108 protein-coding genes and 2 tRNA genes (1 of these 110 only partly in view) are annotated in these 114,256 nt (G+C 60.2%); 34 read left to right on the plus strand and 76 right to left on the minus strand.

From position 1 onward, the window contains the following. Positions 1-37: 37 nt before the first annotated feature. From GM415_RS16215 to GM415_RS16240, 6 genes are all read right to left on the minus strand, one after another. Complete coding sequence (locus GM415_RS16215) at positions 38-2,362, minus strand: methyl-accepting chemotaxis protein (RefSeq protein ID WP_158950023.1); 2,325 nt, start codon at positions 2,360-2,362, stop codon at positions 38-40. A 175-nt stretch (positions 2,363-2,537) separates the two neighbouring features. Further along, positions 2,538-3,590: an S-methyl-5-thioribose-1-phosphate isomerase gene (mtnA, locus tag GM415_RS16220; protein ID WP_158950025.1), complete on the minus strand. Its 1,053-nt coding sequence runs from the start codon at positions 3,588-3,590 to the stop codon at positions 2,538-2,540. 75 nt (positions 3,591-3,665) lie between these two features. After that, positions 3,666-5,099 (minus strand): Asp-tRNA(Asn)/Glu-tRNA(Gln) amidotransferase subunit GatB, encoded by a 1,434-nt coding sequence (gene gatB, locus GM415_RS16225; RefSeq protein ID WP_158950027.1) that lies wholly within the window; start codon positions 5,097-5,099, stop codon positions 3,666-3,668. 11 nt (positions 5,100-5,110) lie between these two features. Continuing rightward, positions 5,111-5,761, minus strand: coding sequence for a DUF4254 domain-containing protein (locus tag GM415_RS16230; protein ID WP_158950029.1), 651 nt, complete (start codon positions 5,759-5,761; stop codon positions 5,111-5,113). Further along, entirely contained in the window at positions 5,754-7,058 is a 1,305-nt protein-coding gene (locus tag GM415_RS16235) for an MltA domain-containing protein (protein WP_242012280.1), read from the minus strand. The genes GM415_RS16230 and GM415_RS16235 overlap by 8 nt, the downstream gene beginning before the upstream one ends. Positions 7,059-7,096: 38 nt before the next feature. After that, complete coding sequence (locus tag GM415_RS16240; RefSeq protein ID WP_158950033.1) at positions 7,097-8,863, minus strand: ARMT1-like domain-containing protein; 1,767 nt, start codon at positions 8,861-8,863, stop codon at positions 7,097-7,099. Positions 8,864-9,125: 262 nt separating this feature from the next. Here GM415_RS16240 and GM415_RS18215 point away from each other — a divergent pair, with 262 nt between their 5' ends. Both GM415_RS18215 and flgM read left to right on the plus strand, forming a co-directional pair. Further along, the gene (locus tag GM415_RS18215) at positions 9,126-9,536 is read left to right on the plus strand and encodes a DVU0524 family FlgM-associated protein (RefSeq protein WP_199244365.1); all 411 of its coding nucleotides are present in this window, start codon (positions 9,126-9,128) and stop codon (positions 9,534-9,536) included. 31 nt (positions 9,537-9,567) lie between these two features. Further along, on the plus strand, positions 9,568-9,882 hold the full coding sequence (gene flgM, locus GM415_RS16250; RefSeq protein WP_158950035.1) for a flagellar biosynthesis anti-sigma factor FlgM: 315 nt from the start codon (positions 9,568-9,570) through the stop codon (positions 9,880-9,882). A gap of 22 nt (positions 9,883-9,904) precedes the next feature. Here the strand turns inward: flgM and fliW are convergent, their stop codons facing one another. From fliW to GM415_RS16305, 11 genes are all read right to left on the minus strand, one after another. Beyond that, positions 9,905-10,324 (minus strand): flagellar assembly protein FliW, encoded by a 420-nt coding sequence (fliW, locus tag GM415_RS16255; protein WP_242012282.1) that lies wholly within the window; start codon positions 10,322-10,324, stop codon positions 9,905-9,907. Beyond that, on the minus strand, positions 10,324-10,566 hold the full coding sequence (csrA, locus tag GM415_RS16260; RefSeq protein ID WP_158950039.1) for a carbon storage regulator CsrA: 243 nt from the start codon (positions 10,564-10,566) through the stop codon (positions 10,324-10,326). The genes fliW and csrA overlap by 1 nt, the downstream gene beginning before the upstream one ends. A gap of 125 nt (positions 10,567-10,691) precedes the next feature. After that, positions 10,692-12,353, minus strand: a complete 1,662-nt coding sequence (flgL, locus tag GM415_RS16265; protein WP_158950041.1) for a flagellar hook-associated protein FlgL — start codon at positions 12,351-12,353, stop codon at positions 10,692-10,694. 11 nt (positions 12,354-12,364) lie between these two features. Next, on the minus strand, positions 12,365-14,500 hold the full coding sequence (gene flgK, locus GM415_RS16270) for a flagellar hook-associated protein FlgK (RefSeq protein ID WP_158950042.1): 2,136 nt from the start codon (positions 14,498-14,500) through the stop codon (positions 12,365-12,367). Then, positions 14,501-14,980, minus strand: a complete 480-nt coding sequence (gene flgN / locus GM415_RS16275) for a flagellar export chaperone FlgN (RefSeq protein ID WP_158950043.1) — start codon at positions 14,978-14,980, stop codon at positions 14,501-14,503. A 76-nt stretch (positions 14,981-15,056) separates the two neighbouring features. Further along, positions 15,057-15,779 (minus strand): rod-binding protein, encoded by a 723-nt coding sequence (locus GM415_RS16280; RefSeq protein WP_158950044.1) that lies wholly within the window; start codon positions 15,777-15,779, stop codon positions 15,057-15,059. Position 15,780: 1 nt separating this feature from the next. Continuing rightward, entirely contained in the window at positions 15,781-16,896 is a 1,116-nt protein-coding gene (locus tag GM415_RS16285; protein WP_422393768.1) for a flagellar basal body P-ring protein FlgI, read from the minus strand. 85 nt (positions 16,897-16,981) lie between these two features. Then, the gene (locus tag GM415_RS16290) at positions 16,982-17,689 is read right to left on the minus strand and encodes a flagellar basal body L-ring protein FlgH (RefSeq protein ID WP_158950046.1); all 708 of its coding nucleotides are present in this window, start codon (positions 17,687-17,689) and stop codon (positions 16,982-16,984) included. 15 nt (positions 17,690-17,704) lie between these two features. Next, positions 17,705-18,703 (minus strand): flagellar basal body P-ring formation chaperone FlgA, encoded by a 999-nt coding sequence (flgA, locus tag GM415_RS16295; protein ID WP_242012283.1) that lies wholly within the window; start codon positions 18,701-18,703, stop codon positions 17,705-17,707. A 43-nt stretch (positions 18,704-18,746) separates the two neighbouring features. After that, on the minus strand, positions 18,747-19,529 hold the full coding sequence (gene flgG / locus GM415_RS16300) for a flagellar basal-body rod protein FlgG (protein WP_158950050.1): 783 nt from the start codon (positions 19,527-19,529) through the stop codon (positions 18,747-18,749). A 17-nt stretch (positions 19,530-19,546) separates the two neighbouring features. Then, positions 19,547-20,323: a flagellar hook-basal body protein gene (locus GM415_RS16305; RefSeq protein ID WP_158950052.1), complete on the minus strand. Its 777-nt coding sequence runs from the start codon at positions 20,321-20,323 to the stop codon at positions 19,547-19,549. A 214-nt stretch (positions 20,324-20,537) separates the two neighbouring features. On the opposite strand from GM415_RS16305, the gene GM415_RS16310 reads away from it, so the two are divergent. The 11 genes from GM415_RS16310 to pnp all read left to right on the plus strand — a co-directional run bounded on the left by GM415_RS16310 (position 20,538) and on the right by pnp (position 31,255). Beyond that, positions 20,538-20,613, plus strand: a tRNA-Gly gene (locus GM415_RS16310). Between the two features lie 92 nt (positions 20,614-20,705). Continuing rightward, complete coding sequence (locus GM415_RS16315; RefSeq protein WP_158950054.1) at positions 20,706-21,164, plus strand: ribosome maturation factor RimP; 459 nt, start codon at positions 20,706-20,708, stop codon at positions 21,162-21,164. An 86-nt stretch (positions 21,165-21,250) separates the two neighbouring features. After that, the gene (gene nusA, locus GM415_RS16320) at positions 21,251-22,615 is read left to right on the plus strand and encodes a transcription termination factor NusA (RefSeq protein WP_199244306.1); all 1,365 of its coding nucleotides are present in this window, start codon (positions 21,251-21,253) and stop codon (positions 22,613-22,615) included. A 17-nt stretch (positions 22,616-22,632) separates the two neighbouring features. Next, positions 22,633-22,881 carry a YlxR family protein gene (locus tag GM415_RS16325; protein ID WP_158950056.1) on the plus strand — a complete coding sequence of 83 codons (249 nt, stop codon included), beginning with the start codon at positions 22,633-22,635 and terminating at the stop codon, positions 22,879-22,881. Then, positions 22,882-25,752 carry a translation initiation factor IF-2 gene (gene infB, locus GM415_RS16330; RefSeq protein WP_158950058.1) on the plus strand — a complete coding sequence of 957 codons (2,871 nt, stop codon included), beginning with the start codon at positions 22,882-22,884 and terminating at the stop codon, positions 25,750-25,752. Positions 25,753-25,821: 69 nt separating this feature from the next. Continuing rightward, entirely contained in the window at positions 25,822-26,115 is a 294-nt protein-coding gene (locus tag GM415_RS16335; RefSeq protein ID WP_158950060.1) for a DUF503 domain-containing protein, read from the plus strand. Positions 26,116-26,223: 108 nt separating this feature from the next. Then, positions 26,224-26,565, plus strand: coding sequence for a 30S ribosome-binding factor RbfA (gene rbfA / locus GM415_RS16340; protein WP_158950062.1), 342 nt, complete (start codon positions 26,224-26,226; stop codon positions 26,563-26,565). After that, positions 26,540-27,508 (plus strand): DHH family phosphoesterase, encoded by a 969-nt coding sequence (locus GM415_RS16345; protein ID WP_158950064.1) that lies wholly within the window; start codon positions 26,540-26,542, stop codon positions 27,506-27,508. Before rbfA ends, GM415_RS16345 begins: the two co-directional genes overlap by 26 nt. After that, the gene (truB, locus tag GM415_RS16350) at positions 27,509-28,450 is read left to right on the plus strand and encodes a tRNA pseudouridine(55) synthase TruB (RefSeq protein WP_158950066.1); all 942 of its coding nucleotides are present in this window, start codon (positions 27,509-27,511) and stop codon (positions 28,448-28,450) included. A 60-nt stretch (positions 28,451-28,510) separates the two neighbouring features. Further along, the gene (gene rpsO / locus GM415_RS16355) at positions 28,511-28,780 is read left to right on the plus strand and encodes a 30S ribosomal protein S15 (protein ID WP_158950068.1); all 270 of its coding nucleotides are present in this window, start codon (positions 28,511-28,513) and stop codon (positions 28,778-28,780) included. Between the two features lie 246 nt (positions 28,781-29,026). Then, positions 29,027-31,255 carry a polyribonucleotide nucleotidyltransferase gene (pnp, locus tag GM415_RS16360; protein WP_158950070.1) on the plus strand — a complete coding sequence of 743 codons (2,229 nt, stop codon included), beginning with the start codon at positions 29,027-29,029 and terminating at the stop codon, positions 31,253-31,255. Positions 31,256-31,339: 84 nt separating this feature from the next. Here the strand turns inward: pnp and GM415_RS16365 are convergent, their stop codons facing one another. Further along, positions 31,340-34,036 carry an ATP-binding protein gene (locus GM415_RS16365; protein WP_242012284.1) on the minus strand — a complete coding sequence of 899 codons (2,697 nt, stop codon included), beginning with the start codon at positions 34,034-34,036 and terminating at the stop codon, positions 31,340-31,342. A gap of 288 nt (positions 34,037-34,324) precedes the next feature. On the opposite strand from GM415_RS16365, the gene uxx1 reads away from it, so the two are divergent. Then, the gene (uxx1, locus tag GM415_RS16370) at positions 34,325-34,528 is read left to right on the plus strand and encodes a UXX-star selenoprotein family 1 (RefSeq protein ID WP_158950072.1); all 204 of its coding nucleotides are present in this window, start codon (positions 34,325-34,327) and stop codon (positions 34,526-34,528) included. Positions 34,529-34,660: 132 nt separating this feature from the next. On the opposite strand, the gene amrB is transcribed toward uxx1, so the two are convergent. The 10 genes from amrB to GM415_RS16420 all read right to left on the minus strand — a co-directional run bounded on the left by amrB (position 34,661) and on the right by GM415_RS16420 (position 45,563). Beyond that, entirely contained in the window at positions 34,661-35,470 is an 810-nt protein-coding gene (gene amrB, locus GM415_RS16375; protein ID WP_158950073.1) for an AmmeMemoRadiSam system protein B, read from the minus strand. Between the two features lie 151 nt (positions 35,471-35,621). After that, positions 35,622-38,735 carry a tetratricopeptide repeat protein gene (locus GM415_RS16380; RefSeq protein WP_242012285.1) on the minus strand — a complete coding sequence of 1,038 codons (3,114 nt, stop codon included), beginning with the start codon at positions 38,733-38,735 and terminating at the stop codon, positions 35,622-35,624. 196 nt (positions 38,736-38,931) lie between these two features. After that, complete coding sequence (locus GM415_RS16385; protein WP_158950075.1) at positions 38,932-39,948, minus strand: sigma-54 interaction domain-containing protein; 1,017 nt, start codon at positions 39,946-39,948, stop codon at positions 38,932-38,934. Positions 39,949-40,141: 193 nt separating this feature from the next. Beyond that, positions 40,142-40,933 (minus strand): substrate-binding periplasmic protein, encoded by a 792-nt coding sequence (locus GM415_RS16390; RefSeq protein WP_158950076.1) that lies wholly within the window; start codon positions 40,931-40,933, stop codon positions 40,142-40,144. A gap of 76 nt (positions 40,934-41,009) precedes the next feature. Next, positions 41,010-42,398, minus strand: coding sequence for an NAD(P)/FAD-dependent oxidoreductase (locus tag GM415_RS16395; protein WP_158950077.1), 1,389 nt, complete (start codon positions 42,396-42,398; stop codon positions 41,010-41,012). Positions 42,399-42,713: 315 nt separating this feature from the next. Further along, entirely contained in the window at positions 42,714-43,040 is a 327-nt protein-coding gene (locus GM415_RS16400) for a flagellar basal body rod C-terminal domain-containing protein (RefSeq protein WP_158950078.1), read from the minus strand. A gap of 80 nt (positions 43,041-43,120) precedes the next feature. After that, entirely contained in the window at positions 43,121-43,492 is a 372-nt protein-coding gene (locus tag GM415_RS16405) for a hypothetical protein (protein ID WP_158950079.1), read from the minus strand. A 40-nt stretch (positions 43,493-43,532) separates the two neighbouring features. Then, positions 43,533-44,303, minus strand: coding sequence for a GTP cyclohydrolase FolE2 (folE2, locus tag GM415_RS16410; RefSeq protein ID WP_158950080.1), 771 nt, complete (start codon positions 44,301-44,303; stop codon positions 43,533-43,535). Between the two features lie 156 nt (positions 44,304-44,459). Beyond that, positions 44,460-44,879, minus strand: a complete 420-nt coding sequence (gene nikR / locus GM415_RS16415) for a nickel-responsive transcriptional regulator NikR (protein ID WP_158950081.1) — start codon at positions 44,877-44,879, stop codon at positions 44,460-44,462. A 12-nt stretch (positions 44,880-44,891) separates the two neighbouring features. After that, positions 44,892-45,563 carry a class I SAM-dependent methyltransferase gene (locus GM415_RS16420; protein WP_158950082.1) on the minus strand — a complete coding sequence of 224 codons (672 nt, stop codon included), beginning with the start codon at positions 45,561-45,563 and terminating at the stop codon, positions 44,892-44,894. Positions 45,564-45,870: 307 nt separating this feature from the next. Here GM415_RS16420 and gcvH point away from each other — a divergent pair, with 307 nt between their 5' ends. The 6 genes from gcvH (at position 45,871) to GM415_RS16450 (ending at position 51,734) form a co-directional block, all read left to right on the plus strand. After that, positions 45,871-46,251: a glycine cleavage system protein GcvH gene (gene gcvH, locus GM415_RS16425; RefSeq protein ID WP_199244307.1), complete on the plus strand. Its 381-nt coding sequence runs from the start codon at positions 45,871-45,873 to the stop codon at positions 46,249-46,251. 154 nt (positions 46,252-46,405) lie between these two features. Next, positions 46,406-47,740: an aminomethyl-transferring glycine dehydrogenase subunit GcvPA gene (gene gcvPA, locus GM415_RS16430; RefSeq protein WP_158950083.1), complete on the plus strand. Its 1,335-nt coding sequence runs from the start codon at positions 46,406-46,408 to the stop codon at positions 47,738-47,740. Next, positions 47,737-49,179: an aminomethyl-transferring glycine dehydrogenase subunit GcvPB gene (gcvPB, locus tag GM415_RS16435; RefSeq protein ID WP_158950084.1), complete on the plus strand. Its 1,443-nt coding sequence runs from the start codon at positions 47,737-47,739 to the stop codon at positions 49,177-49,179. The genes gcvPA and gcvPB overlap by 4 nt, the downstream gene beginning before the upstream one ends. Further along, positions 49,169-50,533 (plus strand): dihydrolipoyl dehydrogenase family protein, encoded by a 1,365-nt coding sequence (locus GM415_RS16440; protein ID WP_158950086.1) that lies wholly within the window; start codon positions 49,169-49,171, stop codon positions 50,531-50,533. The genes gcvPB and GM415_RS16440 overlap by 11 nt, the downstream gene beginning before the upstream one ends. After that, on the plus strand, positions 50,530-50,976 hold the full coding sequence (locus GM415_RS16445) for a NanQ anomerase/TabA/YiaL family protein (protein WP_158950088.1): 447 nt from the start codon (positions 50,530-50,532) through the stop codon (positions 50,974-50,976). The genes GM415_RS16440 and GM415_RS16445 overlap by 4 nt, the downstream gene beginning before the upstream one ends. 368 nt (positions 50,977-51,344) lie before the next feature. Then, complete coding sequence (locus GM415_RS16450; RefSeq protein WP_158950090.1) at positions 51,345-51,734, plus strand: rhodanese-like domain-containing protein; 390 nt, start codon at positions 51,345-51,347, stop codon at positions 51,732-51,734. A gap of 66 nt (positions 51,735-51,800) precedes the next feature. Here the strand turns inward: GM415_RS16450 and GM415_RS16455 are convergent, their stop codons facing one another. From GM415_RS16455 to GM415_RS16465, 3 genes are all read right to left on the minus strand, one after another. After that, positions 51,801-52,295, minus strand: coding sequence for a hypothetical protein (locus tag GM415_RS16455; RefSeq protein WP_158950092.1), 495 nt, complete (start codon positions 52,293-52,295; stop codon positions 51,801-51,803). Between the two features lie 459 nt (positions 52,296-52,754). Continuing rightward, on the minus strand, positions 52,755-53,273 hold the full coding sequence (locus tag GM415_RS16460) for a hypothetical protein (RefSeq protein ID WP_158950094.1): 519 nt from the start codon (positions 53,271-53,273) through the stop codon (positions 52,755-52,757). Between the two features lie 97 nt (positions 53,274-53,370). Continuing rightward, complete coding sequence (locus GM415_RS16465) at positions 53,371-55,116, minus strand: chloride channel protein (protein WP_158950096.1); 1,746 nt, start codon at positions 55,114-55,116, stop codon at positions 53,371-53,373. A gap of 181 nt (positions 55,117-55,297) precedes the next feature. Here GM415_RS16465 and GM415_RS16470 point away from each other — a divergent pair, with 181 nt between their 5' ends. After that, the gene (locus GM415_RS16470) at positions 55,298-55,822 is read left to right on the plus strand and encodes a hypothetical protein (protein ID WP_158950098.1); all 525 of its coding nucleotides are present in this window, start codon (positions 55,298-55,300) and stop codon (positions 55,820-55,822) included. A gap of 100 nt (positions 55,823-55,922) precedes the next feature. Here the strand turns inward: GM415_RS16470 and GM415_RS16475 are convergent, their stop codons facing one another. From GM415_RS16475 to aroL, 6 genes are all read right to left on the minus strand, one after another. After that, positions 55,923-56,390 (minus strand): hypothetical protein, encoded by a 468-nt coding sequence (locus GM415_RS16475; RefSeq protein ID WP_158950100.1) that lies wholly within the window; start codon positions 56,388-56,390, stop codon positions 55,923-55,925. 110 nt (positions 56,391-56,500) lie between these two features. After that, positions 56,501-56,959: a hypothetical protein gene (locus GM415_RS16480; RefSeq protein WP_158950102.1), complete on the minus strand. Its 459-nt coding sequence runs from the start codon at positions 56,957-56,959 to the stop codon at positions 56,501-56,503. Positions 56,960-57,039: 80 nt separating this feature from the next. After that, the gene (aroC, locus tag GM415_RS16485; protein WP_158950104.1) at positions 57,040-58,104 is read right to left on the minus strand and encodes a chorismate synthase; all 1,065 of its coding nucleotides are present in this window, start codon (positions 58,102-58,104) and stop codon (positions 57,040-57,042) included. Between the two features lie 9 nt (positions 58,105-58,113). After that, on the minus strand, positions 58,114-58,773 hold the full coding sequence (locus GM415_RS16490) for a potassium channel family protein (RefSeq protein ID WP_158950106.1): 660 nt from the start codon (positions 58,771-58,773) through the stop codon (positions 58,114-58,116). Positions 58,774-58,787: 14 nt separating this feature from the next. Then, positions 58,788-60,152: a TrkH family potassium uptake protein gene (locus tag GM415_RS16495; RefSeq protein ID WP_158950108.1), complete on the minus strand. Its 1,365-nt coding sequence runs from the start codon at positions 60,150-60,152 to the stop codon at positions 58,788-58,790. Between the two features lie 91 nt (positions 60,153-60,243). Further along, entirely contained in the window at positions 60,244-60,765 is a 522-nt protein-coding gene (aroL, locus tag GM415_RS16500; RefSeq protein WP_158950110.1) for a shikimate kinase AroL, read from the minus strand. Positions 60,766-61,151: 386 nt separating this feature from the next. On the opposite strand from aroL, the gene GM415_RS16505 reads away from it, so the two are divergent. Continuing rightward, positions 61,152-61,370 carry a 4Fe-4S domain-containing protein gene (locus GM415_RS16505; protein ID WP_158950112.1) on the plus strand — a complete coding sequence of 73 codons (219 nt, stop codon included), beginning with the start codon at positions 61,152-61,154 and terminating at the stop codon, positions 61,368-61,370. An 84-nt stretch (positions 61,371-61,454) separates the two neighbouring features. On the opposite strand, the gene GM415_RS16510 is transcribed toward GM415_RS16505, so the two are convergent. The 16 genes from GM415_RS16510 to GM415_RS16585 form a co-directional block, all read right to left on the minus strand. Continuing rightward, positions 61,455-62,027 (minus strand): type I restriction enzyme HsdR N-terminal domain-containing protein, encoded by a 573-nt coding sequence (locus tag GM415_RS16510; RefSeq protein WP_158950114.1) that lies wholly within the window; start codon positions 62,025-62,027, stop codon positions 61,455-61,457. Positions 62,028-62,840: 813 nt separating this feature from the next. After that, positions 62,841-64,295, minus strand: a complete 1,455-nt coding sequence (locus tag GM415_RS16515; protein WP_158950116.1) for an NADH-quinone oxidoreductase subunit N — start codon at positions 64,293-64,295, stop codon at positions 62,841-62,843. A gap of 12 nt (positions 64,296-64,307) precedes the next feature. Beyond that, positions 64,308-65,840 carry a complex I subunit 4 family protein gene (locus tag GM415_RS16520; protein WP_158950118.1) on the minus strand — a complete coding sequence of 511 codons (1,533 nt, stop codon included), beginning with the start codon at positions 65,838-65,840 and terminating at the stop codon, positions 64,308-64,310. Positions 65,841-65,866: 26 nt separating this feature from the next. Continuing rightward, on the minus strand, positions 65,867-67,663 hold the full coding sequence (locus GM415_RS16525; RefSeq protein WP_158950120.1) for a Na(+)/H(+) antiporter subunit D: 1,797 nt from the start codon (positions 67,661-67,663) through the stop codon (positions 65,867-65,869). Beyond that, positions 67,653-67,916: a hypothetical protein gene (locus GM415_RS16530; protein ID WP_158950122.1), complete on the minus strand. Its 264-nt coding sequence runs from the start codon at positions 67,914-67,916 to the stop codon at positions 67,653-67,655. Before GM415_RS16530 ends, GM415_RS16525 begins: the two co-directional genes overlap by 11 nt. A gap of 10 nt (positions 67,917-67,926) precedes the next feature. Next, a complete protein-coding gene (locus tag GM415_RS16535) occupies positions 67,927-69,474 on the minus strand; it encodes a monovalent cation/H+ antiporter subunit D family protein (RefSeq protein WP_158950124.1) in 1,548 nt (515 codons plus the stop codon). A gap of 6 nt (positions 69,475-69,480) precedes the next feature. Beyond that, positions 69,481-69,789, minus strand: a complete 309-nt coding sequence (gene nuoK / locus GM415_RS16540; RefSeq protein ID WP_158950126.1) for an NADH-quinone oxidoreductase subunit NuoK — start codon at positions 69,787-69,789, stop codon at positions 69,481-69,483. Continuing rightward, positions 69,790-70,299, minus strand: coding sequence for an NADH-quinone oxidoreductase subunit J family protein (locus tag GM415_RS16545; protein ID WP_158950128.1), 510 nt, complete (start codon positions 70,297-70,299; stop codon positions 69,790-69,792). A 2-nt stretch (positions 70,300-70,301) separates the two neighbouring features. Continuing rightward, positions 70,302-70,892: a 4Fe-4S binding protein gene (locus GM415_RS16550; protein ID WP_158950130.1), complete on the minus strand. Its 591-nt coding sequence runs from the start codon at positions 70,890-70,892 to the stop codon at positions 70,302-70,304. Between the two features lie 10 nt (positions 70,893-70,902). Next, a complete protein-coding gene (gene nuoH, locus GM415_RS16555; RefSeq protein WP_422393759.1) occupies positions 70,903-71,865 on the minus strand; it encodes an NADH-quinone oxidoreductase subunit NuoH in 963 nt (320 codons plus the stop codon). A 22-nt stretch (positions 71,866-71,887) separates the two neighbouring features. Beyond that, complete coding sequence (locus GM415_RS16560; RefSeq protein ID WP_158950134.1) at positions 71,888-73,060, minus strand: NADH-quinone oxidoreductase subunit D; 1,173 nt, start codon at positions 73,058-73,060, stop codon at positions 71,888-71,890. 43 nt (positions 73,061-73,103) lie between these two features. Beyond that, positions 73,104-73,631, minus strand: coding sequence for an NADH-quinone oxidoreductase subunit C (locus GM415_RS16565; RefSeq protein ID WP_158950136.1), 528 nt, complete (start codon positions 73,629-73,631; stop codon positions 73,104-73,106). 3 nt (positions 73,632-73,634) lie between these two features. After that, positions 73,635-74,180, minus strand: coding sequence for an NADH-quinone oxidoreductase subunit B (locus GM415_RS16570; protein ID WP_158950138.1), 546 nt, complete (start codon positions 74,178-74,180; stop codon positions 73,635-73,637). Beyond that, complete coding sequence (locus GM415_RS16575) at positions 74,159-74,536, minus strand: NADH-quinone oxidoreductase subunit A (RefSeq protein WP_158950140.1); 378 nt, start codon at positions 74,534-74,536, stop codon at positions 74,159-74,161. The genes GM415_RS16570 and GM415_RS16575 overlap by 22 nt, the downstream gene beginning before the upstream one ends. Before the next feature lie 319 nt (positions 74,537-74,855). Continuing rightward, positions 74,856-76,190, minus strand: a complete 1,335-nt coding sequence (locus tag GM415_RS16580) for a diguanylate cyclase domain-containing protein (RefSeq protein WP_158950142.1) — start codon at positions 76,188-76,190, stop codon at positions 74,856-74,858. Beyond that, positions 76,187-76,906, minus strand: coding sequence for a 2-phosphosulfolactate phosphatase (locus GM415_RS16585; RefSeq protein ID WP_158950144.1), 720 nt, complete (start codon positions 76,904-76,906; stop codon positions 76,187-76,189). The genes GM415_RS16580 and GM415_RS16585 overlap by 4 nt, the downstream gene beginning before the upstream one ends. A 196-nt stretch (positions 76,907-77,102) precedes the next feature. On the opposite strand from GM415_RS16585, the gene GM415_RS16590 reads away from it, so the two are divergent. Continuing rightward, positions 77,103-78,053, plus strand: a complete 951-nt coding sequence (locus GM415_RS16590) for a UDP-glucuronic acid decarboxylase family protein (RefSeq protein WP_158950146.1) — start codon at positions 77,103-77,105, stop codon at positions 78,051-78,053. A gap of 87 nt (positions 78,054-78,140) precedes the next feature. Here the strand turns inward: GM415_RS16590 and GM415_RS16595 are convergent, their stop codons facing one another. Beyond that, a complete protein-coding gene (locus GM415_RS16595) occupies positions 78,141-79,133 on the minus strand; it encodes a glycosyltransferase family 4 protein (RefSeq protein ID WP_158950148.1) in 993 nt (330 codons plus the stop codon). Beyond that, a complete protein-coding gene (locus GM415_RS16600; RefSeq protein ID WP_158950150.1) occupies positions 79,130-80,266 on the minus strand; it encodes a glycosyltransferase family 4 protein in 1,137 nt (378 codons plus the stop codon). Before GM415_RS16600 ends, GM415_RS16595 begins: the two co-directional genes overlap by 4 nt. A gap of 117 nt (positions 80,267-80,383) precedes the next feature. Here GM415_RS16600 and GM415_RS16605 point away from each other — a divergent pair, with 117 nt between their 5' ends. Beyond that, positions 80,384-80,983 carry a phosphatase PAP2 family protein gene (locus tag GM415_RS16605; RefSeq protein WP_158950152.1) on the plus strand — a complete coding sequence of 200 codons (600 nt, stop codon included), beginning with the start codon at positions 80,384-80,386 and terminating at the stop codon, positions 80,981-80,983. Between the two features lie 66 nt (positions 80,984-81,049). Here the strand turns inward: GM415_RS16605 and GM415_RS16610 are convergent, their stop codons facing one another. Together GM415_RS16610 and GM415_RS16615 are read right to left on the minus strand one after the other, a co-directional pair. After that, a complete protein-coding gene (locus tag GM415_RS16610) occupies positions 81,050-81,772 on the minus strand; it encodes a TVP38/TMEM64 family protein (RefSeq protein ID WP_158950154.1) in 723 nt (240 codons plus the stop codon). Between the two features lie 250 nt (positions 81,773-82,022). Beyond that, entirely contained in the window at positions 82,023-82,745 is a 723-nt protein-coding gene (locus tag GM415_RS16615; protein WP_158950156.1) for a glycosyltransferase family 2 protein, read from the minus strand. A 157-nt stretch (positions 82,746-82,902) separates the two neighbouring features. Between GM415_RS16615 and GM415_RS16620 the strand changes: the two genes are divergently transcribed. Next, positions 82,903-82,978: transfer RNA gene (locus GM415_RS16620), tRNA-Met, on the plus strand. A gap of 151 nt (positions 82,979-83,129) precedes the next feature. Here GM415_RS16620 and GM415_RS16625 read toward each other — a convergent pair. The 9 genes from GM415_RS16625 to GM415_RS16665 all read right to left on the minus strand — a co-directional run bounded on the left by GM415_RS16625 (position 83,130) and on the right by GM415_RS16665 (position 94,505). Then, entirely contained in the window at positions 83,130-84,386 is a 1,257-nt protein-coding gene (locus GM415_RS16625; RefSeq protein ID WP_158950158.1) for an EAL and HDOD domain-containing protein, read from the minus strand. A gap of 341 nt (positions 84,387-84,727) precedes the next feature. Continuing rightward, positions 84,728-85,750 carry an acyltransferase gene (locus tag GM415_RS16630; protein ID WP_158950160.1) on the minus strand — a complete coding sequence of 341 codons (1,023 nt, stop codon included), beginning with the start codon at positions 85,748-85,750 and terminating at the stop codon, positions 84,728-84,730. Positions 85,751-85,788: 38 nt separating this feature from the next. Beyond that, entirely contained in the window at positions 85,789-85,995 is a 207-nt protein-coding gene (locus tag GM415_RS16635) for a PEP-CTERM sorting domain-containing protein (protein WP_158950162.1), read from the minus strand. A gap of 181 nt (positions 85,996-86,176) precedes the next feature. Beyond that, positions 86,177-87,634 (minus strand): Asp-tRNA(Asn)/Glu-tRNA(Gln) amidotransferase subunit GatA, encoded by a 1,458-nt coding sequence (gene gatA / locus GM415_RS16640; protein ID WP_158950164.1) that lies wholly within the window; start codon positions 87,632-87,634, stop codon positions 86,177-86,179. Between the two features lie 26 nt (positions 87,635-87,660). Further along, positions 87,661-87,945: an Asp-tRNA(Asn)/Glu-tRNA(Gln) amidotransferase subunit GatC gene (gene gatC / locus GM415_RS16645; RefSeq protein WP_158950166.1), complete on the minus strand. Its 285-nt coding sequence runs from the start codon at positions 87,943-87,945 to the stop codon at positions 87,661-87,663. A 328-nt stretch (positions 87,946-88,273) separates the two neighbouring features. Continuing rightward, positions 88,274-90,211, minus strand: a complete 1,938-nt coding sequence (locus GM415_RS16650) for a type 1 periplasmic-binding domain-containing protein (protein ID WP_242012286.1) — start codon at positions 90,209-90,211, stop codon at positions 88,274-88,276. Between the two features lie 245 nt (positions 90,212-90,456). Beyond that, positions 90,457-92,376 (minus strand): molecular chaperone DnaK, encoded by a 1,920-nt coding sequence (dnaK, locus tag GM415_RS16655; RefSeq protein ID WP_158950170.1) that lies wholly within the window; start codon positions 92,374-92,376, stop codon positions 90,457-90,459. 115 nt (positions 92,377-92,491) lie between these two features. Further along, entirely contained in the window at positions 92,492-93,106 is a 615-nt protein-coding gene (locus GM415_RS16660) for a nucleotide exchange factor GrpE (protein ID WP_158950172.1), read from the minus strand. 193 nt (positions 93,107-93,299) lie between these two features. Further along, positions 93,300-94,505: an aminopeptidase gene (locus tag GM415_RS16665; RefSeq protein WP_158950174.1), complete on the minus strand. Its 1,206-nt coding sequence runs from the start codon at positions 94,503-94,505 to the stop codon at positions 93,300-93,302. A 124-nt stretch (positions 94,506-94,629) separates the two neighbouring features. On the opposite strand from GM415_RS16665, the gene GM415_RS16670 reads away from it, so the two are divergent. Beyond that, entirely contained in the window at positions 94,630-95,607 is a 978-nt protein-coding gene (locus GM415_RS16670) for a YheT family hydrolase (RefSeq protein WP_158950176.1), read from the plus strand. Here GM415_RS16670 and GM415_RS16675 read toward each other — a convergent pair. The 6 genes from GM415_RS16675 to GM415_RS16700 form a co-directional block, all read right to left on the minus strand. Continuing rightward, positions 95,604-96,791, minus strand: coding sequence for a multidrug effflux MFS transporter (locus tag GM415_RS16675; RefSeq protein WP_158950178.1), 1,188 nt, complete (start codon positions 96,789-96,791; stop codon positions 95,604-95,606). The two genes, GM415_RS16670 and GM415_RS16675, sit on opposite strands and share 4 nt — an antisense overlap. 162 nt (positions 96,792-96,953) lie before the next feature. Next, positions 96,954-97,895, minus strand: a complete 942-nt coding sequence (locus GM415_RS16680; RefSeq protein ID WP_158950180.1) for a transporter substrate-binding domain-containing protein — start codon at positions 97,893-97,895, stop codon at positions 96,954-96,956. A 99-nt stretch (positions 97,896-97,994) separates the two neighbouring features. Continuing rightward, entirely contained in the window at positions 97,995-99,236 is a 1,242-nt protein-coding gene (locus tag GM415_RS16685; protein WP_158950182.1) for a hypothetical protein, read from the minus strand. A gap of 9 nt (positions 99,237-99,245) precedes the next feature. Continuing rightward, positions 99,246-101,843, minus strand: coding sequence for an ATP-dependent chaperone ClpB (clpB, locus tag GM415_RS16690; RefSeq protein ID WP_158950184.1), 2,598 nt, complete (start codon positions 101,841-101,843; stop codon positions 99,246-99,248). A 29-nt stretch (positions 101,844-101,872) separates the two neighbouring features. Then, a complete protein-coding gene (locus GM415_RS16695) occupies positions 101,873-102,208 on the minus strand; it encodes a chaperone modulator CbpM (RefSeq protein WP_158950186.1) in 336 nt (111 codons plus the stop codon). Between the two features lie 6 nt (positions 102,209-102,214). Further along, a complete protein-coding gene (locus GM415_RS16700; RefSeq protein ID WP_158950187.1) occupies positions 102,215-103,198 on the minus strand; it encodes a DnaJ C-terminal domain-containing protein in 984 nt (327 codons plus the stop codon). A gap of 151 nt (positions 103,199-103,349) precedes the next feature. On the opposite strand from GM415_RS16700, the gene GM415_RS16705 reads away from it, so the two are divergent. Continuing rightward, positions 103,350-103,907, plus strand: coding sequence for a BON domain-containing protein (locus GM415_RS16705; RefSeq protein ID WP_158950189.1), 558 nt, complete (start codon positions 103,350-103,352; stop codon positions 103,905-103,907). Position 103,908: 1 nt separating this feature from the next. On the opposite strand, the gene GM415_RS16710 is transcribed toward GM415_RS16705, so the two are convergent. Further along, entirely contained in the window at positions 103,909-104,517 is a 609-nt protein-coding gene (locus GM415_RS16710) for a PHP-associated domain-containing protein (protein ID WP_158950191.1), read from the minus strand. A 101-nt stretch (positions 104,518-104,618) separates the two neighbouring features. Between GM415_RS16710 and GM415_RS16715 the strand changes: the two genes are divergently transcribed. Further along, positions 104,619-105,947 carry a BPG-independent phosphoglycerate mutase family protein gene (locus tag GM415_RS16715; RefSeq protein ID WP_158950193.1) on the plus strand — a complete coding sequence of 443 codons (1,329 nt, stop codon included), beginning with the start codon at positions 104,619-104,621 and terminating at the stop codon, positions 105,945-105,947. After that, positions 105,944-106,507, plus strand: a complete 564-nt coding sequence (locus tag GM415_RS16720) for a nucleotidyl transferase family protein (protein WP_158950195.1) — start codon at positions 105,944-105,946, stop codon at positions 106,505-106,507. The genes GM415_RS16715 and GM415_RS16720 overlap by 4 nt, the downstream gene beginning before the upstream one ends. On the opposite strand, the gene GM415_RS16725 is transcribed toward GM415_RS16720, so the two are convergent. Next, the gene (locus GM415_RS16725; protein ID WP_158950197.1) at positions 106,474-107,211 is read right to left on the minus strand and encodes a rhomboid family intramembrane serine protease; all 738 of its coding nucleotides are present in this window, start codon (positions 107,209-107,211) and stop codon (positions 106,474-106,476) included. The genes GM415_RS16720 and GM415_RS16725 overlap by 34 nt on opposite strands. Next, a complete protein-coding gene (locus tag GM415_RS16730; protein WP_158950199.1) occupies positions 107,208-108,905 on the minus strand; it encodes a dephospho-CoA kinase in 1,698 nt (565 codons plus the stop codon). The genes GM415_RS16725 and GM415_RS16730 overlap by 4 nt, the downstream gene beginning before the upstream one ends. Positions 108,906-109,083: 178 nt before the next feature. On the opposite strand from GM415_RS16730, the gene upp reads away from it, so the two are divergent. The 5 genes from upp to GM415_RS16755 all read left to right on the plus strand — a co-directional run bounded on the left by upp (position 109,084) and on the right by GM415_RS16755 (position 113,749). Beyond that, on the plus strand, positions 109,084-109,710 hold the full coding sequence (upp, locus tag GM415_RS16735; RefSeq protein ID WP_158950201.1) for a uracil phosphoribosyltransferase: 627 nt from the start codon (positions 109,084-109,086) through the stop codon (positions 109,708-109,710). 119 nt (positions 109,711-109,829) lie between these two features. Further along, complete coding sequence (locus tag GM415_RS16740; RefSeq protein WP_158950203.1) at positions 109,830-111,200, plus strand: uracil-xanthine permease family protein; 1,371 nt, start codon at positions 109,830-109,832, stop codon at positions 111,198-111,200. A gap of 240 nt (positions 111,201-111,440) precedes the next feature. Next, entirely contained in the window at positions 111,441-112,196 is a 756-nt protein-coding gene (locus GM415_RS16745; RefSeq protein ID WP_158950205.1) for a glycosyltransferase family 2 protein, read from the plus strand. Between the two features lie 153 nt (positions 112,197-112,349). After that, positions 112,350-113,183, plus strand: a complete 834-nt coding sequence (locus GM415_RS16750; protein ID WP_158950207.1) for a mechanosensitive ion channel family protein — start codon at positions 112,350-112,352, stop codon at positions 113,181-113,183. 323 nt (positions 113,184-113,506) lie between these two features. Beyond that, on the plus strand, positions 113,507-113,749 hold the full coding sequence (locus GM415_RS16755; protein WP_158950209.1) for a hypothetical protein: 243 nt from the start codon (positions 113,507-113,509) through the stop codon (positions 113,747-113,749). A 55-nt stretch (positions 113,750-113,804) separates the two neighbouring features. Here GM415_RS16755 and GM415_RS16760 read toward each other — a convergent pair whose 3' ends face one another. Then, a protein-coding gene (locus tag GM415_RS16760) for a potassium transporter Kup (protein ID WP_158950211.1) crosses the window boundary here: on the minus strand, positions 113,805-114,256 show its end. 1,435 nt of this gene lie beyond the right edge of the window; 452 of the gene's 1,887 nt are visible here — the last part of the coding sequence; the start codon falls outside the window, past its right edge; the stop codon is at positions 113,805-113,807.

The raw sequence follows: 114,256 nt of genomic DNA on the forward strand, positions 1-114,256 counted from the left end.
CGAGGCAATTCTCGACGATGACTTACCTCCGAAACGGCTAGCTGCCCGCCATGCTCTCGATTACACCGTTGAGTCTGGAGGCCAGGGAGGCCAGTTCCTGGATGGCTCCGGTGGTCTCTTCCATAATTCGGGAGGATTCAATGGCTACATGGTTGATCTCGTCAGTGGCCCGATTGATCTGCTCGCTGGTGGCGGACTGTTCCTCGGCTGCGGCCGCGATGGCCCGCACCCTGTCGGAAGCGGCCTCCACGCCTGCGACAATCTCCCGCAAGGCATCGCCGGAATCTCCGGCCAACGTGGTGCTCCGGGCGACGGCCTCCACCGCAGAGTCGGTGGCCTGCACGTTTTCCTGGGTCATGGCCTGAATCTGGGTAATGGCGTTGCCCACCTCGCTGGTGGCGTTCATGGTCTTTTCCGCCAGCTTGCGGACCTCGTCGGCGACCACGGCAAAGCCTCGGCCTGCGTCGCCCGCCCGGGCCGCCTCGATGGCGGCATTGAGCGCCAGCAGGTTGGTCTGGTCGGCAATGTCGGTTATCACCTCGAGGATCTTGCCGATATCGGCGGCGTGCTTGCCCAGGGCCTGCATGGAGGACTTGAGGTTGTCGGCCTCGGCCTGCACTTCGCCCACGGCTTCGATGACCTGCCTGACGATATCCTCGCCCCGACGAGCGTGCTCCCTGGCCTGGTCCACCTCGGAAGCGGACAGACCGGCGTTCCGGGCCACTTCAAGCACAGTGGCGTTCATCTGTTCCATGGCGGTCGCGGTCTCCGACGCCCGGTTCTTTTGGGTGTCAGCTCCGGCCTGGGCCTGTTCAATCTGCGCAGACAGCTCTTCCGCCGCACTGGACAGATAGTGAGAGATTTCCTCCGCCTCGGTGGCGGCTTCGGAAATACGCTGGTTCTGCTCCTCGATGAGCTTCTGTTGGGTCCGTATTTCGGTCATGTCGATCAGGATGGAAAGCGATCCCAGCAATTCACCGTCCATGTCGTAAAACGGCGTCACTGTTACCAGGATATTCTTGTCCACGCCCGAAGGCATGCCGATTATCACTTCTTCGCTGAGACGGCGCTTCTCGCGAATGGCGTGGTGAGACAATGTCTCCCTCTCGGCATCGTGATAATAAAACTCGCCCGCCGTCATGCCGACATAGGCATCCGGTTCCTTTTCCCTCTCCAGAATGTCGAGCAGTTCCTGATTGAGCCACATCATGTTGAAATCCGCACCGATGAGCCCGCAGGGCAGGACCATCCCTTCCAAAACTCCCTCGGAAAAGCCGAGCTTGGTCTTGAGCTCGCCGACCATGGCCTGAATCTGCTCCGACAATGTCTTGAATTCGAAATGGAAGGACCCGTTCAGTTCGGTGTCGAGATCACCCTTGGCGATACCCGAGGAATACTCGAGGATGCGCTGCACCGGCCCAATCACAAGCCTGCGGACAAAAAGGACCATGATCGCAATGAGCAGAAGAGCGACGCCCACCGCGCCCATGGCGAGATAATTGCGCTGCGTATATGCGGCGCGGACCATATCGTCCTCAAAGGCGCTCATGACCACAACCCAACCGGTTTTCGGCTGGGTCCTGAATACCATGAACTTCCTCCGGCCCTGCCATTCGTAATAGGTGCTGCCGTCCTTGCTCTCCAACGCGGTTTGCACAAAATCTTCAGAAGAGTAATCCTTGAGGAACAGGCTTCTGTCCACGCCATGCGCGATGAAGCGTCCCTTGGCATCCAGCATGTAGGCGTACCCGGTGCCGCCCGCGACCCGGCAGGGGTCGATGAAACGCGAGGTGAAATTCTCCCACTTGGGGAAAAGGCCCACACCGCCGATGATGTCGCCATTATGATCGTAGATGACGTGCGCGGCGGCGAAAATCATGATGCCGCCACCACTCTTGGAGATCAGAATATCCCTGGAAAGGAACAAATCACTCTCCCCGGAAAGAATGGCTTTAACATACCCGCGATCCGAGCGGTCGGCGCCCGCCATGTGCGTACCCTTGGCATTGTAGCCCGCAACCACCCGGCCATTCTTGTCAAAGGCGAAAGCCGCCCAGTAGCGATCCGTACTGTCCAACAGATCCTTGAACAGCCAATCCGCCTCCAGCGGATCGCCTCCATTCAAGGCGTTTGCCACTGCCTGCTGCGAGGCGAGCATCCGGGTCATGTCCCCGGTCTGCGCCATGTACTCGTCCAGGGCGGCCATGGCCTGATTGACAACATTGCCCATGGACGACTTTTCCTCGTCTTCCAGCACCTTGTAAGTACTGTTGCCAACCCACCACACTCCCAGGGCGGCAGTGACCAGTATCACGGCCGCGATAAGAAGCGTAATCGCGGAATTAACACTTTTGAATCCCATACATCCCTCTTTGGTAATTGCCACAACTGCCGACTTGCGACGCCATTAACAAGAACCCCGTCTCCTTCTTCCCCAAACAACCATACCTATTCTCGCCCATTTATGAAAGTTTTCAATTATAACACAAAAAAGGCGGCCAAAATGGCCGCCTTTTTTGTGTTTATGCAAAATTCGTCTATCCTTCCGGGTACTCTTCAAAGAGTTTCTTGATAGCTTCCTTGTATGGCGGATACAGAACACCCTTCTCGGTGATGATGCCCGCAATCAGTTCGTTGGGCGTCGGGTCGAAGGCCAGGTTGTATACCTCCACTCCCTCGGGCGGAATGCGGTGGTCACCGATGTGCGTCACTTCCCGGGGATCACGATCCTCAATGGGGACGTCATCACCGGTGGGAGTCTCGGGGTCGATGGTATACTGGGGGGCAGCCACATAAAACGGAATGTTGAAACGGTCCGCCAGCACGGCCACACCGAACGTGCCGATCTTGTTGACCGCGTCACCATTGGCTGCGATGCGGTCAGCGCCGACGACCACCTTGTCCACCAGGCCGCGCTTCATGAGCAGTGCGCACGCGTTGTCGCAGGCGACTTTCACCGGGATACCGTCCTTGTGCAATTCGTACGCGGTCAAACGCGCACCCTGCAAAAACGGACGGGTCTCGTTGGCGATGACCGACACCTTTTTGCCCTGGTCGATGGCACCGCGCACCACGCCCAACGCCGTACCGTACCCGGCGGTGGCCAGAGCCCCGGCGTTGCAATGGGTCATGATCGTGTCGCCGTCGTCCATCAGCTCGCCGCCGAACTTGCCGATCAGCTCGCACATCTCGATGTCCGCCGCATGAATCTCCTTGGCCCGCTTCAGCCAGGTGGCCAGCAGTTCCTCCAGGGAGACATCGCCCGCCTCTTTCCACACGCGGCGCATCTCGCGCACGGCCCAGCGCAGGTTGACCGCCGTGGGTCTGGCGTCGTGAATCTGGTCGAGCTTCTTCTCAAGATTGGCCTTCCAGTCACCGTCCATGCCCTGAACCTCGCGGCCCGCCAGGTAGCAGCCGTAGGCAGCGGTCACGCCGATGGCCGGAGCGCCGCGCACCACCATCACCACCAGGGCGTAGCAGATGTCGTCGGTAGTCTTGCACTCGAACCAGTCCTCCCGGTTGGGCAGGTACCGCTGGTCAAGCAGGATCAAAGCGTCTTTCTCGTCGGAAAACTGAATATGTTCGGTCATGTGTGGTGCCTCCGTCGGCTGAGGGGAATGAGAAGAGGTGAACCTTACTTACAAGGGGTCCCGCCGACTTCTTCCCTACGAAAGTTTCTTTTGAATGAGCTGGGTGACGATGCCGGGGTTGGCCTGGCCCTTGGAGAGACGCATGACCTGGCCCATGAAGAAACCCATGAGCTTGGTCTTGCCGCCCTTGTAGGCTTCCACCTCGCCGGGATTGTCGGCCAGCACCTTGTCGACCATGGCTTCCAGCTCTCCGGTGTCGGACATCTGGACCAACCCCTTGGCCTTGACGTATTCCGCAGGGTCATCGCCGGACTCGCACAGGTCGCGGAAGGCGTCCTTGCCGATCTTCACGGAGATGGTGCCGTCGTCCACCAGTTTGAGCAACGCGGCCATCTTCTCCGGGGAGAGCTTGCAGTCGCATGCCTCGGTTCCGGTGTCATTGCAGAACGGCAACAATTCGCCCACCACCCAGTTGGTAACCTTCTTGGCCTCGCCGCCGTAGGCCTCCACGGCCTCCTCGTAATAGTCGGCAACAGCCAGCTCGCCGGTCAGCAGGGCCGCGTCGTAATCGGCCAGCTTGTACTCGTCAATGAACCGCTCGCGCTTATCCGTGGGCAGTTCGGGCAGTTCGGACTGCCAGCGGGCCACCCAGTCCTCTTCAAGCACCAGCGGGACCAGATCCGGGTCCGGGAAATAGCGGTAGTCGTGGGCCTCTTCCTTGCCGCGCATGGAGTGAGTAGTGCCCTTTTCCACGTTATAGAGCCTTGTCTCCTGCACCACCTTCTCGCCGTCCTCCACCAGATCGATCTGGCGCTCCACCTCGTACTCGATGGCCTTTTGGATGTGCTTGAAGGAGTTGAGGTTCTTCAACTCGGCGCGTGTGCCGAACTCTTCCTGCCCGTAGGGACGGACAGAAACGTTGGCGTCGCAGCGGAAGCTGCCCTCCTCCATGTTGCCGTCGCAGATGCCCAGGTAAAGCAGGATGGACCGGAGCTCCTTGAGGTAGGCAACGGCCTCCTCGGCGGAGCGCATGTCCGGCTCCGAGACGATCTCGATGAGGGGCACGCCGGTGCGGTTGAGGTCCACGAAACTGGCGTTGTCGGCAGCGGAGTGGATGTTCTTGCCCGCGTCCTCTTCCATGTGGATACGGGTCAGGCCGATACGCTTCTTCTCGCCCTCCACCTCGATGTCCACGTGACCGTGCTCGCAGATGGGCAGCTCGAACTGGGAAATCTGGTATCCCTTGGGCAGATCGGGATAGAAATAGTTCTTGCGCGCGAACACGGACTTGAGATTGACCTCGCAGTTGGTGGCCAGTCCCATCTTGGCGGCGAACTCGGCCACCTTCTCGTTGAGCACGGGCAATACACCGGGCATGCCGGAGCACACGGCGCACACGTTCTCGTTGGGGTCCACCCCGAACTTGGTGGAACAGGAGCAGAAAATCTTGGACTCCGTCTTGAGCTGCGCGTGCACCTCAAGACCGATAACGGTTTCGTAGCGGGACATCTTGCTTCTCTCTATTTCTTGTTGCCGTACAATTCCGGGTTCAGAGCCGGATCATTGTACATCTTGAACTGGAAGTACACCTTGGGCTTTTTGGTCCCGGCGGCGTATTCGTCGATGAGTTCGAGGACCGCGCGTTCCAGGTCCTCGTGCTGGCGTTGCAGAGTCAGAACCTTGGTGTTGCAGCGGTCCCGGTGCGCCTCGTCCACGTCCTTCCGGTTGCACTGCTCTTTCATGTGATAAATCTTGAGCGCCTGGATGGACAGCCTGTCCAACGCGGCCCCCACGGTCTCGGTGTTGTACCGCTCCGGCGCGTCTGCGGGAAGCAGCGGCGCGAGCATGCTGATCAGACACTCGTCCACGCGTTCGATGAGGTCGTTACGCTGCTGGTTGAGCCCGTCGATGGCATACTTGCAATCCGCGATGACCTTGGCGTCCACATCCTTGCGGCGGGCGCGGTCTTCCACGTGCCAGAGCTGAAAATTGGCCCAATGCTGGCGTCCCGCAAGCTCGCGGAACCCCCTCACGCCGCTCAGGTCATCCGCAGGTGCACCCTCGTCGTCATAGACGGGTTCGCCGAAGTGCCAGTCCATTACAGAGCGGGTCTGATGCGTGATGGCGTCCTGAATGGTTTCCTTGATGGTCTCTATTGTCATGTCAGCCATTGATGAGTGCTTCCTTGCTGATGAGAAGATAGACGGTGGCTTCGGTCATGATGCTGCTGGCCACGGGCTCCACCTCGTTGCCCTCGCCAATGTAGTAATCGAGCCTCGGTCCGCGGATGGCGGAGCCGGTATCCTGGGCCAGGCCGATGCCGGCCACGGTCCGCTTACCCACGGCCCGGCCGTTCTGGGCCTGAGGAATCTCGGCGCGAAACGCCAGCAGGCTGCCAAGCGGCAGGAGCTTCCGGTCTGTAGCCAGCGAAACCATCGGCGTCAACGGCTTTCCGATGGTCCCCTCCGGCGGCGTATCCTCCAACCGGAAGAAAACATAGGATCTATTCTCGGCCATAAGCTGAAACATCTTTTCGGGATGCTTGGCGAAATATCCCTTGACGTGCTCCTTGGAAAGCTTGCCCCTGGGCAGCAGTCCCTTGGCATGCAGGATCAGCCCCAGGCTGCGGAAAGGACGCCCGTTCTTGGCCCCGTATAGGACATTGCGGGAGGTGCCGTCCGGTAGCCGCAGCCGCCCCGCGCCCTCCACTTGCATATAGAACACGTCCACGGGATTCCTGGCCCAGGCTATCTCGAGCCCGCGTCCGTCGAGGACGCGACGCACATCCATGTCCGCCCGCTCGTAATACGGCAGCACCCGCCCCTTTTCCACGCGGTAAAACCCGCGCCTGCCACGAACCGTGCCGTAACGGAGGTCCGAGGGGACACCGTAGATAGGGTATTCATATCCGGGCTGCCGGGTCAGGCTGGCCTCGATCTCAGGCGTGTAATAGCCGGTCATGAGCGGCTTCTTGTGCATGCCATACCAGACGAATCGGTTGGACAGCAGCTCGGGATGCTCGTCGAGATGCGGCAGCAGATCGAGAAACTCCTCCAGGCTGCGCACCACCTGCGCCCAGGTCAGGGACATGCCGGGCCGGGCCAGGGCTGGCCGGTCCTGAGGCATGTTCAGGGCGTACTCCAGGCTCCGCTGCACCGGGCTCGCCAAGGCGGTCCAGGAGGTCAGCCCCTGACTCTTGATGTCGATGTCGATGGGCTTGCCGCCGTTTGTGCCCGAAAGCGGAAAAAAAAGATCGCAAACCGGGAGTACCGCAGGTTCGCGGACCGGCGGCAGGGTCGCCCCTTTGGGCGCGTCGGGACTGCACACGCCGACCACCCGGTCGGTCTGCGCACCTTCGGGCGGCGTCTCCGCCTCGCCGCGAAAGACCCCGGGCTCCTTGACGCAGGCGGCCAACATCACGAGACATACCGCTGCCAGAAGCCCCACCTGGAGCCATCCGGCGCGCACAACGCGTTTTCCAGTTCTCATCATCCGGTCCAGTTCAATCAGATTCCACACGAATCAATGGCCACATCACAGAATTTGCCCACACCGTACTCCCTCCTCCGGAAAAACTTTTCCGGGTTGGGTCCGATGATCTGCAATTCGGGATAGGCCTTCTGGACGTCCAGCGCGATATGCATCTCCTTGGTACAGCCCGTGGAGTACGTGGCGTCCTTGCCCACCCAGACGGGGGGCACCTTCCGGCCCATCAACTCGAAGCTCTTTTCAATATCGAAATACGTCTGAAAACGCCAGACGTTGATATACCCGCTTCGCTGTACCTGTTCCCACATGAACATGAGGTCGTCCGCGTCCATCCCCTCCTCGAAGTGCTCGCCGGGATTGATGATGTACGCGTCGTCCAGCTGCCCTCGCAAATGATCCACGTAGGTGGAGATGATCTCGATGGCTTCCTTGGTCCTGCCCGGCACGCTGCCGATGATGCCGGAATAGAACATGACCGTCTTGCCATTCTCCCGAGCCCAGCGCATCTCCCGGATGATCTCCTCCGCCTTCTGGGTGATGTACCGTTCGCTGAACTTGTGCTCGGATTCCGGTTTGGGACGGAAATCCATGTGGAACGTCCCCTCCGGGTCACGGTAGAAGCTGGCTATATCCCGGGTGAAATCGTGGCTCGCGTCGATGAGCCGGTTGTGCATGGACTTGCCCTTGGCGATGATCAGGTCGCACTCCTTCCAGGCCCGGGCAAAGGTCACTGAGAACCGGTACGGGTTGAAGCGCTCCCTGGTGCCGTCGGAAATAACCACGAACTGGTGCTTGGCCATGATCGCCAACAACTCGTTCTTGGTGAGCCGGTCCTCGCTGACGAAATACGCTCCGTTGAACCGCTCGGCCACAACTGGATCGTGATCACGGTCCCAGTATACGGGCCACTCGAAGAAGAAGCCTTCCTTCAGCGCGACCACCACCCGGTGGCCCTGCCGGAGCAGCGCCTTGACCACTTCAAGATCGAACATGAGTCCGCCGGCCCGGTTGGGAATGTAGAGAATGCGCTTGGGCGCGTCACCATCACGGCTGAGGGCATCGCACAGCGGCTTGAACATGTCGCCGCTGCTGCGGATTTCGCCGTCGATGTCTGCCTGCTCCAGCGCCGACTCGTCAAAGGACTCCGGCGACCAGTTGTCCGTCAACGTGGAGAGACGCATGAGCCGCTCCACCTCCAGCATGTCCAGGTGGTGGCGCAGTTCGTCCATGCGCGTGCATGTCTCCACACCCTCCAGGCAGGAGTTGACCATGCGGTCGAAGGTCTCGCTGTCCACGATACGCGCCGCCCGCCGATTCAAAGCGCGCCGTATCTGGCGGTATGGGTCGTCGATGCCCGACTGGGTCATGAAGATGGTCACCAGCCGCTTCATCAGCCGCGACGGGATGACGATGGGCGAAGCGAGCACCATACGGAACTTGTGCCGGGCCAACTGGATGAACCGGCTGGCCAGCTTCCGCTCGGAGCAGAAATTTCGTGTCAGACGAATGAAGGCCTTCCATTGGGCGAGATACTCGGCCAAGAGCTCGTCGGGCAACCCTTCGGACAGGAGCATTCGGAACATCCGGTCCGAGCACGGCGCGTAAAAATCGCCGTTTTCCAGTGCCAACATGAACCGAAGCTGCTCCATGGAGCCGTTCTTGTCCGGATCGATGGAGTACTCCAGGTGGTTCTCGGTCATGAAATGCAGGAGCAGCGCGTCCAGGGCCACGTCCTTGCCGTAGCGTACGTCCTGGGCCGATTCAAAATCACGGTCAAACCCCATGCCTTCCCTCCGCCCGGCCACCGTTTCGTCGTTGTCGGTCCGGGCTCTGTTTTGCGTCATCATTCGGCGGGTTAAGAATTTCCCGACTTCTCGTCGGTACAGGTATATTTTTTATTTAAAATTACAAAAACATTCAACCTTTTTAGATTTTTCTCAGCCGTTCAGAATGAAACAAGTGGCCCTTATCTGGATTTTTTTCCGGTTTGCCCCTAAAGTTGTTTCCACCATGGCCGATACTAACAATCAAGGAAGGACTAAAACTGTGAATACTCAATCGGCCAGAATACGCAACATGCTGCGCACCTATGGGAAGCAGCTGACCAGCGCGAAACGGCTGGCCCGTTTCAAGCAGGCAATGGATGCGTCGCCGCCGCCGGATGATGCCGCAAAGCGGGCCAAGCGGAGGCAAATGGTTGAGCGCATTGCGCATGAGGTCATTGAAAACCTGATCGTCAACACGGAGCATTCGCCCGTGGTGGCCGCCATCCTGAATCAAATGGAGGCGGAGTTCGGCCAGCGGTTCATTTTCGAATATCCGCTGGACGGAGGAGACGTTCAGATATTACGGGATACGCAGCAAGGTCCGCAGGAACTGACGGGCGACGCCCGCAACAAGGTCATGAGGCGGCTGTGGGAAATAACATTGTCAAAGGTTGACGACACAATGCTTTGACATTCCCGATAACCATCGGGAGGGAAGAGACATGGTCATCAAGAATATTGTAGGGGACCAGAACCCTTACGCAAACAAGAAGGTCGAGACCAAGACTCCGGCTGAAAGGCAGGAGTTGGCGAAGCAGGACACCGTTAAGACGTCAGGCGAAAACGCCGACAAGGTCGTCCTGTCCTCCGAAGCCAGACTGAGGGGCACCGCCCTTCAGACGGCCAAGGATGCGCCTGACGTCCGCCGGGAAAAGGTAGAACGTCTCAAGCAGCAGGTGCAGGACGGCACCTACAAGCCCGACGTAAAAAAGGCCGCCGCGAATCTCATCCGCGACGACCTCGATCTTCTTGTGTAAGTAGGAGTTGCCAACCCCTTGATCAACCATCGATGGGCCGATAGTGGGTGGGATAGTCCGCGTCGGTCTGAGGAACCTGAAGCCCTATCCTCGCCTGGGTGTTGATGACAATCGGCCCCTGAAGGTTGAGGGTGGTGTTTTCAGGTTTGTTTTGCGGTATGGTCACCGTTACCAGAATGGCCAGCTGCTTGACGTTTTCGATCTTGAGCGTCTTGCGATCCGGATTCTCCAGCTTCACATCATAATCCTTGAGAAACGCATACGGGTCGGCCACGAGAAGGCCGAGACCGGGATCGGTCACGCACTGCAGGAGCAGAAAAGGCGAATTATTGTCCTTCACGCTCAGGAGCGCGAATTCGCGCTTGTCCTCGAGACCGATGAGGCCGCGGGGGAAATACACGATGCCTTCGGGGCTCACTTCACGCTCGCCCAGCCTCGTCATTATTTTCTGCTTTCTATCTCTTGCCATAACGCAGCCGCCGCAAGCAGGTCCTGCTGGCTTGTTTCCAGCGCCTGCTTGTTCTGTTCCTTGATCTTCAAATACACCTCTTCCCGATAGACAGTCATGTCTTCGGGAACATCCAGGCCGATCTTAATCTGCTTCCCCTGAACGCTCAGGATCTTCAGCTTGATGTTGTCGCCCAAATATAGGCTTTCCCCCGGTCTCCGGGTCAGTATCAGCATATCGCCACCAATCGGTTACGGCTCTCGCCCTCTCTGTTACGGGCCCTCTTCCGAGCCGACTACATCACGAATCACCTCAAGTCCAGTTCATTTAAATTTCTTTAGATTTCAAATCACCGCACCCGTTAGATGAACTTACCGAGGTTGAGCTGCATAATCATGGACGTGGACCGCAGCACGGACTCGTACACAATCTGCTGCTGGGCCAACTCGGTCATCAATTCACTCACGTCGGCGTCCTCGATGGCGCTTACCAGCGAATTCTCGTTGAGCTCCAACCCCTCGACAATGGTTTCACTGATGGAGAGCCGGTTCTCACGTCCACCGATGGTGGCCATGGCGTTATTGATCTCGCTCTCGGCTTCGGAAAGATTGGCCAGGCACTGCTGGATGCCGGTCTGGTTGTTGGTCTCGGCAAATGCCACCAGGTTGCCCATGACCTCGAAGAGATTCTTGGAGTACTCGTCGTCGCCCTGAATGGAGATAGCCATCTTGGGAGCGCCGTTGGAGTGGAACACCCTGCCCGCGTTGGAACTGCCCAGGGTGAGAGCCGCCCCGCCCGCGCTCAGGACCGTGTCCGGATCCATATAGATGCCGCCGAATATGTCCTTGCCCACGCTGTTCAAGGTGATCCGCTCGCTGGAGGTGATGTCCAGTTCGATATCCGCGGACCTCGGCCTGATGACAAACTGCTGCCCCGGCTGCAACTGGTTGGTTCCGTTGGAGGCCAGGGTTAGAATACCGCCGTTGGCAACGCCCAGCGTCGCCGAGTTGGCGGAGGTGTCGGCCTGGGCCACGTTGCCCGTCACCCAGTTGATGCCACCATCCAGGGAGTAGGAATAATTGATCTCCTGGTCCATGGTCACGGCGGACGAGTTGTCGATGCGAACGGTTACGTTCTGGCTCAGAAATGAACCGGAAGCCGTTGCGGAAAGCTGCGAGACGCCGGAACCGAGCTTGTCCACCAGGGGCGGCTGGTCCTCGTCGTCGCCGATATACCGTGCCGAGGGCCTGATCCACATCCAGGTGCCGTCGGCCACCGACGGATCGTTGGGGTCGTTGTTCTTGACCACGGCATCACTGTGAAAGTCCACGCTGGTGCCGGAGGAAGGCAGGTTCAGTGTCCCCTGGGTGCCGGTGAAGGAAATGGAGCCGTCCGTAAGCCAGGTGTCGCCTCCATCAACCGAATAACGCACTCCGGCTGCGGAAAGGTTCATGTTGTCACCCACGGCCACGGTGCCGCTCTCGTCCACGAACTGGACCAGAACCGTGGTGTTGGATGAACCGTTGACGGTAAAGTCCACCGAACTGCCGAACGTGTCGTCGTTGGTGGTCAGCCACATGATCTCCTCAAAAGCCTTTCCGTCCACCTTGTGCCCGGAATAGATGGTCTTGTCCTCGAACTCCGAGTTGGACAGGCCCACGAGCTGTTCGAACAGGGAGCGCAGTTCGTAACTGATCTGTTCCCGGTTGTCGCCGTCCACGGTGCCGGTTGCGGCCTGGGTGGCCAGCTCCTTGGCCCGGGTGATGATCGTGGAGACCTGCATGAGGGATTCGTCGGCCGCGCCGAGCCAGCCCTTGGCGGTGGAAATATTCTCCTGATACTGCTCCAGAGAGCGCAGGGTGTCGCGATGGTCCAGGACGCGGGACATGCCCGTGGGGTCATCGCTGGGCTTGTTGATATTCTTCTGCGTCTGCGCCTTGAGGTTCAGATCCATCAAGGAAGTCAGCGAAGAGTTCAGGTTGTAGATGTACCTGCTGAAGAGCATCTGCTGGGTTACGCGCATATAGGCCTCCCCTACGGCTTCAGTGACAGGACGGTTTGGAGCATCTGGTCCGCCGTGGTGATGAGCTTGGCCGCCGCCGTGTACGATGCCTGGTACTTGATCAGATCACTCATTTCCTCGTCCAGGTTAACGCCCGAGACCTGCTGCTGCCGCTCGTCCAGGTCATTGGCCAGCGTGGTGTAGAAACTTGAGTTGAACTGCGCCCGGCTGGTATCGGTGCCCACGTTGCCCACCAGACTGTTGTAGTAATCCAGCAGTGTGGTGTTGGTCGTGCCCTCGGTGACCGTGTAGATGGTCACTTCGGCTTCACGCAGGTCGTACATGGCCAGGGCTGTGGTGTTGTCGCCGGCGTTCATCTCGCCAGCCCCGTTCACATGGCCCGTCATCAGGTAGTCGAGATCGCTCGACACCTTTTCGTTGACCAGCATGTCATCCGGCGAGGAGCCCTTGAAGAACGTGTTGATGCCCAGTGCCGCCATGAGTCCGCTGCTGTCCGTGCCGAAGGCAAAGGAGTAGCCGTCCTCGGCCTCAAGCTGGAGCTTGTTGTTGACGATAGAAGCGGTGACCATGCCGGGGAATGTGGTGTTGAAAGCGTCCCGGACGTCCTCCAGAGTATGGGTGTTCGGATCGAAGGTGGAACCGCTGCCGAAATCCAGGGCCGCGGACGAGGTCAACAGACCGGTGGACTCATTGTAGACGTAGACGAACGAACTGCCGGATTGGAGCTTGTCGCCGAAGGCCAGCCCGGTGGAATCCGAGGCCAGCGCCTTGCCGGTATCGTTGACCCCGTAGGTACCCAATGTGGTGGTGTACGTCTGAAGTCCGGCCCCCTGACTGCATCGGCGGTTGGTCTCCCAGATGACGCCTTCTGCCAGGTTATCAAGCTTTTCCCGGTACTTGCCCACGTAGCTATCGCGGAAGCTGAGCAATGCCGCCAGGCTACCGCCGGTGAGGCGCTTGGAGTTCTCCTCGCCGTTGAAATGAAGCTGGGGGGTGATCTCTTCCTTATGGGAGGTGTTCTCCACCCAGTAGAGGCCCTGATGCGGGCTGATCACATAACGATCCCCTTCCTGGAACTCGCCCGAGGTCGAGCCCTTGGAATTGGTATCCGAACCGAACCAGATGGACAGCCCTTCCACATTGACCCGTCCGTCGTATTCGCGGGCGTAATAGTGCTTTTCGTTGCCATCCTCGTCGGCAAGCCAGGTCACCCCGCCGTCCAGAGACACCCTGAACTGGGCGGAGTCTGTCCCGGTGGTCACCGGCCCGGAAGTGGAGCTTCCCGAAGAGGAAGCCAGAAATTCGATGGTGTACTCGAAGTCGTCGCTGCCTTCGTAATAAATGTCGCCCTCGAAGGTCGAGGCGGGACGCAGGTCCTCGGTCTTGGTGGCCGCGTTGAATTCGAGTTCGAAATGAGTCGCCCCGTCCACCAGGTTCTGCCCGGCGGTGGTCATGACCGTGAAATCCCCGCCCCCGTTGTCGATGGTCTTGATGTCCAACAGCTCGCCCAGGGCGCGGACCTTGCGGGCCCGCTCATCGAGGAGAGTGTTGGCGTTGTTCTGACCTTCGATATGATGGATCTGGATTTCGTTGTTCAGGTCGGCAATATCGGCCATGAGCTGGTTGGCGTCGTTCACCTCATCCTGAATGGAGGAGTTGATCCGCTGCTGCATCAGGGACAGATCGTCGTCGATCTGCTTGAGGGTGGAGACCAGGGTCGCCGCGTCGTTGACCACGGTCTGGCGTGCACCGTAGTTCTCGGGCCGCTGGCTGACCTCGTTCCAGGAATTGAAATACTGGGAAAGCGCGTCGCTCAACCCTTCGCCGCTGGCCTCGTTGAACAGGCTCTCCACGCCCTGCAACTGTTCCCAAAGGCTGCCCCACTTGTCCTTGAGCGACGCCTGCTCCAGGTACATCATCTCCACCATCTCATCGAAGTCGCGGGCCACGCTGGTGGCCTTGACGCCCGTGCCCAACTGGCCAGGGGTGTAATCGATGTACGGGCCTTCCTCCAGGTTCACGGAACGGCGGGCATATCCCTCGTTGTTGACGTTGGATATGTTCTGGCCGGTGACCTGGAGCTGCACCTGGGACGCAAAGAGCGCCCAGCGGCCCATGTCGAGAATGGAGTTGGCGCCGAAGGACATTTAGAGCCTCCCGGTCAACAACCGCGCAGAGCTTGCCGCCTTGGCGTAGCGTCCGGTGGCGGCGTAGGCGTGGGTATTCTTGGGCTTGATCTGGTTGTGCATGAAGTCGAGCAGGCTCTTTGACTGGTCGAACAGGGCCATGGCCATCTGATTGTTCTTGGCGGCCTGGGTCCCGCACTTCTGCTCGGTCTCGTCGAGCATCTTGAGCAACTGCATGAAGGTCTGCCGGGTCTCGTCGTCCATCAGCGGGTAAAGGTCGCGGACGCGGGCGGCATTCTTGACCAGAGCCCCGACCCGACGGCGCAGGGAAGCACGTTCCACGGCGATCTGGCGCATGAGTTCCTGGATGGAAAGTTCCACCTGGGAAACCGACTGGGGATTGGATTGCATGAGGCGGGAAAATTCTTCCTCAAGCAGCAGGAGTAGCAGCAACAACGCCTTATTCTGCCTGACCAAATTTTCCTCTATAAGCCGGAACATGGCATCCCCCTTCTCTTTCAACTTGCTGTTATTCTTTATTCTTCTTTAGAAACACCCCGCTTCTCACATGGTGGGGCTACCCGATTTTTGCAAGTTTCCGGCCAACTTGTCCGGCAGTGTCCCGGTCCTTGAAACTTTCCTGAACGGAAGCAGTCCTGCCCAGCAGACCGTCCTTGATCCGTTCGGCCTCCAGCTTGCGGGCAAGCTCGTCCAGGCGTGCCTTGACGTCCACGTCGCTCAACCTGGGTGTTGCCGCCTTGGTCCTTTCAGGCTCGGCTGCCGCAACGGTCGGGGCTTCCCCCTTCTCCTCGGCGGCACCGCCCCAGTCCTCCAAAGTCATGCCCTGCTTTCCCGTGGAAAGGGGGATGGGCTTCTTGCCGGAATCAAGCGCAATGGGCTCCGCCGCCAGCGGCTTGATGCTTACCGCGCCTGACAGCGCGTCGCGGCTGGTCTCCTTGAGCTTCTGGCTGAGCTGATCGTAGATCATGTCCGCCAGACCGATGCCTCCGGACTGAGCCATCTTCTCCGCAAAGTCACGGTCGAACATGCCCGTGTACTGCTCCTCCTGCTTGGAGTGCAGATAGCCTTCCTTGGGCACGGTGGACTTCATGCCCTGCCACAGCTTGGAAATGAAGACCGCCTCGAAGTTCTGGCACGCCTGGCGAAGCGCCTTTTCCTTGTTCCCGGAACTGTCCGTCAGGCGTTGCTTGAGGCCGTCCATCTCCTGCTTGAAGCGGACCACCTCGCTGGTGTCCGAGGCCTGCTTGGCCAGGATCTGCGGATCGATTCCCATGGTCATGCTAGATCACCTCCACTTCCGCGTGCAGCGAGCCCGCGGCCTTGAGCGCCCGGATGATGGAGATCAAATCGCGCGGCGCGGCTCCGATGGCGTTGAGTCCGTCCACCAGCTCCTGCAGGGTCGCGCCCTCCATGAGCATGAGCGGATTGTTCTGTTCGTTGACCTGAAGATCGGTCTCCGGCGTGGTCACAGTGGTACCGTCGGAGAACGGTCCGGGTTGGCTGACGTTCTGGGTTTCGGAGATGACAATCTGGAGATTGCCGTGGGCCACCGCCACCTTGGACAGGCGGACGTCCTGGCCGAGCACCACGGTGCCGGTCTTCTCGTCCACCACCACGCGGGCCTTGCCGTCAGGCGAAATGCTGAGATTCTCCAGGGAGGCCATCAGCGGAACCATGTTGCCACGGAATCTGTCGGGCAATTGCAGCTCCACGGTGGAGATATCCTTGGCCGAGGCGAAATCGCCGCCCATGGCCGCGTTGATCTTGCGCACCACCTGCATGGTCGTGCCGAAATCTCGCACGGTCAGGTTCACGGTCATGTGATCCTGATTGTTGAACTTGAAGGGAACGGCCCGCTCGACAACCGCGCCGTTGGGAATCCGGCCGACGGTGGGGATATTCTTCTGAGCCGTGGCGGCCGCGCCCGCAGCGGTGAAACCGCCGATGGTCAACGAGCCCTGGGCCACGGCGTAGACCCGTCCGTCAAGCCCCTTGAGCGGGGTGACCAGCAGGATGCCGCCGAGCAAGCTCTCGGCATCGCCCAGAGAAGAGACCGTGACGTCCAGTTGCGAGCCGGGCTTGGAAGATACCGGCAGCTTGGCAGTGACCATGACCGCGGCCACGTTCTTGGGCTTGAGGTCATCGGGGTCCGCTTCCACGCCCATCTTCTCCAGCATGTTGGACATGGAGCGCATGGTGAAGGTGGACGAGGTGCCGTCGCCGGTGCCGGCCAGACCGACAACCAGGCCGTACCCGACCAGTTCGTTGGTCCGCACCCCGCTGAAGCTGGCGATGTCCTTGAGCCTGGCCGCCGAAGCGGTGGCGGGTGCAAGGAGCGCCATGACGAAAAGCAGGAGCGCGAAAAGCAGGGCTGCGGAAGCAAGCGCCCTGGCCATGTCTCCGGCTTCGTTCGATATACTATGCTGCTTGGTGATCATGTCCGTACTCCACGGTCTCTAGGTCTGCGTGCCATCCCGTTCACTAGAAGGGATAAATGTTGTCCAGAATGCGCGACAACCAGCCGGGCTTCTGCTTGTCGGCCAGTACGCCCTGGCCGTAGATTTCGATCTGCGCCTCGGCCAGATTGTCCGAAGAGATGGAATTGGCCGAATCGATATCCCGCTGCCGGATCAGGCCGCGCACAACCAGGAACTGTGTCTCGGCGTTGACACGGATACGGCGGGCCCCCTCCACCTGAAGTAGGTTGCCGGGCAGCCTACGCACGATGCGCGTGGCCACGGTGGCCTCGAAGGTAGATTCCTGCTTTGTCTCGCCGGTGCCGGAAAACTCCGAAGACTGGGCGGCGCCGACATCGGCCCCCACCTTGGCTCCCAGGACGGAGCCGAGCGGAACGCTGCCGATCAACCCGGCGCTGGGCAATGCCGTGATCGAGTTGCTCACGGTATTGTCCTTGTCCGCAGTGGTCTCGGACTTCAGCTTGGTGGTGGTGGAGTCCGCGACCTTGACGAGGACAATATCGCCGACGCGACTGGCGCGGTTATCGTCATAGAGGAACTCGGACCGATTGGAGTCGAACAGGGAGCCGGGGTTGGCCGCCGGGTCCTGGACCTCGTAGGCAGGAGGCGTCAGCACGGGCATGGGCTGTTCCTCATACTTGGGCGCACATCCGCCCATGGACAGTCCCGCCAGCAGAATGGCCGCAACGGCGATCAATACGTGATTTCTCATGACACTACTCCTTGGCTACCGGACCATAACCGTGTCGGTATCGATCACGGTCGCCAGCACTGTCTTCTTGCTTTGCAAATTACGAACCGACACCTGCTGTCCCCTGCCCGCTTCACCCAACGCCTCGGCCTTGATGGAAAGCTGGACGCGCTTGTTGCGGTAGACCAGAGTGACCCGCTCGCCCTTCTCGATGAGCGGCACCGGCTCCAGATGACTTTTGGTGAAAGGCTGGCCGCGTCCCAGAGTCCGGGTCATGCGCCAGGGGCCGCCGGTTCCGTCCCACAGCTCGGGCGTATAGGCCAAGTTGGCCCGCCGAAAGGATATCTTGTCCTTGCTCAGGCGCTCGAATCGATTGAGCGGCCTGGCCGCCACAGGGACCGCCTTCCACACGTTGAGGAAGACGGAGCCGGCCTTGCTGGACAGGACCTTGCCGTCCGGAGAGACGGCCTTCATCCGAATCTGGTTCCGACCCGGTCGGATATCGTCACCCAGTTCAATGTTCAGCGTGTCGTAAGCATTGTCGAAAAAATATTGGAGCGGCAGGCGGAGTTCCTTGAATTCGATGTCTCCACCCAGATCACGGGCCCGAGGTGTCAAAAAAGCGACGACGCGGGCACGAAGCTCTTCCCCCGTCAGAACGGCCCCACCGGTCTGAACGGTAAGCTGGCTCGGCAGAACCAGATTATTCACCTTATCGCCCAGATAGTATTTCAAGACTTTGTAGAGCTTGTCCCTGTCAGCCATGATCGGGCGCCCGGACTTGTCGGAGGCTTGCCAGAGCTTGATGCCTGCCAGAGTGCGCCAGGTGCGGGCGTCCACTCCAGGCGCGGGGTCGGCGATTTCTCCAAGCAGGACGACGGGCCCCTTCACGCATGCCGCGCTCCTGACCACAGCGCGCCAGTCGCCACCGGATCCGGCCGCACCGATAAAGGTAGCGGAACCGAGCACCAACACGCAGGTCAAGGTCATAACGCACAATATGGGCCGCAGACGTATTCCGAGCTGTTTGGTCATCGCCATATCCTCATCCCCTTTCCGGCATTATCCCGAATCATGCCTATCGCTTGATGTTGATGGCCGTCTGGAGCATGCCGTCCGAGGTGGTAATCGCCTTGGAGTTGATCTCGTAAGCGCGCTGGCCCACGATCAGGCCGACCATCTCGTCGACCATCTCCACGTTGGATCCCTCTAGGAAGCCCTGCGCCAGGGTGCCGAAGTTCTCATCGCCGGGGGTACCGGCCACTGCGTCACCGGAGGCCTCGCTTTCCCGGTAGAAATTGCGTCCGATGGCGGTCAGCCCGGACGGGTTCTGGAAGCGGTAAATATCGATGTCGGCCTCGGCGAGGGTGGTGCCGTCCTTGTCCAGGGCGGCGATGTTACCGGTCTCGGTAACGACCACGGAGGACGTCTCCGCCGGAACGGTGAATTCCGGCTGCAGCACGTGCCCGCCCGAGGTGACTACCCGCCCCTGGTCGTCCAGCTTGAAGGAACCGGCGCGGGTGTAGACCATCTCGCCGTTCATATCGACCTGGAAGAAGCCTTCGCCCTCAATGGCTATGTCCAGCGGGTTGCCGGTGTTCTTGAAGTCGCCCTGGGTGAAGAACTTGTGCACCGTCACGGGACGGACGCCCATGCCGATCTGCATGCCCACGGGGAGCCTGCCACCGGCCTGGTTCTCGGTTCCCGCGATCTGGAGGGTCTGGTACATGAGATCCTCGAACTCGGCGCGGGATTTCTTGAAGCCGGTGGTGTTGACGTTCGCCAGGTTGTTCGACAGGGTGTCGATGTGTGTCTGCATGGCGACCATACCGGTCGCGGCAGTCCAAAGGGAGCGCATCATTTTCGATATCCTCCTGATTATCCTGTTATCCTGGATAATTTCGTGATCATATTTCTATCCAACTGGTCCGTGGACTGAAGCATTTTCGCGTACATGGCGAAGGTTCGCTGGGTCTCGATCATGGAAACCATCTCGGTGACCACCTCCACGTTGCCTTTCTCCAGGAAGCCCTGGCTGACCACCAGATCGTCCGGCGGCTGCTCCGCGGCACCCTCCGGGGCGCGGTACATGTTGCTGCCCACGCGCTCCAGCCCTCCCTGGTTGTCGAATTGCACGAGGTCAAACGTGCCGGAGGCCACACCATTGATCGAGACGTTACCGCCATCGTCCACCGTGACCTGGGCTCCGGGCGGAACGTTCAACGCTCCTCCGCTGACCATGACGGGATAGCCCTGCTGATTGACCAGGGTACCGGCGGCGTCCACGAGAAAATTGCCCGCGCGGGTGTAGAGCATGCCCTCCGGGGCCTGGATCTTGAACAGCCCTTCCCCGCTCAGGGCAAGGTCAAGCTGGTTGCCGGTCTTCTGCATCGGCCCCTGGGTGAAATCGATGTTCTGCTCCGAAAGACGCGGTTTGGCCATGATGTCCGGACTGGGGAAAAGGTCCTTGTCCCGCAGGAAGGTCTTCGTGGTCACCACGTTGTCATGGGCGAACCGGGTGAAGACGTCATGGAAGGCCATGGAGTCCTTCTTGAACGCGGTCGTGTTCACGTTCGCCAAATTATTGGCGATGGATGACATCCTCATTTCATTGGATAAAGCGCCGAACAAGGCACTCAAACTACTGTCGCGCATAGTGCGATCCTCCTGTTCGCAGGGGGTTTTGCACTATGCATGCCAAGACTACCGGCCATTTATCCGCCGCCTCTGAGCACAGCATCCCGCTGGCGAAATACTTGATAAAATACCAGCCACGCATCTTTGATATACAAAGGGAAGCAACGGCGCCCTCCGCTCTTTTGACAGGTTGACATTCGCCTGCGTTATGTATAAATAGGCTCGTTTCCAAGCGGGTGTAGCTCAGCTGGTAGAGTACAAGCTTCCCAAGCTTGGTGTCGCGGGTTCGACCCCCGTCACCCGCTCCATTGCCTTTCGCAGGAACATTTTCGTCCCTGCGGGGTTCGCGAAGGTGAGCTCGGGCTCACCTTTTTTATTTGTCGCAAAGAGCAGGAATGATATGCCCGGAACCTTTGAAGAAACACTGGCCGAACTGATCCGCCCTGAGGTGGAGGCGCTCGGCTGCGGGCTGTGGGGCCTGACCGCGCCCACCAAGGGCAAGAAGCGTATCATAAGGATATATATCGAGTGCGAAGACGGCGCGACCATCGACAAATGCGCCGAGGTCAGCCGCCAGGTGGGGATCATGCTCGAAGTGGAGGACATCATCCCTGGGGCGTTTACCCTGGAGGTCTCCTCGCCCGGCCTGGACCGCCGCTTCTTTTCCACGGAGCAGATGAGCGATTACGTCGGCAAGCAGGTTACGGCCCAGACGTATGAACCGTTGGACGGCCGACGCAAGTTCACGGGCGCGCTCAAGGAAGCCGGGGACGGCAAGTTCACCCTGGACATCGACGGGGAAGACGTCACCCTGCATTGGACCGACCTCAAGCGGGTCAACCTGGTTTACGAATTTTAAGCATTACCACCAGGTAACACACAGAGATACAAGCACTTCTCACAAAGACACCACGGGGTTGCCGGTGTGAGAAGCGGAGGTTCATCATGTCGGAGCTGAAAAAAGCCATCGACCAGATTAGCAAGGACAGGGGCATCGACCGAGACCTGCTCATCGACACCCTGGAAGAAGCCGTGCGTTCTGCGGTCGCCCGCAAGTACGGCGACACCATGGACATCGAAGTCGCCTTCAACGAGGAAGGCGGAGAGATCGAGGTGTTTGAGTTCAAGGTCGTCGTGGAGGAGGTCCACGACCCCATCAGCGAAATTTCCCTGGAGGACGCCCGGGAGCATGATCCCAATGCCCGCATCGACGATGAAATGGGCTTCCCGGTCAAGGTCGAGGACCTGGGCCGTATCGCCGCGCAGAGCGCCAAGCAGGTTATCATCCAGCGCATGCGCGATGCCGAACAGGAAATCATTTACGAAGAATACAAGGATCGCGTGGGCGAAATTTCGTCCGGCATCATCCAGCGCCGCGACCGCACCGGCTGGATCATCAATCTGGGCCGCACCGAGGCGCTCCTTCCCAAGGACGAACAGATTCCCAGGGAACGCTACAAACGCGGCGACCGCGTTCAGGCCTACATCATCGACGTGCTCAAGGAGTCCCGCGGCCCGCAAGTCGTCGTCTCCCGCTCGCACCCCGATTACATGGTGGAGCTGTTCAAGCGCGAAGTGCCCGAAGTGGCCGACGGAACCGTCAAGATCATGGGTGTGGCCCGCGATCCCGGACTGCGCGCCAAGGTGGCCGTCATGTCTCGCGACCGCGATGTGGACCCGGTCGGCGCCTGCGTCGGCATCCGGGGCTCCCGCATCCAGAACGTCGTCCAGGAACTCAAGGGCGAACGCATCGACATCGTGGTCTGGTCTCCGGACATCGCCATGTACGCCCAGCACGCCCTCTCCCCGGCCCTGATCTCCCGGATCACCGTGGACGAGGAGGAGGAAGCACTGGAAGTGGTCTGCCCCGACGATCAGCTCACCCTGGCCATTGGCCGCAAGGGACAGAACGTCAAGCTGGCCGCAAAGCTGCTCGGCTGGAAGATAGACATCTTCACCGAGTCCCGCTACAGCGAGCTCAACGCCGAGCGCAAGGGCATGGACCAGATCGCCGCCGTGGCCGAAGTTCCCATGGAGAGCTTCTTCGCCGCCGGATTCGAAACCATCGAGTCCGTCATCAAGGCGAGCGACGAGGAACTCCTGGCCGTCAACGGCCTGACCGAGTCCAAAATCGGCGATATTCGCGTGGCCATCAACATGCTTGCTCCCGGCATCGTCCCGGACGAACCGGAAGAGGAAGCATACGAGGAGAGCGAAGCCGAGCTCGAAGAAGAGTCGACTGAACTCGCTGAAGAGACTGAGGAAACGGAAGAATCTGAAACTCCCGCCGAAGGCGAGGAGACGAAATAGGCACCGGGAAGACGGCCATGGGCGGCACGGAAGCTGACAATGAACCTGTCCGCATGTGCGTCGTCTGCCGTAAGCGGTTCCCCAAGCGGGAGCTGACGCGGTACGTGTGCCCGGAATCACTGAGGGAGCTGACCGAAAACGGTCCGGTTCCCGACCCGGAACAAAAGCGACCGGGACGTGGATATTATGTATGCGTTCAGGCCGAATGCAGGGAACGCTTCCCGAAAATGATCATCGGCCTGATGAAGAAACGCAAGGGGGATTAAATGACGGCAAAGGTTCGGGTAGAAGACTTGGCTGCTGAGCTGGGGCTCAGCAACAAGGAAATAATTCAGCAACTCCGCGAGATCGGCGTTCAGGCCAAAAGCCAGAAGACCGTTGTCGAGGAGGAGGATGTCGACCGCCTCAAGGCGGAGATGAAACGAGGCGGCGCCAGCAAGGAAGTCCGTCGTGTAACCAGCTCCGGAGTGGTGGTTCGCCGCCGCCGGAAAAAGGCTCCCGCAGCCGAAGAGGCAGCGCCTGAGAAGGCAGCCGAGGCTCCTGTGGAAGACGAGACGGAAGAGGTGCGCGAAGCCAAAATGCCGGAACCGGTGGAAACCCCCGAGGTTCCGGAACCGGTAGCGGAAGAGCCCGTCGAGGCCAAACCCGCCAAGCCGGTCCGCAAGAGCGAACCTCAGGTCAAGATCATCAGGCCCGCCGTGGAAGAGCCCCAGGAGGCCGAGGTCCCCGCCCCGGAGCCCGAGGCCGTTCAGGAACCCCCTGTCCAAGAGGAAGCCAAGGCAGAGGAGGCCGCCCCCGAACCCGCCTCCGAACCTGAAGAGAAGGCACAGCCCGTCGAAGCGTCGGCCGAACCCGAGGCCCCGCAGAAAGAAGCTCCCGTGGAATCCGCCCCCGAGTCCACGGAGGAACCTGCCACGGAGGAGGCTCCCAAGCAGGAAAAGAAAAAGAAGCGGAAGAAAAAGGAGCCCGAGGCTCCCAAGGTCAAGATTATTTCCATGCCCGACCCCAACGAGGTCCGGGCTCGCGAGGCTGCCAAGAGTATGTCCCAGCCCGCCCGTAGCGGACGCCCCGGAGGCGGACGTCCCGGCGCAGGACGTCCCGGCGCAGGTCGCCCAGGCGCAGGCCGCCCGGGTGGCGGACGCCCCGGCGGAGGACGCCCCGCGGACGGCATGCCCGCAACGCAGCCGCCCGTGCCCGATGGTCGCAGCAAGAAAAAGAAAAAGGGCAAGGACCGCCGCGTGGTCGAGTTCTCCACTTCTGGAGGACGCGAACAGGGCCATTATGAAGAGGCTTTCGGCGGACAGGGACGCAAGGGACGCAAGCGGAAGGGACAGCGTCAGCAGCAGCCCATGCAGCAGCAGGCAGCGCCAATGAAGGCTGCCAAGCGCAAGATCAAATTCGACGAGGCCATCCGGCTTTCCGACATGGCCCACCAGATGGGCGTCAAGGCCCAGGACCTGATCAAGGCTCTGTTCGGCATGGGCGTCATGGCGACCATCAACCAGTCCCTGGACATCGACACCGCCTCCCTGCTCGCCGGAGAATTCGGCTATGAGGTGGAGAACGTGTCCTTTGACGAACAGGAATTCCTGGTTCCCACCGAAGCGGACAAGCAAGAGGATCTCAAGCCCCGTCCTCCGGTGGTCACCATCATGGGCCACGTCGACCACGGCAAGACCTCACTGCTCGACGCCATCCGTCTCTCCAACGTCACCGACGGCGAAGCGGGCGGCATCACCCAGCACATCGGCGCCTACCACGTTCAGACGAACCGTGGCGAAATCGTGTTCCTGGATACTCCGGGCCACGAAGCCTTCACCACCATGCGCATGCGCGGCGCCCAGGTCACCGACATCGTCATCCTGGTGGTCGCCGCCGACGACGGCGTCATGGACCAGACCCGTGAGGCCATCAGCCACTCCAAGGCTGCCGGCGTACCCATCGTGGTCGCAGTGAACAAAATCGACAAGGAAGGAGCCAACCCGGACAACGTCAAGCGCGAGCTTGCCGAACTGGAACTGGTTCCCGAGGAATGGGGCGGCGACACCATCTTCGCCCACGTCTCCGCCAAGCAGAAGATCGGCATCGACGAACTGCTTGAAATGGTCCTGCTCCAGGCCGAGGTCATGGAGCTCAAGGCCAATCCGGACAAGCCTGCGCGGGGTCACATCGTTGAAGCCCGCCTGGACAAGGGCCGGGGCCCGGTGGGCACAATGCTCATCGCCGAGGGCACCATCAAGCAGGGTGACTCGTTCGTCTCCGGCATCCACTTCGGCAAGGTCCGGGCCATGTTCGACGACCAGGGCAAGAAGCTCAAGTCCGCCGGACCGGCCATCCCTGTGGAAATCCAGGGATTCGACGGTCTGCCCGAAGCGGGCGACGAACTCTTCGTGGTCGAAGAGGAAAAGATGGCCCGCCGCATCGCCCAGTCCCGCGCCATGAAACAGCGCGAGAAGGAGCTTTCCTCCAAGGCCAAGGTCACCCTGGAGTCCTTCCTGGCCTCCAAGCCCAACGATCAGGCCCAGTCGCTCAACCTGGTGCTCAAGGCCGATGTGCAGGGCTCCCTGGAAGCGGTCACCGAGGCCCTCAACAAGCTCTCCACGGACGAGGTCAAGATCAGCGTGGTCCACGGCGGTGCCGGGGCCATCACCGAGTCCGACATCCTGCTGGCCAACGCGTCGGAGGCGATCATCATCGGCTTCAACGTGCGCCCGAACCTCAAGGTCAAGGAGATCGCCGAGCAGGAAGGCGTGGAAGTCCGCTTCTACGACATCATCTACAAGCTGGTGCAGGAAGTGAAGGACGCCATGTCCGGCATGCTCACCCCGGATCTGGAGGAAGTCTACCTCGGCCAGGCCGAAGTCCGGCAGACCTTCTCCGTACCCAAGGTCGGCACTATTGCCGGTTGTTTCGTCCCCGACGGCAAGATCGTGCGCGGCTCGTCCGTCCGCCTGCTCCGGGACGGCGTGGTCATCTACACCGGTGCCGTCTCCTCCCTGCGACGCGAGAAGGACGACGTCCGCGAAGTGGCCAAGGGCTACGAATGCGGTATCGGACTGGAGAAGTTCAACGACATCAAGTCCGGTGACATCATCGAGGCCTTCGAGGTCAAGGAAATCGCCCGCACCATCGACTAACATACCGAAAATCACGGGCGGCCCATTGCTTTAGTGGGCCGCCCGTCTTATTTTGAGGGGAATGCGGAGATGATCATCGGCGTCTTGACCCTGGAATTCCGGCTCCACGGCAACCACTCCCTGAAGGGGAAACGCAAGGTGGCCATGAGCCTGAAGCAGAAGCTCCGCAACAAGTTCAATGTGGCCGTGGCCGAGGTGGAGGCCATGGACGTGCACGACAAGCTGGTGCTGGGCGTGGTCACCACGGCGAACGAGACCCAACGGGTTGAGAGCAGGCTGTCCAAGGCATTGGCCATGGTCGAGGCCATCTCCCCTGCCGAATTGACGAAGTGCAATACGGAAATTTTCAGCGACAGCGACTAACTTACTGCAACAAGGCCCACTCGGAGTCTACCGCCCTTTCGGCGGCTGATCCCTGCAGGGTCCGCGAAGACAGCCCGCGAGGCGGGCTCTTCCAAAGGTGATACAGCCATGAAAGCATCCAGCTCCAGACGCGCCGTCCGCATGGGCGACCAGATCCTGCGCGAGGTGAGCACCCTCCTCGTGGAGGAGGCTCAGGACCCCCGCCTGCAATTGGTCACCCTCTCCGGCGTGCGCATGAACGCAAACCTGCGCATTGCGGAGATATTCTACACCGTCTCCGGAGACAGCGAACACCGCAAGGAAGTCCAGGCCGGACTTGAACGGGCTTCGGGTTTCCTGCGCTCCCGCATCAGCCGTATCCTGAAGCTTCAGTACGCACCGGAACTTCGCTTTGTTTTTGACGATTTTCTCGAGGACGTGGTCTATGGAAAGTCCCATCCGGCAGATTAGCCAGCTCCTGCAGGCCGAAGACGACTTCCTGGTCGTCTCCCATTACAACCCTGACGGCGACGCGATCGGGTCCACCTGCGCCATGGGGCATATTCTCAAGGCGTTGGACAAACAGTTCACTCTCTACAACACTACGGGCGTGCCCCAGCGGTACGACTTCGTGAACTGCCCGGCCCCGGTGGCCGAGGAACTGCCGGAGAAACTGCCCGCTTGGACCATCATCCTCGACTGCGGAGCGAAGGACCGCATCGGCGATGACCTGCTCGAACGGATCGAAGAGACCCGGGTCATCAACATCGACCATCACCTGGGCAACGGCGATTACGGCGAGTTCAACTGGGTGGACGTCCGTCAGCCCGCCGTGGGCGCCATGGTCGCCGAACTGGCCGAGAATCTCGAGGTGCCGCTGGTCGGCGGCCTGGCCGAATGCCTCTATCTGGCCGTGGCCACGGACACCGGCTTTTTCACCTACGGGTCCACCACGCCCGAATCCCTGGAACTGGCTGCGCGGATGCTCCGTCACGGCCTGGACATGCCGCGCATGAACCGGCTGATCACCAAGCAGTGGAGCGAGGAACGCCTGCGCCTCTGGACCGAAGTCATGAGCGGCGTGGAACTCTTCGCCGACAAACGCATCGCTCTGGGGACCATCACCCGTGAAGTGTTCGAACGCACTGGGACCACCAGCGAGGACACCGAGAACATCATCAACCACATCCGCCGCCTGAAGTCCGTGCGGGTGGCCGCCATCCTCCGCGAGGAAGGGCCGGACACCTACAAGTTCAGCCTGCGCTCCTACGGTGACGACAACGTCCAGGAGATCGCGGCCCGATTCGGCGGCGGCGGGCACAAGAACGCGGCGGGCGGATCCATTCAAGCCCCCATCGACGAGGCTTCCGCCCTGCTGGTGGATACCATTGCCGATGCGCTGGAGCTCAAATAAATGGGCCGACGCAGAAAAAAACGCAGCGCGGAACAGCTGGACGGCCTGCTTGTACTCAACAAGCCGTCAGGCCCGACCTCGGCGGACTGCCTCAACGACATCAAACACCAGCTCAAGCAGTTCAAGATAGGCCACGCCGGGACCTTGGACCCGATGGCTTCAGGTGTCCTTCTGGTCATGCTCGGCAACGCGACCAAGCTTGCTCCGTACCTCAGTGGCGCGACCAAAACCTACGCTGGCACGCTGAAGTTGGGGATGACGACAGACACACTTGATATTCAAGGAGAAGTCGTCTCCGAGGCCGAGGTAACGGCCACTGCCGAGGATGTCGAACGTGAAATTTTATTTTGGAAAGAGTTGACAGAGCAGGAAGTTCCTGCCTATTCGGCTGCCAAACACGAGGGTAAGCCGCTCTACGCCCTGGCCCGTGCGGGCGAGGAAGTACCGGTTAAGATCAAGCCCATTGTTATTTCTCATGTGGAAGTGCTGGACGTGAACATGCCCGAGGCATCGTTCAGGGTCAGTTGCTCCGCCGGTACCTACATACGTTCCCTGGTCCACAGCTTGGGGATACGAATGGGGTGCGGCGCGGTGCTGACCAGCCTGAACCGGGAGCAAAGCGAGCCCTTCGGACTCGACGGCGCTCACGATCTCGCGGACGTCCTGGAGCATCCGGCAACACTGCCGGACAAGGTGATCCCCATCAGGGACACCCTCCCCCACTGGCCCAGGTTCCAACTGACCGAACCACTCAGCGGACTCGTGAAGAACGGGGCCTGGCTGCCGGTCAACGATGAACCGGGAGAGCCCCTTGCGGGTCGCCTCGGCGATCAGGCCATGCTGCTTGATCAGGATGGCGAACCGATGGCGCTGGTGGAGGCGAAGCTTCAGGACGGAAAGCCCAAATGGGCCATTCTGCGCGGTCTCTGGGGACAGGGCTGAACGCCGACGGAACACGTCCCGCAAAAACGATAACAACACTCTAGCCAGGAGGATATTGCTGTGGCCATGACTGCTGAAGACAAGCAAAAGATTATTGACGAGTACAAGACCTGCGAAGGCGACACCGGCTCCCCCGAGGTCCAGATCGCCCTGCTCACCGCACGCATCCAGTACCTGTCCGACCACTTCAAGACCCACAAGAAGGACCACCACTCCCGCACCGGTCTGCTGAAGCTCGTCGGCCAGCGCCGCAAGATGCTCAAGTACCTCGCCAACAAGGACATCCAGCGCTACCGCGACCTGATCGCCAGGCTCGGTCTGCGCAAGTAGTTCTTTCACAATTGAATTCAAGGGGGAGACTTCGGTCTCCCCCACCCGTTTCGTCACTTTCTGCGGCAGTGCCGTCTTCAGGCAAGCCGTTTCCTCCTCTCGACGTTTAGTTGGCTGCGGAAGGCGCTTTTGGGACCGTTTGGTTCCAATTGCCCAAAAGCTCCTCCCCAAGCCGGCTAACCCTACACCGAGGGAACTTACGCAGGAAGTGATTCACCTATTACCTTACAAGGTAGGAAATCACTTATGACAATGATTCCTTTCGACGCGACCAGCGTCACCGCCACCATCGGCGACATGGACATCACCATCGAATCCGGGAAATACGCCCGCCAGGCCAGCGGCGCCGTGACCATCTCGTCCGGCAAGACCACTGTTCTGGTGACCGCCGTGACCCAGCCGCTGGAAATCGACCGGGGCTTCTTCCCGCTCACCTGCAACTACCAGGAAATGGCCTACGCCGCCGGCCGCGTGCCCGGTAACTACTTCCGCCGCGAAGGCCGTCCGTCCGAGCGTGAGACCCTGGTCTCCCGCCTTATCGACCGCCCCATTCGGCCCCTGTTCGCCGACGGTTTCGCCGACGAGGTTCAGATCATCGCCACGGTTCTGTCCGCTGACAAGCACGTCAACCCGGACGTCCTGGCCCTGACCGGCGCCTCCGCGGCCTGCCACATCTCCAAGATGCCCTTCCTCGGCCCCATCGTGGGTGCCCGCGTGGGTTACGTGGACAATGAGTTCGTCCTCTACCCCTCCTACAAGGGCATCGAGGAACGCTCCTCCCTCAACCTGGTCTTCGCCGCTACCCGCGACGCCATGGTCATGGTTGAAGGCGGCGGCAACTTCGTCAGCGAAGACCTGGTAGCCGACGCCCTGGCCTGGGGCCACGAGCAGGTCAAGCCGCTCTTCGACGCGCAGGACGAACTGCGTGAAAAGGTCGGCGTGCCCAAGATCGAAGTGGAAGCCCCCGAGAAGGACCAGGAGCTGGTCGACTTCCTGGGCGACTTCATCTCCGAGGATCTGGAGAAGGCCCTGACCACCCCCGAGAAGCTGGTCCGCTACGCCGCCAAGGATGCGGCCAAGGATAAGGCCAAGGAAGCCGTGGCCGAGAAGTTCCCCGAGGACGAAGCCAAGCTCAAGGGCGTCTCCGGCGTCATTGGCGACATGACCAAGAAGATCGTGCGTTCCCGCATCGTCAATGAGGGTCTTCGCATCGATGGCCGTGACACCACCACGGTCCGCCCGCTCTCCATCGAGACCGGCGTGCTGGCCCAGACCCACGGTTCCGTGCTCTTCCGCCGCGGCGAAACCAGCGCTCTGGCAGTGGCCACCCTGGGTTCCACCCGCGACGAGCAGCGCTACGACTCCCTGCTGGGCGACGCCACCAAGCGTTTCATGCTCCACTACAACTTCCCCCCGTACTGCGTGGGTGAAGCCCGCATGCTGCGCGGCACCTCCCGCCGCGAAGTGGGTCACGGAGCCCTGGCCGAACGCGCCATCACCCCGGTGCTGCCCGACCAGGACGAATTCCCGTTCACCATCCGCGTGGTCTCCGAGATCATGGAGTCCAACGGTTCCTCTTCCATGGCTTCGGTCTGCGGCGCCACCCTGTCCCTGATGGACGCGGGCGTGCCCATCGCCGAGCCTGTGGCCGGTATCGCCATGGGTCTGTGCAAGGAAGGCGACGAGTACTTCGTGCTGACCGACATCCTCGGTGACGAGGACGCCCTGGGCGATATGGACTTCAAAGTGGCCGGCACCCGTGACGGCATCACCGCCATCCAGATGGACATCAAGATCTCCGGCATTCCGCAGGACGTCCTGAAGAAGGCCCTGTACCAGGCCAAGGAAGCCCGTACCCACATCCTCGACCACATGGGAGAGGTGCTGGCCGCGCCCCGCGCCGAGCTTTCCGAGCTGGCCCCGCAGATGGCCGTTGTCCACATCGATCCCGAGAAGATTCGCTCCGTCATCGGACCCGGCGGCAAGAACATCAAGGCCATCACCGCCGAGACCGAGGCAGACATCGACATCGAGGATTCCGGCAAGATCTCCATCTTCGCCCCGACCATGGCATCCATGGAAAAGGCCAAGGAGATGGTCCTCTACTACGACCAGAAGCCCGAACCCGGAAAGAACTACAAGGGCATCGTGCGCAAGATCCTCGAGGTCGGCGCACTGGTCGAAATCCTGCCCGGCCAGGAAGGCATGCTGCACATCTCCCAGCTCGACTTCGATCGGGTGGAACGCGTCGAAGACGTCGTTCAGCTCGGCCAGGAAGTCATGGTCAAGTGCATCGCCCTGGAGCCCGGCGGACGCATCCGTCTCTCCCGCAAGGCGTGGCTGATGGAAGAAGCCGGCCAGGAAGTGAACCTGGACGACTTCAAGCGCCCGGCCCCGCGCGGCGGTGACCGTGGTGACCGTGGCGGACGCCGTAATGACCGTGGTCGTAACGATCGTGGCGGACGCCGGAGATAACCTCCGATACCCCGAATAATTGGACCGCCCGGTCCGGCTCATGCCGGACCGGGCGGTCTTTCTTTTGTTGATGTCTTTGCCGCTCTATTCGTTGCGGAGCAGCTTTTGATAGATCCTGCTGACCTTCTCGAAATCAACCGGCTTGGAAAGATAGGCGTCCATACCCGCCTCGAGGAAACGCTCTCTGTCGCCGACCATGGCGTGAGCCGTGACAGCGACGATGAGGGGATTTTCCTCACCCGGCTTTTCCACTTCCCGGATCCGCCTGGCGGTTTCGGTCCCGTCCATGCCGGGTAGCTGAATATCCATGAACACCAGATCAAAGGCCTCTTTTTCCACGGCCCGCACGGCGTCCCCGCCGTTATCCAGCGCAGTAACCGTGGCGCCCATGTTCTCCAACAGACGGGTCAGGGCAAGTCGACTGACGTAGTCGTCGTCGACAACCAGAATCCTGGCTTCAGCCTGAACTTTTTCCTTGGCCGGGGCTTGAGGAGAATGAACTTCTTCCGGCTCGCCCTGAGCAAGCGGAAGCAACAGATGAATGGTGGTGCCCACGCCCAGCTCGCTCTCCACCGACAAGGAGCCGTCCATGAGCTTGACCAGCCGCTTGACGATGCTCAGACCGAGTCCGGCCCCCTGGAACTCACGGGTAATGGAATAATCGCTCTGGGTGAACGGTTCGAAAACCGTTTCCAGCTTGTCCTCCGGAATGCCGATGCCCGTATCACTCACGACGAACAGCACCCTGCCTCCCGATACCGGTTCCGCGCTGATGGAAACCATCCCTTCTTCGGTGAACTTGAGGGCGTTGCCCACTAAATTGAAGAGGATCTGGCGTAGACGTAGTTCATCGCCCACAAGATATTCCGGGAGTTCTTCGTCAAAGTCCGCCTTGAGGATTATGCCCTGCTTTCCCGCCTGGATATGGAATATATCCTCCAGGGACTTGAAAAGCTGAGCAAGAGAGAAAACGCCTTCCCTGATCACCAACTTGCCGGACTCGATCCTGGAAAGGTCCAAAATGTCGCTGAGCAACCCGGTCAGTCGATGGCAGGATTGGATGGCGATGTCAGTGTACTCGCGCTGAACGTCGTCCTGCCCGGTTTCGGCCAACAATTGCAGCATGCCCATAATTCCGTTCAGCGGGGTCCGGATTTCATGGCTCATGTTGGCCAGAAACTCGGACTTCACCTGACTGGCGATCTCCGCCTGATTCTTGGCCGTGCGCAAGGCGGATTCCATCCGCATACGGTGAATGGCCATGGCAAAAAGGTTGGCCAGAGGCTGCAGGGCCTTGATGTCGCGCTCGGAGTAGTCGCGGCGACTGTTTGCCAGAGCGATCTGACCGTACAATTTTCCCTGGTACACCGCCGGGATTGAGAGGAATCGCTCAAGGGGCATATGTCCCCCGGGCACCCCCTTGGATGAAGAGTGATCGGACGGAGTGTTGGTAAAAAACGGCTTCAGCGTATTAAGGCAATATCCGTGCAGCCCTTCATAGCCATTTTTACCCCGGGAGAAGACAATCTGTTGATTGTCCACGGTCTTTACCTCCCCGCCCATTTCATAGGACAGGGTATGGCAGACGTTGTCACCCGAAGCAGGATCGATGGAAGAAACATAGCCGAACCGGCTCTCGCTGATCCGCAGGATATGCTTGTGCACGCGACTGGAAATACTTTCGATGGTCGCTTCCGGCTGAGTGAGAGCGCTCGCTATGTCCGCCGAGGCCTCATTGATCTCGGACTGGAAGAGCAACTCGTCCTCCGCCTTCTTGCGATCGATGAAATCCTCCAGGGTGGCAATGACCTCGGTGGGGGATTGACCGGGGTTGACCGGGTTGAAAACCACACGCAGATAAGTGGTCACGCCCCCGTTGACCGAGGTGTAGTAATCCTCGTACACGGACCTCTCCCCACCAAGCGCCTTGTTGATGGCATCGACCATTTCGCCATAGGACTGTTTGGCCGTGTTGAATCCGATTAGCTTATCGACAGGGCAGCCCATCATCTCGGCAAAACGGGCATTGCAGTCTAGGATCTCTCCATCGCTTGCGAAATGGATCATGCCCAAAGGCGAGTTGTCCAGAATGATGCGGTGGCGCTGCTCGCTCTTTCGCAACTGTGATTCGATCTGCTTCTGCCTGGCCAGAATCCGGTTCCGGCGCCTGTCGTTCCAGATGGAAAGAGCGAGCATGAGGCAGAGGACGGATTCTCCCACCAAAAACATGGTACTGTATCTGCGGAACGCTCCCTCGCCTGCGAGTTCGACGGCCTGATCATATTTCGTCAGCGGCACGGTCACGCTAATGCCACCTCGGATATCTCCTACCTTGTATCCCTGTTTGCCATGGCAGTAGAGACACCCTTCCTCGGTGATCATCGGACGCATGTAGAGAAGGACCGGCTTTCCGTCCAATACCGTTTCTTCGTGAAATTCCTCATCTCCGGTACGGAAGGTCTTCAGAGCCCGGGCTTCCCACTCCTTGGGAGCGTTTTCCGGGCGAAGCGGTTCAAGACTCGTGATGTGCGCCCTGATGCCGTTGTCGCGTTTGGTCATCCCATGAATCATACGCAGCATATAGGCCGGATTGACGAGCGTCAGTTTCAAGCCCGAGGTGGTGACGACATCCCTCTCAGGAACCTCCAGGTAGGGATTGGGCTGTAACACCTCAGAAATTCGGGCATAGAGCCCTCCGATTCTAGTGGCCCAACGGCGTGTCTCCAGATCGTTATCATGGGTAATCCGCGCTTCGACGAAGGCCTGCCGACGAAAATCCATGCGATGGTCCCGTTGCGAACTTTCATACAAATGAAACGCGAGCAGGCCCCACAACGTACTGACGACCAACCAGATTGCAATATGCTTCCAATAGGTACCCACGGCACTCCCCACAAAAGATTTTTCAAATATGACATAACGCGGAAAATATCTGCACGCGATGATTTTCGAAAAACTGGGAAACGTGACATGCGTCCGCCGCTCATCCAGACCTTTCACTCGTCCCCAGGCATTTCTGGACAGAAAGATCACCAGAATGATAACATGTTTCTAAACAGGAGAATACTCATGAGCGAAACCACGATATACGGCAAGCCGAATTGCCCACACACCAGGCGGGCCCTCGACGCCCACCCCGGAGCCCGGTTCGTGGACGTGCTGCTCTCCAAAGAAAATCTGGACGCCATGCTCGAATATTCCGAAGGCAAAAGGCGCATCCCGGTTATCGTCAAGGATGGCGAAGTTTCGATCGGCTACCTGAAAGGCTCCTGAAAGATCTGACCGTTCCGCAGGTTGCGGATCAACAAAGCCGGGACATGGTATCAGAAAAAACGGCGCCGACGAGCTGAAACCCGTCGGCGCCATATTCATTTACGCTCTCCCGCTCTAGCGGGGAACAAGCCCCTAAGAAACGAGCACCCCGGCGTAGCCGACGACCTGGTCATAGTCGCCGTAGATCTCGCCGGAGGTGGCATAGCTGACCACCTCGCCCGACGTGGCGCCCATCTCGAGGGCCGCGTACAATCCGGTAACCATGGGCAGGACCCCGCACATGGTAATGTTGTTCCTGCGGACCACGTCAAAGAGGCCGCGCGGATCGAGAGCGACCGCTGCCTCAAGAGCCAACGCATCCCGGGCCTTGGCCTCGTCATGCTGGATGTAATGGCTCATATCCGAACTGACCACGATGGACGCGGGACGCCCTAGTCCGGCCAAAACTTTCCCCAGAGCCTGCCCCACTCGCTTCAAATCCTCAAAGACATAGCCTGACACCGCTATGGGCACCACGACTGTTTCAGGATCGAGACGGCGCAGGAAAGGCAGAATCACCTCCAGGGAATGCTCTTCCAGGTGAGCCGCCGTGTCCGGGGTTAGCATGGGGTCGGCCTCAAGCAGGGTCTCGGCCAGGGCAGCATCCACGGAGACCGCACCGCCAGGAATGGCCCATCTACCCTTGGGCCAAAGCGCGAACCGGTCGCCCTTGCCAGTATGGTTGGGCCCGAGCATCACAATAGTCCGCGCCAGGTTTGCCGCGCCCAGCGTCCTTCCGCATACCGCGCCGGAAAAGACATACCCGGCATGGGGGACCATAGCCAGAAGCGTCTGCTCATCGCGCCTTGCTTCGGCAAGCCCGAGAAATCCGTCCACCATCCCGTTCAGGCGCTCCGGGTCGGCCTCGTAAAACCGTCCGGCAACTACCGGTTGTCTCTGCATAATCTTCACCTCTATGCGTGTGACAGAAAATTGATGTCCCGAACATACCACAACTTGCCGCTCTCCCCAACCCGCAGCGTACACATTCCGTGACGGCAAGCAGGTCTCCACAATAAGACATGGAAAACGCACAAGGCGAAAGAAGTGAAAGTTATTGGGGGGCCGGAGAATACTGCTGGACCTGCTGCTCCAGCGCATACGTGTCCAGGGCGGATTTGGCCAGTTGAGCCTGGAGTGAATCCGGCTTCTTCTCGATGATGTCGGTGAGCAATTGCTTCCATTCATCCATAGCCCCGGCCTTGCGGTAGATGCGGGCCAGCTTGAACCGGGTGGAAGCCCACTCCGGATTGTCCGGGGTGATGTACTTGTCGTACTCTCGAGCCCACTTGAGAGCTTCCTCGTATCGTCCTGAGCGTTCGGTGGCGTAGATAGACATCAGCACAGCGTCCTTGATCTTCTCGGGATCACCGTCCGTCTGGAGCAGGAGCGAAAGGGCCTCTTGGGAGTAGACGAAAACCTTGCGCAGATCCTGCCGCTCCATGGCAGCCTTGGCCATGTAGTACATGGCATAAGCGCGAAAAGCGGGCTCCACCGCCGTATCCTTGGCAAGTTCAGCCCACAGCACCTGGGCCTGATTATCCTCGCCGAGGTTTTGCAACGACATGGCCCGTGCGTAGTCCAACTGGCGGAGCTGAGCAGGCTTGAGCTTCCAGTTGTTCTTGGCCATGGCCACCAGGTCGGCGATATCCTTCCACGCCAACTGGTCGAGGTAGATGTTCACCGCAAGCCCGAGGGCTTCGTCGGAGATGCCGGGCATCTGCCGTTTAGTCAGGTAGGGCTTGATGATCTCCAGGGCTTTCTCGGGCTGGCCGACTTTCCAGTAGCTCAAGGCCACGTTGAGTCGGGTGCGCTCGTCCACCCGGGTGTCCTCCTGACCGATGAAGTCGTAGGTCTCCCAGTAGCGTACCACACGTCCGTAACGCTCCTCACCGACCATGCCGGGTACGGCCAGGGCAAAGACCGAATCTCCGAGCCGCCGTGCCCGATCGATGAGCGGGCTCTTGGGATATTTCTCGATGAAGTCCTGAGCTGCCGAGAGCGCTTCCGGGTACTTCTTGTTGTAGGCGTACCACATGGCCAGCTTGAGTTGGGCGATGGGAGCCAGCGGACTGTCCGGATGCCCCTCCACAATCTCTTTATAAATATTTTCCGGGCGCTTGTTATAGGGGCGGTTGAACACGGACGCCATATCGTCCATGGCGGGCGCATCGTAAATCCCCTCCTCTGCGAGCCGCATTTTCGCCACCAGCCCGCCTTCCTTGTCAGGGTAATCGGCGATGGTCTTTTCATAAATCTGCCGTGCGGCATCCTTCTGCCCCTGCCTGACGTAGACGTCACCCAAGCGGGCGAGCACCACGTCCGCCCCGTCCGCCTCCGGGTTCAGGTTGTAGTAGGTGAAGAAATGGTTCTTGGCCTGGGGCCACTTGGACAGTTTCATCTCCACGTTGCCCGCCAGGCGCAGGAACTGGGGGTTTTCCATATAGTAGTCGGGCCAGCGCTTATCGATGTAGTCCACGATCTGAAACGCCTGATCGACAAAGCCTGTCCGGTTCAGCGAATCGGCCAGATAAAAGGCGGCCTGCTTGACCAGTTCATGCTCGGGATAGGTCTGGATCAGGTACTGGAACTGGTCGGCAGCCTTCTTGTAATCGCCCTTCCTGTAGTAATACTCACCCCAATAGTAGCTGATGGACGGGATGTTGTTGTCGTCGGGATACTTCTCCTGAAGTATCTTGAAGTACGCCTTGGCCTCCGGGAAGTTGCCCACCTGGAGGTTGATGAGACCAAGGTTGAGCAGGGCGCGCGGCACCCGGTTGGAACGCAGGTTGGCGTTCATGGCCTCGAGGTAGGCCTGGGAAATTTCATCGAAGTAATCGGACAGCTCGTCCTTGTGGATCTCCTTCTTGATGTCCGCCACGGCGTAGAGGGTCTCCTCACGCACGTCGTCGGGCACGTCCGGCTGCTTGAGGATATCCTCGTACATGGGCAGGGCCTTGTCCAACGCGCCATTGAACATCAGCGACTGCGCTTCGTAGAGCTGACTGCGGATGGCCTCCTCACGCGCCTTGGCCTGGGCTGTGGCGTTGTCCATGCCCGGCGCTTCTGCGGTCGCGCCCTCTCCGGGAGCGGCGGCCGACTCCTGCCCCGTTGCGGGCGTGGCTGCCTCTCCTGTTTCAGCGGGGGGTGCCGTCGCTCCCTCATGTTGCGCCATCTGTTCCTGGACCGAAAGCTGCTGTCCGGCCTCTTCCGGGGTGGGTTCGGGCGGCGGTGCGCCCTGCACGACTGTGGGAGGGGTCGTCACGCCGCCACCGGCCTGCCCCTCTCCGCTGACAGCAACGGAAGACGACGGTGGCGTTACACCACCCCCAGCCTGCCCGTCGCCTGAAACTTCCGAAACCACCGCAGACGAAGGCGAGGCCACCGAGCCGCCGACCTGACCGGCTCCCTGCGTCGCCTGAGGCTCAATAGCGCTCGCGACACCTGCCGAGCCTGTGCCTGCCAGCTCTGCAAACTTCACTTCGTCGGCGGTCTTGTTCACCGCCTTGAAGCGCAGCTCACTTCCCTCAGGATACACGCCCTGATCCACTCCGGAGAGCTCCGGCTTGGAAATCGGTTGCACGGCCTGCGGCGCGGGCTGCACGGCTTGCGGCGAAGTAACAGGTCCACCGCTGGCGGAAGGCGTCTCCTGCGGAGTAGCCCCCGGAGGAGTCACCTGATTGCGAACGGAATAGGGAACGGCGAAGAAAGGCTTGTGCTGGCCGTCGTCGGCGGGCAGTTCGGTTTCTGCCGGCACGGCAGGCTGCTGCACCGCACCGGTGGACTCGGCCACCGCTGGCGGCTCGACGGCGGGAGCCGCCCCAGGCGCAGGAGCGGGAGCGGGCGTGAGTGCGGGCCCGGGTGTAGGTTTTGCCGGAGCGGCCTGTCTGGCGGGAGGAGCGTCCGGCGCCTTCCACCGAGCGCCGATGGGATCGCGAAAAATCTGGAGAACCAGTTGCGGTTTTCCCGGCACCGGGACCTTGATATAACCGAAAGCGTTGGTGCCCAGCGTCAATTCCAGGCCACCCGGAATCGTTTTCAGCCCCTTGACCAGCTTGCCCGGGTAATCCCTGCCGCTCGGCTTGGGCTCGGTGTCCCAGATGTCTGAGGGCAACCCCACGACCACGGATTCAGGACCGGTCCGGCGGACATCGACATCCGGCAACACACCTGAATCAAACGAAAAAGTTATCTTATCCGCATCGCCTTGCGACTGAAACGCAACCCGCAACGCAGCCGCCGGGGAAGGGATAAACCACCCGGCAAGCAAGGCCAGACAAAAGGCCCAGAGTGTCAATTTGGCGTTTTTTTCAGTCACGGCCAACAGTTATGCAAACGGCGTGCTAAACGAATTTTCCGGTTCCCTACAACAGCCCTCGTTTCTTCAACTTTTCTATCAGGGTCGTCCGCTTGATGCCCACCAGTTCGGCGGCCTTGTTCTTGACCCCTTCAGCGCCTTCCATGGCCTCGGCAAGCAATCGCCCTTCGATGGCTTCCAGGAATTCCTTGAGCTTGAATCCTTCGTCGTTCATGTCCTTGAGCGTAGGCCACTCGAACCCTGCGGGCCGCATGGGCACCGTTTCCTCCACCCTCTTCAACGGCTTTTCGCCTATATCGAGGAAGATCTTCTCCGGCAGATCCTCGGGAAGGATTTCATCCGTGTCGCACAGGATGGAAAGACGTTCCATGAAGTTTTCCAACTCGCGGACGTTGCCGGGCCAGGAATACGTCAGAAACATCTCCTTGGCCTTGTCGGACAGAACAAGCGGCTTGCGCCCTTTGCTGGAGCAGTGGCCCTTGAGAAAATGTTCGGCCAGCAACAGGACGTCGTTGCCGCGCTCCCGTAGGGGCGGCAGATGCAGAGGGATGACGTTGAGGCGATAGAACAGGTCTTCGCGGAACCGGCCCGCACGGACCTCGTCCTCCAGTTCGCGGTTGGTGGCCGCCACCACGCGGACGTCCACCTTCTTGACCGACGTACCTCCGACGCGCTCGATCTCCTTCTCCTGGAGGGCACGCAGGATCTTGACCTGAAGGCTCAGGTCCATCTCCCCGATCTCGTCCAGAAAGATGGTCCCGCCGTCGGCCAGCTCGAAACGCCCCTGCCGCGTGCGGATGGCATGGGTGAATGCGCCCTTTTCATGGCCGAAAAGTTCGGACTCCAGCAGTTCCTTGGGGATGGCGCCACAGTTGATGGGCACGAACGCCTTGCCCCGGCGGGAAGAGTTGGCGTGCAGGGCGCGGACCAGCAGCTCCTTGCCCGTCCCGGATTCACCGGTGACAAGGACAGTGGAATCCGTGGGGGCCACCTTGCCAAGGACCTTGAAAACTTGGGTCAGCGCCGGGCTATCCCCGATGATACCGTCCAGGTTGAGCGCCATCTGTCCTCCGAAATCGCAGGCTGTACCGTCTGGGAGACAGCCCCGGTTCGGGGCTGCTACATTAATATACATCATCCCTGTCAAGAAAATGACGCCATGTCAATGGCAGAGAAATGATTTTGATAAAAAATCCGCAAAAATACGGCGCAGCTCACCCATCGCCAAACGCACTGTTTGCTCCCGCGCCACGCCGCTATTCCGACTTCTCCCCCACCACCCGGCCAATGGCCATGTTCACACGCTCAATGAGGGAATCCGGCACCCCCTTGCTGAACATCACATACCGTTTGTTGCCAGTAGGAATATCTCGCATGGCCTTGCTCATGAAACGCCCCTTCGGCAATCCGCTCGCCTCAATCAACCTGTCGACCTCTTCCGGCGCGACGATGATGTAAAAGAACCGTTCAGCGGCCAGCATACGAACCAGTTGGGGGAACTCCCCCACCACCACGCGCTTCCGCGTGGAACTGCGCCGGATCATGGTATCCAAGGCGGTGTGATAGGAGTACCCGTCCAACAAACCGAGAGTGAGGGTTCCATCAGCGGTCAACTGCTCAAACGTTTCGTATTTCTCGAAGAGGGCCCTGTGCTTTTCCAGAAACAGGATGACCAAGGGACGATTTTGGTAGATGGGGCGGGAGAACCTGGCGAACCCCATCCTCTCCGGGGTCTTGAACCACCCAACCGATGCGAAGCGGTCGGAATCTCCTGCCTTGCGAAAATTCTCCAGCACCCTTTTGGCGGGCATGGATGCGTACCTCGTCCCGATCCCTGCCTCGCGAAAGATGTCCCGCGCCAGGTTCAACAGGATGCCGTCCGCCTGGCCATGGGGATTGGTGAAGTAATAAGGCGGAAACTCCAGGTAGAGAACAGACAGCACTCCCTGGTCCCGTTCCTCCGCATCCGACCCGACGGACGGCTGCGAAAGGAAAAGGACGCATGACAGGCAGACGAGGCCCACGATGCAGGGGAAATGCCACTTCATGCCGGGACATATAGCCCAGGTACGAATAAAATAAAAGCGGGCGGGACAAGCTGTTGCAACCAATCCCGCCCCATACTCAACTTCGCCGGAGAATTTCCTTCGCCGGAATCAGCGCCGTAGCCGCCGCACCCACGATATTGCCGGCCACGCCCGGGCCGTCACCGGCCACAAACAGCCCTTCCACCGCCGTTTCCAGATGCTTGCCCGTCTCCACCTGAGTGGCGAAGAACTTGATCTCCGGCGCATACAGCAGGGTCTCGTCGTTGGACACGCCCGGCACCACATTATTCAACTGCTCAAGCCCGTCCATCAGGTTGGTAACGATGCGCTCGGGCAGGGCCATGGCGATGTCGCCCGGCACCACGTTCTTCATGGTCGGCTCGATGTACCCGTTGCCGATCCGGTCCCAGGTGGACCGCCGCCCGCGCCGCAGATCGCCGAACCGCTGGAGAATGGGCTTGCCGCCGCCGATCAGCGTTGCCAGCCGTCCGATGGACTCGCCATACGCCTGGTTGTCCTCCACAGGGTCGTTGAGCACAACCTTGGACAGAAACGCGAAGTTCGTGTTCTCGGACTTGGTGTTCATCAATGCGTGCCCGTTGACGCAGACGAAATCCTGGTAGTTCTCCAAGGCGACGAAACCGCCGTAGTTGGTGCAGAAAGTCCGGGTCTGGTCGTCGTACTTGTTGGTGCGCACAAAAAACGTCGGGTCGTAAATGACCGAGCAGAGGTCCTGCATGATCTCATTATGGACCTCCACGCGCACGCCCACCTCAATGCCCCGCTGGGAAACCTCGATGCCGTGCTGGCGGACCACGCCAGCCACCCACTCCGCGCCCACGCGACCCGGAGCAAGGATCACGTTCTTGGCCGTGTACTCGCGCCGGTTGGTGGTCACGCCCGTGACCCTGCCCTTGCTCACCTGCACGTCCCTGACCTCTTCCGAGGTATGGAAAAACACGCCCTGCTCCCGAATATGGTCGGCCATGCCCGCGATGTGTCCGGGCAGATTGTCGCTGCCCAGGTGCTTCTGCTTGATGACCAGCAGGTCAATGCCGTGCTTGCGCGCCTGCTTGCGGATGTCCTTGGCCTTGTCCATGTCCGTGGGGAAGACCTTGCCGTCCATGCCGAAGCGGTTGAAGATTTCCTCGGTCTCGTCGATGAGCGCATGGGCCTCGGAGGTCCCCACGAACTGGGTCAGGTCGGTCTTGCCCAGCTTGTGGATGAAATTGAGCTTGCCGTCCGAGAACAGCCCGGCCCCGCCCACGCCGCACAAGATGTTGCACGGGCGGCACTTGATGCACTCCTGGTCGCCCGAGAGCGGGCAGTTGCGCTTGAGCGAACGCCGCCCCTTGTCGATAAGCAGCACGTCCAGATCCGAATGCTCGCCCAGATAATACGCGGCGAACAGTCCCGCCGGGCCGCCGCCCACGATAATAACGTCAAAATTGGTCTTTACGGTCATGATGCAGTCTCCTTTGCTCCCGCTACGCGGAAGATGCCTCCGGCGGCCGGGGGAAGGGGAGAGGGGAACCCTTTGTAAAGGGCTTCCCCTCTCCCCTTCCCCCGGTCCCCCATCCCCTCTCCCCTCTCCCCTCCTAAACTTTTTGATGCGCCTTCGGCGGGGAGGGTATTCAGGAATCCGGGGAATGTTCCGGGGTCTTGGATTTTCTTTCAACGCAAGTATGGCCCGCACTGGGGCGCTCCATAATGTGGGGCGCGCGCAGACGGGCCATGATAGACCGTAAGACACGGATTCGATAGATGTCAAGCCGCCGGGTCAGGCGATCATGTTCAGCAGGTGGCCGGTCATCTCCTCGGAGGCGCGAATGAAGGCGGTATTGGCGGAGAAGGCACGGCTGGTGGTCATCATGTTCACCATCTCCGTGCCGATGTCGGTGTTGGACTGCTCCACCCCGTCCACCACGGGGCCGGACGTGGTCGACTCATTGATGGAGGCCACGCGCACGCCCTCGCCCTCCGGCCCGGTTTCAAGGGACACGGAGGACGCCTTGAACTCCTCGGTGGAGACATTGGCGATATTATTGGCCGAGACCTGCTGGGTCGTGCCCAGCGCGTCCAGCGCCGAGAGATTGGTATCGATCATGATGGATCACCCCTTCGCGAGCATCGAAGGAAGCAGCCTGAAATCAGGATACCCGGATCGGCCCAAAGACGCAAGGATGCCTAAAACAGCACTTTGCCCGGCCAGGACATGATGAATGCGCCGCCGTCCTTGAACAAGCGGTCCGTCAGGGCCTTGAGCTCCACGGAGATGTCCTTTTTCGCGCCGATAATGAAAGAGACGTTCTCCTCGCTCCGGACCACGTTGTCATGCAGGGAACCGCCCCGGGTGGGACCGAGCTCGGTGAATCCGCCGGCCAGCTTGAGGACCTCCAGCTTGAACTCGTCCATCAGGGGCGCGCTGTCCGAACCGTCGGGCAGCACTTTGCCGATGACCACGAAATGGACCACGAAGGGTTCCTGTTCCCCGGCTTGGGCCGCACCGGCGGCAAGGACCAGACAAAGGCAGAAGATGAAGGGAAGAAAACGTTTCATGACACCCTCCCGGTGCTGAAGAGAGAAGGCCGCGCCCTGATCAGGAACCGCTCTCGATCACGGCAAAGGCCGAATGGTTATGGATGGACTCGAAGCTCTCCACCTCCACGGTGTACCAGTGAACCTGAGGGTGCTCGTCCAATCCCTTGGCGGCCTCCCGGACCACATCCTCCACGAAGGTGGGGTTGGCAAAGGCCGCCTCGGTGACGAACTTCTCATCCTCACGCTTAAGCAGCGAATACAACTGGCAGGAACCGGCCCGCTCGCCGATCTCGATCAGGTCCTCAAGCCAGAGGAAACCGTTGAAGCGGGTGCGGATGCGGACCTCGGCCCGCTGGGAGTGCGCGCCCTCTTCGGAAATGGCCTTGGAGCATGGGCAGACCGTCATCACCGGCACGTCCGCGCCCAGGGTGAAGGTCAGTTTGCCGTCCTTGAGCTTGCCGTCCACACGGCAGGTGTAATCCATGAACCCGCTCGCCCCGCTGCCCGGGGACTGCTTGCGCAGAAAAAAGGGAAATACGAACCGCACATGGGCGCTCCGGGCCTGAAGCCGCACCACCACATCATCAAGCAATGTCCGGAAGGAGTTGTAGTCAAGCTCGCCGGACCAGTGCTCCAACGCCTCCACGAATCGACTCATGTGCGTGCCCTTGAACTTGGCGGGCAGGTCCACCGAAAGCGATACCTGGGCCACGGTGTGCTGGATGCCGGACTGCCGGTCCCTAACAATGATCGGCAGGCGCAGTCCCTTCACACCCACCCTGTCGATGGGCATGGCGATGGCCGCCTGGTGCTTCTGTACGTCTTCCATTTGTAATACCTAGATTAATTCCGTCTGAATCGGCTGTTGAAACTTACAATTTGCACTTCGCTTTTTGCAAAAGCGACTTTTTATCTCACCCCACCCAAACCCGCCGAAGGCGCGCCAAAAGTTCAGGAGGGGAGAGGGGATGGGGCCTGGGGCCGCCTAAATCAAATCCCTGCCGGTAGTGGTCAAAGCGAGGTTGCCGTGCTTGACGCCCTTGGTGGAGATGAGCTTCTGGCCCAGAGCCTTGATGACATCGGCATCGCCCTTGAGGATGATTACTTCGAGGCAGTTGTGGTGATCCAGATGCACGTGCAGGGACGACTGGATGACATCGTGGTGGTCGTGCTGGATTTCTGTCAGCCGCTGGGAGAGCCCGGACTTGTGATGGTCGTAGACCAGGGTCAGGGTCCCGGCCAGATCGCCTTCGGCCTGTTCCCATTCGCGCTGTACCAGGGTGTTGCGAATCAGATCGCGGATGGCCTCGGAGCGGGTCTGATAGCTGCGCTCCTCACAGTGCTCGTCGAACTTCTGCAGCAGGTCGGAATCCAGTGAAACGCCGAAACGAATTGTCTTGCCCATATGTCCTCCAATCTAGGGGATGGTGATTTCCCACAGGTTTACCGTGGCGTTCTGGCCGCACAGGGCGACCTTTTCCACGGTCAGCTTTTCTGCCGCAAAGCCTTCGGCGCGCAACTCGTCCCACACCGGGCGGGACACAGTGCGCACAGGCTCTCCGATCCAGATCTTGCCGCCCGGCGCGAGCGCATGGCGAAAAAGCCTGATCAGGGGGTCGAAAAACCGCTTTTCATAGAGCACGTCTCCGCCCCAGATGAAGTCGAATACGCCTTCGGCCAAGGCGGGATACCGCCAGTCCATGACCAGCCAGAGAGGCTGCTCCACTTTGTTCAGTGCGGCATTGTGCCGGGCGAAGCTGACGGCGGGCCACTCGTAGTCGAAGGCCGCGACCTGCGCGCCTGCATCGGCGGCGATCATGCCGGTCAGTCCGAGCCCGCAGCCGATGTCCAGACAACGGCACCCCTTGAGGCGATCCGCGTTGCGCAGGATGTGCCGCCCCAGCAACACGCTGGCAGGCCAGACCTCGGCCCAGTACGGCAGCCGCTCATCCTCATCCAAATCGTCGTCGCCCATGGCGTCCCAGAGCGCCTCCATGTCGGCGGCTCGGTCCAACAGCCAGACGCGGCCGTCCACGGCCACCTCCACGCGCGATCCGGGATCGGGAACGGTAAGACGTGTTGTGCTCATAACCGAACCGAAACTACACCCGCTTCGTGTTATCGTCAACGCGATTCGTAATACTACTTCCATCATAAACCGCACACCGGCCAGGAGGCCGCTTTACTGTCTCAATTCCATTACCGCAGGCTGCCGATTTCTCGACCGAAAAAGCCACCCCGCGTCATCTTTTTGGCGGATTGGGCGCTTTATTCGCTCAAGTGGGAAAACAGAGCGGAAAGCGTCATTTTTTTTACTGTTTTCAACATTTTTTTCCCGTGTTAAAAGGGCTTGATTGGCAACTTTGCAATATACCACTTTCAAGAGGAGAGAGAATATGATTCCCGAAGATCTGAAGTACACCAAATCCCACGAGTGGGTCATGATCGAAGGCGACGTGGCCACTGTCGGCATCACCGATTTCGCCCAGGAGCAGCTCGGCGATATGACCTTCGTGGAACTGCCTGAAGTCGGCGACACCTTCGAGGCCGGTTCCGAGATGGGCTCCGTCGAGTCGGTCAAGGCCGCCAGTGAAATTTACTCCCCGGTCTCGGGCGAGGTCATCGAGGTCAACGAAGAGCTGGAGGACGCCCCGGAAAAGGTCAACGAAGAACCGTACGGCGACGGCTGGATGGTCAAGTTCAAGATCAAGGGCGAGCCTGAAGGGCTCCTGGACGCCGAGGAATACACCTCTCTGGTAGAATCCGAGGCCCACTAAGCGCTTTTCAGGGCCGGGACGAACCGTCCCGGCCCTTCTTTTACGACATCATACAGGCTGCCCGCAGCGCCCGCCAGGCCGACACCCAGGCTCCGGCATCCCGATCGTTCGACCCGGGAAATACGCACCAAGGGCAGCCGTGAGGAAAAACCACATGCCTTACGTACCGCATACGGACGATGAAGTCCGTGACATGCTCGCCACCATCGGGGTCGACTCCATCGAAGACCTCTTCGCCGAGATCTCCAGCGATATGCGGCCCGCGAGCTTCGACATGCCCGAGGGGCTGAGCGAAATGGACGTGCTCACCAAGCTGGAGGCCATGGCCGCCAGAAACGCCACGGACCGCGTCAGCTTCCTGGGAGCGGGTTTCTACGACCACTACATCCCGGCGGCAGTAGACGCGCTGACCATGCGCGGCGAATTTTACACCGCCTACACTCCCTATCAGCCCGAGGCTTCCCAGGGCACCCTCCAGGCCATTTTCGAATACCAGACCGCTATCACCCGACTCCTGGGCATGGAGTGCGCAAACGCATCGGTCTACGACGGCGGCACCGCCCTGTACGAGGCGCTGATGATGGCCGTGCGCAAGACCAAGCGACGCAAGATCGTCGTCTCCGAGGCATTGAACCCCATCTACAGGGTCATGCTCGCCTCCTACACCTCCAACCTGGACATCGAATTCGTCACCGTGCCGCACAAGGACGGCCAGACCGACATCGAAGGGCTCAAGGCAGCCATTGACGGCGAGACCGCAGCCCTGCTGGTCCAGAACCCGAACTTCTTCGGCTCCATCAACGACTTCACCGAGCTGTTCAACGCATGCCGCGAGAACAAGGCCGTGTCGGTTATCTCCTCCTACCCGGTGCTGCAGACCCTGCTGAAGACGCCCGGAGACATGGGCGCGGATATCGCCGTGGCCGAAGGGCAGTCCCTGGGCCTGCCACTCTCCTTCGGTGGTCCGTACCTGGGCATCATGACCTGCACCAAGAAGATGGTCCGCCAGATGCCGGGCCGTATCGTGGGCCGGACCGAGGACTCCGAGGGCCGCACCGGCTACGTGCTCACCCTGCAGGCGCGCGAGCAGCACATCCGCCGCCAGAAGGCCACCTCCAACATCTGCTCCAACCAGTCGCTCTGCGCCCTGCGCGCCCTGGTGCACATGTGCGCCCTGGGTGAGATGGGCTTGAAGCGGGCCGCCCGCGTGTCCGTGGAGCGCGCCCACGTCTGCGCCGAACGGCTCACGGCCATAGACGGCGTGGAAATGCTGACCAAGGGCCCCTTCGGCAACGAATTCGCCGTGACCCTGCCCATTAACGCCTACGAGGCCATCGCTCGGCTGACCGAGCGCGGCTATGTGCCAGGCTTCCCCCTGGGCCGCTACTACAAGGACCTGGAAAACGGGCTCCTCGTGGCATGCACCGAAAAGACCAGCGAAGAACAGATCGGCATCTTTGCCGAGATGCTCAAAGGAGCGCTCAAATGAAGACCATCTTTGATAAATCCGTAGCCGGGCGCGAAGGCTGCTGGCCCTGCGAAGGCATGGCCGAAGAGGCCTACATCCCCGCCGAACTGCTCCGCCAGGGCGAGATAGGCCTGCCCTCGGCCAGCGAACTGGACGTGGTCCGCCACTTCACCAAGCTCTCCCAGCGCAACTTCGGCGTGGACGGCAACTTCTATCCCCTGGGGTCTTGTACCATGAAGTACAACCCCAAGTTCACCGAAAACGTGGCTGCCCTGCCCGGCTTCACCCGGCTCCACCCGGTGCTGCCGCAGCTCCAGGGTGCCGGCGGACTCTGCCAGGGCGCGCTGGAGGTCATGTTCGAGACCGAGCGGCTCCTGTCCGAACTCACCGGCATGGCCGCCTACACCCTGCACCCCATGGCCGGAGCGCACGGCGAACTGACCGGCGTCATGCTCATGGCCGCCTATCACAAGGACAAGGGCAACAAGAAGACCAAGGTCATCGTGCCCGACTCGGCCCACGGCACCAACCCGGCTTCCGCCGCCATCGCGGGCTACGAGGTCATCTCCATCGAATCGGTGGACGGCATCGTCAGCCCCGAGGCCCTGGCCGAAGTCCTGGACGACGAAGTGGCGGGCATGATGATGACCTGCCCCAACACTCTGGGGCTGTTCGAGAAAAACCTGCCCAAGATCGTGGAGATGCTCCGCGAGGTGGACGCCCTGCTCTACTATGACGGAGCCAACCTCAACGCCATCATGGGCAAGATGCGCGTGGGCGACGTGGGCTTCGACATCGTCCACCTGAACCTGCACAAGACCTTTGCCACGCCCCACGGCGGCGGCGGTCCCGGCTCCGGCCCGGTGGGCGTCAGCGAAAAGCTCGTGCCCTACCTGCCTATCTCCCGCGTTGAAAAGCAGGAGGACGGCCAGTTCCGCCTCAACTACAAGCACCCGAAATCCATCGGCTACGTGGCCCCGTTCTACGGCAACTTCGGCGTAGTGCTCAAGGCCTACGCCTACATGCTGCGACTGGGTGGCCCCGGCCTTACCCGGGCCACCGAGAACGCGGTCCTGGCCGCCAACTATATGCGCAAGCGGCTGGCCGACCACTTCGAGGTGCCCTACAACCGCATCTGCATGCATGAATTCGTGGCCTCCGCCGCGGGACAGGCCAAGGCGGGCGTGCACGCCATCGACATCGCCAAGGCGCTGCTGGACAAGGGCCACCATGCCCCCACGGTCTACTTCCCGCTCATCGTGCCCGAAGCGATCATGATCGAACCCACCGAGACCGAGAACAAGGAGACCCTTGACCGGTTCATCGACGACCTGATCGAAATCGCTGAGCTGGTCGACACCACCCCCGAGGCCATAACCACCGCTCCGGTCACCCTGCCGGTCACCCGGCTGGACGAAACCCGTGCGGCGCGCTCCATGGAGCTGACCGATGACTTATGATCTCGTGGTGATCGGCGCAGGCCCCGGCGGGTTTGACGCTGCCGTGGCCGCCGCCGGATATGGACTGAAGACCGCGCTGGTGGAGAAGGACTTCCTCGGGGGCACCTGCCTCAACCGGGGCTGCATCCCCACCAAGCTCTGGCTGGGTGCTACCTCGGCCATCGACGAGCTGCGCAATCAGGCCAAGATGAAGGTCGCCTCCGGCGAGGTCGTGGTGGACTTCCCGGCCCTCCAGGCGCGGGTGCAGAAGCACTTGTCCGGAACCCGCAAGGCCATGGCCATGCAGCTCAAGAAGCTGGGCGTGGACCTGGTCGAGGGCTTCGGCAAGCTGACCGGCGAGGGCAAGGTGACCGTGGACACGGCTGACGGCGAACAGGTGCTGGAATACAAGAACCTGATCCTGGCCTCCGGGTCCAAGCCCATCTTCTTCCCCGGCCTGGAACCGGACGGCGAGTGCGTGCTCGACTCCGACATGTTCCTGGCACAGGAAACCATGCCCTCCTCGCTGATCGTGGTCGGCGCGGGTTTCATCGGCCTGGAAATGGCCCAGGTGGCCCACCGCTTCGGCGCGAAGATCACGGTCATCGACGCCATGGACCGAGTGGCCCCGCTGGAGGACCCCGAAGTCTCCTCGGCCCTGCACTCGGTATTCAAGCGCTGGAAATGGGATGTGCTCCTGGAGCAGCGCGTGGCGGGCGTCACTACCGTGGACGGCCAGGGCGTTCTGACCCTGGACAACCGCGAAAAGATCACGGCGGACAAGATTCTGGTCACCGTGGGACGCGGTCCGGTTACCGACGGCATGGGACTCGCTGAAGCGGGCGTGGAGCTGCTCTTCAACAAGGTCAAGGTGGATGAACACCTCCAGGCCGCACCGAACATCTACGCCATCGGCGACGTCAACGGCGAGATCCAGCTGGCCCACGCGGCCGCGCACCAGGCCCACTACGTGGCCGCGCGCATCGCTGGCAAGGCGGACACCCCCTACGCTCCCGGCCCGGTGCCCAGCGTGCTCTACGGCTCGCCCGAAGTCATGCGCGTGGGGCTGATGCCCAACGAGGCCTTCCTCATGGACTTCGACACCGCCGAGGTCTCCAAGGCTCCCCTGGCGGCCAACCCCATGGCCCAGGCCCACGCGGCCACCCAGGGATTCGTCAAGGTGGTCTGGTCCGGTGGCAAGGTCGTCGGCGTCACCGCCGTGGGCCACGATGTCTCCCGGCTGACCCTCGGGGCAACGCTCATAGTGGAACAAGGCTGGACCGAAGAGGACGTCCACAAGACGATCTTCTCCCATCCGTCCCTGGACGAATCACTGCTGATGGCCCTCAAGGCCGAAAGGACCAAGGTACAATGATCCTCGACGTCCTGGAAAACGCGGACGCCTATGTGGCCATGAATCCGCACTTCACCAAGGCCTTCGCCTTTCTGCGGCAGCCCGGTCTGGACCGGCTCGCCGAGGGCAGGCACGAAGTGGACGGCGAGAACGTCTACGCCGTGGTGGCCATGGGACCGGGACGCAAGCCCGAGAATGCGCTCATTGAGACGCACGACCGCTATATCGACATCCAGTTCGTCCTGAAAGGCATGGACACCATCGGCTGGAAGGCGAGAAAGGATCTCGGCCCTGCCACGGAGGCCTCCGACCCGCGAAGCGACGTGGCGTTCTACCCCGACGCGCCGTCCGTGTGGACGCCGGTGGGACCGGGCATGTTCGGCATCTACTTCCCCGAGGACGGGCACTTGCCCATGATCTCGGAAGGCGAGCTGCACAAGGTGATCATGAAAGTGGCGGTCTGAAGACCATAAAACAGAATCAACAATACCGGGGGCCGACGCATGTTCTAGCGTCGGCCCCCTTTTTTTCAGAAATCATATCGTTATCCCCGAGACTGAAATCAGCGGTTGAAGCCGCCTCCCGGCGGCGATTGTCAGGTGATTTCGCCTCCGGCGGGCAAGGACTGGCGCCCTTGCATCCCCTTCTCGCTCCTCCGGAGCGGATGTGAGGCATTCCGATCTGTTTAATCGACAATAAATTTAAATAATTCAATCCTTGACAGACAGAACAAGGGTAAAACAGAGGTATTGGCATTTCCGAAGCCCCGGCTCCGGTCTTTCAATTGGGCAGCCCGTCCGCCATCGCCTATGGTGAGAAAAAGGAGGCTGTCATGCACGAACAAATCCGCCACTATGAAGACAAGCTGCGTTACGAAATCGATTCCTGGGACCTGAACGAATCCGTAAAACGGGAAGAGAACGTGGTCGTCATCGACGCCCGCTCACCTGAAGCCTACGAAGCGGAACACATCCCCGATGCCATCAACGTCCCCCACCGGACCATGAATGAAAAGGCCACGGCCGCCTTTGACAGGGAAGCGCTCTACGTCACGTACTGCGACGGCATAGGCTGCAACGCCTCCACCAAGGGCGCGCTGAACATGGCCCGGCTGGGCTTTCGAACAAAGGAGCTGATGGGCGGACTGGACTGGTGGAAGCGGGATGGGTACCCCACGGAAACCGATGGTGCTAAGCAGCCAATTTCCTGCGGCTGTGGCTAGACGAGAAAAGACAAAAAATAAACCGGAAAGCCCACAGAACGAGGACTTTCCGGTTTTTAATATCAATCACCCGGCCACAGTGGCAGCTCTGGGATCGTACCCTTCGACCCCGTCCATTCGGACCGCTGCCTCGCGCCTGTTCTCCAACATACGGATAACCGGATCGAGTTCAGCCCCGAGCATGTAGCCCTGGATGGACACCGAGTTGGCGAAGTTCAGCCATGTCAGCGCATACAAGGCCCGGGATACCCGCGACCGGAACCGAGGCTCAGCCGCCTGGTTGATCTCCACCCGCAGGGTACGCAGGCCGGGCACTCCTCCCTTTCGAAAGGAAAGCACCTCCCCAAACCGGACCATGGCGTAACCGAACGGCGTGTAAATCGAAAAGCGGTCGTCCAACACCTTGAGCATGGGCTGCCGCCGCATGGCCGCCAGCACGCTGATAGCGTTGATGCAGAAGAAGACCATGGTCACCAGCACCACGGCCAGCCGGGTGTCGGCATGTTGAATGTTGATGAACCCGGCCACAGCCAGGCCCAGGAAAACGGCCGCAAGAATCACGCAGCCCCTGACACTCCTCTCATTGGGATGAATCTTTATTGGTACGTACAGCATAGGTGCACCTTGTTTTCGGCTATGATTGCGGCTGACCGGCGGCCAGCCCCCGAAACCAGGCACTCCTCCCGCGGGCCGAATCGGCCCGAGCCCTGAACACGGTCGATGGATGAAGCGGCAACGGCTTCTCCACGATAAAACGGCGGCGCGCGAAGCAGTCGCGCACGGCAGAGACGGGTGTGATGGAAATTGGATACGGACATGCCTGCTCCTCCTGCCGGTATGTCTCCGGCGGGGAAGCAGCCTTGAGCAAGGTGTATTTACCTTATCCGAAAGATACGGGGCATGCAACCAATCCGTTTAAAACGCTCCCAAGACTCCGAGGCAGTCATGCAAAACAGCAGAACGCCGGATTAAAAAGGGATGGGATGAAAGCGGAAGACAGAGCGGGAATCCGCCCCAAAACTAATGAACGGAGCGCGATTCCGGCTCGGAGGCGAAGAAGCCTCCCTGCTTCGGTATATCCAGAGCAAGCAACCCTTCTAGGGATAGGTCGGGGCCGACCCACAGCTTGCCGGAGGTGCGGTAGCCTCGCGCCAGCCGCTTGGCGTGGTCCAGTGCCGTACCGATCTGCTGAAGATATTCGTCCTTGGGGAAACGGAACTCGGCTTCATGGGCCCAATCCGGCTTTGGCTCTTCGGGAGGCCAGGAGATGGGATTGTGCAGCCGCCAGATGACCGTATCCGGGGTATGGGAGACCATGACCCCGTCGTCGATCCCCTGGCAGGCAGGATTGCCGCAGTCGCAGGTATAGATGAAAAACTCACCGGAGAGGGAAGCCGAATTCACCAGGGCCACGGGGTCCACATAGACATTGACCTCATGCAGGTACTGCCCGTCCACGGACAGGTTGAGGTCGATATAGGCGTCCTCCGGATACTTCTCGTCCAGAGACAGGGTGGCGGTTATGCGGATCTCGTTCATGGGTATTCCTTGCTCAACGGGCTGGCTTTCGACCGAAGCAAGGGCTGTAGCACACAACCTGGTTCAGGACAACGGCTCCCCAATTGCCCGTCCCGCGCTACTCGCCGCTGATCTCATCCTTGACCGCCGCCGAGTTGTAAGCCGCGTTGATGGCGGACTCCGTCAGGGTGCCTGCCAGTTTGCCGTCTGTCGTGGACAGGACCGGCAGTTGGGACACGCCGCGCTCGGTGAGCAGATCCAGGGCGTGTTGCAACGTGTCGTCCGTGGTCACGGTGGCCAAGTTGTGGCTGGCTATGTCATGGGCGATGATCAGCCCCGGGAATCCCCGCTCTCCCAGCAGGGTACGGATGTCGCGGAAGGAGATGATGCCCGTGAGCCGCCCCTCCTCATTGCGCACGTACAGGTAGGGCGCATTCTCGGTCTTGAAGGTCCAGATGATCTGCTCCAGGGGCAGGGATTCAGGAACGGTCACCATCTCTTCGGTCATGACCTCCTTGACCAGGAGATTCTCAAGCAACAGCCTATCCCGCCCGGCCTGGATATCGATACCCCGCCGAAGGAGCTTGGTGGTGTAGATGGACGCACGATCTATGGTCGAATTCATGACCGTGGCCGTGATGCAAGTGAGCATGAGCGGCAGGATGATGGAGTAGGTGCCGGACATCTCGAACATGATCAGGATGGCGGTGATGGGGGCATAGGTGGTGCCTGCCACCACGCCGCCCATGGCCACCAGGGCATAGGCGCCCGGCAGGGCTGTCTGGCCCGGCAGCAGCATGTGCAGCACGCCGCCGAAGGCGCCGCCGGTCATGCAGCCGATGAACAGGGACGGCGCGAAGATGCCGCCGGACCCGCCAGATCCCAGGGTGAGGGACGAGGCCAGGATCTTGACGAAGACGAGCACGAACAGAAGCTTCACGTCCATGGAGTGGGTCAGGGCCTGATTCATGGCGCCGTAGCCCACGCCGAAGACCTGGGGAAAGACCGCAAAGACACATCCGAGCAGCGCACCACCGATGGCGGGCTTGATCCACTCCGGTATGGGCATGGCGTCGAACCAGTCCTCGAACTTGTAGAGCGTCCTGGTGAAGGCCAGCCCCACAAGGCCGGAGAGGATGCCGAGAATGGGATAAAAGCAGAACTCCCACAAGGAGACGATGGAGTGCTCCGGTATCTGAAAATGTGGAAAATCGCCGAAATAGTAGCGGGAAATTGTCGTGGCCGTGACCGAGGACAGGACTACCGGAGAGAACTGCATCAGCCCGAAATCGCCGATGATGATCTCCAGGGCAAAGAGTACCCCGGCAATGGGAGCATTGAAGGTGGCGGCAATGCCCGCCGCCGCGCCGCAGCCGACCATGGTCCGCATGCTCCCGCTGGGAACGTGAAACAACTGGCCGATGGATGAACCGATGGACGAACCGATCTGGACCATGGGGCCTTCCCGGCCCACGGAACCGCCCGAGCCGATGGTCACGGCAGAGGCGAAGATCTTTGCTGCGGCCACACGCTTCCTGATCCGCCCGCCCCGGAGGGCGATGGCCTGGATGACCTCGGGTACGCCGTGTCCCTTGGCCTCGCTGGCGAAGAAGCTGACGATTAATCCGACCACCAGTCCGCCGGCGGCAGGCATGAGCAGCTTCATCCATAGCGGTATGGTGTCCGCCACATGCAGCATGTCACCGGTGTCCTGGTAGAACACCCACTGCATGTATTTCATGATGAACTTGAACAGGACCGCGCCATAACCGGCCAGCACGCCGATGATGATGGCGAGAAAAAGATATTGAACATTGGGCCGTCTGAGCCGCTTCATCAGCGGTTCAACCCGTTTTTCGGGCATGAAGACTCCGTCGGTTCTCGGTTTGCTGCGGTTGACAATGGATGCGCCCGATATAATTCACCGTAATTCCATCCTACCCCGTCTGCCCGCGCAACGCAACGCCCTCTTGGCTTGAGTGAACCCGGGAAAAAAGGTACGGGGAGTCGTTCCGCGAAACAGAACACCCAACCGGAGAACACGCATGCCCAAATACGAGATCAATCCCCTGCAGCCCAAACCCGAATTCGACATCATGTATTTCATGGAGATCGCTGGAGAAAGCCGTATCGACCAGGAGATCATGGATGAGTTCGAGCCCTACTGGGACAAGTGGGCCGCTGAGAACATCAAGGCCTATGAACTGAAGAACACCGAGGGCGAAGGCAAATTTCTGCTTATTTACCTCGACGAGGAAGTGGACAACACCATCGAAGGCATCTGGCAGGACTCGCCCACCCACGGCCTGCTCTTCCACGCCATGGCAATCACCATGGTCATGAGCTCCGCCCAGGGCTTCGTGCCGGAACTGTCCGACGGCAAATGCGCCCCGCTGCCCCGTCCGGGCGAAGGCATCCTTGGAGCCTTCGACGAACTCGGCCTGACCTGGAACGACGAGGGCACGGTCAACCGCAAATACGCGGTCCTCACCCCCTACCCCTACACCGGCGGGTGCGAGGTCTGCTACCTGAGCGCAACCTGCCCCAAAAGCACGGTGGCCAAGCAGTAACACGACATTTACGATCGGGGGCCTCTTTGTCAGGCTCCCGATCTTTTCCCCTCCAGGGCTGTATACGGCCCAACAAGCCGCCAAACAATCGGAATAGGGCCTAGAAATAGGCCAACTTCTGGGGCGGCGTCTTGCCCTCGAAGAATTCCTCCACCCGGACCTTGTCCGCAGAACTGATCTTGAGATCCGAGACGGTCGGAATCATTCCCATGCCGCCGTAGGTCTTCACGGCGCGATCGATGAAATCCGCGTCCACGAAAGCCGCCCTGAGGGTGACGGGGCTTCCGCCCCAGCTTACGGTGAGCGGCAGGACCGGATCGCGGTCCGGCAACCTGGTGATGAGATTACCGGTCCGAATCAACACCTCGCTTACCTTGTCGGGAAACGTCCCGCCCAGCCTGGCCAATTGCTCCACAAAGGCGGGCATGACCGCCAGGTAGTAGTATTGGTCAATCTTGCAGGCCATGGACCTGCCCGGCATGTTGAGCATCCAGGGCTGGTCGGCAAATGCCCGTCCCAGGGCCTGCTGTAGTCGTTCCAGGGTCTCGGTGTAGTCGCTCAGCGGCATGATGGCGCTCCTTGGTGCGTGCTTCTCCTTCAGTCGATCCTCTTCAATGCGATCCGGGCAGCCGGATCAAAGAAAAACGCCCCGACGAGCGGGGCGTTCAAAATGACCTGTTATTTTTGGGTCGCGAAGCGTTCCAGGTACCGGGCGTGCAGTTTCCCGTCCACCTTGGCCTTGATGGCGCCGACATCCCCGGCTCGGGGAGCCAGTTCCTCCAGTTTCGCCGGGATGATCCGCTCGCAGAATTCGCTGCGCCCGTAGGTATTCAGATTGACGTGCGTATCGTGAGCCACGACGTAGCAGGCCACGACCTTGGCGGCATAATAATTTTCGTAAGCATCCGGAATATCGCCGGACTTTTCCGCGCACTTAGCCTTGATGAAATAGGCGTAGCCCAAATCCATCAGGCTGTCGGGCGAGGCGATGGTGCTGTCGAGATACGGCAAGGCCGAAGCGCAATCGCCCTGCTTGTAGAAGCCCTGTCCGATATCCAAATCATTCTTCTGCGCACCGCAGGCGGCCAGCAGCAGGGCCATGCCCAATACGGCGGCCATCAGCGTGAACCTGTTCATCATCCTGTCCTCTCTGAAAAAGATTGGTATTACGTATGTATTGGAGTAGCCCAAGTGGCAAATGATGTCCATAACCTCTATCAATCCCGCACGCCAAGCCGTCGATCCAGCAGCAGCAGATCGGCCACGGTCAGTGCCAGCATGGCCTTGAGCACCGGGTTGATGCGCGGGATGGCCGAAATATCATGCCGGCCGCCGACCATTATGAAGGTCTCCTCGCCCCTGGTGGTCACGGTCTGCTGCTCCTGCAGGATGGACGGGATGGGCTTGATATACGCCCGAGCAACCACGTCCTGCCCCGATGAGATGCCGCCGAGGATGCCGCCCGCGTTGTTGGACAGAAAGCCGTCCTTGCCGATGGGATCGTTGTTCTGGCTTCCCCGGGACCTGGCTGCGGCCATGCCGGAGCCTATTTCCACGCCTTTGACCGCGCCCACGCTCATCAGGGCGTGCGCCAGCCTGGCGTCGAACTTGCCGAAGACCGGCTCGCCGAGCCCTGCGGGTAGACAGGTGGCACGAACCTCGACCACGCCGCCCAAGGTGTCCTCTTCACTCTTCACCTCTTCCACGTGCGCCATCCACTTGTCGATCACGTCCGGGTCGGGGCTGAAAAACGGCCTGTCCTGAGCCCCCTCGAAATCCGTGACCTTGGCCGGGATGCCGCCCAGCTCCACGGTGTAGGCATAGATTGAAATGCCTTCGGTGCGCAGTAGCTCCTGGGCAATGGCCCCACCCGCCACGCGGGACACGGTCTCACGCCCGGAGGCACGCCCGCCGCCACGGTAGTCGCGGAATCCGTACTTTGCGTTGTAGGTGAAGTCGGCGTGGCCGGGCCGGAACACATCCTTGATCTTGGAATAATCGTGGGAACGCTGGTTGGTGTTCTCCACGTAAAACCCGATAGGCGTGCCTGTGGTCTTGCCCTCGAATACGCCGGATAGCAGCCGAACCTGGTCCGGCTCATTGCGAGAGGTGGCCGAAGGGCCGCCCTGCCCTGGTCTGCGCCGGTCCAGCTCCCGCTGAATGATGCTCTCGTCCAGGGAAATGCCCGCGGGACACCCGTCGACCACGCCGCCCAGGCCGGCCCCGTGCGACTCGCCGAAGGTCGTCAGTTTGAAAAGTTCGCCGAACGTGTTGCCGCTCATGTCTTCCCCCTAATATTTGTCTATGCGCGAGATGTCGTCCATCTTGCCGATGATGACGATGACGTCACCCTCCTCGAACACGAGGTCCGCCCTGGGAACGAAGGAAAACTCGGCCTCGTCCTTCTTGCGGAAGGCCACCACCTGGACGTGGTATTTGTTGGTCAGGTCCAGATCGCGCAAGGTCTTGCCGGCCCAACGATCCACGCGAATCTCCCGCGTTGCCACGTCGGACCCGAGCCCGAAATAATCGTGGATGCCCAGGCTGGTCATGCGCTGGGCCAGCTGGAAGGCCACAAAGGCCTCCGGGAAAACCACATGGGGCACCCCGAGCTTGTAGAGCACCCGCTCGTGCTCCTCGCTGATGGCCTTGACCCAGATGTCTTCCACGCCGAGGGACTGGAGGTTGAGCACCACCAGGATGGAGGCCTCCATGGAGTCGCCGGTGGAAACCACCACCTTCTCCAGGTCCTTGAACCCGACCTGCTCCAGGGCTTTCTCATCCGTGGCGTCGGCCTTGTAGACGTGGGCCAGCCGGTCCTGTGCCCGACGGACGTGGTCGCCGTCGTTGTCCACTCCGACCACCTCGTGACCCAGGCTGGTCAAAGCCTCGGCCAGCGAATAGCCGAACTTGCCCAGCCCGATGACACCGATTTCATTTTTCTCCGGCATATGCTTCTCCCGGCTCAACCGAGGGGCAGGTCTGCCCTGGGCAGCTCAAAACGCCGCTCGGTCTGCCAACTGTGCAGGGCGGACAACAGCCACATGGGGCCGAGTCTGCCAACAAACATCAATATGATAATCATGGTCTTCTCCGCGCCGTTGAGCGAGCTGGTCAGCCCGGTGGAGAGTCCCACCGTGCCGAACGCGGACACAACCTCGAACATGTTGTTCATGAATTTGCCGCGCCCCATGAGGTAATGATCCCCGGCGCTCTCCAGGGTAGTCAGGACCATGGTCCCGACGGCCACCAAAAGCATGGCGACGGTGAACAGGGTGATGACCTTGTTCACGGCCCTGTGGCTCAGGGCGTAGCGCCCTATCTGAATCTGGTCGTGCCCCCTGAACTGGGCCGCGACGAAACTGCACAGGGCGCGAAAGGTAGTGGTTTTGATACCGCCAGCACAGGAGCCCGGCGAACCGCCGATGAACATCAGCCCGAGCATGACCACGAGGGAGACGTTGGTCAGCGCGCCGATGTCCACGGTGTTGAACCCGGCGGTGCGACAGGTGACCGACTGGAAGAGCGCGGTCAGCACCCACTCGGAGAGGCTCTCCGGAGCATTGCCCGCCGCACCCTCGGCCAGGAAGATGGCCACGGCCCCGATGACGACCAGGAGGAGGGACGTCTTGAGCACGATGGAGGAATGCCAACTGAGCAGCGGCGTCCCCCTGCGCAGAGCCTTGGGATCGAACACTGCGGTCTTGGCCACCTCGTAACACTCGTTGATGACGTAGAATCCGAGTCCGCCCGCAGTGATAAGCAGGATGAAGACCGAATTGATCCCGGCGTTACCGCTCCACTGGGACAGGGAATCGGGATACAGGGAAAAACCCGCGTTGCAGAAGGCGGAAACGGAGTGAAATACGGCTGAATACGGATAAAATCCAACGGGGTCCATTATCCAGAGCAACAATGCGCCTACGGCTTCGAGCAGGAACGTCACTCCGACGACACGGCCCAGGAACTTGGCCAGGCTGAAAGAGGGATCGTGCAGCAGAGTCTGGCCTACGGCCATGCGGTCACCCAGGGAAACGCGCTTGCCCAACAGATGGATGAACAGTGTCGTGTAGGTCATGATGCCCAGTCCGCCGAGCTGGATGAGCAGGAGGATGACATCCTGGCCCAGGCGCGAGAAATGGGAGCCGGTGTCCACAACGATCAGCCCGGTGACGCACATGGCCGATGTGGCCGTGAACAATGCGTCCACAAAAGAGAGTGTGCCGCCGGGATGGCTCACGTCCAGGTACAGGGCGGTGGCTCCCGCGAAAATGGCTCCGGCGAATACCCAGACGGGCAGCCAGTATGGTGAAAAGATTTTTATGCGCATGAGTTCGTCCGTGTGGCGGCCCCCCGAAAGCTTCGGCCCGGCCACGTCTCCCACAGTCTATATGCCTGTCGGGACAACGTGTCAAAAAGACTCAGGAAAGGCGCTCCACCTCGACCAGGGCCCGATCAACGACCGTCTCCAGGGTGTCGCCTGAAACTATGGCGTCCGCGCACCCCTCGTACAGCGGGGCACGTTCGGCCAAAACCTCGCGCACCTCTTCCACTATGGGCTTGCCCGTAAGCGAAGGCCGCTGCGCCTCGTTGGGGTCGCGCGCCAGCCTGGCGGCCAACTCTTCGGGCTCGGCCTTCAGGTAGAGAACGATTCCGGATTTGAGGATATCGCGATTGGCGGTGCGCAGGACGATGCCGCCGCCACACCCTATCACGCGGGGCTCTTCTTCGGCCACACGGGCCAGCACCCCGCTCTCTGCGTCGCGGAAGACGTCCCAGCCCTCGGCCTCGATGTAATCGGCGATCTCCATGCCCACTGATGCGACCAGTTCATGGTCCGTATCAATGAAGGCCGCACCAAGCCGCCCTGCCAGCAACTGGCCCACACTCGTCTTGCCGCAGGCCCGGGGCCCGATTAGAAACACGTTTCGTTTCAGCTTCATAACCAGGAACCCTAGTGCAAAACGGTTCGGGATTCAATGTGTTGCTTTGCTCTCGACCGGCGATAAAAAATCTGCAAACGGCGGCTTTCTTCCATCGCTTTCCCGGCATGAACTTTTTGTAAATAATCCCTGCGAGCTCACCGAGACACCCCGAAAATTTAGCTGTTCCTGGCTTCGACGGGGAGTCCTAAAAGGATTTCTGATTCGACAGGAGGATTGGAGAACCCCAGAGGAACAGGTTAACCAACTGAAAAATAGAGTAATATTGGATAATCGCCCTGTTGATTTCAATCTGAAAAAGAAAGGGATTTCCGGATCACTGAAAAATTTTCCATCAATTTGATTTATTGCTTGCCTTTAATAAGAATAGTTACTATTAATTAGTCATGAAGAACGAACAAACCTGTACCAAGACACGTGAAGTCGCCATTGAGCTGGGCGATTGCCGCTCATGCCAGGGCTGTATCGATCTCAACCCCGACGTATTCCAATGGGATGAAGCACTGGACATGCCCTATGTGTGCCGTTCCAAGGTTACCGAGGAAGAAGTCCGGGACATCATGAACACCTGTCCCGAAGGATGCATAGTTTTCGTAGATTGCTGATTACCCATTGCCATTCCAACTCCTCTGCAACGCAGTCGGCGGTTTCTCCTCAACCGTCGGCTGTCGTTGTTTTCGGCCGCCGCTTTAGCCCTTCTTCGGCATGGGCGGCAGGGAGCATGATTCGCTGCAGCACGTCCCGTAAATGAAACCGCAATAGGTGTGAAAGACACGGGTCTGCTTTTCCCGCTGCTCATCGGTGAGGGGCTTTATCTCGGCCGAAGCGACCATCTCGGCCAGTCTGGCATAGTCCGGCACCGCGTTCATGGACCGGGCGACAACTTCGCCGGTGCGGACGTCCAGCAGGGAGGCGTCCATGGTGTCGGTGACCAGGGCATAGGCCACAGGCCCGCCCTCAATGAGCCTGCCCGCGCAGACAGTCTCCCGCTCGAAGGAGCCCACATCGCCTGCGCAGAAGACGACCACCAGCATGGGCCTGCCATCCTCATCGTAGACCACGAGGTCAAGCGGCCGCTCGAACTCCTCCCCTTCCACGCAATACGTGAGGGGCACCTTGGCCTTGAGTTGGGCTTTTGGGTAGCCCTTTTCCTCCACCAGCAGGCGCGCCAGGGCCTGGCGAAATTCCTCGAAGGTAGTCTCGTCTATTTCCTCACCGGTCAGGTAGTCGCGGAGTGTTCCGCCCAGACTCGCCTCATGCATGGTTAGGTCTCCTTTTTTTCAGAGTAATTACTGAGAGAGGTTGAAGCAAGAAGGAAGAGAAAAGGAAGCCGCCTTTCTGGCGGCGATGACCAGGCGAAGGGTTTCGGCCCTGCGGGCAGGCGCGCTTCGGGCTGCGCTTTCGCCGTGCAAAAGCGGCTCTAAGCCCCGAGCTCGATGACCGGTCGCTGCCGGGTCAACTTGGTAATTAGCAATTCATGGAACTGTCTTTTGCACATCAAATCAAGCTAGCACCTGCCTGCCAACAATAAGAAACAATTCGGCGTTTCGACTTTATTATCGGAGGTCCACGGTAAGCCCCTTGCTCGCGGGCCTAGAAGCTCACCAACGTGGGCGGCGGCTCTTGTCTCGGAACCCGCACGACGTTGGACGGCCTCCGAATGGTAAGGTTGGCAGTGCGCTCCACTCAACGAAGTCCGGAGCCGACCGGGTTGGATGAGATTCTCGCCAGCGAGCACCGGGGCGGGGATGATGCTCCAAGCGCCTTTTCTTTCGTCTATTTCTTTCGGCGCAGCAAAAGAAATGGACCCCGCCGGGAAGGCATGGAGGGCTTTTGGGGGCAAAGCCCCCAAACCCGGCTCTCGCTTCGCAAAGCGAAGCTTGGAGGTGCGGAGCGGCACGCTCCAAAACCGGCTCTCCGCAGTGCCAGCGCGATTTCCAGGAGGTGGAGGAGCGGAACGCTCCACCACCGACTCTCCGCCGCGCGGCAGACGCCCCCTCCCCTTCCCCCCAAAAAGAAACCGCCCGGTTCGGCAAAAGCCGAACCGGGCGGTCTGTTATCAGTATGTCCCTATTCTAGTGGTGCGCTCCACCGGAGATGGCCAGACCGAAAAGGTCCTTACCCGCAGTGATAGCGAAGTTGAACAGGGGGGCCGGGATGATGCCGATGATCAGCACGGCGGCGGCGAGCATTCCCGCTCCAGCCGAAGCGAACCAGCCATTATCAGGAGCAATTGCGGCATTGGGTGACGTCTCCTCAGTGAAGGCGTGCCGGAACAAGCTCAGATAATAGTAGATGGCAATGGCGGAGTTCACGACCAGGGTGATGACCAGCCAGTTGTAGCCATGGTCCCAGGCCGAGGTGATCAGGAAGAACTTGCCCATGAAGCCCATGGTCGGCGGCAGGCCAACCAGGGCGAAGGCTCCGGCAGCCAGCGAGAACGCGAGCACCGGGGCTTTCTTGTACAGACCGTTCAGATCGCTGAGTTCCAGGTTGCGTCCGTCGGAAGCGACCCGGGAAACGATCCAGAAGACCAGCAGGTTCATGACCAAGTAGGCCAGAGCATAGAAGGCGGCGGCTGCCAATCCTTCCACGGTGCCGCTGACCAGACCGACCATGATGTACCCGGCGTGGGCCACGGAAGAGAACCCGAGCAAGCGCTTGATGTCCTTCTGGGCCAGGGCCGAGAGGTTGCCGAAGGTCATGGAACAGGCTCCGAGCACGGCCAGCAGTGTAGTGATCTCCAGGCCGGGCTTGAGGAACATGGCCATACGGACGAGAACCACGATTGCGCCCATCTTGGGCATGGTGGCCACGTACGCGGCTGTTTCGTTGGAAGCGCCCTGATAGACATCCGGGCACCAGAAGTGGAACGGGAACAGGGCCAGCTTGAAGAACATGCCGCCCAGGAACAGACAGAGACCAACGACGGCCATGGGGCTGTCGGCAAAGGTCCAGTTCTTGGTGGCAAGTTCCGCGATGTAGGTCGTGTGCTGGCTGGCCATGATGTAGGACAAGCCGTACAGGGCCAGGGCCGTGGCGACCGCGCCGAACAGGATGTACTTGACGCCCGCCTCGGCTGCCCCCTTGGACTTGGCCCGGAGCGGGATGGTCGCGTACATGGCGTAGGAAGCCAGTTCCAGTGCCAGGTAGATGGTGATCAGTTCCACGCTGGATGCGAGCATCATCAGGCCCAGAGTGGAGAATCCAAGGAGCATGTAGTAGTCCGCGCGCTTCTCGTCGGCAAGGGTCGGCTGGCGTGACGCGTTGAGCACGGTCACGAAGAAGCCGAAGGCGATGGCGATCTTGAAGAACTGGGACATCATGTCCACTTTGTATACGTCGTAGAACATGGAACCATGCACACTGTAGTGGGCAATGGTCACGAACAGGCCGAGACCGGCTCCGAAGGGAAGCCATTTTTCGACCTCGGGCTTCCACTCCCGGGTGCCGAGGCTCTGGATCATCAGAACCAGCACAAGGAAGAAGAAGTAGAGTTCCGGGACGATGAGACTGAGATTGAAGTTCACGTCTTGTCCCCCTTACTTATTGGCAGCGAACACGGACAGGATGTCGTTCGCGGCGGTTTGAACCGGCTGTTCGGTTTCGACATGAGCGACCTTGCGCTGGCCGAAATCGGTAAGCAGCTTGTCGACGGACGGGTCAATGATCTTGAAGAACGGCGTGGGAGCCAGGCCGATCCAGAGGACAAACACGGCGGGAATGGTCAGGTAGATCCATTCACGGGCGTTGAGGTCCTTCCAGTTCTTGGCCGTGGAGGGCTTGCCCCAGGCCATCTTCAGCGACACGCGGAACATGTAGGCGGCCGCCAGCAGCGCGCCGGGCACGCAGAGGAAGCCGATCCAGGTGCTCTGCTGGAACGCACCGACGAAGACGAGCATTTCACCCACGAACCCGTTGGTTCCGGGGAAACCGAAGGAGGCCAGCGCCATGAAGCCCCAGAAGAACATGAAACCGGGCAGGTACTTGCCAAGGCCCATGTTCTTGGAGATCTCGCGACTGTGGCTCCGCTCGTAGACCGCGCCGATCATCATGAAGAGCGCGCCGGTGACGATGCCGTGGTTGAGCATCTGGAAGAGCGCGCCTTCCACGCCGCGCTGATTGAACAGGAAGATGCCCAGCGTGACGAAGCCCATGTGGCCCACGGATGAGTAGGCGACCAGCTTCTTGATGTCCGTCTGCCCAAGGGCGATGGCTCCACCGTAGATGATTGACGCCAGGGATATGACGATCATCATCGGGGCGAAGTACTCGCTGGCCGCCGGAGTCAGCGGCAGGCAGAAGCGCAGGAAGCCGTAGGTTCCCATCTTCAGCAGCACGGCCGCCAGGATGACGGAACCGGCCGAAGGCGCCTGGACGTGCGCAGCGGGCAGCCAGGTGTGGAACGGGAACATGGGCACCTTGATGGCGAACGCCAGGGCCATGGCCAGGAATGCCCAGAACTGGAAGCGGAAGCTGAAGTTCTGCTGCATGAGATCGGGAATTGAGAAGGTGCCGCCCGTGATCCGGAAGGCCACGATGGCCGCCAGGAGCAGGGTCGAACCCGCCAGGGTGTACAGGAAGAACTTGAGCGACGCATACTTGCGGTCGTCGCCACCCCAAACTGCGATAAGCAGATACATGGGGATAAGCATGGCTTCCCAGAACACATAGAACAGGACCAGGTCCAGAGCGCAGAACACGCCGAGGACAGCACTGGTCATGAACAGCAGGCAGAAGTGGAATTCCTTCTCGCGTTTGCCGATGTAGGTCCACGAACACAGGACGCACAGCGGAAGGACCGCTACGGTCAACAGGACCATGAGTATGCTGATGCCGTCCACGCCGAGGTAGTACTGAAGTCCCCATTGGTGGACCCAGTCGATTTTCTCGACGAACTGGAAGGCGGCGTTGAGTTTGAAGTTAGCGAGGGGCACGGCGAGGAGGCACTCGATGAGTGACACCGCAAGGGTGTAATACCTCACCACCGGCGCGGCCTTGATGAAGAAGAGACCACACGCCGCGACAAGCGGGAATGCGATCAACAGGGTGAGTACCGGATATCCGAAGTCCAAAACTTGCTCTCCTTAGATTGTCCGGCTTAGCCGAAGTACCATACCAGGGCGAAGATGCCCAAACCAAGAACGGTGGCATAGGCCAGGTAATCCTGCAGGTTCGCATTCTGGACCTTAGCCCCGAACCTGCCGATGTTCCTGACGCTGTAGGCGCTTCCGTCCACCACTGTATCGATGCCCTTCTTATCGAAGACGCTTGTGCCTCTACCGGCGTCGATAAGAGCCTTGAGGCCCACGGTCCGGTATACCTCGGTCCAGACGTCATCGACCTTGGAGCTGGGCCAGCAGATCCCGCGCATGGTGACGCGTCCGATCAGGCGGTAGAACCAGTCGAAGTCCAGATTGAGGAAGGCGTGCGGCTTGATGACCTTACGAGTCAGGTAGAAGGCCAGGCCGGAGAAACCGAGCAGCAGGCTCGAGTTGATGACCTTGTCGATAGTCCAGGGGACGAACGCGTGATGCTCGACCTCGAACGGAAGGTACTTGTAGAGCATGTGCGGGTAAACGCCCTGCGCGATACACAGGAGGCCCGCAATGGCCATGCCCACGTACATGTTGACCGGGATGGGCTTGACCTCACCGGTGTATTCCTTCTTTCCGCCCCAGAACGCGAAGTACGGGAGCTTGACGCCCACCGAGATGAACGTACCCACTGCGGCGATCTCCATACCCAAGGCCAGCCAGGTGTGGTGCGCCTCGGCGGCGCCCGCAATGGTCATGGTCTTGGAGATGAAGCCGTTGAACAGCGGCATTCCGGAGATGGACAGCGCCGCGACCATGTACCAAACCATGACCCACGGCAATTTGTAGGCCAGGCCGCCCAGCTCGTCGAGCTTGGCGGTGCCCACGGAGTACAGGACCGCGCCGGTTCCCATGAACAGCAGGCCCTTATAGAGGATATGCGCATAGGCGTGAGCCACGGCGCCGTTGAGCGTCATGGCGGTGCCGATGCCGATGCCGGCGACCATGTATCCCACCTGCGAAACGATGTGGTAGGAGAGGATGCGCCGTGCGTTGTTTTCAATACACGCGTAAAGCACGCCGTAGACAGCCATGCAGGTACCGGCGATGGCCAGGACCTCCCAACCGGCGAATCCGCGGCAGAGCACGTAGACAGCGGTCTTGGTGGTGAAGGCGCACATGTACACCGCGCCACCCACGGAGGCCCGGGGGTAGGCGTCGGGCAGCCATGCGTGCAGCGGCACCACGGCGGCGTTCACGCAGAAGCCGATCAGGATCAGCCAGTCATAGAACTGGGCATGGCTCGCCTCCACGCCGACGAAGGCGAAGGAGCCGGTGGCCTTGTACTTGAGCAGCAGCCCCGCCAGCAGGAACAACCCGCCCACGGTGTGGTACAGGAAGTACCGGAAACCCGCGTTCACGCACTCCTTGGTCCGGGCCTGCCAGATCAGGAAGGTGGAGCCGATGGACATGAGTTCCCAGAACAGGAACACAGTCAGCAGGTCGGCCGCGAACACGCAGCCGAAGCCGCCCGCCACGTACAGGGACGAGGCCACGTAGTGTCCCTTGTCCTCCACGTGCATGCCGTAGATTGCGCCCGCAAAGGCGATGATGGCGAAGACCTGGCCGAAGACGATGGACAGCTTGTCCACCCGGCCCAGGATCAGCGTCTGATCAAGGTAGCGCAGGGCACCGTACATGCCCGGTTCCACGGACATGATGCCGTAGAGCGCGATAAGCGGCGCGAGGATGGCAAGAGCCCCCCTGAACGCCTTGTTGAGCCACAGCCCCTTGGGGACCAGCGGCACGATGGCCGCCAGCGCCAGGAACGCCATGGAGGGATGGATGAAGCTAGTCTCCATAATAATCCTCCTCGCGTTTGATAAAGGGCTGGACGATTTTCTTCATGATAATGACCATCGCGAGACCGACGACGAGACCGAAGGCTCCGAAGAAGCCGGGATACTTGTCCACGCCGAAGTGCGGATGGTGCGTCACAAACGGGACGTTCAGAAGCAGCAGTATGCCGAGCACACCGAAGAAGATGTATTTGAACGTCTTCTTCTTCTCGCTCCACTGCTTCAGGAGCCCGCCTAATCCTTGTTGTTCACTCATATCTTCCTCCCTAGAACTTGCCGAGCATGTTGACGAAGTTCAGGAACGTCTGCGGATACAGACCCAGGAACACGGAGATGGTGGCTGTGATGCACAGCGGCACGACCATGGTCTTGGATGCCTCGTTGTACTGGCCGATGTTGGCCTCCTCGGACGGCGTCTTGAAAAAGGCGCGGTAGAGGATGGGCACAAAGTAGCCGGCGTTCAGGGCCGTACTGAGCAGCAGCATGACCAGCAGCGGCCACTGATTCGAATCCAGGGTACCGTTGATCAGGTACCATTTGGACACGAAGCCGCAGACCGGCGGCATACCGATCATGGACAGAGACGCGATGCCGAAGGCACCGAAGGTCCACGGCATCCTGCGGCCCAGTCCGTCCATCAGCGAGATCTTCTTCAGGTGCGTGGCGACATAGATTGCGCCAGCGGCCATAAAGAGTGTGATCTTGGAGAAGGCGTGGTGGGCGATGTGCATGACGCCGCCCTGCACGGCCGAATCCACAAGCATGGTCACGCCGACCACGACGTAGGAGAGCTGGGCCACTGTCGAGTAGGCCAGCCGCGCCTTGATGTCGTCCTTGGTCAGGGCGATGAACGAGGCCACCACCAGGGTGAAGCCCGCGATATACGCCGTGCCGTGCGCGATGCAGGTGTCGCCAAGTATTGTGCCGGGCGAACCGATGTAGATCTGGCTCATGGTCAGCGCTCCGGCGACCTTGGTGCCGAAACCGGACAGAATGATGCGGCAGACGCAGAAGACACCGGCCTTAACAACGGCCACAGCGTGCAGCAAGGCCGAGACCGGAGTCGGTGCGACCATGGCGGACGGGAGCCAGTTGTGGAACGGCATGAGAGCCGCCTTGCCGATGCCGAAGATGTACAGCCAGTAGGTCAGCGCCACCAGCCTGGGGTGGGCGGCGACCACGTCCGGGGTGAACATGCCGTTGACGATGTCCGCCAGGTGGAAGTCCAGGTTGCCGACCAGCACGTAGGTCAGGACCATGGCCGGCAGCAGGAAGAGCTTGGAAGTACCCATCAGGTAGACGATGTACTTGCGCGCTCCGATTTTCGCGTCCGCGTCCTCGTGGTGGTAGACCAGAGGATAGGTGAACACGGTGATGATCTCGTAGAAGAGATACAGGGTGAACACGTTGGCCGACAGGGCCACGCCCACGGCGCCGAAGATGGCTACCGCGAAGCAGACATAGTAACGGGTCTGCGCGTGCTCGTTAAGGCCGCGCATGTAGCCGATGTTGTAGCTGGTCACGAAGAACCAGAGGAACGGCGCGATCAGGCCGAAGACCATGGACAGGCCGTCGGCGGCAAAGGCAATGGTTATTCCGGGCAACAGTGTGGTGACTTCGTAGTACCAGACATGCCCGTTGAGAACGGCGGGTGCCATGGACACCACGCTGCCGAACGTAAGTGCGGCGGCGATGAAGCTGACGGCCTCACGCCGGTTTTCATCTTTACGACAGAGCCAGACAAAGAGCGGCGCAAGCAGTGTAATCACCACCGGCAGCAAAATCCTGGCAGAGACTATGGTAACCCCTTCCATAACAAGCTACTCCTTCAAGGTGGTGATATCGCTGGACCGGGCGGATTTGAAACGCCTGGCCACAACTACTACAATGGCCAGCACAATGGTCGCTTCGGCCGCGGCGAGACCCATGACGAACAGGGTGCCGAGCTGGCCGAGGGTTGCGCTGAAATCGGTCAGTTGCGCGGCCGCCACCATGGACAGGCCGGCTCCGTTGAGCATCAGCTCGACGCAGATCAGCATACCGACGAGACTCCGACGCTGGGTCAGACCGAACAGGCCCGCGCATAACAGGATCAGAGCCACCAATTGATACAGAGTCAGGGCACTCATCTATTTCTTCCCCCTTTTCTCCCAGGTCAGCAGCACGGCGCCGGACATGGCGACCATGAGGATGACCGAGATCAGCTCAAAGGGCAGGAAGTACGAGCCCATCAGCTCGCCGCCCAGTTGCTTGATGGAGACCTCGACAGGGGTGGCGATGGACGCCACGGGTCGGGTCAGCACCAGCCAGCCGAGCACCGCCGCAGGGGCGATGGTCGCGGCCAGTCCGAGGACATATGTCTTCATGGGGGCCTTTTCTCCCTCGTCGCCACCCTGCTCCGCGCGCGTCAGCATGACCGCGAAGAAGATGAGGACCGAGACGGCGCCCACGTAGATGAGCAGTTGCATGAAGGCCATGAACGGGGTGGCCAGCAGCATGTACATCCCGGCCACGCCGATGAGGGTCGTGATGAGCCCCACCAAGGCGCGGACCAGGCTGGAGCTGGTTACCGCGAATATGGACCCGCCCAGTATGACGAGCGTGTAGACGCAGAATGCGACTTTTGCCATTATTTCCATAGTTAAGCCTCCTTCTCCGCCGAGGGCTTGGCCTCGGCCTTGGGAGCGGGAGCCGGAGCGGACACTTCCGTGGCCTGTTCCTTCAAGCGAGCGAGGAGATCAATGTTCATCTCTTCCCTGCTCGTTGCCACCCAATACATATTATTTGAATACCGAAGCGACTTCACCGGGCAGTTGTCTATGCAGGTGCCGCACAGGCTGCACAGGGTGTAATCGTAGGTGAACTTGAGAGGATTCTTGGGAGCCTTGGGCTTGACGACCTTTTCTCCCGCCTCCTTGGCGGCCTTCATGGCGGCCTCCTGCTCGGGCGTGGGCTTGGGGGCCTTCTGCTTGACCAGTTTCAGGCAGTTGCTCGGGCAGTTGGTCACGCACATCATGCACGAGATGCATTTGGGCATGGCCGGATCCTTGGGCTTGCCGATGAGTTCGACATGCCCGCCGTATGTGGACAGATTCTCGTCGTCAATGACCTGGCGCGGATAGTGGACCGTGATCAGGGGCTTGCAAAAGTACTTGCCCGTGATCTTCAGACCCACAATCAGCGACCAGCAGTCGAGAATCGGCTGTATGACGTGTTCCTTGAATTTTCCCATAGCTACACCCCTACAGCTTGATGAGCAGCGCGGTGACCAGCAGGTTCGCTGTGGCCAACGGCAAGAGCCATTTCCAGTTGATGTTCAGGAGCTGGTCGAACCGCACGCGGGGGTAGGTCCAGCGGGCCCAGATCATGACGAAGAGCAGCGCGTAGGTCTTGATCAGCATCCACCACCATCCTTCGATGCCCGGGATGGGGCCATTGAAGCCGCCCAGGAAAAGGACGGAGCAGATGGAACAGATCACGACCATGTAGCCGTATTCCGCCATGAAGAAGAGGCCGAAGCCCATGGACGAATACTCGGTGTGAAAACCGGCGGTCAGCTCGGACTCGGCCTCGGCCAGGTCAAACGGAGCGCGGTTGGTTTCGCCGAACATCGCCACGATGAATATCAGGAAGGCCAGAGGCTGTTTCCAGATGAGCCAGTTGCCGATGTGGCCGCTCTGCTGCGCAGTGATCTCGGTCAGGTCCAGGGAACCGGTCATGAACGAGATGGTCAGCACGACCAGCAGCAGCGGGATTTCGTATGCCACGGTCTGGGCAACGGCACGGGCCGCGCCGAGCACGCCCCATTTGTTGTTGGAGGCCCAGCCCGCGAGGATCACGGCCAGTCCGTTGAAGCTGGAGAAAGCCAGGATCAGGAGCAGGCCGAGGTTGACGTGCATCCCCGTCAGCACGGGGCCGTAGGGAATGGGCATGAAGAGCACCAGCACCGGAATCATGGACAGGATCGGGGCCAACCAGAAGAGGAAGCCATCCGCATTGTCCGGAGTCAGGAGCTGCTTGCTCATGAGTTTCAAACCGTCGATGAGCGGCTGAAGCGCACCGTGGGGACCAACCTCGTACGGGCCGGGGCGACGCTGGATGTGGCCCGCGAACTTACGCTCGCAGTAGACCAGGACCAACGCATTGAGCCCCAACCAGACCATGGCTGCGACAACGGCGATGATCAGCGGCAATATGTATTGCATGAATATTTCCATAATTATCACCCTACCTGTCGAGTTCCGGAATGATCAGGTCCAGGCTGCCGAGGATGGCAACCGCGTCCGCGAGGATGGTTCCCTGAGCGGACTCGGCAAAGGCATTCATGTTGGAGAAGCCCGGTGCGCGCAGCTTGACGCGATACGGCACCTTGGACCCGTCGGAGACGACATAGACGCCGATCTTTCCGCGTCCGCCCTCCACGTTGAAGTAGGCCTCGCCCGCCGGCGGCTTCATGGCAGGCTTGGGAGCCTTGTCCACGATGTGCTTGCCCTCGGCTCCGTCCAGCTGCTCCAGCGCCTGTTCGATGATGCGCATGGACTGCTCCATCTCTTCCAGCCGGACGTGATAGCGTCCAGCGGAACAGGCGGAGGTCTGAACCGGGATGTCGAAGTCGAAACGGTCGTACACGGAGAACGGTTCGTCCTTGCGCACGTCGTAGGGCACACCCGCGCCCCGGAGGACCGGACCGGTACAGCCGTAGCGCTGACACATGTCCTGATCGATGATGCCCACGCCTTCGATGCGCCGCCTGAGAATCAGGTTCTCGGTGACCAGGTCGTGGTACATGGGCAGTCTCTCGCGGAAGTGCGGGATGAAGGCCTTCATCAGTTCGATACACTTGTCGTCGAAGTCCGACTGCACGCCGCCAATGCGGAAATTGGAGTAGGTCAGCCTGGAGGCGGAAGGCCTCTGCAGGATGTCCAGGATCATTTCACGATCGTCGAACGCGTACATGATCGGAGTAAACGCGCCAAGGTCGAGTATGTAGGCGCCCCACCACAGCAGATGCGAGGTGAGGCGGTTGAACTCATTCATTATCACGCGCAGGTATTCCGCGCGTTCGGGCACCTCGATGCCCATCAGTTTTTCCACTGCGCCACAGTAGGCCCAGTTCCACGCCATTGCGTGGCCGTAGTCGACCCTTCCCATGTTGGGGATGAATCCCCCCCAGGTCTGGGTCTCGCCCATTTTTTCGTGCATGCGGTGCAGGTAGCCAAGTACTGGCTCGGCGCGGACGATGTATTCGCCGTCGACCTCGATCACGATCCTGAGCACGCCGTGTGTAGACGGATGCTGCGGACCCATGTTGATGATCAAGGTTCCGTCCTGCTTCCCGGCCTCAAACTTACGGGTGTAGAAATCACCCGTCATTTGGTCCATATTCTGGTAAGCCGACATAAACTTTCAATCCGGTGTTGTGGTGACCGGCCGGTTTCCCGACCTACGCTTCGGAGGCCTCCTCGGCCTCCTCTTCCGCAAACAGCGCTTCTATGTCCTTATTACAGGAGACGACCTCTCCGAGGCTCAGGACGTCCTTGATGGATTTCCTGACCTTGGCGGTCTTAAGCAGCGGGTGGACGTCCACGTCCTCGGCCGGCATGAGCAGCGGCACGAGGTTGGGATTTCCCTCGAAGTTGACGCCATGGAAGTCGCGGGTTTCCCGCTCATGCCACTCGGCGCCGTGGAAAATCCCGGCAATGGACGGCACCGTGGGGTTGTCCTTGGAGACAAGCACCCGCAGTGTGACCCGCTCATCGATGGTCCACCGGTTGAAATGATACAGCACTAAAAATCCCTCTTCGAAGTCCAATGCGAGGACGTCTTCAAGGGAGTAGCCGGTCTCGTAGAGCCGTTTGGCGGCTTTGACGAGTTGGCCCGGCGCCAGAAAGACGGACCAGACATGACCCGTCGAACCTTTGTCCTGTTTCGCCACGCATTGGGTGGCGATGCCTTCAAGCGCTTTCAGCATGGATTAACCCTCCACCTCGGCGGCCACAGGCCACCAGCGCTTACCGGTTATCAGCCGCTGGAGCTGGAAGAAGCCCTCAAGGAGCCCTTCCGGCCTGGGCGGACAGCCCGGCACGTAGACGTCGACGGGAATGAGCGTATCAACACCCTCGACCACGTTGTAGTTGTCCTTAATCTTGAAAGGCCCGCCGGAGATGGCGCAGTTGCCCATGGCGATGACCCACTTGGGTCCGGGCATCTGTTCGTAGAGCCTGACGACCGCCGGAGCCATCTTCTTGGTCACGGTCCCGGCGACGATCATCACGTCCGCCTGGCGCGGCGAAGGCCGGAAGACTTCCGCGCCGAAACGGGCCATGTCGAATCGTGCCATACCCGTGGCCATCATCTCGATGGCGCAGCAGGCCAGACCGAACGTCATGGGCCAAAGGGACATTGACCGACAGACGTCGAAGAGATCCTGTGCCAACTGGATGTTGACCAGCGGGGCATCCATGTGATGGTTGCCCGTGGTCAGGAAATCCTTTTGCATTACTGAATCCTGCGCGGCCATGTGAACACCCCTTTCGCCCAGAAGTAGACGACGGAAAGAATAAGGAATAACAGGAAGATGAAGACCTTTACAAAAGGTACCCAGCCATCAGCGTCAACGTACGCCGTAGAAACGGGGAAGAGGTAAAGGACATCCACGTCGAAGGCGAGGAAGATCAGGGCGTAAACGTAGTAGTTCACCCCCCAACGCGTCCATGAGCTGCCGTAGGGGACCATGCCGCACTCATACGGCATCCCGACGTCCCCACCCCGAGCTTTCGGGGCGAACAGCATCGCCAAAATCAACGGCCCGCAGGCAAATAGAAAGCCCGCGAGCAAAAACAAAACAATCGCAAAATGCAGCCAATCGAAAACCATACCTATATCCTTTGGCAGTAACATTGCAAACGACCTGTGGGAAACACAGCTTTCCCAAGGTTACCGAACTCCATGCACCGAAAAAAGGGCTAAGTCAAGCACATTGCTATTTTTTTCTCAAAGTCTGGGCCCTGTAACCAACTATATTCATTGAATCTACGCAAAGTGCAGAATGCTCTGAGGCCCTGTCCGAGCAGGGCTCAGCCGCCCTTCGCCCACCTGTCGGCAGAACTAAATTCTGCAAAAAAAAATTAAAAAAAAAGCGCCCCGCTATCTGCGAGACGCCTTGAAAACCGAATAAACTCTTACGAACTGCGAATCATTTGGGCATTCCGCACTCCCGAAAAGACCCGAAGCGCTTGCCGCAACGACGCTTCACACCGTACATGGCCGCGTCGGCCCGACTCACCAGAGTCATGCAATCCTTGCCATCATCGGGATAATAGCTGATGCCCACGGTGGCCCCCACCCGAATTTTCTCGCCCTGAATGTCAAAGGGCCTGTCGAGCACGGCGAGCAGATCCTTGGCCACGGTGACCGCCGCCTCCTCATGCTCCACATGATTCAGCAGCACCCCGAACTCATCGCCGCCCAGACGGGCCAGCGTGTCGGATTCCCGCACACGTTCAGAGAGTCGCTCAGCGACCATGCACAGCAGTTCATCGCCGGTTTGATGCCCGTAGGTGTCGTTGACCTTCTTGAAATCGTCCAGATCAATGAACAGGATGGCCGCTTTCTGGTCATAGCGCTTGGCATTGGCCAAGGCCTGCTCGGCACGGTCAAAGAAGAGATGCCTATTGGGAACGCCTGTCAGGGAGTCCACAGTTGCCAAGTGCTTGAGCCTCATCTCCATCTCTTTCTGCCCGGTGACATCCTCCACCACGCCTTCGATGTGGTCCGCACCGTCCAAACTGACGAGCCGGGAACTCTCGGAACACCAGATGGTGCTCCCATCCCTCTTTCTGCCGCGAAATTCAAAATGGGTGACGAAACCGTCGCGCCTGAGCAGTTCCAGATACTGACGCCGCTCTTCGGCGTCGACCATTACCTTCTCCCGAAAATCCTTCATGCAGGTCAGTTCGTCCAGGCTGCCGTACCCGAAAAGTCGAATCAAAGCGGGGTTGGCCTCCTTGATCTTCCCGTCGACAGTGGAGCGGAACAACCCTTCCACGGCCCGTTCAAAGATGGATCGGTAACTATCCTCGGCCCGGTTCAACTCCCGCAGGCTCTCGCCGCGTTCGTCTAGTTCCTCCATCAGGGTCAGCTTCTGCCGGTTCATGTCCAGGAAAACCTGCACCTTGCGCTTGAGCATCTCCACGTCCACAGGACGGAAAAGATAGTCAACGGCACCGGTCTCGTACCCCTGCCTGACATTCTCCTCGTCCTGAAATATGGCGGTGATGAAAATGATCGGCACGTGCTTGCCGCGTTCCAGCTTCTTGATGCGCGACGCGGTCTCGTAACCGTTCATGCCGGGCATCTGGATATCAAGCAGGATCAGGGCAAAATCGTTGGCCGCTACCAGAGCGACGGCCTCGGCTCCAGTGTCAGCCGCAACAACTTCGCAATCCTGGTCGCCGAGCATGTGCTCCAGCAGGGCCAGGTTGGTCTGGGAATCATCCACTATAAGGAGTTTCTGGGGAGCGTTCGTCATTGCGCGGCCTCGCTCTTCCAACCGGTGGCCGAAGCCACCTTCACCAGGCGCACACTGCCGTCATCCCTTGGCAGGGCCTTGAGCACAAAGTCGAAACGATCCAGATCCATGCACAGGTTGAAATCCCGTTCCGGCGCGTAATCCTTGTCCGGATCGAAAAACTTCTCAGCGCTGTCCACTCCAGCCAGGAACTTCTTCAGCACTTCGAAATTGTTGGGATAACCGTCAAGCTCGTTTTTAAGATACATGGCGCACATCATGTCCTCCTGGGCACGCATCTTCCCGGCCGTGCCCATGGCCACAATGGTAACCAACTCGGGATCGCGGGCTCGGATATACTCAACGATGGCCGCGGCGTTGACAAAGGCTCCGGTAATGATTTCATCGGCCTCGGCTGCCCCGGTCAATCCCTGGGTTCCAGCGCTGGTGGTGTGCACAACCGTCCTGCCGGAAAAATCTGCGGACTCTATCTCGGTGGGTGAATTGCCGTAATCGAACCCGTCCAGCTTGATGCAGTCCCGCTCCCCGATCAACACGCCGTTCCGGTCGGCCGCGAGCTTCCGGGCCAGGTCCACCTCGCCCACGGCGAGATAATCATCGGCACCCCGATCCACAGCGTAACACGCCACGGAAAAGGCCCGAAAAACGTCTATGACCACGACCAACCCCTTGGCCCGGCCTGCCCCACTTAAGCATTCAAGAATATTGACGACCATTTACATAAACCCACATGAACGGAATTATCAGTCTAGTCTCACTTCCCGGTGACAGAGTCAACCATTTGAAGAATTTTGTTTTCAACACAAGCCGGGCGGATAGAAAAATTCACCACTCATCACGGCTCATCGGGGATATCCAGCGATATCCTCCAACATATTGACAACGGGAGGTTTTTCTCGCAACTTGGCCACCATGAAGAAAAAACGAGTTCTTGTCACCGGCGGTTCGGGATTCCTCGGCTCCCACATCTGCGAGCGGCTGCTCGACATGGGAAGGGAAGTGATCTGTGTCGACAACTTTTTCACGGGACGCAAGGAGAATATCCTGCACCTCATGGACAATCCCTTTTTCGAGATCATCCGGCATGACATAACATTCCCGCTCTATGTGGAAGTGGATGAAATATACAACCTGGCCTGTCCGGCCTCCCCCATCCACTACCAGTTCGATCCGGTCCAGACCACCAAAACCAGCGTTCACGGCGCCATCAACATGCTCGGCCTGGCGAAACGGATCAAGGCCAAGATATTTCAGGCCTCAACCAGCGAGGTTTACGGCGATCCGGAAATCCACCCGCAGACCGAAGGCTATTGGGGCAACGTCAACCCCATCGGCATTCGCTCCTGCTACGACGAGGGCAAGCGTTGCGCCGAGACCCTGTTCTTCGACTACAATCGCCAGCACAAGCTGCGAATCAAAGTTGGCAGGATATTCAACACCTACGGCCCGCGAATGGCCATGGACGATGGACGGGTAGTCTCCAATTTCGTGGTCCAGGCCCTTAGGAACGAGGACATCACCGTGTACGGCAAGGGAGAGCAGACCCGGAGCTTCTGCTACGTGGATGATCTGGTTACCGGCATCATAACCCTGATGGAAGAGACCCCGGACGAATTCACCGGCCCTGTCAACCTGGGCAACCCCGGCGAATTCACCATTCTCGAGCTGGCCCAGACCGTCATAGAGATGGTCGGCTCCTCCTCGCGAATCGTATTCAAGGACTTGCCTTCGGACGACCCGATGCAACGCAAGCCGGACATATCCCTGGCCAGAAAGGCAATGGGCTGGGAGCCCACGATCCCCCTCCGGGAAGGGCTGGTCAACACGGTGGAATACTTCGAGAACTATCTCGAAACGCTATAGCCCTCAGACGGCTGGAGAAAAAGAATAGACTGGGCCGGAGCGCGGGATTCCCGCTGCCCGGCCCTTTACTATGAGGCTGCTACGGCCTCAAGCTCCCAGAGCATCCCAGAGTCTCGGCGAGATCTTCTCCAGGCTGTGACCGTCAACCACCTTCCGCCGGGCAGTCTCGGTCATGTTCCGGCGCAATTCCGGATCGCGGGCAAGACGCACCACATACCGTTCCCAGTCTCCGCCTTCCCTGACAAGAAAACCATCAATGCCGTGATCGATGACGGCGGCGTTGCTTCCCGTGTCCGAAGCCACCACGGCCACGCCTGCGGCCATGTAGCGAAGCACCTCCACATTGCTGCCCGCACGCGAATACTCGTCGTCCCCGTGGATCACCAGTCCGATATCCATGGCCTGGATACGGGAGGGCTCGTCCTCTTTTTTCCAGTTGGACCACATGGCGTACTCATGCCCCGGCCCTGCATACGGCTTCGCCGATAAAAACGAAAATTGGATGCCGCCGCCATGAGCGGCCAGAGAATCCATAGTCCCCTCCAGCAGCTTCTCCTCCCCCGGAAGACCGATCCAGCCCACCAGCGGCACGCCGCCCTGCTTTCCTCCGGTTCCGGGCCGATAGCACTCCACGTCGATGGGCGTATGGATAGTACGGACCATATCCTGATAATTCAGGATCTTTTTGGCGATTAAACGATTGTCGGCGAGGCAGAGGTCCACCCCTCGGCACATCTGCCCGAACCGCCGCTCAAGCAATGCCTGATCCATAGAGCCACGGCCCGTCCGGAACTCCCCTGCCGGGAGGGTCCAGGCCGCATCGGCCACGTCGTAAACCAGAGTCGAACATAGCCGCCGGAGCATGCCCAGTTCGAAACACGACAGCGTCTGACGATGAACGACCAGCACATCGACGCGAGGCAGCCGGCTGAAAAAACAGTACCGGGCATACCATCTCCGCGGAATTTCCCGGCAGGTTATATCCAATCCGGCGCGCAAGCCCGCCTGTGCAAAGGGCTGGATGCGAAGCCGGGCCTGGGAACGCCGGGATTCGGGAGGGACAAGAAACAGTATCTTCATGATGCGACGCCGACCGCCTGCTCTATCATTTGGACATACGGTTCGATCCCGGTTTCCATGCCCTCGGGCCAGACAAAGGGGCCGGGTTGTGGCTCACGAGCCATCCGAGCCAGCACTCCGGCCATGCGGCCCACATCGTCCGGGGTCGGGAACACGTTTTCTTCAGGCAGGAAATAGGCGCTGCCGTTACGCGCGCTCGACGCCACCCGACAGCCGCAGGCCAGAGCCTCGAGCACGGCATTGGAACAGGCGTCATAAAATGAGGCCAGCACAAAAATATCCAACGTACGGTAAAAGGAAGGCATGTCCTCCACCCGGCCAAGAAATCGGACGCGGTCTTCCACTCCCAACTGGCGCGCCAGTCGCAGATACCTGTCCGGGTTGCGCCCCCCGGCCACATGCAGCACGTGGCTGTCGGGCAACAGCGGCAACCCCTCTATGAGCTGGCGGATGCCCTTGAGGGCGAAATTTGTAGCCGCGGTGCCGATGACCACCTCATGCTCCCCGATGTCCGCCGCCCTCCGCAGGGCCTGTCGTTCCTCCTCCGACGGGGGAGAAAAACGGCTCAGGTCAGGCCGGTTGTAAATGACTTCGATGGATTCGGGAGCTCGATACGGATGCGCCTTGACAATGAGGTCCCGGACAAAATGGGACACGGCCACTATGCGTGGGGTCCGCCGCATGCGCCTGGCATCAATCCAATGGATAAGCCAGTTGACCGGAGCCAGGCGCCGCCGGAACATCTTGAAGCGACGCGAAAAGCCCTCTGGCCACGCGTCCTTGGAGAGCTGCCAGAAAATCGATATGGGGCCACCCCCGATACGCAGGATGTCCTGATTGATGGTGTTGGCCATGCCGAAGACGAGATCGTACCCTCCAACGCGAGTGAGGCGTTCGGCGCGGATCAAAAACCACAGGACCTTGATCAGCCGAAGCCCGCCGAAACGGCCTGTGACCACCGGGTTAACCCCTTCGGGCGGCTCGGTCTCGCAACGGGAGCAGATGAAATCCACCGCGTGACCACGCCGGGCCAACGCCTCGGACAAACGCCAGGCAAAGGACTCTGCGCCGCCGTACCGACTGAGTCGGGGCATGGTCAGCGCGATTCGCGCTTTGGTAACGGGGATGGACATAGGGGACTCTTGTGTCCCAATTTGCGGCGTTTGACAAGGATGTGTTAAGGCGCAACGCTCTTGCCGTCAGACGCAGGGAACGGTATGCTTTATTTCCTAAATCCCCGGAGGAGTCCCATGTTTTTCCAGAACCTGCCCCTAGACCTCGACACCTTCCTGTTCATCAACCAGTACCTGCGATGTCAATTGCTCGACGCGGCCATGCCCCTGTTTTCCTCCATGGGAGCCCTGCTGGTGCTCCTGGCAGCGGCCCTGGCCCTGGCCCTGCTGTTCGGCGGCAAGCGGCAGATAGTCTTCTTTCTCGTCCTCCTGGCAGGCATGGGCGTGACCGACTTTACCAGCAATCTCGTCAAGAAACAGGTCAACCGCATCCGCCCGCTCAACGCCGTTGCCGAGACCTACTACCAGGACAATGGCGACTGGAAACAACGCCCTAGCGACTTCAAACGCACAAAAGAAGTGGGCCGCTCCTATCCGTCGGCCCATAGCGCCAACTCAATGTGCCTGGCCGTACTGGCCATGCTCATCTGGCCCGCCCTGAAACGATGGCCCCTGGTTCTGCCGTTACTGGTGGGCTATTCTCGGATCTATCTCGGCAAGCACTACCCCACCGACGTCCTGGCGGGATGGCTCTACGGCGTGGTCACAGCACTGGCCGTATGGGTGATCTGGCAATACGGAGTCCGCCGATTCCTACCCGGAATGCGACGCTCGTAACATTTCACGATTCTAAACACAGCAGGGAAAGGCGGAGCGAACGCGGATTCAGTCCGCGGGCTACCGTTATTCTCCGTCGTCGGGAGTCAGGCCGGCCTCGCGGGCTTCCTTGCGGTAGCTGCGGTACACGGCCATGCCGATCCAGATGGAGACCACGAACAGCACCACGGCCATGGCCACGGTCAGGGCCACTCCTGTGGAGGATTCCCGGTTCATGCCCGCTCCGAAGAGCGCGAAGATGAAGCTCTGCGGCACGTAGCCGAGGGTCGAGCCGACGATGAACGGCACCAGAGGGATGGAGCTGATACCGGCGGCGAGGTTGGTCAGGACGTTGCTGCCGAGGGGAAAAAATCGAATTGCCAGAGCCGTCTTGAACGGCTTGTGGCGCAGAAACCCGTCCAGCCTGCCGATACGGTGCCCGAGCTTGCGGGCCACCAGTTCGCGTCCGCCCCACCGCGCGTAGCAGGCGGCCAGGGCGCACCCCATGCCGGAACCGAGGGTCGAAAGGACCGTCCCCCATCCCACGCCGAAGGCGAAACCGCCGAGAAAGCCGATCAACTGACGCGGCAGGCCCACGGCCGTAAACACTGCACTGACGCCAAGGTAAATGAAAACGGAAAGCACCCCGTGACCGAGGACGTGCTCATTGAACCACTGGGTATCACCGAGCATGTCGCCCAGGCCGAGAAAGCGCGCCAGATAGACGGCCAGCCCCAGCCCGGCGGCCATGACCAACCCCTTGGCAACGGCCCGCACGCCGCTTCGGTTGTCGCTATTGTTGCTTGTCATTGTTCCCGCGATGAAGACGGTAATATACTATTAGAAGACACGCCTGCCCGAGAAAAAAGAGTGGATCGCTCTGAACGACCCCATAGGCGAACCCGGCGCCCCCGGACACGGCGAGCGGAGCCACCCAGCGCCGCACCGCAGGTTGTATCGCGTTCCCCCGCACACGTATAGCCAAAACACGGACGAGAAACGCCCCCTGGACCAGGATGACAAGGGCCAGGAGCCACCAATAGGCGGGCGCTTGCATGGACTACTTCTTCTCGAGCACCGTGTAGCCGATGTGCCGTTTGATGAGCCAGCCCACGCCGATCAGGTCGTAGATGCCGGCCAAAGCGCGGTCCAGGGTGCCGTACTTGGACACGCCCGCTCCGCGCTCGCGATGGTTGACCTTGACCTCGTGGATGCGCGCGCCCTGCATCTTCATAAGGATGGGGAAATAGCGGTGCATGTTCTTGAAGCGGGGCAGCTTGAGGAGCAGGTCCCGGCGCATGACCTTGAGCGAGCAACCGGTGTCCCTGACCCCGTCGTCCACGATGGCATCGCGGATACGGTTGGCGATCTTCGAGGAGATACGCTTGATGAAGGTATCCTTGCGCTTGGCGCGCCAGCCGATGACCATCTCGCAATCCTTGCCGAACGCTTCAAGCATGCGCGGGATGTCGGCGGGGTCATTCTGGAGGTCGGCGTCCATGGTAATGATGATATCGCTCTCTGCGGCGTCGAATCCGGCGCAGAAAGCAGCGGACTGGCCCCGGTTCTCGGCAAAAGCCACGTAGCGGACCTCGTCGTGCTTTCCGGCCAGATCCCGGATGACATCCAGGCTACGGTCGGTGGAGCAATCATTGACGAAAACCGCTTCCCAATCCCGCCCGGTGGAATCGGCGGCCCGCTTAATTTCCGAGAACAGGGTCGTGAGGTTGTCCTGCTCGTTGTACACGGGGAGGACCACGGAGAATTTATCGGTGTTGTTCATATGCGGAGTGAATTACGGAATTTGCCCGCGCTTGTAAACCGCTCACATTCACCCCCAGACTCCCTTCGCCCTACCCCCTGTCGAAAAAATTTCCATTTTGTAGGAAAAAGTGATTGACAAAATCCGGCCATCCACCTAGAACCTCCTTCTCACGTGTCGCGGGGTGGAGCAGTTGGTAGCTCGTCGGGCTCATAACCCGAAGGCCAGAGGTTCAAGTCCTCTCCCCGCTACCAAGAAAATCAACCGGTTACATCTAAACAGATGTAGCCGGTTTTTTCGTTGTCCCAATTCACTCCCGTCCGGAATGAGAACGAGCTGAAAGCCCACCTGGGAGAAGGATTTCTTTACCAGATGGCCGCAATTGATCCCTCTGCCAGGCTCAACTCAGGCTGCCACCACCGAGAAGATCTTGTCGGCCCACGTCGTGGCCTCCAGCAACCCGCGTGAGACCTCCTCCACGGAGATATTCAGGGCGTCGCACTGGGCGATCACTCCATCCATGTCATTCTGTTCGATATTGAGCAGCAATTGCAAATACCGATTCAAATCGCTGGCCTCGTCAAGATAGCCGCCCTTGAGGGTATCTCCCAGAGGGAGCTGCTCCAGAATGTTGTCCATCTCCATGTCAAACAGGGCTTCGAGTAACGAGAACAACCCGAAGGTGAAGCCTGCGTCGGGAGCCAGATCCAGACGGCCATTAAGACACAACAACTCGAAGAACTTCGCCCTTTCGAGTGAACAGCGGTACAATTCCACTGTTTTCTCCTTGGGCACGATATCGGACATGATCACCAGTTGCAGCCAGCGGGACAACCTCTTTATCCCGAGCATATCAGACGCTCTCTTGATGGTGTCGATCTCGGTGGAGAACCCGAAAGCGGGACTGTTGATGTAACGGAGCAGCCGGTAGCCGATGCTGGGGTCAATTTTCAATGCCTGGACAATGGCATCTATATCGTCACCCTCTTCCTGGATTACCTGCATCAACCTGGCTTTCATCGCAGCGCTGGAAGGAATCTTCTTCCCTTCAATATTATGCGGCATGGCATAGAAAAACCCCTGAAACAGGTCGAAGCCCAATTCAAGACACATCTTGCGAGTATCGTTGTTGTCCACCCGCTCCGCAACGAGAAGCACTTTCGCATGATTGATCTTGCTGAGGATCTCCGCAAGCTCCTCTCTCGTCCGCCCCAGCACATCTACTTTTATGACGTCAGCCAGCTCGAGCAGTTCATTCTTGTCCGTTTCGCCCACGTAGTCATCAACGGCGATCAGATACCCGTCCTGCTTCAGAGTGATGAGCGACTGCTGCACCTCTGGGCTCGGCAGCACCGATTCCAGCACCTCTACGACGGTTACCGTTGGAGGCAAGGCCTGAGGGGCAAGCTCGTTGATCAGTTTTTCCGTAAAATTGATCGAGGTACGTCGGCTGATGTTGGTGGATTCCGCCTGTTGCAAAAAGCCGCAGGTGGCGACGAGCATGCTTGCAAACTCGGGATCATTGATGATGGCGATGCCATCTTCGGAAGAGGCGCGGTAAAGTAGCTCGTACCCCCAGACCTCGTTCATCCTATCAAAAATAGGTTGTCGCGCTACGATGACATTCTCGTACGGAACGTTCCTCGGTGTATATTTTCCCATTAACTATCCCTAGTTACTTGTATTTTTATCTTGTAGCCACTGCCAAACAAATAGTGATCATTCTCATTTAGACGCAGCATTTCTCGACTGTCAAGAGAGGGATAATTAAAAAAAATCCCTTTGCCGACAAGGATGAAGACAAAACATATTGTCCCACAATTATAAAATACACCTGTGCAGGACACTTCAATCTTTGCTGAGGCCAACGGGGCGGAAAAGGGAACTACTGTCGTTTCGTGAAGCCTGTGACATGGATTCCGAAGGGCCGCCGAACGATCCCATGAGACAAAGCCCCGAACCAGCCAAGGCCGCGTCAGGCAAGGAGACAACCAGACTGAAAATCAGGCAACTCGACGAAACACGCGATTGGCGTAAAAGCATTTCGCCATAAGCGCGGTGAGGCAAAAGGCGGAAACGGCGAACAGCAACGCGCCTGTAATGGAGCGGGCTGTCCCGAAGGCCCAGGCGAGACAGACCAGCGGCACGGGATGAAGAATGTAAATGGCGAAGGAAGCGCGACTGAGGGCGGACAGCAGTTCGGAATGCCAATCCATCTCCCGCAACAGCTGGAACACGCAGAAAGTGCCGAGGACCACTGGCGGCGAAAAATTGCCGTGAAAATACCGGCCGAAATAAAGGTTGCCGTACAGATCGGTAAAAACCACCACGCCGACAGCGGAAGCCGTCACGCAGAGCAGCAATCCGCCGCAGAGGATACCTCGACTGATAGTCCCCCGAGCCAAGCCGGAAAGGACTGAACCGGCCATATAGTAACCAACGTACGGAAGAAACAATACGGGGCCTCCTGAAGAGGACACCCACCAGAATTTAAGGCAGACGGCGTACACGACGGCAATGAGGATGGCCAGAAGAGTCAGGCTCCGCCAGGCCGGGGCGGACACGCTCCCCCTGACCAGCCGAAGCAACGGCGTGACCGCATAAAGTCCGGTGATGGCGTAGAGAAACCACAAATGATAGTAAAGAGTGCCGTCGACAATACCCTTCCACGCCAGGCCAGCGCTAAGACGTCCGGACAGGACAAGCACTATCGCATAGGCGGCTATCCAGAAAAGGAAGGAGGCGACACGAGCGGCGCGGCGCTTATAAAACTCGAACGCTCCCCCCTGTGCATATTCAGGCCTGAGTAACAGGGCTCCGCTTACCATGATGAAAAGCGGCGCTGCCCAGCGGGTCGCTGAATTGACCGCAACGGCAGACACCCATGAAACCGCGCTGGTGGGCAGCGTTGTTAGCAGAGGCTCGGTAGAGTGCTGGAGGACAACGGCCAAAATGGCCAGGGCACGTGCGGACTCCGTCCAGACCAGGGAATCGTCCCTGACCGGGTCGGCTTCAAAAGTGCGCAAAGCGGACACCATGAGCTACATGGAGTTGGACGGTCGCCCTACTTCCTCATGAATTTCGAATAGAGCCCGACCCCGCCGAGCCCCACGGCCACAAGGAGCCATGTAGCCGGTTCCGGAGCAGGAACAGGATTACTGCCGTTGTCGATGACCAGGGCCTGCATGTCGGGGTCCGTGGCAAACGCCGTCGCGCCTATGAGCAACAGAGAGGCCGCAGTCGAGGCAATGATCGCAAATACTTTCTTCATAACCGCACTCCTCCTCGGATGGATATACTTCATTCTATCGCATTATCCCGCAGCCATGACAAGTAGGGACGGTAGCTGACCGCAGGCAGCCTGCCGTCTTCGAGGGTTGCCCCATAAAAACCAAAAAACGCCGGCCCTCCCTGAGGAGCACCGGCGCTTCGTATCTTGGTCTTGCCTGACGCTACAGTTCAGGCATGGGCATGGGGTCCAGATTGCGTTCCAGGCACTCTGCCACGGAGAGCATGGACGCCTCGCTGAAGGACGGGCCCATGAACTGGAGCCCCACCGGCATGCCGGAATCCTTGCCGAGCCCCACGGGCAGGCTCATGCCGGGCAGTCCGGCCAGGTTGCAGGAGATGGTGAAGATGTCCATGAGGTACATCTGAAGCGGGTCGGCCTTCTCACCGGCCTTGAAGGCCGTGGTCGGGCAGACCGGACCGGCGATGAGGTCGCACTGCTCAAAGGCCTTGTCGAAGTCCTGCCGCAACAGGCGGCGGACCTTGGCGGCCTTGTTGTAATAGGCGTCGTAGTAGCCGGAGGAGAGTACGTAGGTGCCGATGATGATACGGCGCTGCACTTCGTCGCCAAACCCTTCGGTCCGGCTGGCGGTGTACATGTCGATGAGCTCCTCGGCGTTCTTGTTCCGGTAACCGAAGCGAACGCCGTCGAACCGGGACAGGTTGGAGGATGCCTCGGCCATAGCAATGATGTAATAGGTGGCGATGGCGTAATCGGTCAGCGCGAGCTTCACGGGCACGGTCTTGGCACCCAGCGCCTCCATCTTGGCCACGGCGGCGTGGCACGCGCCCTCGACCTCCTCGTCCAGCCCTTCGCCCCAGTATTCCTCGGGCAGACCGATGGTCACGCCCTCCAGGTTCTTGCGCCCAAGGGCGGCCAGGTAGTCCGGCACCTCGACGTCAACGGACGTGGAGTCCTTGGGGTCGTGCCCGGCCATGACCTGCAACATGCGGGCAGCATCTTCCACGGACCTGGTCATGGGACCGATCTGGTCCAGCGAGGAACCGTAAGCGATAAGCCCGAAGCGGGAGATGCGGCCGTAAGTGGGCTTGAGGCCGACAATGCCGCAGAACGAGGACGGCAGGCGAATCGAACCGCCGGTGTCGGTCCCCAGAGCGGCGAAGCACTGCCCCGCCGCAACGGTCGCGCCGGAACCGCCCGAAGAACCACCGGGCACACGCTCGACGTCCCAGGGGTTGCCGGTCTGGAAAAAGGCGGAGTTCTCGGTGGAAGAACCCATGGCGAACTCGTCCATGTTGGCCTTGCCGACGACCACGGCACCGGCTTCATTCAACTTGGCCACGGCGGTGGCGTCATAGAACGGTACGAAATTTTCGAGAATGCGAGAGCCGCAGGTGGTCTTGACGCCCTTGGTGGTCAGCAGGTCCTTGAGCACGATGGGCACACCCCACAGGGGCTTGCTCGCATCCGGGCCCTCGGCATCGAGAGCCTCGGCCCTGGCCAGGGCTTCCTCGCCCATGACCGTGATCAGCGCCCGCACCTTCGGCTCAGTGGCCTCGATGCGGTCCAGGCAGGCCCGGACGGCCTCCACGGCCTTCACCTCGCCGGACTGGAGCAGTCCGGCCATTTCCGTCAACGTCTTCTTATACAGATCAGACATAATCAATCCTGAATTAACTATAGCGGTTACACGATGCGAGGGACAATGAAGAACTGACCATCCTGCTCGGGCGCATTGGAAAGCACCTCGTCGCGGTTGTAGTCCTTGCGCGCTACGTCCTTGCGTAGCACCGTGGTGTGCTCCACCGGGCTGTACAGGGGTTCCACGTCATCCGTGTCCAACTCGCCAAGCTTGTCCATGTACCCAAGGATGTCGCCGAGTTGTCCGGCGAACAGCTCCAGCTTGTCCTGCGGCAGGTCCAGGCGAGCGAGACTCGCCACCTTGGCCACTTCTTCGGGACTGATCTTCATTTTTTTGCCTCCGGCGGCCGGGGGAAGGGGAGAGAGGGAACCCTTTTGGAAAGGGCTTCCCTCTCTCCTCTTCTCCCGGCCCCCCATCCCCTCTCTCCCTCCTAAACTTTTTAGCGCCGCTGTGCGGAATTCGGAGGGTAAGGGATGGCGTGCAATGTTGGCTACGCCCATCCCGTGGGGATTTATGGGTTAAAGGGGAAAATCCTCTTTGTTGTCACGGTGAAGATATGCAGTGCGCACATCCGTGCCGTCAAGTCCGATTGTCATGTATCCTCTCCTCTCCGGCAGAGAGCGCGGCAAGGAGTGGACGGGAGCCGCAATAGCCTCCCTAAAATACGCTCTTCTTCTGCTTGGCCTTCTCTTCTTCCATACGCTTCTCATAGGCCTCCACGCGGCGGGCACGGCGGGCCTTGGCGTAAGCGATGCGCTTGGCCATCTTGTCCGCGTCGACCAGCTGCTTGCCGTTGCGTACCGGGCTGAAGAGAAAGAGTTTCTGGCTTGCCACGCCATCGGCATCCCAGGATATCCGGGCCATGGAGAAGTCCATGGTCTGGGCCGAAGCGAACCGCCTGTTGACGTCGTCAGCATCCCAGGAGGACGGCAACGGGCCGAGCCGTCCGGCAAAGCGCAGGAAGTCGTAACCGAGCGCCACCCAGAAGTCCGCATGGCCAAGACCTTCCTCGGTCAGGGCGTTCTGCAGATCGCGCCCGCCATCGCTGTTTTCCCACCATGCGCCGGGACAGACCGCCAGCCGGTAGTAGTGCTCGTCGATGTCCTTGACGCCGTCCAGCGCACGGCTCCACAGACCGGGGCCGAGAAAGACCAGTTGGTCTCCCTCATAGAAGAAGAAGTTGGGCAGCAGGGTCTGCGCCTGGCTCCAACCGTCAGGCAGGAAAACCGCTCCGAAATCGGGCGGCGTAAGGGGCGCGTCCTTGTTCTCGCTGAAATTCGCAGGAATCTTGAGCAGCTTGCCCACGCTCTTGCCCCACTGCTTGAGATTGCGGGAGGGATAGGACTGCATGCCCTTGATGCGCCCGCCCAACGGGTAGGACTCGCGATAGAACGTCTCGGCCATGGTCCGCCCGAACTTTTCCTCGGGGTAGAACACGGCGAGATTCTTGATGCCCAGTTCGTCCACGGCCAGCTTGACCAGGCTGCGGACCTCGTCGTTGTGACTGGTGAAGAACCGCCAGGCGTCCTTTCCTTCCTTCAACTCACCGAGGGAGGCCAGGAAAGTAAAGAAAGCCCGCTGCTCGAGCACGCGCCTGCCCGAAGAGGACCCGTAAAGCTGCTTGAAGGCGCTGACCCGCAGGGGGCCGCCGACCACAGTGTAGTGGCTCGGCAGTTCCGCCAGCCGCTTGTCCCAGCCCGGAGCTTCGGTATTGATCACCCGCAGGTCGATGTCCGTGCCGTCCTGAGCCAGACGCCACTGGGCGAGCCCGGCACCGCGCAAAATCTTGACGCCCACCTTGGCGTACGGGCCGGTGAGCGGCAGGGCCAGGGCCAGCCCCACTCGGGGCACGCCGTATTCGTTCTCCAACTCGGCCAGCCTGGCGGTCAGCGGAGTCCGGTCCACCAGATCGGCCTTGGCGGAAAGATTGCGCAGGTTACGCCATGAGGCCGACCACGCCTCTTTGTCCGAGGCGTTGCGCACGCCCTTCTCGAAGGCCACCAGGACGTAGGGAAAACGCCACTGATTATCCGTGCTCACCGCCTCGGCCAGTTCGCCGATCTCCCGGTCCGACATGTCGCGGACCTTTTCCAGCTCCGCCCGCTCGAAGCCGAGTCGAGCCGAGTCGTCCGGCGCTTGCTTGTAGAAGCCGTCCATGACGTCCAAGGAGCGGCCCATGTCCCCCCTGGCGCGGAAATATTCGCCGTACCACAGGGCTACCTCCTGACGGGTGGGCCAGGGGATATTCGTGCTGCGCAGCAGCCACTGAAGGTGGTTCTGCAACCGCTCGGTCTTGCCCAGGGCGGCCATGGTATCCAAATAGACCCGCTCCCACTCCGCGTACTCCACGGCGTGGGTCTCCTTGTTGGCCCAGTTCTCCAGGGCTATGCGCGCCTGGTGATAGTGCTCGTTGCGGTAGGCGGATTCCGCCAGGCGAGGATAGGCCGCCAGAATCTCGCTCTGAGAGATATCCTGTCGCTCCAGCGCCTTGGCATAATAGAGCTCGGCGGCTTCATACTGCCTGGCGCGCCAGGCCGCGTCGGCCTCCAGCAACAGGTTCGGAGTGGACAGCAGATCCGTGGACCTGGTCTCCATTCTTTTGGGAGCGCACCCCCAAGCCACCAGGGCAAGAAGAGCAAGAAGGGCTAAAGAGCCTGAAATACCGGTATATCGTGTTCGATGCATCGCGTGTCCCATGGAAGCGGGTTTGGCAGCCAAAGAAAAAACCCGGCCCGCAGGTTAGCGGGCCGGGTACTCTATACTTCTCTTGGGCGGCTAAGGCAAGCCTTGCACCTTCGCTTCACAGGTCAGTCGCAGGGAAGCGGGATGAGCCTCCCCGATTACTTGACTTCGGTGTAGTCGGCGTCGACCACGTCGTCATCATCCTTGGCTCCCGCACCGGCGTCGCCACCGGCGGCTCCGGCAGCTGCCCCCATGTCCGGGCCCTCGCCCTGAGCGGACTGCTGAGCGTAGAGCTGTTCGGCCAACTTGTGAGAGGACTGGGCCAATTCTTCGGTCTTGGCCTTGATCTCGGCCACGTCGTCGGAATCCAGGGCCTTCTTCAGGATCTCGATCTTACCCTCGATGTCACCCTTGAGGGTGGCGTCCACCTTGTCGCCGAGGTCGCGCATGGACTTCTCGGAGGTGTAGATCAGGGTATCGGCCTGGTTGCGGGCCTCGATCAGTTCCTGCTTCTTCTTGTCGTCTTCGGCGTGGGACTCGGCGTCCTTGACCATCTGATCGATCTCGTCATCGGACAGGCCGGAGGACGCGGTGATCTGGATGGACTGTTCGCGGCCGGTGCCCATGTCCTTGGCGTGGACGTGAACGATGCCGTTGGCGTCGATGTCGAAGGCGACCTCGATCTGCGGCACGCCTCGCGGCGCCGGCGGAATGCCGGTCAGCTCGAAGTTGCCGAGCAGTTTGTTGTCCGCGCTCATGGGACGCTCGCCCTGGAAGACCCGGATGGACACGGACGGCTGGTTATCCGCCGCCGTGGTGAAGACCTGGGACTTCTTGGTCGGGATGGTCGTGTTGCGCTCGATGAGACGGGTCATGACGCCGCCCATGGTCTCGATGCCGAGGGAGAGCGGGGTCACGTCGAGGAGCAGCACGTCCTTGACGTCACCGGCGAGGATGCCGCCCTGGATGGCGGCGCCCATGGACACGACCTCATCCGGGTTCACGGAGCGGTTGGGCTCCTTGCCGAAGAAGGACTTCACCTTCTCCTGAACCAGGGGCATGCGGGTCATACCGCCGACGAGGATGACCTCATCGATGTCGGAGGCGGCCAGACCGGCGTCCTTGAGGGCCTTCTTGCACGGTTCCACGGTACGGTCGACCAGGTCCTCGACGAGCTTCTCCAGCTTGCCGCGGCTGATCTTAACCATCAGGTGCTTCGGACCATTCTGGTCGGCGGTGATGAACGGCAGGTTGACCTCGGACTCCATGGAGCTGGACAGCTCGTGCTTGGCCTTTTCAGCGGCCTCCTTGAGGCGCTGGAGAGCCATGCGATCCTTGGACAGGTCGATGCCGTTTTCCTTCTTGAATTCGTCGACAAGGTACTCGATGATCCTGTGGTCGAAGTCTTCGCCGCCGAGGAAGGTGTCGCCGTTGGTGGCGCGGACTTCCACGACATTGTCGCCGACTTCCAGGATGGAGATATCAAAGGTGCCGCCGCCGAGGTCGAAGACCGCGATCTTTTCATTTGCCTTCTTGTCGAAGCCGTAGGCCAGGGAGGCCGCGGTGGGCTCGTTGATGATGCGCTTGACCTCGAGGCCGGCGATCTTGCCCGCGTCCTTGGTGGCCTGACGCTGGGAGTCGTTGAAGTAGGCGGGCACGGTAATGACCGCTTCGGTCACGGGCTCGCCCAGGTAGGACTCGGCGTCCTTCTTCAGCTTCTGCAGGATCATGGCGGAGACTTCGGGCGGAGAGTACTTCTTGCCGTCGATCTCGACCCAGGCGTCGTCGCCGTTGCCGGCCACGATGCGGTACGGGCAGTGCTCCTGCCACTTCTTGACCTCGGGGGCGTTCACGTTGCGACCCATGAGGCGCTTGATTGCAAAAACGGTTTTTTCAGGATTGGTGACGGACTGACGCTTGGCGATATCGCCCACCAGGCGCTCCTTGTCGGTGAAGGCGACCACCGAGGGGGTGGTGCGTCCGCCCTCGGGGTTGGTGACGCATTTCGGGTCTTTGCCCTCCATGACGTAGACACAGGAGTTGGTGGTTCCAAGGTCGATCCCTATGATCTTACCCATGTTATGTCCTCCTAATTCGCTATTGAAATATGCTTACAGCGTTTATCGTTCTTGTTCTTTTGTTCAATAATCACGCGAACCGGCTTGTAAAGGGCGCGGGCCGCAAAAACTTCGGCTAGGCCTTGTTGACCATCACCTTGGCGGGCCTGAGCAGCCTGCCCTTGAGGAAATAGCCGCCCTGCACGATCTGCGCGATCTGGTTGTCGCTCAGCTCGCCGTCCTCCACGGTGCCTACGGCCTCGTGAATTTCGGGATTGAAATCGCCGCCCCGGACCGCTTCAACGCGCTCCAGGCCATGGCCCTTGACCGCGTCAAGAAAGAGCTTGCGGGTCATGTCCACGCCGATGACAAAATTCTTGCAGGCCGCGTCCAGGTTGTCGGTGTGGGCCAGCGCCAGGTCCAGGTTGTCGAGGATGGGCAGCAGGTCGGCCAGGATGGACTCGCCCGCATACTTCCTCATCTCGTCGGCCTCGCGCTGGAGCCGCTTCTTGACGTTCTCCGAGTCGGCCAGGGCGCGCAGCCGCACGCCTTCGGCTTCCTTGTACACGTCGCACCCGGGGCACACGGACTCCTTGCACAGGGCAACCAGTTCTTCCTGGCTCAGGGAGACCTCGGTTTCCATCTCTTCCACTGCATCCTCGGTTTCGACGTCCTCGGCCACGCCCTTCAGCTTGCCGCCTTCGTCATACAGCCCGTTGATGGGGACTTCGGTATCGGTTTTCTTCGCCATACAATCAATTTCCTTGAAATGGGGATTTCGTATCGTAAAAAAGCCCCACGATTTGCGAGGCATGTGGGACAAATAAGCATGTCGGAGGGGTTGTCAATGGCGCTGCGACAAAGAATTCCGCGAAAAGTGACAAGCGAAAAACAGGGAAATCCGGCTTGTTAAACAACCGGAACGAAAGTCTTCAGGATCCCGGCTATAAGCGGAAGGAGCCGTTTTCGTAAATCAGTCGGGGCTCCCCGCTCCCGAGCCGGGCCGTTACCCGCTTGGGCTGGGTGTTGACCAGGTCCCAATGCATGTCCGAAGAGTTGAGGCCGAATTCGTACTCCAGCTCCGGGGTGAGCATCTCGGTCGGGACGGTGAAGCTCTCCAGGACCGAACCGCCCAGGGCGATGTGACAATTGCCATGCTCCCCGCCGAAATTCTCGTCGAGCAGCGTGTGGGCCATGAACTTGTCCACGCGGGAGAAGCGCTTGTCCGTGAGCGAGAACTCTCCCACGCGGCGCGCGCCTGCATCGGAATAAAGCTGATTCTGCAAGAAAATCTGTCCTCTGGCCGCCTCGGTGCGGGCCGCGATGCCGTCGGAGAAATCCAGGGCCACTCCCATGACCAGATGGCCGTATCGCAGGGTGGGCTGGTCAGCATAGTAGGTGCCGCTGACCCCTCGAGCGTCCGGGGCGAAATAAATCTCATAGCCCGGAATATTGGTGCCGCTAACCCCGACGAACCGGCGATTGTCGCCCACCGGCACGATCAGGTCCACGTCCTCGGACTCCACACGCAGGGAGCGGACGTCCAAGGAATCCAGCCAGGCGCAGATTTCGTTCACCTCGCGCTGAATGCGCTTCCACTCCCGCAGGGGGGACGGCATGTTCAGCCAGCAGGCGCGCTGCAATGCGTAGGCATACTCTTCCAGGGTCATGCCCGACGCCACGGCCAGTGCCTCAGTGGGATAGATACAGGTGGTCCAGCCCAGGGAGCCCGCATTCTTGCGCCGCTCCAGTATGCGCCTGTTTGCCGCATCCGCCCGTCTCGCTTCGGCTATGGTCCTGGGGTCCACGGTGCTCAGGTGGGTGAGCATCTCAGGTGCGAGAATATTGATCACTCCGGCGGCCTGCCGGTACATCTCGGGCACGCCCGGCGGCTGGAACAGGAGCTGGCCGTAGCTCGAATTGAGGTAGCGCTCCATCTCCATCTGCGGCGTGGGCATGGCCACGGGCACGGGATAGAGGTGGGCGTCCATAAGCCTGGCGTATACGGCCTCGGCCAGAGCCAGCCCGGGGATGTCGTAGCGGATCAGGACCACGTCCCGTTTCTTCAGCGGCTCGGCGCGCGTCTCGCCCAGGGCCCACAGCAGGACCTCGGCGTAATTTTCAATGTCGACGGATTCGAACAGGGACACGGTTTCTCCTTGTTGGCGGGCGAAAAATCACTGCCGTCAAAAGGTATACCGCCCTTTGCCCACAGGCAACGGTTCATTTGCACGAAGCTTTGACTTCCCGCTCCAGCAGCCGTAAATACTCCCTATGCCGATACTCCCCGATCCGAACTACCTACCGCCCATTCCGTTCCGCAGCGCTCATCTCGCCACCATCTATCCGCCGCTCTTCCGCCCCACCCCGCCCGGGGAACCGGCGCGGGAGCGCATCGAAACTCCGGACGGCGACTTCCTGGACATCGACCGCCACAGAAGCCGCGCCGGGGCCACGCGCAAGCTGGCAGTGATCAACCATGGCCTGGAGGGACACTCTCGTAAAAAGTACGTGCTGGGCATGGCCCGAACGGTCACCGGCCTCGGGTACGACGCCGCCTGCTGGGTCCAGCGGGGGGCGGGAAAGGAGCTCAACCGCAAGGTCCGCTCCTACCACTCGGGCGAGACGGACGACCTGCACACGGTCATCTCCCACTGTCTCAAAAGCGGCTACGACCAGGTAGTGCTCATCGGTTTCTCCATGGGCGGCAACCAGATACTCAAGTATCTGGGCGAGGCCCCAGACCGTGTTCCATGCGAAGTCATGGCCGCTGCCACCTTCTCCGTGCCCGTGGACCTCGCGGCTTCGGAACGGGTCATCGCCCTGCCCTCGCGACGTATCTATTTCGAATATTTCATGAAGGGATTGCGCAAGCGGATTCGCGCCAAGGCCGAGGCCTTCCCCGGAGAGGTAAACCCGGCAGGGCTGAAGGGCATCAGGACCCTACGCCAGTTCGACGATTTCTACACCGCGCCCGTCAACGGGTACGCCGATGCTGCCAACTACTACGCCAAGGCCAGCTCTCGGCAGTTCCTCGGCGATATCCGCATCCCCACCCTGCTGGTCAACGCACTGGACGACCCGTTCCTTGGGCCGGAATGTTATCCGACCAGAGAAGCGGAAGGGAATGAGAACCTGTTTCTGGAGATGCCGAAGCACGGCGGGCACGTGGGCTTCATCACAGCCGGACCGGACAACGTCTACTGGTCCGAGTCACGCGCCGCGCGTTTTTTGAAGGAGCTCGCGTACTAATTCCCGGCTTTGTTGGGCGCAGGGGTTCCGTGCCCAACCCTCATGCGGGAGCGCATGAACAGCAGGCCCACCAGGGGCACCACGGCGGCGATCACGGCCAGGATGCTCAGGACCACGACCTTGGAAGCCCACTCCATGGCGACGATCTCCATGGACACGGCTCCGACCAGAAAAATCTCGAAGGTCATGATGGAGGAGGCTGCGCCGATATCCGTATCCACCTGATCCAGTATCATGTTATTGCTCACGGGCCGAGAAAATCCCACCGAGAATGAAATGGCGAACATGGGGATCGCCACGGAAAGCGGGGTGGCTCCGCCGAGCAGGAACAACGCGACTCCCGACCCGAGCAGGCTGAACAGCGTGAAGTATAGCATGTGCATGGGATTGAAATAGCCCCCGAAGCGGGTGCATGCCAGGGAACCGAGCATGAAACCGAAGGCATTGGCTCCGAAATACAGACCAAAGGCCTGTTCCGACAGTCCGAACCCGTTGATGTAGATCTCAGGAGAACTGCCGATATACCCGAAATGGGGAAAAATGATAAAGGCGAAAGCCAACGCGAGGGTCGAAAATCGGCCGTTCCGGCAGACCGCCACATAGCGTCCGGCCACGGCCAGAAATCCACCGCTGGTAAACTCTTCCAACGGCTCCTTGAGCCGCAATACGCCGTAAAAGGCAATCACCGCCATAACCGCCTGGCTGGCGAAGATCCACCGCCAGGAGGCGAACTTGAGCATCAGCCCTCCCACGGAAGGCGCTAGCATGGGACAGAATGCCATGATCACACCTATGTAGCCGAGAATCTTCTGCCGCTCGATGCCATCGTACAAATCCTTTGAGAGGGCCAGTGCCAAAGCCGCCGCAGCAGCAGCCCCGGCAGCCTGGATGATCCTGGCGGCTACAAGGAAGACGATGGACGTGGACATGGCGCACAGCAGACACCCTGCAATAAAGGTCAGAATTCCCCAGAGCAGCACGGGACGCCGCCCGAAGCGGTCGGACAGCGGGCCGTGGATGAGCAGGCAGAGGCTGAAAGCCAGGAAATAGATGACCAGGGACAGGTTGGCCTCGGTCAGCGGTATCCCCCACTCCTGCTGGAGCGTGGGAATGGCGGGCAGGTACATGTCCGTGGACAGGGGCGGAAATGCCGCCAAAAGAGAAAGAAGAATCAGATTGGGCATAGAAATGCGACTGCGGCGTCAGTGTTTGACATTAAAAGTTGAAGCCGCAACTTTTTCTAATTCGGAACGGATGTCAAGCAACTTTTCCGTGTCACCGACCTCCGGCCCCATGACCCGCTCAGGGCAAACGGGAATGAAATATAGCTTAACGGGAAGTGGCGACTAACTTTCTTCCCTTCTCCTGCGCCCACCGAAAAGCAGATATGCCAACGCAAGGGCAAGCAGGCCGAAGGAAACGCCAAGACCGATCTTGAGCGAATGCGAAATGGAGGGGTCCATAACATACCAGGAGCTCAAGATGCGCTCCCGCTCCTCGTCATTGATCTGCGATAGTCCCCGGTTGACTAGATCAAGAAGCTCTTCGTCACCTTTCTTGACGGCTCCGCGCACCGATTGCGTGTAGACGGTCTCCCGCAGGACAAAATCGTCCAATTTCGCGTTAGTGCCCAGGTTATGAAAAATGTTGTGCTGCTCGGTGACCATGCCGTCCGTTTCCCCATCGACAAAGGAATCGATCAGTTCCTGGGCGGTCGGGTACCCTTTAAGCCGGACCTCGGGAAACCGTCTCGCAACCTCGGTCTGCGAGGCTCCTCGGCTCAGGACGGCCAGGGTTTTGCCCTTCATGTCTTCCATGGAAAGGATCGGCGACCCTTTAGGCACGACCAGGACCAGTGACATGGAATAGATCGCTTGGCTGAAGTCGAACACTCTCTCGCGCTCGGTCGTGGCGAATATGCAGCCGTGCAAATCAGCCGTTCTCTGCTGTACCCGCTTCAGTGACTCATTCCAATCATCGAGCACGAAGGTCACGGGAACCCCAGTCACCATAGCCCACTTTCTCCAAAGGTCGACCATATACCCTTTCGGCTCGCCGTTAAGTCCGACCGACGCCATGGGCGGCATGCCTCGGCCCAGAGATATGGTCACTCCCTTGCGGTACTGCTCGGGGACATCAAAGGCTTCAACCGAAAACGGAAACAGCAAGGAGAAAACCAGTACGAAAGCAACAGCAGGATATGGCATGCAACAGTCCGGTGCAGAAGTGTTGGAACGGAGAAAAATGACGCCTGCCGAAATAAGCGCCAAAATTTCCTTACAATACATCCCCCATACTGTTCAATCATCAGTTTGACATTTCTTGAAAACCGCTCGAAGAGGCACGGTCCGCCAACTCACCGACGGATGTTCCCGAACAGGAGCACGTCAATACCGATACAGCCAGGGAACCGCGAATACCATGAAGCAGGCCCAGACGGCATAGCAGGAGAGATACCTGGCCATGACCGTCTCGACTTCACTGATGGTCCCCTTTCCCCGCCAGTGACGGAAATAACCACGGCACAGAAACGCCAAATTGAAAAACACCAGCAGATTGGAACCCAGGATGGTCAACCGATTGGCGGTCAAGCCCTCGTCATACTCGAAAATCCGCCACAATATCGCCGCGATCCCGATCAGGTCCAGAACCACAGTGGCAGCCAGCATGATGGTGACCATGATGGTCACATGCCGCTGCTCACCGTACTCGCGGCGACCCGCCATGATGTAGACCACGGTCCCCAGCACGCACAGCAGGAGCACATTGTACAACAGCAAAGTATCCCGGTCATCGAACAACTCCCGGAGATTCATGGCCATGGCGACCATGTAGCTGATGATGAGCAGCAGAAGAAGAGGCGAAAAAATTCGAGCCAGGAGCGGGGTCAGCCGCCGCGCGGCGGAATAGGTGTCTGTGGCCCAGGCGGCAACCATGGGAATGGCCGCGACCCCGTATATCGCCACGTACTCCCCGACCCAATCCGTGGGGAGCCCCAGGAAGGAAAACAGGCCGAAGGCCAACAGGAGCAATATGCCGCCCCCCAGAAGGAACAGTCCGGCATGAATTACCAGTTCCCCGAAGAATGCGAGGTACTTCAACCGCTCATCCGGACTCCGCCAATCAGTCCCCATGCGCGCCACGCCATACAGGCACCAAAGGAAACACGGCATGAAGAGACAGGAGAGCGCAAAGGTATTGTCCCATGATTCGGGCAGCACGGTAATATAGATGGCCGCCGCACCCGTGATCGACAGGACCAGAGTCGAAAACCTCCACCCCGCCCCTTTCAGGTACAACGTGAAGCAAAGCATGGAAAAGAACGGAATGAAATCGGCATACCGAGACATGAAGAACGAGAACGAAACAGGGGTCCAGGCAGGTATCTTGAGCAGGCTCCCGGCAAGCAATCCCAATATAATCATGAGTGTCCAGCCCACTCCGCTCAGGGAGCTGCCTCTCCCCTGATCAAAAGAGAGCCGGGCATGCCACGCCCTGAGCAGGACGGACTCGGGATAAACGGCAAGGACCCCCTGATAGGCGTTTGAAAACGCCCGGGAGTCCTTGCGGTACAATCGTTCCAACCCTTCCGGGTCGTCAATCAATTTTTCTATGTCTTTTCGGATCATTCATATCCATTACACAAACGCCAACTCCCCGTCCACTTCATCCACAGTCACCTTGGAACCGTCGGCCAGTTCGCCGCCGATGAGCAGCTTGGCCAACGGTGTCTCCAGGTGGGCCTGGAGGTAGCGGTGCAGGGGACGCGCGCCGAAGCTCGGGTCGTAGGCGGACTCGGCGATGAACCCCTTGGCCGCGTCGGTGAGCTCCAGCTCGATCTTGCGTTCGCTGAGCCTGTCGCGCAGCCCGGCCACCAGCAGATCGATGATCTTGACCAACTGCGCGGAGGTAAGCGGCCTGAAGAGCACGGTCTCGTCCACGCGGTTGAGGAACTCGGGCCTGAAGTGGCGGCGCAGGACCTCCATGACCTGACCCTCCACGCCCTCGCGGAATTCGCCCTGGGGGTCGATGCCGTCGAGCATGTACTCGGCCCCGAGGTTGCTGGTCATGATCACGATGGTGTTCTTGAAGTCCACGGTGCGTCCGTGGGAGTCAGTCAGCCTGCCGTCGTCGAGAATCTGCAGCAGGACGTTGAACACATCGTGGTGCGCCTTCTCGATCTCGTCGAACAGGATGACCGAGTACGGCTTGCGGCGCACGGCCTCGGTCAGTTGGCCGCCTTCGTCGTACCCCACGTAGCCGGGAGGCGCTCCGATGAGCCGGGCCACGGTGTGCTTTTCCATGTACTCGGACATGTCGATGCGCACCATGTTGTCCTCGGTATCAAAGAGCGAGGCGGCCAGGGTCTTGCAGAGTTCGGTCTTGCCCACGCCGGTGGGGCCCAGGAAAATGAACGAACCGATGGGCCTCGACGGATTCTTGAGCCCGGCCCGCGCGCGGAGCACAGCGTCGGCAACGGCCTGAACCGCCTGGTCCTGACCGATGACCCGCTCGTGCAGCACGTCAGCCAGTCGGAGCAGCTTCTCCCGTTCGCCCTCCATAAGCTTGGAGACCGGGATGCCTGTCCAGCGGGCGATGACCTGGGCCACGTCGTCGGGGCCGACCTCCTCCTTGACCATGCGCGGGGTCTCCCCCGCCTCCAGGGCCTCGTTGCGGTCGTTGAGTTCCTTTTCAAGCGAGCCGAGCTTGCCGTACTCCAGCTCGGCGGCACGGTTGTAATCGTGGACGCGCTTGGCTTCCTCGATCTCCCGGCGGGTGGATTCGATATCCTCCTTGAGGGAGCGAAGCCGCTCGATGCCGGACTTCTCGTTCTCCCACTGGGCCAACAGGGCCGCCTGTCGTTCCTTGAGATCAACCAGGTCCTTTTCGAGCTTCTTCAGCCGGTCCTTGGATGCGGCGTCGGTCTCCCGCTTGAGGGCCTCGCGCTCGATCTCGAGCTGCATGATATGCCGGTTGGCCTTGTCCAGCTCATAGGGCTGGGAATCGATCTCGGTGCGGATCAGGGCTGCGGCCTCGTCGATGAGGTCGATGGCCTTGTCCGGGAGCTGCCGGTCGGTGATGTAGCGGTGCGAAAGCACGGCGGCCTCGACCACCGCGCCGTCAGAGATACGCACGCCGTGGTGGACCTCGAACCGCTCGCGCAGGCCGCGCAGGATTGAGATGGTGTCCTCCACGCTCGGCTCTTCCACGGTCACGGTCTGGAAACGACGCTCCAGGGCCGGGTCCTTCTCAATGTACTTGCGGTACTCGTCCGTGGTGGTCGCGCCGATGCAGTGCAACTCGCCACGGGCCAGCATGGGCTTGAGCAGGTTACCCGCGTCCATGGCCCCGTCGGTCTTGCCCGCGCCCACGATGGTGTGGATCTCGTCGATGAACATGATGATCTGTCCGGCGGACTCGGCCACTTCCTTGAGCACGGCCTTGAGACGTTCCTCGAACTCGCCGCGGTACTTGGCCCCGGCGATGAGCGAGCCCATGTCCAGGGAGAAGACGGTCTTTTCCTTGAGCCCCTCGGGTACATCCTGTGCCACGATGCGCTGGGCGAGCCCCTCGGCGATGGCGGTCTTGCCGACGCCGGCCTCACCAATGAGCACCGGGTTGTTCTTTGTCCTTCTGGACAGGATGCGGATGACGCGGCGGATCTCCCCGTCCCGGCCGATGACCGGATCGAGCTTGCCCGAGCGCGCCTCCTCCACCAGATCGCGGCCGTATTTCTTGAGCGAATCATAGGTGGCCTCGGGGTTGTCCGAGGTCACGCGCTGCTTGCCGCGCACTTCCGTCAGGGCCTGGAGGACCTTGTCCTTGTCCAGGCCGAACTGCTTGTTGACGCGGCCCACCCCGGTGGAGGCAGGTTCCTCCATCAGGCTGAGAAAGATGTGCTCCACCGAGACGAACTCGTCCTTCATGCGCTTGGCCTTGTCGTCGGCCGAGACGAGCACCTTCTGGAGCCGCTGAGTAACCATGATCTGGTCAGGCCTCGCGCCGGGTCCGGAGACGCTCGGCAGCTTGGCTATCTCCGCGTCCACGGCCCCAAGGTAGGTGTCGGTGGGCACGCCGAGCTTGCGCAGGATCTGGGGCACCAGCCCCTGTTCCTGCGCCACCAGGGCGCGCAACAGGTGTTCGCAATCTATCTGCTGGTGCCCGCTCCGAATAGCTAAATTCTGTGCCTCGGAAACGGCATCCTGCGTTTTTTTAGTGAAAGTATTCGGATCCATAATGAACCTCCTCAAGCGATGTAATTTATTTATATAAGGCGCTTAAGTTCTTCTACTTCCTTCTCCAGTTCCTCTATCCTGTCCAGCAGGTCCACCACGATGGAACCGCTGTCGAAAGACATGTCCAGATCATGGACGAGCCGCATGAGCTTGTGGATGCGGTAAACGTCGCGCAGCCGGAAAAGGTATTCCTCGGCGCCGGTCTTCTTCGGAGTGATCCACCCAAGCTCGATGAGCTCGGCCACGTCGGCGGGCCGGATGGCAGTCAACTCCACCAACTGGGCCCAGGCCACATATTCGCTCCGCTCCGGCAGGTTGAGGCCGGGGAGCCGCATCATCATCTGCTTCAAACGTTTGGTGGTCATGGCTGGCTAGAACTCCCTCGGCTTGAAATTGGACTGGTCGCGCAACTTTTCCCACAACTCGCGCTCGTCTGCGCTGAGGATGTCGGGCACCTGAATCATGATCCGCACGTACTGGTCGCCGCGCCGGGCACCGCTGCCCAGCCCCTTGCCCTTGACGCGGAGCTTCTTGCCCGAGCCGATGCCCGGAGGAATCTTCATCTCCACGGCTCCGTCCAGGGTGGGAATCCGCACGGAGGCGCCGAGGGCGGCCTCCCACGGAGCCAGCTTCAGGTCGAGGATAACGTCGTTGTCATTGACCTTGAACATGGGGTGCGGCATCAGCTTGATCTTGAGATACAGATCTCCCTTGGGCCCGCCGGCCATGCCGGGGTTGCCCTGTCCGGCCAGACGGATTTTCTGTCCGTCCTTGATGCCCGCAGGCACATTGACCTCCAGGGTCTTGGTGTGCATGCGAGGGATGCCGTCCGGACCGGCCACCTGCTCCTGCAGGGTGATGGACTTGCTTCCGCCCCGGTAGGCCTCGTCCAGGGTCAGCTCGTACGTGGCCTCGGAATCAGAGCCGCGCCTGGGGCGCTGCTGGTAACCGCCGCCACCGAAGCCGCCCTGCGAAAAACCTCCCTGGGAAAAGCCGCCGCGGAACGAACCGCCTCCGCCACCACCGAAGATGGTCTCGAAGAAATCGGAGAACCCCGCTCCACCGCCCGGGAAACCGCCTCCACCGAAGTGGACGTTCTCGTAGCCCGGCGGGGGCTGGAAGTTCTGCCCGTGCTCCCAGTCGGAACCGAACTGGTCGTAGAGCTTGCGCTTCTTCTCGTCTTTGAGAACCTCGTAGGCCTCGTTGATCTCCTTGAACTTTGCCTCGGCCGACGCATCATTGGGATTGAGATCGGGATGGTACTTCCGGGCCAGCTTCTTGAAGGCCTTGGCAATCTCATCCCTGGATGCGGACCGGGAAACGCCCAGCAGCTTGTAGTAGTCTTTGTATTCCATTGATTACGCGTTCCTTTCTCTCTAACGAAATCGATTGTCGCTTCAGGTTTTAATGGTAATATGCCAAGATCAGGTGTCAAGATGGAAAACGGAAAAAGAAGGATATTTTTCCACAGTTTTTCCACAACCCTTCCATGCGAGGAGACACGCAATGAGACATACCACACGCGCGGTCCTTTGTCTGATAACCATTTGCCTGGCCGGCGCAAGCGTCGCCTGGACCCCATGGGGAGCCATCTACGAGTCGGCTCGGGACGAACGGAGCGTCTCGCAACAGGCGGACGACAAACGGATATCCCTGGACATCAAGAGCCAGCTGGCGGACAGGGACGGGAAAAAGGCGCTCAAGGTGCACGTCTATTGTTTCATGGGCAGGGTCTACCTGGTCGGTGCCATCGATGACACCGACTTTCGCAAATTCGCGGTCAAGACCGCCAAGTCGATCAAGGGAAACAAGGGAGTGACAACGCACTTCGTCAAGGAGACGGACACCACCGCGGACGACCTGGAAGTCGCCGCCTCTGTCCGGGCCGCGCTCATCGCCGAGGGCGACCTGAGCGCCACCCAGATCGAAACCGAGACGATGAACGGCGAAGTCGTCATGGTCGGCATGGTGCGCTCCAAGGCCGACGCCAAGCTGGCGATCAAGGTTGCAAAGGGAGTGGAGGGGGTCCGGAAGGTGACGTCCTACCTGATCCCGCCGAAGTAGCTCAGAGCCCCACGGCCAGGGGGAACGCCTCACCCGGTTCGCATTGACCGTTCTTCAGGGCGCGGACAAGGTCGCTCGACGACGTCACGGGGACGGTGAACCGGGTGGGAAAACACCCCAGTTCGTGAATGCAGTGGGCATCGGAACCGGCAACCCGGGGCAAGCCGTTTATGGCCGCGTGCTTCTCGGCGAGCCGGTCATCGCGCAGGCTGTTTCGCCCGTTGCGCACCTCTATGGCGGCTACATTTTCACAGGTCACGCAAGCGATGTCCGAAGGCCTCCAGGCCCGGAACGGATGGGCGGCCACCACAGCGCAATCACGCTCCTTAATGGCGGAGAACAGCCCGTAGGCATCCATGCCGGAGGGAAGGGAACGAACATCACCATAAACGAGATAGTCGCCCTGCGGTGTGGAATATTCCATTCCGACAAGGAGGAGCAGCCCGTCGGGCTGGAAACCTTCCTCGATTTGTGCCAGAACGGCAAGAGAATCGTGATCGGTCACACAGACTCCGTCCAAGCCCATGGAGCGGGCTTCGGCGAGAATCTCGGCAACCGACATGCAGCTGCATGGCGAGTTGTCGGAATGAACATGCAGATCGATAAGCATGGAACAATCATAGCTCTCGATCCGACATAAGAGCAACGCGATAATATTTATGAATTCAATTTCAATAATCGACATAGTCTATACTGAATCCGGAGATTAATGTGCCGAAAACCTGCGTACTCGTACTCCTCGACGGTCTGGGCGACAGGGCCCACGGAATGCTCAACAACAGGACTCCGCTCCAGGCGGCGGAAACGCCCTACCTGGACAAGCTCGCTGCCATGGGCTCAACCGGCCTTTTCCACGCCGCAAAACTCGGCCAGCCTCTGCCCAGTGAGAACGCCCACTTCGCCATGTTCGGTTCGCCCAGGCACGAGTTCCCCGGACGGGGCCCGCTGGAGGCTCTGGGCGCGGATGTGGACTTCGGCGAGAACGACATCGCCATGCTCGCCCATTTTACCTCGGTGCTGTTGACTCTGGAAAACCAGATGGTCCTCAAGTACGACCGCATCTGCGGCACGCCCGAGGAGATCGACGCGCTGCATGCCGCCGTGGACAACTATGAAAAGGACGGCATCACCATCAGGCTGCACAAGACCGGGGGCATGTTCTCGGTCCTGACCATGTCCGGCGACGTGTCACCATACATCACCGACTCCAACCCCATGGTCAACGGCCGGTTCATCTCCGCCATCCGCCCTCTGGAAGCCTACCGGGACGACCCTGCGGCGGTCCGCACGGCGAACGTGCTGGCAGACTACCTGCGCTGGGCCTATCACCGCCTCAGCGCGGTCAAGGAGAACGAACTGCGCGTCCGCCAGACCCTGCCGCCCATCAACGGTCTGGTCACCCAGCGTGCCGGGCAACTCTGCCCGAGGGTATCCATGCGCAACCGCTACGGGCTCAACGGCCTCTCCATTGCAAGCGGACACATGTACCGCGGGCTCGCCCGCTTCCTGGGCATGGAGTTCCACATGGTGCGCGACTCCCGGGACCAGGAACGCGACCTGGCGGAACGCATCGACGTGGCCGGGGCCATGATCTCCAAATACGATTTCATCCATGTCCACACCAAGGCCCCGGACCAGGCCGCGCACACCAAGTCGCCCAAGGCCAAGGTCAAGACCATCGAGGCTTTGGACCGTGGCCTGGCCGCGTCCCTGGACCCGCTCCTGCACAATGACGACGTGCTGGTGGTGGTCACGGCCGACCACTCCACCCCAAGCGCCGGACCCATGGTGCACTCCGGTGAACCCGTGCCGGTCATGTTCATCGGCGACGGCGTACGCAGGGACGAAGTCGCCCGCTTCGACGAAATCGCCACGGCCGGAGGTGCGCTCTCCTGCCTTCGAGGCGAGGAGATGATGTTCATGATCCTCAACTATCTCGACAAGGCCCGCCTAAGAGGCATCCACGACTCCGCCGCCCCCCAGGAATTCTGGCCCGGCGACTACGATCCGCTGATCGTGGGGGAACCGGAGGGGGAATGAGCAGACACCCCCTCGGGCTCATTCACGGACGCTTCCAGGTCCTGCACAACGACCATCTGGTCTACCTGCTGGCGGGCAAGGCCCTCTGCGACCATCTCATTGTGGGCGTCACCAACCCCACGCCCGAGGAAAGCGCCGAGGAAGCGGCCAATCCGGCGCGTTCCGCACCGGAGAACAACCCGCTGTCCTACGAGGAACGCGAAAGCCTTATCCGGGCCGCCTTCAAGGAGAAAGGCATCCCGGAAGGCAGCTATGAAGTGATCCCCTTCCCCATCTGCAAGCCTGAGAAAATCAGGGAGATAGCGCCTGCGGAAGCGGTATACTACCTGACCATCTATGATGCCTGGGGGCACGAGAAGAGAAAACGGCTCGAAGGCCTCGGCCTGCGGACCCACGTCATGTGGGAGCGCCCGCAAGAACATAAGGGCATCTCCGCCACCGACGTCCGCCGCGCCATGCGTACGGGCGGCGAGTGGCGCCACATGGTGCCGCCCGCCGTGGCCGCGCTCCTCGACGAATGGAACATTCAGGAAAGGCTGGCAGGCTCTTCCGGGTCGTAATCCCTGGTTTCGCGGTTGTAGCAGTAGCGGCAGTGTCCTGGCCGCCGAAACCAATGTATGAGCGCTGCCCCTGCGGCGAAACCGCCCACGTGCGCCCACCACGCCACCCCGCTGGCCGCCTGTCCATGGGCTATGATCCCGGACGCAATCTGCGTCAGAAACCAAATTCCGAGAAAGACACCTGCTGGTATGCGCAATATGAGCGGGAAGATGAAGACCGGGATCAGGGTGAGCACCCGCCCGTGCGGGTAGAGCACCACGTATGCGCCCATGACCCCGGCAATGGCTCCCGAGGCACCGATGATGGGAATGGGAGAAGCGCGGTCGAACACCATGTGCAACGCCACGGCTGCCAGGCCGCAGATGAGATAGAAGGCCATGAACTGCCCGTGCCCGGTCACGTCTTCGATGTTGTCCCCGAAGATCCAGAGCATCCACATGTTCAGGATAAGGTGCAGCCACCCGCTGTGCAGGAACATGTAGGTCACGAACGGCCAGCCCAGAGTGTCGGGATACCCGGCCCGGGCGGCCCACTCCGGTTCGAAGAACCGGGCCGGAACCACGCCGAAAAGGTGGACAAGATAGGTCAGCCCGCCCCGGTCCAGGCTGTGGGTATAAAGAAAGACCAGCACGTTGAGCCCAATGATGATCCCGACCATGATCGGCGGGGTCACGCGCGGGACATTATCGCGCAGGGGGATCACGCTCCGCCCTCCTCCGTGCCGGGTTCCCCGGCCAACTCATCAGCCAACTGCACTGCCAATCGGGGCCACAGGGCTTCAAGCCAGGACTCGAAGGCTCCGTTCCGCTCCGCGAAACGCTTTTCGGCCCAATGCCGCAATCGACTCGCCTCCTGCTCCAGCTCCGCGAGCCCCGCGCAGTTGTCCAGGACGATGTCACAGGCGGCCAGCTTGTCGCCTTCCGGCCATTGCCAGGAGTCGAATACAGCCAGCGTTTCCTCATCCAGGCCGCGTATCCGTCGCAATTCGCCGGTGCGCTTCTCCGCCGGGCAACTGACACCGGCAACGGCGTCCACCATACCCGACTCGTGCCAGCCCCCTTCCAGCAGCAGCGGGATTTCGGCATAGGCCGCTTCCGCGTCCCGGTTGGCCTTGAAAAACAGCTCGCACTCATGGCGCACCATGGGATGGACCATCTCCATAATCTCGCGACGCAGAACATCCGAGGCGCGCATGGCCTCAAACAACGCCGTTTTGTCCACGCTCCCGTCCTCTCTGGAATACTCGCCGCCGAACCGCTTGGCGATAAGAGACGCACCGTCGCCGCCCGGGCCGTACAGAGAGGCCACGGACTCGTCGGCGCTGAAAACCGGCTCGTTTTCCCGGCGCAAGGCCGAAGCCAGTGCGGACTTGCCCGAGCCGGGCATGCCCACGATGCCCACGCGCAGGCACTCCCGCTGCAATCCTGCGAGCAGCGAGAGGAAGTCGTCGGGCGGGGTGCGCCAGAGGGTAATCACCTCACCCGAAGCAGGGTGGGTGAAGGAAAGATAAAAGGCGTGCAGCATCTGCCGAGGGGCCAGTCCGGCCAGCCGGTCCTCCCGCCGACTCCACTCGGCGTTCTCTCGCGGACCATAGACCGCGTCCCCCAGCAGCGGATGGCCGATATGGGCCATGTGCACGCGAATCTGGTGGGTCCGGCCGGTGTGGATGCGCACGGCAACCAGGCTGGCCAGTCCGCGCGGGCCGGTCCAGAGCACGCGGTAGTCGCTGCGCGCTTCGCGCCCGCCCTTGTGCACGGCCATGCGCGTTTTGTGGGAGGGATGCCGCCCGATGGGCGCGTCAATGCTCCCTTCGCCCCGCTCCGGCTTGCCGTGAACGATGGCCAGGTAGACCTTGCGCACCCGCCTCCCGGCGAAGTCCGAAGACAGGGCCAGCCGATCCGCCTCGGTGCGCGCGGCCACGATGAGGCCGGAAGTGTCCTTGTCCAGCCGGTGCACGATGCCGGGCCGCTGCCCGTCCATGCCGGAGCGCTCCGCAGCCATGTCGGGACAGCGGTGCAAGAGATGATTCACCAGGGTCGGCCCAGGCTCTCCCGGCGCGGGGTGAGTGGTCAATCCGGCGGCCTTGTCCACTACCACCACATGTTCGTCCTCGAACACCACGTCAAGGTCGCCGGACACAGGCTGGGCAGCGTCCTCGCCGGGGGCCGCATCACCAGCGCCGAGGGCCAGGCTCTCGCCGCCTGAAAGCTTGTGCTTGCCCTTGTCCACGATCTCGCCGTCGACCAGAGCCAGGCCGGACTCGATCCACTGCTTTATGCGTCCGCGCGAAACGCCCTCGTCAGCCAGCTCCCGAGCCCAGAACTTGTCCAGGCGGACGCCCCGGTCCGACAACTCGGCATCCCGCTCCCAATGATCCGTTTTTTTCTCTTCCGTCATGGGCCGGAGGATATACCGGGAATCATTGGAAAGTAAATTTTAATCTAGGCTGGCCTTATACCGGGTGGGGAAATTGTCCCTTGACCCACTGCGCCCATCAGAATAAAAAAAGGAAGTTTTGCGCAATTGAAACATTTCAGAAAATTATTCGACAACCACACCTTCAAGGAGGCTGCCCGTGGCATTGCACCTGGTAGATCACCCGCTTATCCGACACAAAGTCGGCATCCTGCGAAAGCACGACATCTCAACCAGCCGGTTTCGTCAACTGGCCAACGAGATTACCCGCCTGCTGACCTACGAGGCGACAAAGGATTTCGAGACCGAAAAGATCACAATCCAGGGCTGGGCAGGCGACGTCGAGGTCGACTGCATCAAGGGCAAGAAGGTCACTGTGGTTCCCATCCTGCGCGCAGGCCTGGGCATGATGGACGGCGTGTTCGACATGATCCCGGGAGCCAAGGCCTCCGTGGTCGGTTTCTACCGCGACGAAGAGACCCTCCAGCCGGTCCAGTACTACGTCAAGCTGGCCAGCCAGATGAGCGAGCGCACCGCCCTCATCCTCGACCCGATGCTGGCCACCGGCGGCACCCTGGACGCCACCATCAAGCTGCTCAAGGATTCCGGCTGCACCTCCATCAAGGGATTGTTCCTGTGCGCCGCCCCCGAGGGCATAGACCGCATACTGGGGGCCCACCCCGACGTGGACATCTATGTCGCTTCGGTGGACGAGAGGCTCAACGACATCGGCTACATCATCCCCGGTCTCGGCGACGCGGGGGACAAGATATTCGGCACCAAATAGGTACCAAGGCACGCTCGACAGCGTGCCTTTTTTTGGGACATTTTCATATTGACGAGGCGCGCGTCCGGTGGGGGCATTGGGACGCGGCTGCCTGAAACACGAGAGGAGTTTGGTAAATCATGAGTGACGTTCATTCCACCGAGTACAGTTTCAAACCGAAGGATGCGCTACTGGGGGCGCAGATGCTCTTCGTCGCCTTCGGCGCGCTGGTCCTGGTCCCGCTGCTGACCGGCCTTGATGCCAACGTGGCGCTGTTCACCGCAGGCGCGGGCACCCTGGTTTTCCAGGTCGTCACCAGAGGCAGGGTCCCGGTATTCCTGGCCTCGTCCTTTGCCTTCATCGCGCCCATCATCTACGGCGTGCAGACCTGGGGAATTCCCTCCACCATGTGCGGCCTGTTCGCGGCGGGCGTCCTCTACGTGATCATCTCCACCCTCATCCGCATCTTCGGCGTCGGCATGCTCCGCCGGGTGCTGCCGCCCGTGGTCACCGGCCCGGTGATCATGGTCATCGGTCTGATCCTGGCCCCCGTGGCCGTTCACATGGCCCTGGGCCGCACGGGTGACGGCTCGGCCTGGCTCGTGCCCAACACCACTGCCATGATCATTGCGGGCGTGGCCCTGATCACCACCATCTTCGCCTCGCTGCTGGGCAAGGGCTGGATCAAGCTCATTCCCATCCTGCTCGGCATCCTCGCGGGCTACGCGACCTCGCTCATCCTGGACGCCACCGGTTTCACCGCCGCCACTCAGGCCGCATTCGATCCCGGTCAGCTCCAGAACTGGACCGGCCCGACCCTGGTCAACTTCGGCAAGATCGCCGAAGCACCGCTCCTGGCCGTCCCCAATTTCACCTTCCCCACCTGGAACCTCGAAGCCGTCCTGTTCATCGTGCCGGTCGCCATCGCTCCGGCCATTGAGCACTTCGGCGACATCCTGGCCATCAGCGGCATCGCAGGCAAGGACTACGTCAAGGATCCCGGCATCCAGAACACCATGCTCGGCGACGGCCTGGCCACTTCCTTGGCCGCAGTCCTGGGCGGACCGCCCAACACCACCTACTCCGAAGTTTCCGGCGCAGTGGCCCTGACCCGCGCCTTCAACCCCGGCATCATGACCTGGGCTTCCATCACCGCCATTGTCCTCGCCTTCGTGGGCAAGCTCGGCGCGGTGCTGAACACCATCCCTGTCCCGGTCATGGGCGGCATCATGATCCTGCTCTTCGGCGCCATCACCGTCATCGGCATCAACACCCTGGTCCGTGCCGGCAACGACCTCATGCTGCCTCGTAACATGGCCATCGTGGCCGTCATCCTGGTCTTCGGCATAGGCGGCATGTCCTTCGACCTGGTCATCGTCAAGCTCGGCGGCATCGGCCTGGCAGGCATCGTGGGCGTGCTGCTCAACCTGATCCTGCCCTGCAAGGACTGCAACGACCCGCTGCCCGACGAGATCAAGGGCACCGACCCCGATCACCACACCGACCTGTAAGGGATACGCAATAAAAAAAGCGCCCTGGCCGATGCATCGGCCAGGGCGCTTTTTTTATTGTCTCCCCCGCCGCCCCCATCCCCTCTCACCCTTCTATACTTTTTGCCGCCGCTTCCCAGGGATGCCGTTACTGAAAAGCGGCTTGATTCAAACGAAAATCTTTCCAAACTCGAGTTGACTACGGGGGATGCCGCTATCTTTGCGCTCGACCCAACCGGCTGAAACCGTTACGGTGCCTCCATGAAACGCGACACCGTGACCGGATTGATTTTGACGTACCAGGGCGAACGTCTGCTGGAGAAATGTCTCGCCTCCCTCGACTTCTGCGACGAAATCCTTGTGGTGGATTCCGAGTCCACCGACAAGACCCGCGAAATAGCCGAGCGATTCGGCGCGCGCGTCATCGTCAACCCGTGGCCCGGACCGGTGAAGCAGTTTCAGCTCGCCCTGGCCGAAATCAAAACGGACTGGGTTATTTCCCTGGACCAGGATGAATTCCTCTCGGACGAACTTCGGGACAACATCACGGCCAAACTGGAGACGAACGAGCCGGTGGCAGGCTACTACACGCCGCGCAGCTCCTACTACTACAACCGGTTCATGAAGCACTCCGGATGGTATCCGGACTATCTCTTTCGCTTCTTCCGCGCCGGAAAGATGCAGGTCACAGCCTCGGGCGCGCACTACCATTTCGAACCGCTGGGCGACACGGCGAAACTCTCCGGCGACATCCTCCACTACCCGTACGAATCCTTCCAGCAGCACATGGAAAAGATAAACTACTACGCGGAGGAAGGGGCCAAGTCACTGCGCGAAAAAGGACGCAGGGGCGGCCTGTGGCGCGCCCTGCTCCATGCCGTGGGCCGTTTCTTCAAGCTGTACCTCCTCAAGGCGGGCTTCCTTGACGGCAAGGCAGGGTTCTACAACGCCATGGCCGGATTTTACTACACCTTCCAGAAATACATCCGGGTCGAAGAAAACGGCAAATGGGGCTAGCCCCGAATTTCACTCCCCGGCATTTCCCGCCCGCTTTCCTCCTCCTGCTTGCGATGAGAGCAGGTATCTTTTTTTTTAAAACCAGTTCCGCTGCCATGAACTTTCTGATATTGACTCTCACATCGGCATGTAATCAACCCGCGAGGAGGAAAAATGAACATCGATCCCCAAACCATTCAGCAACTTGTAGAAAAAGGAATCTCGCTCGTATCAATTCACGGGCTGAACATACTCATAGCCCTTTTTATTTTCGTCATCGGACGCTGGATCGCCAAGAGCCTGGCCCGGCTGACCAGGAAAGTTCTGATCAAGGGCCGCGTGGAGGAAACCCTCGCGACCTTCCTGCGCAACATAGTCTATTACGCACTCCTGGCGGCGGTGATCATCGCCGCGCTCGGCCAGGCCGGGGTCAACGTCACCTCCTTCCTCGCCGTACTCGGTGCCGCAGGCTTGGCCGTCGGCCTCGCTCTCAAGGACTCCCTGTCCAACTTTGCGGCAGGCGTCATGCTCATCATGCTCAAATTCTTCAAGAAGGGTGATTACGTCACCGTGGCCGGCGAGTCCGGCACGGTCACGGCCATCAACATCTTCAACACCATCCTGGCCACCCCGGACAACAGGCAGATCATCGTGCCCAACTCTTCGGTCCTGTCCGGCACCATCGTCAACGTCACGGCCAACGACACCCGCCGCGTGGACCTGGTCATGGGCATCGGCTATGACGACGACCTGCTCAAGGCCAAAAAGCTCCTGCAACAGATCGTCACCGAGGAACCCCGCGTCCTTGCCGACCCGGCGCCGGTCGTCGAAGTGCTGGAACTGGCAGACTCCTCCGTCAACTTCGTGGTCCGCCCCTGGTGCAAGACCTCCGACTACTGGGGCGTCTACTTCGCCATCACCGAAAAGGTGAAGCTGCTCTTCGACAAGGAAGGCATCTCCATCCCCTACCCGCAGACCGACGTGCACGTTTACAACACCAACCAGTAGAACAACGCCTGTCCAAAGCGCCCTGACCGACACATCGGCCAGGGCGCTTTTTTGTTTGCCTCCGGCGGCCGGGGGAAGGGGAGAGGGAAACCCTTTGAAAAGGGTTGTCCCTCTCCCCTTCCCCCGAACCCCCTTCCCCTCTCCTTTCCTAAACTTTTTCGAGCCGCTTCGCGGAGTGGTCATCAAGTTGGCAGGCCGCTGTTGTATATTCTGTCAGGAGCATGGAAGTGGATGCCTAACAAGAAGTTTGGTTGTCACCTGTTTTCAAGGAATGGAAACCCAATCGGCATGAAGGTGCGTTGGGAGTGTGGGATGGTGAATACATGAAAAAATCCAAACCGCGCCTGAAGCTATTGCCTGGCTGGCTACCTTTGGACAAGGCGTGTCCCGCCTGCGGGGCCGGACTGCTCAACTCTCCGGAGGTCGGCACAACCAGCCAGTGCTGGCTCTGCCCGATCCGCTTCCGGTGCGAGCAGAAGTGGTTCAAGCTGGAGAAAGAAGCCACCTCGTTCGATGCGGCTCCCGAAAAGGGACGCGGGACTCTAGGCAACGGACATACACGCTAGTTCACCCTATCGAAACCGAAGGGACGCGCCCTTGCGCCCTTCCACTGCCACCGTGCTATAGTTCCAGGCGGGCTCCCACCTCTATGACCTTGTCGGACGGAATGCGGAAGAAGCCGACCGCGTCCATGGCATTGCGAGAAAGGAAAAGAAAGAGATTGGAACGCCAGCGTCCCATGGCCGGATTTTCGCCCACCGTAAGTTTCTCCCTGCCGAGGAAAAAGCTCGCCCTGTCCAGGTCGACGTCCAGCCCCTGCCCCTTGCACAGGGAAAAAATGATATCAATGTCCGGCTGTTCCATGAAGCCGAACCGAGCCACGATGCGGCAGATGCCCGAGCCGAGCCGCTCCACCTCGATTTTCTCGAAGTTCGGCACCCGGGGCACCTCCTCGGTGCGGATATGCAGGAGGAACACCTCGGCATGGAGAATCCTGTTGTGCCGCAGATTCTGAAGCAGGGCCACCGGCACGATGTCCCGGCTCCGGGTCAGAAAAAAGGCCTGCCCCTTGA

The organism is Pseudodesulfovibrio cashew, assembly GCF_009762795.1.
GTDB lineage: Bacteria > Desulfobacterota > Desulfovibrionia > Desulfovibrionales > Desulfovibrionaceae > Pseudodesulfovibrio > Pseudodesulfovibrio cashew.

Bases quoted from the DNA above. Each gene is read 5' to 3' on its own strand.
- flgA (WP_242012283.1), bottom strand. From the start codon at position 18,703: ATGACCAAACAGCTCGGAATACGTCTGCGGCCCATATTGTGCGTTATG.
- nuoH (WP_422393759.1), bottom strand. From the start codon at position 71,865: ATGCAATACATATTGCCGCTGATCATCGCCGTTGTCGCAGCCATGGTC.
- nuoK (WP_158950126.1), bottom strand. From the start codon at position 69,789: ATGAGTGCCCTGACTCTGTATCAATTGGTGGCTCTGATCCTGTTATGC.
- clpB (WP_158950184.1), bottom strand. From the start codon at position 101,843: ATGGATCCGAATACTTTCACTAAAAAAACGCAGGATGCCGTTTCCGAG.
- GM415_RS16565 (WP_158950136.1), bottom strand. From the start codon at position 73,631: ATGCTGAAAGCGCTTGAAGGCATCGCCACCCAATGCGTGGCGAAACAG.
- gatA (WP_158950164.1), bottom strand. From the start codon at position 87,634: ATGTCTGATCTGTATAAGAAGACGTTGACGGAAATGGCCGGACTGCTC.
- rbfA (WP_158950062.1), top strand. From the start codon at position 26,224: ATGAAAGCATCCAGCTCCAGACGCGCCGTCCGCATGGGCGACCAGATC.
- GM415_RS16680 (WP_158950180.1), bottom strand. From the start codon at position 97,895: ATGTATTGTAAGGAAATTTTGGCGCTTATTTCGGCAGGCGTCATTTTT.
- gcvH (WP_199244307.1), top strand. From the start codon at position 45,871: ATGATTCCCGAAGATCTGAAGTACACCAAATCCCACGAGTGGGTCATG.
- flgK (WP_158950042.1), bottom strand. From the start codon at position 14,500: ATGTCCTTCGGCGCCAACTCCATTCTCGACATGGGCCGCTGGGCGCTC.
- GM415_RS16695 (WP_158950186.1), bottom strand. From the start codon at position 102,208: ATGACCACCAAACGTTTGAAGCAGATGATGATGCGGCTCCCCGGCCTC.
- GM415_RS16215 (WP_158950023.1), bottom strand. From the start codon at position 2,362: ATGGGATTCAAAAGTGTTAATTCCGCGATTACGCTTCTTATCGCGGCC.
- GM415_RS16510 (WP_158950114.1), bottom strand. From the start codon at position 62,027: ATGCATGAGGCGAGTCTGGGCGGAACACTCCGCGACTACCTGACCGGT.
- GM415_RS16700 (WP_158950187.1), bottom strand. From the start codon at position 103,198: ATGGAATACAAAGACTACTACAAGCTGCTGGGCGTTTCCCGGTCCGCA.
- gcvPB (WP_158950084.1), top strand. From the start codon at position 47,737: ATGAAGACCATCTTTGATAAATCCGTAGCCGGGCGCGAAGGCTGCTGG.
- GM415_RS16675 (WP_158950178.1), bottom strand. From the start codon at position 96,791: ATGCCCAATCTGATTCTTCTTTCTCTTTTGGCGGCATTTCCGCCCCTG.
- GM415_RS16495 (WP_158950108.1), bottom strand. From the start codon at position 60,152: ATGCGCATAAAAATCTTTTCACCATACTGGCTGCCCGTCTGGGTATTC.
- GM415_RS16395 (WP_158950077.1), bottom strand. From the start codon at position 42,398: ATGACCGTAAAGACCAATTTTGACGTTATTATCGTGGGCGGCGGCCCG.
- amrB (WP_158950073.1), bottom strand. From the start codon at position 35,470: ATGCAGAGACAACCGGTAGTTGCCGGACGGTTTTACGAGGCCGACCCG.
- GM415_RS16625 (WP_158950158.1), bottom strand. From the start codon at position 84,386: ATGGGAAAATATACACCGAGGAACGTTCCGTACGAGAATGTCATCGTA.
- GM415_RS16575 (WP_158950140.1), bottom strand. From the start codon at position 74,536: ATGGTTTTCGATTGGCTGCATTTTGCGATTGTTTTGTTTTTGCTCGCG.
- mtnA (WP_158950025.1), bottom strand. From the start codon at position 3,590: ATGACCGAACATATTCAGTTTTCCGACGAGAAAGACGCTTTGATCCTG.
- GM415_RS16580 (WP_158950142.1), bottom strand. From the start codon at position 76,190: ATGACGAACGCTCCCCAGAAACTCCTTATAGTGGATGATTCCCAGACC.
- dnaK (WP_158950170.1), bottom strand. From the start codon at position 92,376: ATGGGTAAGATCATAGGGATCGACCTTGGAACCACCAACTCCTGTGTC.
- GM415_RS16750 (WP_158950207.1), top strand. From the start codon at position 112,350: ATGAACATCGATCCCCAAACCATTCAGCAACTTGTAGAAAAAGGAATC.
- GM415_RS16490 (WP_158950106.1), bottom strand. From the start codon at position 58,773: ATGCCGGAGAAAAATGAAATCGGTGTCATCGGGCTGGGCAAGTTCGGC.
- GM415_RS16595 (WP_158950148.1), bottom strand. From the start codon at position 79,133: ATGAAGATACTGTTTCTTGTCCCTCCCGAATCCCGGCGTTCCCAGGCC.
- GM415_RS16400 (WP_158950078.1), bottom strand. From the start codon at position 43,040: ATGATCGATACCAATCTCTCGGCGCTGGACGCGCTGGGCACGACCCAG.
- GM415_RS16550 (WP_158950130.1), bottom strand. From the start codon at position 70,892: ATGGGAAAATTCAAGGAACACGTCATACAGCCGATTCTCGACTGCTGG.
- GM415_RS16610 (WP_158950154.1), bottom strand. From the start codon at position 81,772: ATGACAAGCAACAATAGCGACAACCGAAGCGGCGTGCGGGCCGTTGCC.
- gatC (WP_158950166.1), bottom strand. From the start codon at position 87,945: ATGAAGATCAGTCCCGAAGAAGTGGCCAAGGTGGCGAGTCTCGCTCGC.
- GM415_RS16390 (WP_158950076.1), bottom strand. From the start codon at position 40,933: ATGAAGTGGCATTTCCCCTGCATCGTGGGCCTCGTCTGCCTGTCATGC.
- GM415_RS16585 (WP_158950144.1), bottom strand. From the start codon at position 76,906: ATGGTCGTCAATATTCTTGAATGCTTAAGTGGGGCAGGCCGGGCCAAG.
- GM415_RS16530 (WP_158950122.1), bottom strand. From the start codon at position 67,916: ATGAGTGAACAACAAGGATTAGGCGGGCTCCTGAAGCAGTGGAGCGAG.
- GM415_RS16755 (WP_158950209.1), top strand. From the start codon at position 113,507: ATGAAAAAATCCAAACCGCGCCTGAAGCTATTGCCTGGCTGGCTACCT.
- gcvPA (WP_158950083.1), top strand. From the start codon at position 46,406: ATGCCTTACGTACCGCATACGGACGATGAAGTCCGTGACATGCTCGCC.
- GM415_RS16525 (WP_158950120.1), bottom strand. From the start codon at position 67,663: ATGGAGACTAGCTTCATCCATCCCTCCATGGCGTTCCTGGCGCTGGCG.
- GM415_RS16240 (WP_158950033.1), bottom strand. From the start codon at position 8,863: ATGGGGTTTGACCGTGATTTTGAATCGGCCCAGGACGTACGCTACGGC.
- csrA (WP_158950039.1), bottom strand. From the start codon at position 10,566: ATGCTGATACTGACCCGGAGACCGGGGGAAAGCCTATATTTGGGCGAC.
- GM415_RS16710 (WP_158950191.1), bottom strand. From the start codon at position 104,517: ATGCTTATCGATCTGCATGTTCATTCCGACAACTCGCCATGCAGCTGC.
- flgG (WP_158950050.1), bottom strand. From the start codon at position 19,529: ATGATGCGCTCCCTTTGGACTGCCGCGACCGGTATGGTCGCCATGCAG.
- GM415_RS16365 (WP_242012284.1), bottom strand. From the start codon at position 34,036: ATGGATTTTCGTCGGCAGGCCTTCGTCGAAGCGCGGATTACCCATGAT.
- GM415_RS16600 (WP_158950150.1), bottom strand. From the start codon at position 80,266: ATGTCCATCCCCGTTACCAAAGCGCGAATCGCGCTGACCATGCCCCGA.
- GM415_RS16475 (WP_158950100.1), bottom strand. From the start codon at position 56,390: ATGCCGCTGAGCGACTACACCGAGACCCTGGAACGACTACAGCAGGCC.
- GM415_RS16445 (WP_158950088.1), top strand. From the start codon at position 50,530: ATGATCCTCGACGTCCTGGAAAACGCGGACGCCTATGTGGCCATGAAT.
- pnp (WP_158950070.1), top strand. From the start codon at position 29,027: ATGACAATGATTCCTTTCGACGCGACCAGCGTCACCGCCACCATCGGC.
- flgM (WP_158950035.1), top strand. From the start codon at position 9,568: ATGGTCATCAAGAATATTGTAGGGGACCAGAACCCTTACGCAAACAAG.
- GM415_RS16420 (WP_158950082.1), bottom strand. From the start codon at position 45,563: ATGAGCACAACACGTCTTACCGTTCCCGATCCCGGATCGCGCGTGGAG.
- GM415_RS16570 (WP_158950138.1), bottom strand. From the start codon at position 74,180: ATGGCCGCGCAGGATTCAGTAATGCAAAAGGATTTCCTGACCACGGGC.
- GM415_RS16505 (WP_158950112.1), top strand. From the start codon at position 61,152: ATGAAGAACGAACAAACCTGTACCAAGACACGTGAAGTCGCCATTGAG.
- GM415_RS16280 (WP_158950044.1), bottom strand. From the start codon at position 15,779: ATGACCATGGGAATCGATCCGCAGATCCTGGCCAAGCAGGCCTCGGAC.
- GM415_RS16460 (WP_158950094.1), bottom strand. From the start codon at position 53,273: ATGAACGAGATCCGCATAACCGCCACCCTGTCTCTGGACGAGAAGTAT.
- GM415_RS16615 (WP_158950156.1), bottom strand. From the start codon at position 82,745: ATGAACAACACCGATAAATTCTCCGTGGTCCTCCCCGTGTACAACGAG.
- nikR (WP_158950081.1), bottom strand. From the start codon at position 44,879: ATGGGCAAGACAATTCGTTTCGGCGTTTCACTGGATTCCGACCTGCTG.
- GM415_RS16405 (WP_158950079.1), bottom strand. From the start codon at position 43,492: ATGAAACGTTTTCTTCCCTTCATCTTCTGCCTTTGTCTGGTCCTTGCC.
- GM415_RS16605 (WP_158950152.1), top strand. From the start codon at position 80,384: ATGTTTTTCCAGAACCTGCCCCTAGACCTCGACACCTTCCTGTTCATC.
- nusA (WP_199244306.1), top strand. From the start codon at position 21,251: ATGTCGGAGCTGAAAAAAGCCATCGACCAGATTAGCAAGGACAGGGGC.
- GM415_RS16705 (WP_158950189.1), top strand. From the start codon at position 103,350: ATGAGACATACCACACGCGCGGTCCTTTGTCTGATAACCATTTGCCTG.
- GM415_RS16470 (WP_158950098.1), top strand. From the start codon at position 55,298: ATGCCCAAATACGAGATCAATCCCCTGCAGCCCAAACCCGAATTCGAC.
- GM415_RS16325 (WP_158950056.1), top strand. From the start codon at position 22,633: ATGGGCGGCACGGAAGCTGACAATGAACCTGTCCGCATGTGCGTCGTC.
- gatB (WP_158950027.1), bottom strand. From the start codon at position 5,099: ATGTCCCGCTACGAAACCGTTATCGGTCTTGAGGTGCACGCGCAGCTC.
- GM415_RS16545 (WP_158950128.1), bottom strand. From the start codon at position 70,299: ATGGAAATAATGGCAAAAGTCGCATTCTGCGTCTACACGCTCGTCATA.
- GM415_RS16335 (WP_158950060.1), top strand. From the start codon at position 25,822: ATGATCATCGGCGTCTTGACCCTGGAATTCCGGCTCCACGGCAACCAC.
- GM415_RS16305 (WP_158950052.1), bottom strand. From the start codon at position 20,323: ATGCGCGACAGTAGTTTGAGTGCCTTGTTCGGCGCTTTATCCAATGAA.
- GM415_RS16560 (WP_158950134.1), bottom strand. From the start codon at position 73,060: ATGTCGGCTTACCAGAATATGGACCAAATGACGGGTGATTTCTACACC.
- GM415_RS16670 (WP_158950176.1), top strand. From the start codon at position 94,630: ATGCCGATACTCCCCGATCCGAACTACCTACCGCCCATTCCGTTCCGC.
- GM415_RS16480 (WP_158950102.1), bottom strand. From the start codon at position 56,959: ATGAACAGGTTCACGCTGATGGCCGCCGTATTGGGCATGGCCCTGCTG.
- GM415_RS16660 (WP_158950172.1), bottom strand. From the start codon at position 93,106: ATGGCGAAGAAAACCGATACCGAAGTCCCCATCAACGGGCTGTATGAC.
- GM415_RS16465 (WP_158950096.1), bottom strand. From the start codon at position 55,116: ATGCCCGAAAAACGGGTTGAACCGCTGATGAAGCGGCTCAGACGGCCC.
- GM415_RS16720 (WP_158950195.1), top strand. From the start codon at position 105,944: ATGAGCAGACACCCCCTCGGGCTCATTCACGGACGCTTCCAGGTCCTG.
- infB (WP_158950058.1), top strand. From the start codon at position 22,882: ATGACGGCAAAGGTTCGGGTAGAAGACTTGGCTGCTGAGCTGGGGCTC.
- GM415_RS16590 (WP_158950146.1), top strand. From the start codon at position 77,103: ATGAAGAAAAAACGAGTTCTTGTCACCGGCGGTTCGGGATTCCTCGGC.
- flgN (WP_158950043.1), bottom strand. From the start codon at position 14,980: ATGTTCCGGCTTATAGAGGAAAATTTGGTCAGGCAGAATAAGGCGTTG.
- flgL (WP_158950041.1), bottom strand. From the start codon at position 12,353: ATGCGCGTAACCCAGCAGATGCTCTTCAGCAGGTACATCTACAACCTG.
- GM415_RS16450 (WP_158950090.1), top strand. From the start codon at position 51,345: ATGCACGAACAAATCCGCCACTATGAAGACAAGCTGCGTTACGAAATC.
- GM415_RS16650 (WP_242012286.1), bottom strand. From the start codon at position 90,211: ATGGAGACCAGGTCCACGGATCTGCTGTCCACTCCGAACCTGTTGCTG.
- GM415_RS16290 (WP_158950046.1), bottom strand. From the start codon at position 17,689: ATGAGAAATCACGTATTGATCGCCGTTGCGGCCATTCTGCTGGCGGGA.
- truB (WP_158950066.1), top strand. From the start codon at position 27,509: ATGGGCCGACGCAGAAAAAAACGCAGCGCGGAACAGCTGGACGGCCTG.
- GM415_RS16440 (WP_158950086.1), top strand. From the start codon at position 49,169: ATGACTTATGATCTCGTGGTGATCGGCGCAGGCCCCGGCGGGTTTGAC.
- GM415_RS16535 (WP_158950124.1), bottom strand. From the start codon at position 69,474: ATGGAAGGGGTTACCATAGTCTCTGCCAGGATTTTGCTGCCGGTGGTG.
- uxx1 (WP_158950072.1), top strand. From the start codon at position 34,325: ATGAGCGAAACCACGATATACGGCAAGCCGAATTGCCCACACACCAGG.
- aroL (WP_158950110.1), bottom strand. From the start codon at position 60,765: ATGAAGCTGAAACGAAACGTGTTTCTAATCGGGCCCCGGGCCTGCGGC.
- GM415_RS16230 (WP_158950029.1), bottom strand. From the start codon at position 5,761: ATGGCTGACATGACAATAGAGACCATCAAGGAAACCATTCAGGACGCC.
- GM415_RS16385 (WP_158950075.1), bottom strand. From the start codon at position 39,948: ATGGCGCTCAACCTGGACGGTATCATCGGGGATAGCCCGGCGCTGACC.
- GM415_RS16285 (WP_422393768.1), bottom strand. From the start codon at position 16,896: ATGGCCAGGGCGCTTGCTTCCGCAGCCCTGCTTTTCGCGCTCCTGCTT.
- GM415_RS16730 (WP_158950199.1), bottom strand. From the start codon at position 108,905: ATGACGGAAGAGAAAAAAACGGATCATTGGGAGCGGGATGCCGAGTTG.
- GM415_RS16745 (WP_158950205.1), top strand. From the start codon at position 111,441: ATGAAACGCGACACCGTGACCGGATTGATTTTGACGTACCAGGGCGAA.
- folE2 (WP_158950080.1), bottom strand. From the start codon at position 44,303: ATGGAAGACGTACAGAAGCACCAGGCGGCCATCGCCATGCCCATCGAC.
- fliW (WP_242012282.1), bottom strand. From the start codon at position 10,324: ATGACGAGGCTGGGCGAGCGTGAAGTGAGCCCCGAAGGCATCGTGTAT.
- aroC (WP_158950104.1), bottom strand. From the start codon at position 58,104: ATGAGCGGCAACACGTTCGGCGAACTTTTCAAACTGACGACCTTCGGC.
- GM415_RS16345 (WP_158950064.1), top strand. From the start codon at position 26,540: ATGGAAAGTCCCATCCGGCAGATTAGCCAGCTCCTGCAGGCCGAAGAC.
- GM415_RS16635 (WP_158950162.1), bottom strand. From the start codon at position 85,995: ATGAAGAAAGTATTTGCGATCATTGCCTCGACTGCGGCCTCTCTGTTG.
- GM415_RS16740 (WP_158950203.1), top strand. From the start codon at position 109,830: ATGAGTGACGTTCATTCCACCGAGTACAGTTTCAAACCGAAGGATGCG.
- GM415_RS16315 (WP_158950054.1), top strand. From the start codon at position 20,706: ATGCCCGGAACCTTTGAAGAAACACTGGCCGAACTGATCCGCCCTGAG.
- GM415_RS16685 (WP_158950182.1), bottom strand. From the start codon at position 99,236: ATGATCCGAAAAGACATAGAAAAATTGATTGACGACCCGGAAGGGTTG.